The sequence below is a fragment of the Alkalibacillus almallahensis genome (genome assembly GCF_011761495.1).
GTDB lineage: Bacteria > Bacillota > Bacilli > Bacillales > Alkalibacillaceae > Alkalibacillus > Alkalibacillus almallahensis.
On the sequence record NZ_JAASRU010000008.1, the window covers coordinates 1 to 115,343 of the forward strand.

Genomic DNA, 115,343 nt, shown 5'->3' on the forward strand with positions numbered 1-115,343 from the left:
TTTGTTATTATACTTCTATTATATCAAATTAACGCGGTGAATTGTTAAAGTTTATGCAAAAAAATCAGGCTGCCGAGACTTTCTCGACAGCCTGAGGATGTCTAAACTTAGACATCCTGTTTTTTCATTCTTTTTTGACCTTCTCGACAAACGGATAACAGCGGACACTCTGGACAATGAGGTGTTTTAGCCTGGCAATGATAGCGCCCAAAAAAGATCATGCGATGATGGGTCGCACTCCATTCCTCTTCTGGTATTTTTCGCATCAATGTCTTCTCCACTTCTAATACAGAATCTTTCCACCTGCATAGACCTAAGCGTTTAGACACGCGCTCAACATGGGTGTCGACAGCAATGGCTGGCATACCAAATGCAACAGACATTACAACGTTGGCTGTTTTGCGTCCTACCCCTGCTAAGTTAATAAGCGCTTCATAACTATTTGGAACTTCACCATCATGTTTTTCAATTAAATCAGTACATAGTTTTCGGATATTTTTTGCTTTATTTCGATATAAGCCAATTCGTTTAATATCATGTTGTAATTGTTCAAGTGAGACATTAATATAGTCTTCTGGTGTCTTATACTTAGCGAATAAACCGGGCGTTACTTTATTAACTAAAGCATCAGTAGCTTGAGCTGATAGGACAACAGCAATTAGCAACTCTAACTCATTCTCATGATCTAATTCACAATCAGCATCTGGATACATGTCTTGCAATGTATCTAATACATATCGAATGTCTTTTTTGGTTAACACCAGTTCTCTCCTCCCCTACTCTTCTAACCAATTATAGTAAACAGAAGTATCTCTTTTTTCTTTCGGTGCCTGACGATTTTGTTGCGGTGATTCTTGTTTAGCATCTTGTGCTGACTTAATCCCTTTTTTCTTCCATTCATTTAAAATACGGTCAATATAACGAAAGTTTAATTTCCCCATTAAAACAGCTTCTCTCAAAGCGGCTTTAATCAAGGCGGGTTTAAACTGATCATCATCTAACCAATGACTTATCGTATCGATTTCAATTGGTGATAATGTACGGGAAAATTCTTGTTCAAATAATTGAAATAGTTTCCCCTCTTCCTCTCTCGATGAGGGTTCTCCTTGTTCATATAAGTTGGAAAATAAGGGGGATAATGAATACCATTCTTGTTCTTGGCCGTCTTCATCTTTAACATGTTCAATATTTAAAAGAGATTGATTGCGTAGTTTTTTTAGAACATTAGCTACTTCATTCGCATTAATCGTCATACGCTGGGCGATTTGATCAAATGTAGGCAATAGCGTACCAGTTTGTTGAATATGAATGATTTGCATAATGACAATCACGTCAGTTTCGTTTAATGATAATGATTTGTAATCAACTAGCAACTGAGATGGAATGCTAAGTTGATCAGCTAATAATTTCTGATAAGAAAACGGTACTTCCATTTTATCCACTCCCTCCATAATAAGAATAGAAAAGATGACCCACTGAATGAGTCATCTATTTCCTATGGGTATAAACGATTTAATAAACGTGGAAATGGTATTGTTTCACGAATATGTTCTATACCTGTAATCCAAGCTACCGTTCTTTCTAAGCCTAAGCCGAAACCGGAATGTGGAACAGAACCATATTGACGTAATTGTAAATACCACTGATAAGCTGGTCCTTCTAAATCATGCTCTTTATAACGTTGAGCCATTAATTCATAGTCATCAATACGCTCAGAACCACCAATAATCTCACCATATCCTTCTGGTGCAATTAAATCAGCACATAATGCATAATCAGGATCTTCAGGATCTGGTTTCATATAAAAGGCTTTGATGTCTAATGGAAAGTGAGTGATAAAGACAGGTTTATCAAATGATTCAGCAATAGCTGTTTCATGTGGTGCACCGAAATCATCCCCATCATCAATATCATCAAATCCTTGATCTTTTAATAGTTGAATTGCATCTGCATACTTGATGCGTGGAAATGGCGCTGTGATCTTTTCAAGTTGTGATTTGTCACGTTCTAATGTATCTAATTCAACTTGGCAATTCTTTAAGACGGATTGAACGACAAATGCGACGTACTCTTCTTGCATCTGTAAGCTTTCTTCGTGGTCCATAAATGCCATTTCCGGCTCAATCATCCAGAATTCAATTAGATGACGACGTGTTTTAGATTTTTCAGCTCGGAATGTCGGTCCAAATGAAAAGACGCGTCCTAAGGCCATAGCCGCTGCTTCCATATATAATTGACCACTTTGTGAGAGATAAGCGTCTTCATCAAAGTATTTGGTATGGAATAATTCAGTCGTTCCTTCAGCTGATGCCCCTGTTAAAATTGGCGGATCAATTTTAACAAACCCTTCATTATTAAAGAATTCATAAGTTGATCGAATGATTTCATTACGGACTTTCATGATTGCGTGTTGCTTCTTACTACGTAACCATAAATGACGATGATCCATTAAGAATTCTGTACCATGTTCTTTCGGTGTGATTGGGTAATCAACAGCTTCTTGAATAAGTTCAAGACCCGTCACCTGTAATTCATAACCAAGCGGACTGCGACTATCTTCTACAACTGTACCTGTTACATATAGAGATGATTCTTGTGATATTTCTTTTGAAAGCTCAAACTCTTCTTCAGATACTGCTGCCTTTGCAACAACACCCTGGATAAATCCTGAGCCATCACGTAGTTGTAAAAATGAGATCTTGCCACTTGAACGTTTATTATGTAGCCACGCTCCAATTGTGACTGTTTCATTTAAGTGCTTGTGTACATTTGCTATTGTTGTTTTCACGTTTGTTGCCTCCTAACTATACTTCTCAACAAAACGTTTTAATCGTTTCGTTGCTTCTTCTAAATCGTCTAAAGATGTTGCATATGATAACCGTACATTATCTTCAGCCCCGAAACCTGACCCTGGAACAATCGCCAGTTTCTCTTCTTCAAGTAATTGTTTAACCCATTCATCAACAGAATCGAAAGGTGAATCATCTACGATTTGTCGAACATTAGGGAATAGATAGAACGCTCCATCAGGTTTAACACATGTTAACTTAGGGATGTCCAATAACCAATTATACAATGTCTCAAGCCGTTCTTCAAAGGCTTGGTTCATTTGCTTAACCTCTTCTTCATGGTGTGTATAAGCCGCTATCGCTGCATATTGTGCAATTGAAGTCGGGTTCGAAGTAGCATGTGATGCTAAATTAGACATTGCCTGAATAATTTGTTTATTCCCAGCAGCATAGCCTATACGCCAACCAGTCATTGCGTGCGATTTACTTACTCCATTAATGACAACCGTTTGATCTTTCAATTGATCTGACAATTGAGCCATCGATACATGTTCTTTACCACCGTAAATCAGTTTTTCATAAATTTCATCAGATACAATTAAAAGATTGTGCTTTAAAGCAACTTCACCTAGTGCTTTTAATTCATCTTCAGAATAAAGCACACCAGTCGGATTACTAGGTGAGTTAATAATCACAGCTTTAGTATACTCTGTGACAGCCTCTTCTAATTGTTCAGGTGTCATTTTAAATTGATTAGATTCCTTCGTTGCTACAAATACAGGCTGACCCTCCGCCAACTTAATTTGTTCTGGATAACTCACCCAATAAGGACTTGGTACTACCACTTCGTCACCACGATTCAATAACACTTGAAATAATGCATATAAAGCGTGCTTAGCACCAGTAGTAACAATAACTTGGTCTAAGTCATATGATAAGTTTTGATCGCGTTTGAACTTATCACTGATTGCCTGTTTTAGTTCTGGTAAACCACCAGCTGGTGTATAATTCGTTTTTCCCTCATCCATTGCTTGCTTAGCAGCATCTAAAATATATGATGGTGTATTAAAATCAGGTTCACCTGCTCCTAATCCTACGACATCATGACCTTCTGCTTTTAGTGCTTTAGCTTTGGATGTAATGGCCAAAGTACTAGATGGTGTTAATGATTGAACTCGATCGGCTAATTCCATATGTATCGCTCCTATCTTAGTTTTGACTAAAAGATATTGAATCGTACACGTCTCCTTCTTCAAACGTATAAGTTCTGAAGACCATACTGTCATTTTCCTCATAAATAAATTCCCAAATATAACGGCCGTTCATCATGCCAGGCGTGATACTTAACAATTCACAATTAGAGCAAGATTGTTGCCATTTATTGCGGATTTCTTCTTTTGCCATCACATCATTAGCTGAAATCCAAGAAATATCTTCAGGGTCAAGTGAATCTCTTTGTGGTACAAAAACATACAAAGATTCTTCTTCAGATTGTCCTAACACTACCGTATAGGTTTCATCTCCGCGATAAACGTAATCCGTTTCTACTTGCTCGATTGGGGCAGTCTCTAACGCGATGTCTATATAAGTTTGTTGTTGCTCTCCTTGCCCACCTTGAATATCATAATATAAAAAAGATGAAACGACAATAAACACTATTAATACAGTCATTATGATGGATAAAGAGAGCAATACCCATTTCTGTTGGAACCATTCTTTTAATGACACATTCTCAGCTCCTACATACAATTCATCCCATACATGCTTTATATTATAACAAGTTTTCACCTGCATGAGGGAACCATATACAAAAAAATTATATATCATTTTTGTTGTAACTTTTCTAATTTCACCGAAAAATCTCGATCTTCATTTAATACATGGATTGCTAATTCATCTGATAAAAGATACGTATCAACCCAAAGCTCTTGAAGATGTTGATAAATAGATGAATTGGGTTGAATATCATTGTTTTCATTAATAATAGCAACCTCAGGTTCAATTTTATATAACGTCTTCAAATCAACATCTTCTTTTTCCAAATATGAAGGGAAATAAGCCACGTCTGCATGTGTAATGTCGTAATCGTCTGATGACTCATACCAATACATAGAAGTAGCACCATTTGAAATAAACACATTTCCTTGATCATGTTCCAACGTTCGATATTGTATATATAAACGTCGACTTAAAGTGAAAGTTGATTCTTGTTGCAATGTAATGTCGTCTACATTTTCAGTTTCATCTAAACAATTATCATCAAAAGTCGGAACCATATATACATATTGAACTTCATATTTGTTAATTAACTGAGTTAAATTATCACAACTGTTTGCTTCTGCAGAGGTCATCACAATACTCTTGATCGTATCATGATTTGTAAGCTCAATTGATTCATTTAACTCTTCAAATTCTTGAGGAACCCCTGTATTAATTAAAGCCAATGTTTCTTCTGTTTGTAACAACACAGTATCGCCAGCCCCAGTTGAAGTAAACACCCACTCACTTTTTTCACTGTCGGACACACCCGTTGGTAGCATAAGCAACAAAGCCATAATTATCGAAGTCATTTTCATTAATGATCAACACCTAACCGTTATGTAATCTAACGCTTAGGTTGTTACAAAGTGTTAGCGTTTATGTTAGCCATATTTTTGCATCATTAATCACTTGTTCAGGCGTTGCATGAATCGATTCGACATGTGGTAATCCATTTAAAAATGTTTGACCATAACGTTTTGTATAAATTCGTTGATCAAGCACGAGAAACACTCCTCGATCTTGTTCATTTCTAATCATACGTCCAAAAGCTTGACGAAAACGTTGTACCGCAATAGGCAATGCTAGTTGATAAAACGTGTTTGTATTTTGATCGGAAAGGGATTTTTGTTTAGCTTGCATAATCGGACTAGACGGTGTCTCAAACGGAAGTCTAACCATACAAACTGTCTTACAAGATTGATCATTAACATCGAAGCCTTCCCAAAACGAGTGAGTACCAAGTAATATGATATGATCTGTTGTTTCAAACATTTTCTTTAGCTTTTCTCTACTACCAGTGGTAACACCTTGACCAATTACTGTGACATGCTCTAATGTTTTAGATCGTTTGAGTTGCTTATAAACTAATCGCAACATATCAAATGACGTAAATAAAATCAGCATTTTTTGCTGAATAGTATCCATGTATTGAATGATAAAATCAGATACGCCAGATGTATAAGTTGTTAAATCTGTTTTAGTGACATCTGGTAAATGATTAGGAGTTAGCACTCTTACTTGTTCTTGATAGTCAAAGGGTGCACTAAATTCAACACATGCTGTTTGCTCAGATAAACCAGTTTGTACTAAAAACGGTTTAAAATCATGATTAATCTGTAATGTCGAACTTGTTAATACAACTGGCTGTTTATTGAACAACAACGATTGAAGTGTTTCACTCACTGAAACGGGTTCAATGTGAAGTGTTGCAGCATTCTTAGCTCCATATTGATTGGTTTCAACCCACTTTATATGACTTTCAGCACTTTCAAAAAATTGTTTAAGTGTTTGTTTAAACCGTGTGATTTGTTGAATTGCTTCATGTATTAACAGTTGATACCAATCCTTTTGAAGAGCATGTTGATTTGTAAAATCGATAATTTGGCCAAGAATGGCTGATAAATGATGAAACTGTTCTTTAATATCACCTTCAGTTAATAGCATCTCATTCGATTCATCTAAGATCAGCTGAGCTTTTCCAGTATCCGTCAACATGTCATCTTCATGTAAGAAATCAACAGCAAGATAGATTGCTCTAAAGAATGTATCTGCACTCTGTCTAGCTTGTTCGATTAGATCGAAAGGCAAGATTGGTTGTAAATCTTGTAATAAATGAACAATATGAACGTAATTTAATTGTCTTGCTAATTGATGACGTGTCGTATTCTCTAATTGATGAGCTTCATCAATAATAATTGAATCATGTTCAGGAATCTGTTGATTTTGGATCGCATCACGAATTAAAAAAGCATGGTTAACTATAATTAATTCAGCCTGTTCACAATTTCTCAAAGCATCATGGAAATAAGAACCTTCTTTTGATGTGTGAGGGTTTTCACAATTAATATAATGCCATATTTGCTGTCCGTTAGTTGGAAGATTTAATTCATCAACATCGCCTGTTTGAGTTTCGGTTAACCATACAATTAGCATCGACGCAGTTAAAACCGCATCATAATTAGAGTAATCTTCAAAATGATCTAGATAGGTTTGAAAACGTTTAATATGAATATAATGTCTCGGGCTTTTTAACAAAACCGTTTTTAATGGTGATCCGAGTTGTTGATTCATTAAATTGGCTTCATGGACAATTTGTTGTTGTAATTGGATCGTGCTTGTTGAAATCAAGGTTTTGTATCCACTTAGACCATTATAAATACTTGGTAGTAAATAGGAACGCGTTTTTCCTAATCCTGAACCCGCTTCAGCAACCAAATGAGACGCTTCATGAACATGTGAATAGATGGTCTTAGCCATCTCTCTCTGTTGGTCTCTTAACTCATAGGATAAGGTTCTTTCTTTAGCCTCTAACCAGTCATTAAAATTCGAGTTTATTATCTTTTTTTCCTGTTCTTGATTATAAATTGAATAGTCATTAAAAGATTTGGATTTGTAATTGTAGCGTCGTTCTTCCAATAAGTTATCAAACCAAGATTCTATCTGACTATGCAATGATGGAATAAAAGGCTTTAGTTGCTGTAAAGTTTGATAAGGTAATGTTTCTAATTTTTCTCGTATATTTAACCATAATTGTCCAGTCACATAAGCATCTGATAACGCTCGGTGAGGCGAATAATGTTCAATCCCTAAATAATCAACTATTTCCGATAATTTGTAACTTGGAGCTTTCGGAAAACATAACCTTGCCAATTCAACCGTATCAATAGTATGGCAAGTTAATGGCTCCATCCCAACTTGTTCAAATGATTCATTAAGAAAGGCGAAATCGAAAGGAACATGGTGCGCAACAAAATAGCCATTTTGTAACATTTTATGCAGTTTTGGAGCTAGATTTTCAAAAGTTGGTGCATCAACTAGATCCTCATTAGTAATACCAGTTAGATGTGAAATGAAGGATGGTACATTGTCTTTGGGTTTTACTTTAGACTTAAATTCATCAACAATCTCTTTTCCTTCAAAAATAACAATTCCAATTTCGATAATCTCTGCGCCTTTACTTACAGCATGGCCTGTTGTTTCTAAATCAACAATGATATAACGTTCTACCACATTCGCTCACCTTTCTTTGCCGCTTCAGATCGTTCAAGACCAAAAAGAACCCCCCTTTTGTTCAATAAGGGAGTTACAATAGTGTCATTGGCGATTCTTTCGTTACAGTTTCCTGAACGGCGTTATTTTCATCCATAAATGCTATTTTAGGATGATGATGGGATAATTCATTTTCTGATAGGGTCACATAAGACATAATAATCACGATATCACCTTGTTGAACGCGTCTAGCCGCCGCCCCATTTAAACAAATGACACCACTATTAGCTTCTCCTGCAATTACATATGTTTCAAAACGTTCACCATTATTATTGTTAACGATATGTACTTGTTCGTGTGGTAGAATATTGACTTCTTCTAAAATTTTCTTATCAATTGTAATACTTCCCACATAATTTAAATTTGCCTCTGTAACTGTTGCACAATGAATCTTACTATTTAGCATTCTCCGTTGCATTCATTTCGCCTCCATATTTAAACTTTCCATTAGGCTTCAAGATAACATTATCGATCAATCTTGCATTTTGATACTGAACCGCAACCGCTATAATTATATCATGTTCTGCTTGAATGTCACTTGATAATCCAGGATAAGTCAAACAGTCAATGTAATCAATTGTACCTTGAATCGCTTGAAGATCATCATTTACCAAACGCAGAACATCGTCTCGCTTCCAATCTTGATTATTCTTGATTAAAGATTGTCCAGCTTGTAATGCTTGATAAATAATTGGCGCCTCTAACCGTTCATTCTCAGTTAATCGAACATTTCGACTACTTAAAGCTAGTCCATCAGATTCTCTTGTCGTTGGAACTGGAACTAGTTCTGTAGAGAAGTTAAAATCTTCGATCAGTCCATCAACCACAGCAACTTGCTGAGCATCCTTTAGTCCAAAATAAACACGATGAGGTGAAATGATATTAAATAATTTCGTTAGGACGACCAATACCCCCTCAAAATGACCAGGTCTTGTCGCACCGCAGAGTACATCGCCACGTTTCGCTAAAGTGAGTTGAGTGGATAACTCTTTAGGATACATTTCCTCAACATTCGGATAAAATATATAATCAACTGCTTCAGCTTTTAGTAAACTTTCATCACGTTCAAAATCTCTAGGATAATGATTTAAATCCGCAGATTGGTTGAACTGTAATGGATTCACAAAGACACTAACGACAACAATATCATTTTGTTCTCTAGCTTCTTGAACCAATGCTAAATGGCCATCGTGTAAATATCCCATAGTTGGTACAAAACCAATCGTCTGACCGTGATCATAACAATCAGTTGCTACGTCTCGCATAGCTTGGATCGTCTTGATTGTTTTCATTTGCCCCCATACACCCCTTTTAATACCTCATCTTTTATTTGGAAGGTGTGTTGTTCAGTTGGAAAGAACTTATTTTTAACATCTTCAACATAATGACTAATAGCAGTCGTTCCATCTTTATTAAAATTAGCGTAGCTTTGAACGAATTTGGGTAATCGTGATACACCGTATTCTAGTAAGTCATGATAAACAAGCACTTGCCCGTCACACTCAACGCCTGCACCTATTCCTATTGTTGGTATAGACAATTCTTCTGTTAGTTTTGCAGCCAGTCTAGCGGGTACACATTCTAAGACTACAGCAATAGCCCCTGCTTCTTCTAATGCTTTAGCATCTTCAACAAGTTGTTTGGCTTCCGCCTCAGTACGTCCTTGCACTCGGTAACCACCCAAGACGTTGACATTTTGGGGTGTTAAACCAACATGGCCAACAATAGGAATTCCAGCCTTCGTGATTCGTTCAACTGTTGGTGCCACATCCGCTCCACCTTCAATTTTTAACGCATCAGGCTCAATTGATTGAAATAATTCTTTAGCGTTCATGATTGCATCCCGTTCTGACACATTAAACGACATAAAAGGCATGTCGACCACTGTATAGGTATCAGGAGCTCCTCTTTTTACAGCTTTCCCATGATGAATCATATCCTCAATGGTCACTTTAATTGTAGAAGAATAACCTAATACAACCATACCTAAGGAATCGCCGACTAAAATAATATCTGAATGAGCTGATTCACACATTTGAGCTGAAGGGTAATCATATGCTGTTACCATTGCAATTGGTTCCTGGTTATCGACTTTATCTACTAACATGCGTTTGATCGTCATCAAATCGCCTCCTAATAAGGTTTATGAGCGCCACAGAATTTCTGCTGAATACAATATATGATGTTCACCTAATACGTCTTCAACAATTAAAGCTCCATCATCATTCAAGCTAATTAGCTTCCCAGACCATTCAGTATTCGTTCGAATGATTAACCATTCACCAATTCTATACCCTAGTTGTTCCCAGTCTTCCTTAATCGATTGAAAACCATGAGCTAGGAAGTGATCATATTCTCTTTCAAAACTTGAGGCCAGTTCTCTGAAGAGAGTATTTAAATCAACAGTTTCATTTAAAAATTGCTTAAGTGAAGTCGCTGTAGGTTGAACTGATGGATGAAAGTCTTCGCTTGTATGATTAACATTAATCCCTGTTCCTAAGATAATATAATCAATTTCATCTTGTTCGGCTTGCATTTCTGTTAAGATTCCGGCTAACTTTTGGTTACCAATATATAAATCATTCGGCCATTTAATCTCAACAGGTATGGACCATTTCTTGAGCGCTTTAGCATAAGCTACAGCTGCAACTAATGTTAATTGAGTCGCGGCTTTAGGTGTCAATTCCGTAGGGCGCAAGACAACACTAAACCATAAACCTAGACCAGCAGGTGAATCCCAATATCGTTTCAAGCGACCTTTACCAGCTGTTTGTTCACCAGCAATCACTACTGTCCCATGCTCACATCCTTCTCGAGCAAGATCATGAGCATGATATTGTGTTGATGTTACGGATGGTAAGTAATTAATCTCATTGCCATACCAAGTCGTATCTAGGCCCCATCTTAACGATGCTTCAGACATTTCATTGGGAACACTGACAATTCTGTACCCTCGATTGGTAACAGCTTCAATTTGATAGCCAGCTTTCTTCAGCTCGTTCATATGCTTCCAAATAGCTGAGCGTGATATATCAAGCTGTCTAGACAGCTCTTGACCTGATATATAATCACCTGTTTGATTATAAAGTAGTTCAATTAGTCTTTTTCTTGTTCCTTCCATTGTTTCACCTGTCTCTCAATTGCCTCGTATTGATTTGATAGTTCTCCACTCAAAATCATTCCTTCAATTAATTGTAAATAATCACCAATCCACGGACCCTTTCGTTTATCTGGTCGTAAATTCAATAATTGATTGCCCTCTATAGCTATATCTTTTCTTGAATGAATGGGCAATTGACTGTACATAGATTCAAAATCCTCTAATGCCCCTTCATAAAAGTCGAATTGTTGAAGTAACTGTATGAATTGCGGAAATCGACTCCGTCCTAATTGATATAATAACTGATTCGTCAGGCCGTTTGTTTGGTAGCTCTTAAAGGCTTCAATAAGCTCATTTGCTTCGCGCTTCTGCTGATTGGAACAACGGTAAGCTTTCACCCAATCTGATAACGTCCAAGAATCTGATAGTAAAGATGACAAAGCTAATACAACTTCATGATGTTCAATTGAAGATTCGACATGATCACTTAAACGCTGAATAACGTTATGATCTTCTTTTAATAATGGTAACGATTCAACCATATTCGTCTCGAGCAAAATCTCTAAACCTTGTTTTACATTTTTGCCAGCAAATAATTTAAACCATTCTACTTGAATGCGTTCAGCTGCAATATTTTGAAGTAAATGGTGCTGCGATTTAATAGCTTGTTTGACTGCTTCAGTCACCGTAAAATTTAATTGACTACAAAATCGAACCGCCCGCATCATCCGAAGTGCATCTTCACTAAAACGCTCCTCTGCATGACCCACTGTGTTGATCAATTGATTATGTAAGTCAACTTGTCCATGGTAAGGATCAATGAGTTGTTCTGATGGATGCATAGCGATCGCATTAATTGTAAAATCTCGACGTGCTAAATCTTCAACTAAACTCCGAACAAATGTCACGGCTTCAGGTCTACGAAAATCCGAGTAGTCACTTTCAACTCGATAAGTTGTCACTTCATATCCATCATTTCCATGCAATACTAAAACTGTTCCATGTTCAACCCCTACAGGCACCGTTTTTTCGAATAAGGACATGGTTTCAGTTGGTGTCGCATTCGTGGCAATATCAATATCACCAATCGGTTCACCTAATAAATAGTCGCGTACAGCTCCACCGACAAAATAAGCCTCATAACCGTGCTTTTCAAATGTATCAATAATGGGCTTGGCATTAATAAACGCTTGAGTAATCATATCATGTCATTCCTTATTTAAAACGTGATCATAAAGTTCTTCATACTGTTTAACGATATGTTTTGTTTGAAAATGGTTTTCTACTGTTTGTTGGGCATGTATAGATTGCGCTTCCCATAAAGCGTCATTTTGTAGTAGTGCTATGGCATTGGTCGCCACGCATTCTAGGTCACCTAATTGACAGAGATAGCCATTCTTGCCGTCTTCTATGACTTCAGGAATACCACCAATATCCGTTCCAATACAAGGAACACCTTGACTCATAGCTTCAAGCAGCACTAAACCAAAACTTTCTTTTTCGGATAACAGTATTTTCAAATCACTAACTTTAATTAAATCTTGGATATTATCTTGTCGACCGAGAAAAATAACATCTTGATCTAAGTTATAATCAACGACCTTTTGACGAACTCGACTATATTCAGGACCATCACCAACTAATAATAGCTTAGATGGCACTTGTTCTCTTATATGATAATAGGCTTCAATGACTTGTTCTACTCGCTTGACTTTTCGAAAGTTAGAAATATGAATGATGACTTTTTCATGTTCTGGAATATTTAATTCTTCTTTAAGATTGTCATTTGTTTGAGACAAGCGATCTCCTAGGTCTATAAAATTATGAATAACTTGTATATTGGCTTTCGTTTGAAAAGCTTCTTCTGTCTGTTGCTTCAAACTATTAGAAACAGCTGTTACTGCATCAGACTGTTCAATTGCAAAACGAATCATATTCTGCAAGCTATCATCAATTCCTAATACCGTAATATCTGTTCCATGTAATGTGGTCACAATCTTCACGTCACGCGTCATCATCTGTTTAGCAAATAGTGCACAGATCGCATGAGGTACAGCATAATGAGCATGAATGATATCTAATTCTTCACGATCAGCTACTTCAGCTATTTTGTTGGCTAATGATAGATCATAAGGTGGATGCTTAAACACTGGATAATTAGCTACTTCTACTTCATGAAAATAGATATTTGGATATAACCGTTTCAAGCGAAATGGCATCGTCGTCGATATAAAATGAACTTCATAACCTTGTTCAGCCAAATAAATTCCCAATTCTGTAGCGACAACACCAGAACCACCAATCGTTGGGTAACAGACAATACCGATACGCCTAGTCATGGTATTCCCCTACCGAATCTTGAAGCGTACGCCAGTCTAACCATCCATTTGATAAGCCTCTAACAATAATTTCTGCTGTTGCTGCGTTTGTTGCAACTGGGATTTGATACACATCGCACAAACGTAATAAAGCTGTTACATCGGGTTCATGTGGTTGAGCTGTTAAAGGATCGCGGAAGAAGATAATTAAATCTAAATCGTTGGTTGCAATCTTTGCCCCAATTTGCTGATCGCCACCTAATGGACCTGATTGCAAACGATAAACATCTAGACCCACTTCATCAATGATTCGTTGCCCTGTTGTTCCTGTAGCAAACAAAGAATGCTCTTTAAAAATAGGTTCATATGCCGTAACAAAGTTTAATAAGTTTTGTTTTTTCTTATCATGCGCTATTAGAGCGATATTCAATCTTCCTCACCCTCTATTCCATTAAATTTTCTAAACCATAAACATACTCATCTTGCTCAATGACTTGTTCAACTGCAAAATGGACGCCACTCATAAATGAATAACGGTCAGTAGAAGAGTGTGTGACTTTAAGAGTCTGTCCAGCTTGACCAAATGTAACTTCTTGTTCAGCCACATATCCTGGTAAGCGAACACTGTGAATCTTAAATCCATCATAATCAGCACCACGTGCACCTGACATCGTTTCTTTTTCGTCTGGGTGACCTTGTGTTTGTGATTCTCGTGCTTCTTCAATCATTTGAGCCGTTTTAACGGCTGTACCAGATGGGGCGTCTAATTTTTGATCATGGTGTTTTTCAATGATTTCAACATTAGGAAAATATTTTGCAGCCATTTGTGAAAATCGCATCATTAATACAGCGCCCATTGCGAAATTAGGTGCAATCACAACACCTGTTTGGTAATCTTGGCTTAACTGTTTAATTTCATTTAATTGTTCGGTTGTAAAACCTGATGTACCTACCACAGGACGCACACGATGTAATAAAGCTAACCGTGTATGTTCATATCCTACTTCTGGATTGGTTAAGTCAATTAATACATCAGCATTCACCTCATCAAACGCTTGATTAGCATCTGTATAAATCGGAGCATCTAAATTAGGCAGTCCGTCAATATCGTTAATATTCATGCCGTCATGTTTTCGGTCAAGACAGGCAACTAATTGAAAATGATCTGTTCTTTCTACTAATTTCAATGCTTCACTTCCCATTTTTCCGCGTGGTCCAGCTAACATAAGATTGATTGTATTAGTCATGATTTATTCTCCTTTTTTTGTCCAACGATTTTGGTCACGTGTTTCGATTTTTGACATACTTTGTTCAAATGCGTCATTTATATCAATGTCTAGCGAATTAGCAAACGTCATGATGACAAATAGAAGGTCTCCCAACTCTTCCTCTAATGCTTTTTCAGCCTCAGAAGATTTTTTTGGTTTTTCTCCATAAACATGATTGACTTCTCGTGATAATTCACCGAGTTCCTCTGTCAGTCTTGCCATCATGGTAAGTGGCGAAAAATACCCTTCTTCAAATTGGCTAATAAACTTATGTACTCTAGCTTGCATCTCTTGTGTTGTATTTGAATGACTCATTTTTAGCACACACCTTCTTTATAATCTAACATAATGTTAGCTAACAATTCATGTTTTGACAAATGATTTATACCAATTTTCAGACTGAGTACCGTTTATAGAATTGTTTATTTGTAGAAAATTAACTATAATGAATGCGTGTCAAATTTTAAAGGCATAGAGGGGGTTATAATTGTGCAAGGAGTTAAATTGAAAAATATACTGTTTATCTTAGTTGGTTCGGCGATATTCTCCTTTGGGATCGTTAATTTTAATATGCAGAACAATTTAACTGAGGGTGGATTCACTGGGATCACATTATTATTATATTTTCTATTCTCATGGGACCCAGGAGTCATGAATATTGTATTAAATATCCCCGTATTTCTAATCGGTTTAAGATTGTTAGGACGTCAAACCTTTATTTATACAGTGATTGGAACTTTCGCTGTGTCTATATATTTATGGATCTTTCAAGCTTATCCTGCATTTGCATTACAAGAAGATATGACTTTGGCTGCGTTATTTGCGGGTACCTTTATCGGAGTCGGTTTAGGCATCATCTTTCGTTTCGGTGGAACTACTGGTGGAGTCGATATTATTGCTCGATTGGTTAATCGATACATAGGTTGGAGTATGGGACGAACGATGTTTTTATTTGATGCAATTGTTATTATCTCTTCTGTTATTTTTTATTTAGATGAAGTTGAGGGTATGTACACATTAGTAGCAGTATTTGTAGGAGCTAGAATTATCGACTTTATTCAAGAAGGAGCCTATGCTGCACGAGGTGCTACTATTATTACTAATCACAGTGACCAACTTGCACAAGAAATCACAACTAAAATGGACCGCGGTGTCACCTTACTACATGCAACAGGTTACTATTCTAATGAGCAGAGGCTCGTATTGTATTGTGTTGTAGGAAGAAATGAAATCGTTAAATTAAAATCCATTGCCCAAGAAGTTGACCCTCACGCCTTTGTTTCCATTTCCTCAGTTCATGATGTGCATGGCGAAGGGTTTACATTAGATGAAAATAAAAAACCAATTGATTAAAAAAATCCTCCGAACGTTTAAAACCATTAATCGTTCGGAGGATTTTTATATTCTGTCTTTTGCGTGTTGGTAGTTCCATATAGATTGAGTTGATTTTTATTTTGATTTGACTGGTATAACCTTGCACCAACATATAATAAAGTCAATAATACAATGCATGTAATAACCACAATCATCTGAATTAATTCTTGCGTCGATACCATCAATGAGCTAAATGTAGAATACCAGTTATACATCATCCATTCATAAATGACCATAATCTGACGTTCCCCTTTTAATCAGTTAATTTATATTTATGTCAGATTAGGGGTCTGTGTTCGTTTGATACAAAGTAAATATACAAGTGTAATCGATAATATACTTAACCAAAAGGTGAAGTATCCAATATGTTGCTCATATTCAGTCAGTGTAGAATACATCGGCATTTGACCATAAACATAATCAATGATGTCATTATGTAACGTCCATATAGCAGCAACCATTAAGTGACGCCACTCTATCTTGTAAAAAGGTGCAAATAATAGCGCTTGAATAGCCATAGCGCCGTGTGAAACGATGAGCATCAGAGACATGATCCCAACTTCTTGACCATTAAAATAGGTTAGAATATTCATGATCACGGCCCATACACCATACTTAAATAACGTGACCATCGCTAAAGCTTCTATATAGCTAAAGTGACGACCAATTAAAAATCCAGCTAAAACAATAACGAAAAATAATGAAGCTGTCGGACTATCAGGAACAAAAGGGATAAAGACCGTTGATGTAATCTCTAATTGTGGTTCATACCAAATATAACCATAAATTGTTCCGAAAAAGTTAACGATCAATAAAAATAATAGCAATCTTCGGTCTAAGAGCAAATATTTCATAAAGTGACTCCTATCTAAGTAAACTATGAAAAATAAAGAGCTGACTTTATGTTAAGTCAGCTCTTGTAACATTACGATTCTGAATCACTATTTTCGCCTTCACTACTTCCTTCGCCGCTACCTTCTCCATTGCCTTCACCTTCTCCACCTGATGATGGTCGGTTATCAACAATGAAATTCGCAAGCTTTTCAAGTTCTTCATCAGAACCTTCAAATTGATTAGCCGGCATATCTCCTATACCATTACGGGCTATATCTTTAACAGCATCGACGTTCATTTGTGATTCTAGTAAGGATGGTCCCATTCCTGCATTACCACCCATATTTTCACCGTGACAACTCATACAATTATTAGAGTATGCTTCATAACCAGGATGTTCTGTATCGACTTCATGCTCAGTAGCATTGGCAATTGAATATTGCTCACGCTGCTCCCAGTCAACAGCTGTTACTGATACGTATGTGAGCCAAACAGTTGCAATAACACCCATTAACATCATGCCATTAGCGATTGGTCGCTGAGACGGGCGTCGGCCAGGACCACGGTCTAAAAATGGCGCTAATAATAGGGCACCAAATGCTAGGCCTGGAATACCAACTGTACCAATTACAACATAATTAGCTGATGCAAATTCAAACTTTAATAATTCATATAAGAATAAGAAATACCAGTCAGGAAGTGGAATATAAGCTGAATTGTTTGGGTCAGCTTGTTGTTCCAAAGGTGATGGTGCAACAGCCACTAGACATAGAAAGCCGATTAAGAAAACCGCACCAACAAGCCATTCTTTTAACAAGAAGTTCGGCCAGAACGCTTCCGTACGACCAGGATATTCAGAATAATCTTTAGGGATCGTATTACGTTGACTTTTGTCTTGGACACGTGAGTCCCCGACAAACTTCATTCCTTTACCTTTATGCACAGTTTTCCCTCCTTTTCAGACGTTTTAGCTTATAATGGACCTGAAATACCTTGACGACGGATCATAATGAAGTGAGCTGCCATCAAGCCAAATAATGCTGCTGGTAAAAAGAATACGTGAATCGCAAAGAATCTTGTTAAGGTTTGAGCCCCAACAATTTCTGGATCACCAGCTAAAAGCGTTTTAATATCTGTACCAATTACTGGTACACTTTCAGCAATTTCAAGACCAACTTGCGTTGCGAAGAATGCTTTATTATCCCATGGTAATAAGTAACCAGTAAAACCTAGCCCAAACATAACAAAGAATAATAGAACACCTACAACCCAATTCAATTCACGTGGCTTTTTATAAGCACCTTGGAAGAAAACACGCAAGGTATGTAAGAAAATCATGACGATTACTACACTCGCGCCCCAGTGGTGCATACCTCTAACAATTTGTCCATGTGCAACTTGTGATTGAAGATACTCAACCGAAGCGAAAGCATTTTCAATATCTGGCACATAATACATCGTTAAGAACATTCCTGACAGCACCTGGATAACCGTAACGAAAAAGGTTAGTCCACCAAAACAATATACGAATGCTGAAAAGTGGTGAGCCGGGTTAACATGCTCAGGAACTTCATGGTCTGCGATATCGCGCCAAATCGGCGTAATATCGAGTCGTTCGTCAACCCAATCATATAATTTTTGAAGCATCTATTACGCCCCTCCTCTCGGTTAAGCCTTACCTAAGTAAAGCTTACCTTCTTCTACGCGATATTCATAAGCTGGTAGTGGTGCAGTCGGCGGAGTATCCGCAATATTAACACCCATTCGATCATAACGACCATTGTGACAAGGACAGAAGAATTCATTATCATAATCTCCGCCTTCCCAATCAACTGTACAACCCAAGTGTGTACAAACAGGTGATAACGCTAATATCTCATCGTTTTCAGTGCGATAAACCCATGCAGTTTGCTCACTCTCAGATTCATACCAACCATCTTCTTGTGGTACTGTAAAAGATTTACGTTGTGGTTGTTGTGTTATTTCACTAACATCCATAACATACTGAAAGTCACTTGAACCTTCTGCTTGCAAAAGTGGGTCTACAGCCATACCAACCATTGGTGAAACCATTGCAGCTCCCATAAAACCACCAACACCAGTTAGCGTGTAGTTTAAGAACTGTCTTCTGGAAACTTGGTTATTTTTCTTTTCGCTCATGTCTTTCCCCCCTATCCAATCTATTCAACGTTCAGGGTATTTTACATATTTATTAGGACAATATCATAATAGCGTATCCCACCATTTCGGTCAATAAAAACTCGTTCAAGAATCGAAAAATGTCACAATTTCTTTACAATATTGTCATAAAGATTTCTATTACCATTGATCTTTGATCAACGTTTTCAATTCATTTGCATGTGATTGAATCATTTGTTGTGTTTCTATTTGGTTCAAGTCATTTTCTGTTGGTGCTGGTAACCAAATGAGTTCACCATTCAATTCACTATAGTGCTTTCTCCATTTATTATCAAAGGTGAATAGCATGACGTGTTTGAATGGTTGTTGTTGGGTTAATTCACCAACATTGGCTTTTAATCGCTCAACTTCTAATTCTAGTGTGTTTTGTTTCATGTAATGATATACAGGTAATAATAACACTCGTCCTTTAAAATGTTTTTCAATCTGAGACATTAGAATATACATAGCCTCAGATTGGAATGTATACTTCTTCAATTCTTCATCGGTTTCATATGAAAAAGGTACAAGCGGTATTATAGCCGTATCAATATAATCTTTTGCCTGGATAAATTGTTGGATATCATTATATGTCCATTTCAAAATTGTCATCCCCTATTCACTCATTTGGTTACGCTGGTTTAATAACCAACTGTAAAAATAAAATGCCTCATCATCACCGTTGTCTAATGACTCATCTATTTTCAATTTCAATTGTGTCATATAGTGTTCATCAGTAACAAATTGTAGAAGTGAATCAACCATTTGATAATCACTTTCTTCTAAATAATAATCATCTGGAAGATATGGATTATTTGATAAGACATCACTATAAGCTGTTGACTGTCTAACATCTGGGAAATTCAACTCGATATAGAGATCTTCTTGATGATTCATCCGAATATCATGAAACGCTTTTTCCACTTCAGATGTAACCACATGCTCTTTATAATACCGAAAAGGCCTCTTGTCTTGTGATTCAACTGATACAACCATGCCCCTAGGACATAGATGTGCCTCATAGACAAAATGAATATGATTTAATAATTCATCACGTTTTAAAATATAATCAAACAACCAAACGATTTCACGTTTAGGTAACTCATACTGATTTAGAAACCAATTTAGAAAAACTTTTTTTTGAATTGGTGAGACATGCATTCAAACACCTCATTCATCTTGGATTCGTTCCACAAACTCTCTAATTTCTTCGTCATCAGGTATAATTGTTAAATATTTCGTCAGTTGTTTTAATGCAAGTTCAGTTTCGCCTTCTTCCATTAAGAATAGACCATATTCTTTAAGGAAATCAGGATCATCCGCATATGATATTGCCGCCTGCTTGTACATATTTTTCGCTTGATCAAATTCCTCTAGTTCATTATAAATTTGTGCTGAGCGCCAATTTAATACAACTGGGTAACCTTCGTAGCTCATTAGCTCGTCCACTAATTCTTTAGCCTTCATATACTCATCATTTTCGAAGTAAATATGAAGTAACATCTCTGCTCCATCTTCATAAGCTGGATCAATGGCTAATGACTCCTGAAGATATTGGACAGCATCATCGGTCTTTTGTAACTTCAGGGCAAACTGTGCTGCTAATAAATATAACTCATTATTATGTTCATCTTTTTGAATACCTTGAACAGTTGTATCAAATGCCTCTTGTACTGCTCCTTCTTCATATAAAGCTTGAGCTAACATAGGATATACACTTGTATATTCTGGATCTAAATCAATCAACTGATTCCAAACTCTTGTGCAAATATCATAGCGATCCAATTGATACGCTGTATAACCATACTTGAATAACTGGTCTGGTGTTTCAAGTTCAATTTGTTCATAATAGTGAAGAGCTTGTTCCCAATTACCTACTGACGATAATGATTCAGCTAATCGTTCTTTAATATTAACAACGCTAATTTCTCCATCATATTTTTCGACCTTTTCATAATATGGAATTGATTTCTGGTATTCACCATTAGAAAAGGCTAGTTCACCTAATGCTAAATCAATAATTGGTTCCTCTGGATCAACAGCCTTAGCTTCATTCAGCTTCTTTTCAGCAACTTCGTATAAACCTTGTGATTGATATAAATCCGCTAATTGTACTAATGCAGGAATATACGCTTCTGCTTCTTCATCGATATCCTCTAATAAGTCAATGACTCGATCATCTTCCCCTAAGTCTGTATAGATTTCGGCTAATAGTAATTTTACATAATGATCGTCTGGATATAGAACAAGCATATCTTCATATACTTCTTTAGCATCGTTCAATAATCCCCATTCCTGTAATAACTGGGCAATATCAAGTCGTTCAGCATCATCCGCTTCAGCGATATAATTTTTTAATAATTGAACAGCTTCGCTAATTTTACCTTCATTTTTTAATTCTAGAGCTTCACTAATTGTTTCCATAATATATACACCTTTCTATTCATCTCGTACATAATCCTGCAAAATATCATTCAAATTTTGGAAAAAAGTTGGATAAGATATGTTGATACAATCAATATTATCAATAATAACTGGGTTGTTGCTAATAAAAGACGCTATGACTGCTAACATTGCCATTCGATGATCATTGTAAGAAGTAACATGGCCTCCAATGAGGTTACTTTTTCCTTCAATTTTTATTGATTCTTCTTCCGCCTTTAAGTTAGCACCAAGAGAATTTAGCATTTCAACAGTTGCGTGAATTCGATCTGTCTCTTTGTATCTTAATTCATCTATATGTTCTAAAGTCATGGTTCCTTCTGTCTGTGTTGCAACAAGTGCTAATAAGGGTACTTCATCAATAAGGGAAGGAATTTCATCTTGCGACAATGAAGTAGGGGTTAATGTCGATGACTGAACATAAACATCTCCAACAGGTTCTAATCCCACGTAGTCTTTAACAGTCACATCAATAGATGCACCCATTCGCTGCAAGACACGAATAAATCCAATCCGTGTTTCATTCAAGCTTAAAGCTTCAAGTTTCAATTCACTATTTGGTGTTATAACTGTTGCTGCTATCCAAAAAGCTGCAGATGAAGGGTCACCAGGAATGGTAAGGTGAGCCCCTTTAAGAAACTGCTTACCTTCTACAGAACGAATCGTATGGTCTTCATCAATGGTTCCACCAAAAGCTTTTACCATCTTTTCCGTATGATCACGCGTTTTAATCGGCTCTGTAACCATTGTTTTTCCATTTGTGGACATCCCTGCTAAAAGAATAGCCGATTTTACTTGTGCACTAGGGATTGGTAGCTCATAAGATATCGAATTTAATGCTGATCCTTGTATAATAAATGGCAAACGATCAGGTTCCCCATCAAATGTAAATCGGGCACCCATAGTGGATAAAGGGTCAATAACGCGTTTCATCGGCCGCTGTTTTAGTGATTCATCACCCGTCAGTTTAACTGGATGTTGAAAGGCTGCTAAAACCCCCGATAACAATCTTGCCGTTGTTCCAGAGTTTCCTAAATTAATAGGTTGCTTGGGAGGATGCCACGAGCTAATACCAGAACTCTCAATAAATGTTTGTTCACCCACTGTTTGTATATCTACACCCAAAGCTTGGCATGCTTCAATCGTCCTTTTGCAATCCTCAGAATCTAACAACCCATTAATGACACTCTGTCCTTTTGCCATTGCAGCTAACAATACCCCTCGATGACTCATAGATTTGTCACCTGGCACTTTAAGTTGACCATTAATAACACTGTTAGGGAAATGATAAGCGTTATTCATACTGCTTCCCCCTTTATGTCAGAATTTTTACATGTTTGTTTTGATTAAGCTGTTCGACAAAATTTATTAATAATTTATTTAGTTCACTGATCGAGAAAGTCTTAGCATAAGGTTTACCTATGTTTTCTAATAAAATACATGTTATATTCCCCGTTTGATTCTTTTTATCGTGCTTCATAGCTTGAATCAAAGAATCATATTTCCATTCAGTTAAAGTTAATGAATAACCTAGAGTTGTTAACCAATGCAAAAGCTCTTCATGAAAGAAGAAATCACTACGTTTATGCACGTGGTCAGATAAATATAAGTCGAATAATATCCCAATCATGACAGCCTCACCATGAGTCACTTTATATTCACTATATACCGATTCTATGGCGTGACCTAATGTATGGCCAAGATTCAGAACTTGCCTCATATCCTGTTCATATTCATCTTGTTCAATGATCTGTTTTTTCACAAGAATAGACTGAGTTAATATATTTTCAACTTCATGACTAGTCAATTGCGTAAAATCATCTACTTCGGCGATCATCTTGTATAAAGGGTCAGGCTTTAGATAACTATGTTTCACAACTTCTGCAAATCCTGAGCGAAATTGAAGCGAACTCAACGTATCTAACATTTCATAATCATATAACACGAGGTCTGGTGAATAAAAATGACCAATAATATTCTTTATATGATGATGATTAATAGCGACCTTCCCGCCGACACTACTATCATGCGCAAGTAATGTCGTAGGCATTTGAACAAAGCCAATACCTCGCATATACGAAGATGCAACAAATCCTGCTAAATCACCTGTAACGCCACCACCTAAAGCAATAATAGCTGAATGACGATCAAAATAATTTTCACTTAAAAAAGTTATCATAGATTCGAATTGATTAATATTCTTGGACTGTTCACCTTCAGGAATTAAATAGGTGAAGACATCATAAGATTGACTCAACTGTGATTTAAGATCTAATAAATACAATGGGGCCACTTGTTCATCTGTCACAATAGCTATTTGATTAAATTGAAAAGGCTTAAGCCATTCTTCAATCGAATGACGTAAACCTTTATCGATGATTATTTGATAAGGTCGGGTTCCATGAACCGTTAATTTATTCATCCAAACGTTCGCACCCTTTCACGGTAATCTGTTAGAGCTGCTTTCAATTGTTCCATATAATCAGAAGGGAATTGCTCTACAATAGCTGCTGCAACTTCCCATGCCACGACATGTTCCATCACAACTGAAGCTGCTGGAACCGCACAGCTATCAGAGCGCTCAATACTTGCTTTAAACGGTTCTTTAGAATGAATATCAACACTTTCAAGTGGTTTATACAAGGTAGGAATCGGCTTCATAACCCCTTTTACAACGATCGGCATTCCTGTTGTCATGCCTCCTTCAAAACCACCTAAGCGATTCGTTTTTCGATGATAGCCTTGATCCTCATCATAAGCTATTTCATCGTGCGTTTCACTTCCGCGTGTATGAGCTGCTGAAAAACCGATGCCGAACTCCACACCTTTAAATGCATTAATACTCATCACGGCAGCTGCAATTTTACCATCTAGTTTTCGGTCATATTGAACATAGGAACCTAAACCTGGTGGTAAGCCATCTACAGTTACCTCAACAACACCACCAATAGAGTCTCCATCTTGTTTTGCTTGATCAATCACACGTTTCATTGCTTCTTCTTGGTTGAGATCAATTGTATTAACTTCAGACTGACGAACTCGCTCAATTTTTTCTTCAATGGTTAAATCTAAGTCAGCAGCCTGAACGTCATAAATTTGTCTTACATAACCTGCTACAGTAATGCCTAGCTCTGATAGTAATTTCTTGGCCATTGAACCTGCCGCCACACGTGCAGCAGTTTCTCTTGCCGATGAACGTTCTAACACATTACGTAGATCATCATGATTATACTTCATTCCCCCATTTAAATCGGCGTGACCTGGACGCGGCTTAGTAACTTGACGTCTAATATGGATATTAGGGTCAACTGGATCTTCTCCCATAATATCCTGCCAATTTTTAAAGTCATCATTAGTTAAAGCTAATGTTACGGGCGAGCCTATTGTGTAACCATGTCTAACACCACTCATGATGGAAACTAAGTCTTTCTCAATTTTCATACGTCTGCCACGACCATAACCTCCTTGTCTTCTAATTAAGGAGTCATTTAGTTCGTCAGCAGTGATAGGTAATTGCGCAGGTAAACCTTCAATAATCGTTGTTAGTTGTTTACCATGTGACTCGCCAGCTGTTAAATATCGCAAAGGATAACACCTCTTTATGCTTGTTTTTCGTAAAAGAATGTTCGAGCAACACTTAAATTGAATTGTTGGGGATCAAATATTTGTTCCGTACTACCCACAAATAATACACCACCAGGAACAAGAGATTGAGAGAATAATTGATAGACTTGGCGCTTAGCTTCTTCAGTAAAATAAATAAGGACATTTCGACATACAATCAAATCGTAAGTCGATTTATACTGATCAGCTAAAAGATTATGTTTACTGAATTTAACACATCTTTTCACATCATCTGATAATACATAGTGATCTCCTCTTTTAGTGAAGAATTTATCTTTTTTATCTTTGGGCACTTCTTTAAGTGATCGTTCTGGATAAACGGCTTCCTGAGCACGATTTAATGCTTGATCATCAATATCTGTAGCATGCACGGTTATGTCTTTAAGCGGGAAGTAGTCACTTAAAATCATTGCGATCGTATAAGGTTCTTCGCCTGTAGAACAAGCTGCACTCCAAACTTTTAATTTGTCTTTACCTTCTTTAATAGAAGGTAAGATTTGAGTTCTTAATGTTTCCCAACGATTAAAGTTTCGATAAAATTCAGAAACGTTTATGGTCATTCGATCAAGAAATTCATAATATAATTGCTCGTCTCTCATCATCGCCTCAAAATATTCAACGAAAGTTTTGAAACCGCGTTTATCTCGTAATGTTGTGAGACGTCTTTTCATTTGTTTTTCTTTGTACAAAGACAAGTCAATACCTGTCCGTTTTTTAATTCGTTCTATAAAGTCTATGTAATCGTCGCGCACGTTTCTCTCTCCTCAATTATGTCTCATTAAACCCTATTATATAATAGGTGACGATCGAAATGCTATTGTTTAAATCGTTGAAAAGCATGACGTAGTAAATAATTTATCAAACTAAAAAACCTTGTGCTAATGTGCACAAGGTTCATTCAACACTACAATTAGTAAACCCACTGGTCCATGTCTTTAGTGTAGTTAATTAGGCCGCCTTCAGGGAAGAATAGGCCAATTTCACGTTCAGCAGATTCTGGAGAGTCAGAACCATGAATCACGTTTTTACCTACTGTAACTCCGTAATCACCACGGATTGTTCCAATGTCAGATTCTGCAGGATTAGTCGCACCCATCATTTTACGTGCTGTAGCGATCACATTCTCGCCTTCCCAAACCATCGCAAATACAGGGCCAGATGTAATGAAGTTAACAAGCTCACCAAAGAATGGCTTGTCTTTATGCTCACCATAATGCTCCTCAGCTAGCTCTGTAGGTACTTGCATTAATTTAGCTGAAACTAATTTATAACCTTTGTTCTCAAAACGAGACACAATCTCTCCAACTAAATTGCGTTGTACGCCGTCTGGTTTAACCATAATAAAAGTTTGTTCCATGTTACGTCACCTCTTCGTCAAATTATCATTCAAACCGTTAAAAAGTTTAACAAAATTTATGACAAATTACAATTCAAAATTTACGTTTGCCTAAATAACCTGCAACTTTTTGTAAGGTTCTTTTTGCCTTTATATCCGGTAAAGCGTCTAATTGATGTAATGCTTTACGCAAATAAGCTTGACTATATTGGAAAGCGTCTTCGATCGCATCCGATTTCTTGATAGCTTCAATAGCTTGTTCTGCATATTCTGGAGTATTCGGGTGTTTAAAGAATTGTTGGACTTGCTCAGCGATAACTTCATTTTGACAAGCCAAAATAGTAGGCAATGTCAGATTACCTGATAACAAATCACTTCCAACTGGTTTGCCTAATTCTTTTTCAGTGGATGTAAAATCAAGAATATCATCAATAATTTGATATGACATGCCTATATAATAGCCGTAAAGCGTTAATCGTTCGATTGTCTCTTCACTACAATTGGCTGCGATTGCTCCTAATTTAGTACTTGTTGCGATCAACAAAGCGGTTTTACGTTTAATTCTACGAAAATAATTAAATAGACTTTGGTCATATGTATATTTGTCACGAATCTGTTCAATTTCGCCAACACAAACTTGATAAATCGTATCAGCTAGTACTTGATGGATTGCTATTTCATTTCTCCCTCGAACTAATTCGAGGGTTCGTGCAAATAAGAAATCACCTGTGTACATTGCGGTTAAATTGTCCCATTTAGCATTAATGGTTTCATGCCCGCGCCTTGTGCTTGCAACATCAATAACATCATCATGGACTAAAGAAGCCATATGAATCAGTTCTAAGGCAACCGAGACATTTCTTACTTGATCATGATCCGCCTCACCGAACTGTGAAGATAATAAAACGAAAATAGGTCTAATTCGTTTGCCACCAGCTTGAAGCAAATGACTAGAAGCAGTCGAAATTAGAGAATGCTCTTCACCCGTGATTTGTTTCATTCTGTTTTCTATTTCAGTAATATCATCATTCATATAATTAATTGCCGTTGCCAATTTCATCTCAATTCACCTTTTTATATCTTTACTTACGTCCCAAGTGCATAGCCGCAACACCTAAGGCGTAACTTTTTACTTTCACATTTGAAAATCCGGCTTCTAAGAACATGTTTTTCAGCTCTTTTTTTCCAGGAAAATGTTGTGTTGATTCATTTAACCAAGCATATTCATCGTAACTCTTGGCAAACATTTTACCAAGTAGTGGCATGATATGTTTAAAATAGACAAAATATATTTGTTTAAATACAGGCAATGTAGGTTGTGAAGTTTCTAAACATACGACTTGTCCTCCAGGTTTAACAACACGGTGCATTTCTTTAAGAACTTGCATATAATCTGGAACGTTGCGCAACCCAAAGCCAATCGTGACATAATCAAATTGGTGGTCATCGTATGGTAATTCCATCGCATTTCCATGAACAAACGTAACATTTTGTACCTCTTGTTCTTCTCTCTTTGATTCACCTACAGCTAACATATTCTGACTAAAATCAAGCCCGATGACAGATCCATTTGTTCCAACAGCCTCGCTTAAAGCTAATGTCCAATCTCCTGTGCCACAACAAACATCCAAACAATCAGCCCCTTGCTGGACATTCATTAGTTTCATGACATTCTTACGCCATGCTTTATGACGTTTGAAAGATATAATGGCATTCATTTTATCGTATTTGGTTGAAATTGATTCAAAAACATGATGTACTTTTTCAGATTTTGATTTTGGATCCATTATGTAGACTCCTATATATAAGTATTGTTCTCGCTGTCAATAGCATTCAAACGACTCTGAATAGCATTTCTCATATCTTCGGATGATGATTTCATCCAATATAGCGGTAATGCCTCAGCATGTTGTAAAACAAATTGTTCTATAAATATATTGCTATACTCATTTTCTAAGTGAAAATATTGTATAACACCATGTAACAAGCAAGAATAAACATTACTCACCTTATTTAAGCGTTGTTCTATTGAATGGTTGTGATGAAGTAATTCAATCTTATACTCATTAATCTCTTTTATGTAGGGTAAGAAAAAATGTAACATATTTGTTTCATGATGGGTGGAGAGTAATTTATAAAAAAAGGCACTATGATAATCGCCCATCAAAACATGTAGTTGATTCGATTTTAATTGTTCTACTTCAATATCCTCATCAAAATGATGATCTAGTTGATCATGAATATTTAGCGATAATTGCATGTTTACTAGAGCATCAGCCAAGACATTATGACGGCGAGTCGTTACATCATAAAGAAATAGTAATAACGGTGTTGCAAAAAATGAATCATACATGGTTGATTCAATGTAATCATGCTTATACCTCTCCAAAAATGAGTGTTGAAAAGATATCAAAGCTTGATTGTTATAATCAGTCATAATTTATCACCCGTATCAAATCAAATAGTTACTTTTCAAAAATATGATCACGTTTATTTTAGCATTTATCGCATGTTTTCGCTATCTTTAAACACACGACCATCATCATTGGCTTTGAATTTAATAAAAGTTCACCAACAAGAAAAAAAGAGAGGTGAAAAAACACCCCTCTTTCGCCCTATGTACACTATTATTTAACAGCATCCTTAAGGGCTTTACCAGGTTTGAATGCTGGCACTTTGCTTGCTGGAATATCGATTTCTTTTCCAGTTTGTGGATTACGTCCTTTACGTGCAGAACGCTCACGTACTTCAAAGTTACCAAACCCAATTAATTGTACTTTTTCAGATTTTTTAAGAGAAGCAGTAATAGCTTCAAATACTGAGTCTACAGCTTTTGATGCATCTTTCTTTGAAAGATCAGCTTGATCAGCAACTGCATTTACTAAGTCTGTTTTGTTCATCCGTCTCACCTCCTCTCAGAAGTGTTTTGACTTATAACCTTAACTTGTATTTCATTTCAAAATCAAATACAAGTTAAACATGATTTCAAAATGGTACTTAATTTTGTCATATTGCTACTTATACAATCTCAATTAATCCGAATCGAATTATTACGATTGTATCCAAAGTTAGACGAAATATACACTTAAATATTTCACAACCACTGATATGACTGTATGTAGCATATTTTTCTAACTGATGTAACTGCATATTATCACATGCTGTAAGCTCTTTCAACACGAATTTGCATCAAATCAGGGATTTTGTCGTGTTTTTGGGTAATTCAGCCTACAAAATGAGGTTATTATTACAAAAATCTTCTGTTATTTTTGTATTTATATCGCTCTTCAAGCACAAAAAAAGCCGTGACTGTTTGCCTTCAGTCACGGCTTTTAAACTATGCTTTATAAGATGATTGCAATCAGTCCACCGTTGCCTTCGTTAATAATACGTTCTAACGTATCCTTAAGTTTATATCTCGCATTTTCTGGCATCAGTGTTAATTTGGCATGAATGCCTTCTCTTACAATTGAGCTAAGTGATCTTCCGAAAATATCGGATTTCCAAATTGATAACGGATCTTCTTCAAAATCTTGCATCAGATAGCGCACTAATTCTTCACTTTGCTTCTCAGTACCAATAATAGGTGCGAACTCTGATTCTACATCTACCTTCACCATATGAATGGATGGAGCTACTGCTTTAAGACGAACACCAAAACGTGAACCTTGTTTAATAATCTCCGGTTCTTCCAAACGCATATCTTCTAATGTCGGGTTAGCAATGCCATACCCCGTTTGTTTGACCATATTTAAAGCTTCTGAAACTTGATCATATTCGCGTTTTGCTTCTGAATAATCTTGGAGTAGTTCTAGTAAATGATCCTTACCACGTATTTCTACTCCAACAATTTCATTTAAAACTTGATCATACAATTCATCTGAAGCAAACAAATCGATTTCAGCAATACCTTCTCCCATTTCAATACCGCCCATTTTAGCATCTGCAATAAATTCATAGGAATGAAAGTCATCTACTACGCGGTCAACATCGCGCACACGCTTAATATTTTGGACAGTACCTTGAATAGCCTCTTGGAATTCAGCACGCAACCAGTGATCTTGTTTTAATGACATCACCCAACTCGGTAAATTAACATTTACCTCTAGTACTGGGAATTCATATAGAGCTTCACGCATGATATTTTGAACGTCATCTTCACTTAATTCTTCCACAGATACTGGCAACACTGGGATGTCATATTCGTCTGCCAACGATTCTCTTAGTAGGCTTGTTTCATAAGCATGAGGTTGATTTGAATTTAATATCATAATAAATGGTTTGCCTACTTCTCGTAATTCTTGAACAACTTGCTGCTCTGCTTCACGATAATCTTCTCGAGGAATGTCACTGAATGAACCGTCTGTTGTCACAACAACGCCGATGGTCGAATGATCCTGTATGACTTTTCTTGTCCCTATTTCAGCAGCATCATGGAATGGTATTGCTTCTTCATACCATGGCGTTTGAATCATTCTTGGTCCATTTTCATCCTCAAACCCTTGAGCACTTGGTATTGTGTAACCAACACAATCAACTAACCTTACATTTGCCTCTAAGCCTTCATCTACTTTAATGGAGACTGCATTATTGGGTATGAACTTAGGTTCAGTTGTCATGATTGTTCGTCCTGCAGCACTTTGGGGCAATTCGTCTTGTGCTCTTGCACGATCTTGTTCATCGTTAATATTAGGTAAGACAATCGAATCCATAAAATGTTTGATAAAAGTTGACTTACCTGTCCTTACAGCCCCTACCACTCCCAAATAGATGTCACCGTTTGTCCGTTTTGATATGTCATGTAACACGTTGAAATTATCCATTTTGATCCCTCCGACTTCATCAATTGATCGACCAATATTTTATAAGCCACTACTAGATTATGTCGGGGTGGGACAGAATTATGATAAAAAATAAAAAAAGATTCTATCACGATGAATAGAATCTTAATTATTAGCCTGGTTATTTGTATTTTGATTATCTGGACTTTCTAAAATAATTTCTCCATCTTCAAGATACATTTCAGGAGAATACGCAGGCACAATAGGATAATGGTCTAATAACAAATAGCGTAAATCGCCTTCATAAGTTTCAATCCCCTCTTCTTCTAATAGACGATAAACATCTGGCCGATAATCGATCGCAGCTTCTGCCTGAGATGTCATAATGATATCAAGGGATTGACTTGAATAAGGACTTGATACACTTAAACTATCTTGAAGATCTATATGCTCTTCATTAATGGTAAAGACACCATCTCCAATTGACTCTCCATAAGGAGGATGCCCATTTTCATTTTGATATAAGTTAATATCGTAATTCACTGAACGAAGTGATTGCGTAACTCGTACATCAGACACTTTGACCTCTGCTGTGTCTTCTGGATCCAGAATAACATATGAGTAATAGCCACCTTCTTCAAATGAATTAGCAGGAATTTCACCTAAGTAATTTTGGTCAATTAATGGTGTGAAATTCACTGGATATTTTATAAATAATGGTGTGTTCTGATCACGTGTTTCTATTGGTAATATTCCATTTTCTTGCTCACGAAATTGATCAACGGCTTGTTGAACACGTGACAATTGCTGTTCATTAGATATTTGGTTTTCCGAACGCTGCTCATTTGGATATAAACAAGCTGATAGCATGGATAAACCGATTATTATAACTAATAGTTTACGTAACATCTTTCAAGCGCTCCTTTTATTCTGGTGTTGGCCCACTAAAAACAATATAGAAGATAATAAAACCGCCCACTACCATACAAAGATAAGCTATAACGGCAACAACACCACTTATAACGCCTTTTAATTTATGACGAGCTAATAAAATTAAGCCAGTAGCAACAAATAATAAAATCATACCTAAGAAAGATATGTACATCCTTAACAATGGTTCTGACATAGTGCATCTCCCTTCGCGATGTAAACTCCAACAACTTGTCCAAACACAGTTAAAAGAGGTGTTGGGGCAGACACCTCTTTTTATGACTAACTCCTCAAACGTAGCTCACTTAATCGAATACATTTCATAATATGAATTTTATCATAGTGTTTCAACGTTTGATTGCCTAATATTCAACTATTTTTTGAAAATTTGTTGTAATGTTGATGCATCAAGCGATCCGTTTTGATGAACGATGGTCTTTACAATTTTGTCTTCACGTTCTTGACTTAATGGTTTACGAGCCATTCTTGCCAAATGACGCACAAGTTGTCGTACGGTGCGCTCATCTGAAAAATCAGCATTTTGAACAGATTGTGCAACTTGCATAATATCATCAGAAGAAATATTGGCTGATTCTTTTAAATGATCAAATATCGACTGCTGGAATTCACGATTCATTATTAACCTCCTTTAGTACCGTTCATCATAATATATGCATGACTAAAGAAGGTGTTCAATCAAATGCCTAAGTTAAATGTTCTAATTCATCGGTTTTTCCACGGTTCATTAATTCATCGACAACATCTTTAGGTGGTTTTTCGTTAACGATTAAGTCGTATAATCCAGATGTGATTGGCATATCAACTTGATAGTTTTTGGCCATTTGATATACCGCTTCGGTTGTGCGAACACCTTCGACAACCATTCCCATCTGCTCTAATACATCATCAAGCACATAACCTTGACCTAACATGTTACCAGCACGGTAATTACGACTGTGTTGACTTGTACATGTCACAATCAAATCACCTACGCCAGTTAAACCAGCAAATGTAAGTGGATTTGCATTCAATCGTTTACCAAGTCTTGCCATTTCAGCTAGACCTCTAGTGATCAATGCTGCTTTTGCATTATCACCATAGCCTAATCCATCAGAAATACCAGCACCTAATGCAATAATATTTTTTAACGCTCCACCAATTTCAACTCCAACCAAGTCTTCATTCGTATAAACACGGAATCGATCATTCATGAATAAATCTTGAGCCGTAACAGATTGAGTTTGATTTAAAGAAGATACCGTCACAGTCGTAGGTAAACGTTTCCCTACCTCTTCAGCGTGACTTGGGCCTGATAAAACGGCAATATTTTGACCTATAGAGTCACCTAATTCTTCACTCATCATTTCAGAAATTCGTTTATTAGAGCCTGGTTCGATTCCTTTCGAAGCGTGGATGATTAATTGATCTTCATGGATATAAGGTTTAACTTGTTGACATACATCACGGATTGCTTTCGTTGGCACAACAAATAATATCATTTCCGTTTGATTAACTGCCTTAGCTAAATCTGATGTGGGAGCTATATTGTCAGGTAATTTAACATCTGGTAAATACTGCGTATTCTCACGATTGTTGTTAATTTGTTCAGATAAGGCTTCACGGTGTGACCATAAAGACACGTGGTGTCCATTATCTGCTAGTACTAAGGATAAAGCAGTTCCCCAGCTTCCAGAACCTAATACTGTCACTTTCTTACTCATATTGACACCTCATTCTTATGATCTTTTTCTTGCGTAGATTTTAATTGGCGATCCCTCAAAACCGAAAGCTTCACGAATTCTATTTTCTAAGAACCGTTCATAAGTAAAATGCATTAAACTTGGATCATTCACGAAAACAACAAAAGTAGGTGGTTTAGTCGCTACTTGTGTTGTGTATAAAATTTTCATTTTTTGACCCTTAATCGATGGAGTAGGATTTATGGCTAATGCATCTTCCACCACTTCATTAAGCAAGTTCGTTTTCACGCGTTTAGCATGGTTTTCACTAGCTTCGATGACTTTAGGCATTAAGGTATGAATACGCTTCTTCGTTGATGCTGATAAGAACACAACGGGTGCATAAGAAAGAAATTGAAATTGTTGTCTGATATCATCTTCAAATTTCTTCATACGATCTTGGTCCGAATCGACTGTGTCCCATTTATTGACGACAATAACAATCGCTTTACCTGCTTCATGAGCGTAACCAGCAATTTTTTTATCTTGTTCAATTATACCGGTTTCTGCATCTAATACAACTAAGACAACATCCGATCGTTCAATGGCTTTTAATGCCCGTAAAACACTATACTTTTCCGTGTTTTCGTATACTTTACCACGCTTTCGCATACCAGCTGTATCAATAATTTTAAATTCTCGGTTATCACGTTTAAATTCTGTGTCGATCGCATCCTTAGTTGTGCCTGCTGTGTCACTGACGATAACGCGTTCTTCTCCCAGCATGGCATTAACGAGTGAAGATTTACCTACATTCGGTCGACCAATAAGCGAAAAATGAATACGGTCATCATCTTCCTCTGAACCTAAATCAGTCGGAAAATGTTTCACCGTTTCATCTAATACATCACCTATTCCACGTCCGTGAGTACCTGAAATCGGAAATGGTTGTCCTAAGCCTAACGCATAGTATTCATATAAAAGGTCTTGCATCTCATAATTATCAATTTTATTCACTGCGAGAACAATTGGTTTATTTGATTTATACAGGATTTGGGCCACTTCCTCATCAGCTGCAGTGATCCCGTCTCGGCCATTTACTAAAAAGATGATCACATCTGCCTCATCAATGGCTACTTGTGCTTGCTCTCTAATCTGAACAATTAACGGTTCATTACTTAAATCAATTCCGCCAGTATCAATAACATTAAATTGATGGTTTAGCCATTCAGATTCAGCATAGATACGATCTCTTGTTACGCCAGGCACATCTTCTACTATGGATATTCTCTCGCCTACAAGACGATTAAAAATTGTTGATTTTCCTACGTTGGGTCTTCCTACGATTGCCACAACCGATTTTCTCATGATAACTCATCCTTTTCGCATAACTAACACTTGTTCAACATTTTATTTTAGAAGAAAGCTCTGATAAAGTCCGTTGTTGATATTGTGTTCCGCTTTCGGTGGACGCTTTCCGCGGGCACGGCTCGAGTCTCCTCGGCCCAAAGGCATGGCCTGCGGGGTCTCGAGACTCGTGCTATTCCCGCAGGAGTCGCCACCTTCGCTACTCACAATTCAACAACTAAGTGCTACACCATTTTTGAATATCAACACTAAACTATTAAGAGCCTAGAAGAAAAAGAGTGGCAATAAGCCACCCCTTCTTATTCCTTATTAAAGTCTTTTAGTTTATCACCAATAAGATCGCCTAATTGGAAACCTTCATCTTCTTCTTTTTGGTATTTCGCGACATCAGCATTTTCTTCAATTTCTTGAGCTTCTTTAATGCTTAGCGAAACACGTTGATTGGTTTCGTTAACATCAAGAACTTTAACGTTGACCTTCTGATCAATTTCAAGTGCTTCTTGAGGTGAACCAATATGCTCTTTAGAAATTTCCGAAATATGAACAAGACCCTCTACTTGTGGAAGTACTTCGATAAACGCGCCAAAATTAACTAGTCGTTTAACTGTTCCTTCAACAATTTGTCCAGGTTTTAACTTCAGTTCAATACCTTCCCAAGGACCTGGTTGTAACTCTTTTATAGATAAACCAATTCTCTCAGTATCACGATCAACTGTTAGAACTTTAACTGTCACTTTTTGACCAACTTCTACAGCATCTTCAACTTGGTTAACGTGATCATGTGATAATTGTGAAATATGAATAAGACCATCTATTCCACCTAGATCAACAAATGCGCCAAACGATGCTACACGTTGAACGACACCTTCAAGAACGTCTCCTACTTCGATACTTTGTAATAGTTGTTTTTTCTTTAACTGTTTTTCTGATTCTTCAACAGCTTTATGAGATAGTATAATGCGATTTCGTTCTTCATTTACTTCTATAATTTTAACTTCTAGTGTCTTACCTTGATAAACAGATAAATCATCAACATAAAAAGTTTCAACATGTGAAGCAGGTATAAAGCCACGTACGCCAACGTCAACTATTAGACCAGCATCGACAACATCTGAAACAACTGCTTGAATAACAACATCTTGTTCATGCTGTTGCATTAGTTGATCCCAAGCCATTTGTTGATCTTTCTCCTTCTTTGAAACAACGATGACTTCATCTTCTACTTTTGTAACAACACCTTCAAAGGTATCGCCTTCTGATAACACTTCATTTGTATGATCAACATGTAAATGTGACAGTTCTGAAATTGGTACAACACCATCAAATTTTGCACCTATATTAACAACCACTTGTTTTTCTTCTAGTTTAACAACTGTCGCTTTCACTTCATCTCCAACTTGGAGCGTTTGTTCTGATACATTTTCTTGATTTTCAGTCATTATGATTCCTCCTTCTTCCTCAAACAAAACAAAATACATTATGTAATAATAACACCTTTATTATAACATTATTTTGTATTTTCTTCTAATAATGATTGGATATTCGCCATAATTTCATCTGTCACATCTTGAGCTCTAGGGTTTTCATCTTTTAATGTTTCAAATTCAATCGCTTGGCCATATACGACGTGTAACGGTTCAGATCGGTCATAACTTCCGATAATAGCGCATGGTATCACCGTCGCGTTAGAACGCATCGCAAAAAAACCTGCACCTGCAAGTCCTTTTTGTAATTGTCCATCCTTACTGCGAGTTCCCTCAGGAAACAATCCTAATATTCCACCTTGTTCTAATAATTCTAACCCTTTACGAAGAGCATTACGATCACGCATTCCCCGTTTAACTGGGAAAGCATTTAAGTGAGGTAATAGAGAGCCTAACCCTTTCTTCTCAAACAACTCTTCTTTTGCCATGAAGTGTATGTCCCTCGGTGATGTAATACCGACTACTGGAGGGTCAAAATTAGAGATATGATTTGAACAGATAATAACAGGACCTTGATCAGGTATATTTTCCTGGCCATGAATCTTGATTCGATATAAAAATTTAAATATTACCCAAACCACAAATTTAGCGAACTTATAAATCATCTCATAAACCCCTTTATTTCTTACTGAGCTTGTTCAATCAATGAAAGAATTTGATTAGTTACATCATCAATTGATAATGACGTGGTGTCAATCTCGATTGCGTCTTCAGCCTGAACAAGCGGTGCCATTTCACGCTCTGAATCAATTTGGTCACGACGTTCAATATCACGCTTTAATTCTTCTAAATCCGACTCAATTCCTTTTTGTAAGTTTTCTGTGTGTCGTCTTTCAGCCCGCTCTTCCACAGAAGCAATTAAGAATACTTTTACATCTGCTTGAGGTAAGACATATGTTCCGATATCACGTCCGTCCATGACAACATTAGCAACTTCTGCTAATTCACGTTGCATGGCCACCATATGATCACGAACGGATTTATGTTTAGCCACATCTGAAACATGATTTGTCACATCTGTTTGTCTAACCTCCTGCGAGACATTTTCACTATTTAAATATACGTCTTGACCATGTTCTTGATACTTGAATGAAATGGTTACACGATTAGCTAAATGTGATAACTCTTGTTCATCATTAGGGTCAATCCCTTCTCTAAGAGCTTGTAATGTTAAGGCTCGGTACATTGCACCAGTATCAATGTATACGTAACTAAGTTGATTTGCTACCTTTTTGGCAACAGTACTTTTACCCGCTGCCGCTGGTCCGTCAATTGCTACTTTCATGATTGTTCCTCCTAGTATTTTTAAGTTGTCACATATTATGATTTTAGTTTTCGACGGCGTTGTAATTGTTGATCAAAACAAAACTTAATAATGGCTTCCCGTTTCTCATCATCAATGGAATTAAATTTGATCGATAATTTCCAACTAGAACCATCCATCTGACTATAGCGAATGACTTCACCTATAGCATTTAAATAAATATATTGATTAGCTTCAAGCGGTAACACGATCATCAAGTCAAGTTCTTCACCTTCATTAAACTTGATTTCATGAGCTTTAACAGCGATGCCCCCACCACTTATATCTAGTGTGTAAGATATTAAAGGCTCACGTTCTTCATCTAATGGATATAAAGCAATATCTAAATTCGTGTTGACACGGACATATTCACGACGCTGTATCTTCATTAATTCATCTTTTTGAGGATAATCTAATTCGAGTACAGCCATTCCTTGCCATTTACGACGCTTGACTTCCGAATAAAATTGAAAAACGACTTCATGATCGGATACGAATGATACCCTAACTTTTGTATTCTCAATAAAATAATGAGTTCTACCTGTTTGTTGATTCACAGGATAATCAATAAAAACGTGATCATTCGTCAGGTCAAATACTTTAGAGTGTAATTTTTCTTCTATTTGTTCCCCTTTGACTGTCTCAATGGAAAGTTTTTTACCTACTGACAGCATAGAACGTATCTCCTTTTTCCCCAGCTATTATAATTATGACAAAAAAAACTAAAAAGGAAAAGGTAAAGTTACCTTTTCCTCTAATTATTTATTAATTGCTCTGTTAAACTTTAATGTTTATTTTCAAATGATGTAGCACGGAGTTGTTGAATTGAGAGAAGCGAAGGTGGCGACTCCTGGTCGACTAAAAGCGGTCACGTCCTGTGACCAACGTCGACATTAGACCGTCCGGGTCGTCACGGGAATAGTACGTGTCTCGAGACCCCGCAGGCCGCGTTTTTTGGCCGAGGAGGCTCGAGCCGTGCCCGCGGAAAGCGTCCACCGAAAGCGGATCACAATATCAACAACGGACTTTAACAAAATTTTATTAATAAACTTCTTCACTTTGGGTTAAACGCTCAACCCGTTCTTCAAACCCGTCATTAGCATTAATATAAACACGATAAGTTGTACCATCAATTGTCCCTAACACTTCATATGCTAAGACTTCTCCGCTCTCTTCCGTTTCGATCACTGCTAACCGAGTTGTTTGTACATCTATTTGATCATGTATATAATCGATTGCCTCTTCCTCAGTCAGAGTTGGTTCAAATTCACGTTTTTCTCGTTTATTTTCATTTAATATAAAATCCCTTGCTGTCACTCCTGTTACTTGACCATCATCTAAAGCGACTTTTACTTGAATTTCATCAGGATAATAATAAATGTCATCATGAACATGAACAAACTTATAAACGCCTACTTTTTCATATTGCTTACTTTCAACCATTTCAACTTGTTCATAATCTAGGTCTTTTAATAATGTTTCAGCAACTAAACGTCCATCATGTAAGCTTTTTGTTGATTCACCAATATCTCGATTTAACAAGTATGATAAGACATTTCCACCTTGCTCCGTAACTTCCGCGTAGCCATGAAACGAATCAGTATCAAATGAAACATTATAAATAGGTACTTCAGAACCTTTACCAGTTTCTGTAACTGTTAATTCTGTTTGTTCATTTAGTTCAAAATAATCCGTAACAACTTGTTCAATATCATCTTGATTATAGGTTTCACCATCAAGTTCAACTTGTTTTTTATCATTTTCACTATCATTCAACTGACTTAATCCATCAAACTGACCAGCATCTTCTTCTACTACCTGTAGACCTTTTAATACTTCATCGTCACGTTGATCATTTGTTGCAACACTGACTTCAATATCCATCCACCTAACACCATCTGTTAAAACTTGATTTTGCACCTGTCTTAAGTCACTTTTCATTTGGTTTGATTGATCTTTAAGCTCTCTCAACGCTTGTAATTCTTGATCATTTAATGGCTGATCATTTAAATCTCTAATCGATACATCGTAAGCGAAATCACCAATTTGATTTAACAGTTGTTTTGTTTGATTAAAGGGTAATAATGACAACGGAAGCTGTGAAACATCTGCTTTCGCTTCAGAAGTGATCTTCCAAATATTAGCCATCTGAGGCGAAATATTACTTGGAGCATTCATTGCTAGTACAGTTGAGATTTTCTCATCTAATTCATCCATACGGTATGTTAAATCATGAAATGCTCGTTGATAATTATTCTCCGCTTTAATTAATATCGCATTTTTCTCCTGTTGTTCTTGGTAACCCCAAATAATTGCTCCAACTAATCCTATAAGCAGTACAATATATATAATCCAACGTATCCATCCTGGCATTAAATTCACCTTCCTACTTCATAAAGATATGCTTACCAATTCGTTTGATTTGAGGTCTTGACCAAATCCAATCTGATGTTGCCGTTTCAGGGTTGAAATAATAGATAGCACCACCTGAAGGATCCCAGCCGTTTGTAGCATCCATTACTGCTTCACGCGCTTCTGCATTCGGCTGCATATTAATCTGACCATCTGCAACTGCTTCAAACGCAAGAGGTTCATAAATGATTCCTGAAATTGAATCTGGAAAATCGGGGTGATCTAGTCGATTAATTATGACAGCCGCAATCGCAACTTGACCATTATATGGTTCTCCTCGTCCTTCTGCATAGACAGCTCTAGCCATTAAATTAATATCATTCTGAGAGAAACCACTAGGTACATTAACTGCTTGTGGTTCATTGGTAGCTGCGTCTTGATTGTTTTGCGATTCTTGTGATTCTTGTGTTGGTTCATTGGTTTGTTGATCAGGTTGTTTACCACCTTCATAGTTAACATCACGATTATTATTGATTTGTTGTTTAATATAACGCTCATCATATTCTGTCGCATTCACTAGCTTTTGTTTAGTTTTATCGCCTACTAAGCCATCTACACTCTCTAAACCAAAAGCTTCTTGAAAATTACGCACAGACCAATAAGTTCCCCAACCAAATACGCCATCAATTTGTCCTTCATAGTAACCGTTATATTGTAGACGCGCCTGCAATTCAATGACGTCATCACCTGTAGCACCTTTTTGAATCACTTGGTCGGAAAAGCCACTAACCGTCATGTTTGTTCCTAGTATTACTAAACAAATAATGATGATCCCTAATAATTGTTTCATCATCTCATGATCCTCCTGTTCCTTAGCTCACGTTAAGGCTTAGTTTCTACTTTTTGTAACAGATTATACAAAGGAACTCTGGTCAAAAGAAAACCCCCGACAACTAGTGTCGAGGGTCTAATAATCGTTATGAGAATGTTAGTGAGGCATTGTCATCTGCTAATTGTACAGCTAACCTTACACGAGCTTTTTTACTATCATAGTCACTTCCTAGAATGACCCCATAATTAAATAAATCATAAGCACTGCCTTCATAATCGTAAGTTGGATAAACAGCTCCTTCTTCTGAGGCTGTGGTAATGACAACTTTGATTCTCTTATCTAAACTACGCTTAATCGCAGGCATCATTTTAGGGGGGACCTGCCCACGGCCTACACCTTCTAGTATGATACCTTGAGTACCTGCTGCAACCAATGCATCGATCATAACACCATCTGAATCGGTATAACATTTTACAATATCCACACGTGGTAAAGGGTGAGATACTTGATGAATATCACGTTGGATTGGACGTTGGAATACCTTAACTAGATCATTATCAATAATGCCTAAATAACCAAATCCAAATGAATTGAATCCTTGTATATTACTAGCGTGTTCCTTTTTAACATGCTTGGCAGCAAAAATTCGTTCATTGAACACAACAACAGTTCCTGCATGGTGTAGATCAGGACTACAAGCTGCATAAATTGCATGTCGCAAATTAATATAAACATCGCTGCCTAAATCAGAAATTGAACGTTGAGATCCTGTTACAACTACAGGGCGCTCGTCGTTAATTGTTAAATCAAGAAAATAAGCCGTTTCTTCTATCGTATCAGTGCCATGAGTCACTACGACGCCTGATACATCAGGATCTTCAAAATAACGATCAATTGTTTGTTTTAATAAAAGCCAATCGTTTGAATCAAGATGTATACTAGGTTTTTGAAAGGCTGAATCAATAACAAGTTCAATTTCTTTTGGTAATTCACATAATGATGCTAATTCTTCACCAGTCATTTCCCCCGACGACAGCTTACCACTCGGTTGCTTAGGTTTACTCGCAATGGTTCCGCCTGTCGTGATTAATACAACTTTATTCATCGACTCACCTGTTCCTTCTCAACAATATGTTGTGCGATTTGTTCGCCGTGATGACGACCATTTTCAATAAATATTTCATTATTATTATAACCTGCCGCAATAACACCTGAAACATAAATATTACTTATATTCGTTTCCATTGTTGCATCATTAAATTCAGGTCTTCCTGTTTCAGATTCAATATTAATTCCAATCGACTTTAAGAATTCATGATCCGGATGATAACCGACCATGGCAAATACAAAGTCTGCCTCAGTTGAATAGTTAGCTTCACCTATTTTGTAATGTACTTTTTCTTCGGTGATTTCCTGTACTTCAGCATTAAAAACCATTTGAATTTTATTATGTCGAACTAATGCTTCAAAATTTGGCAATATCCACGGTTTGACACTTGAAGAATAATCAGCTCCACGATATAAAACGGTCACATGAGCTCCTGCCTTTTCCAGTTCTAAAGTGGCATCAACCGCTGAGTTTTTGCCACCGATAACCACGACGTTCTGGTTATAAAACGGATGTGCTTCTTTAAAATAATGGGAAACATGCGGTAATGATTCACCTGGAACACTTAAACGGTTAGGATGGTCATAATATCCTGTAGCGATTACTAAGTATGTTGTGAAATAATAATGCGTTACATCATTTTGGTCCACCGTGCTTATATGATAACCGTCAGGATTTGATTGCATATTTAAAACTTTTTCATAAGTGTTGATTCGTAACTCAGTTCGATCCGCCACCGTTCTGTAATAAGTTAATGCTTCGTTACGCACTGGTTTTTGTCTTTCAGAAATAAATGGAATTTGTCCGATTTCTAGCTTTTCGCTTGAACTAAAAAAGGTTTGATGAGTGGGATAATGATAAATTGAATTAGCCACATTCTTCTTTTCAATTATAAGTGGATCAAAACCTTGACGTTTAAGTTCAATGGCTGTTGAAAGACCACACGGGCCACCACCTATAATGATGATCTTTTCTTCTATCATTTATAAACACCTCTATGTATTGGCTTCATCATGTTGGTTCATGACAATAAAAAACTCCTACCAAATTAATGATAGGAGATTTTAATTCGCGATTCAACTGTTTTTAATTAAATCCAACCTCTAAAGCGAGCTGCTTCTGTCATCTTACGCACTCCAACCATATATGCCGCAAGACGCATATCAATATTACGGTTTTGAGACGTTGTATAAACGTTATTAAATGCTTTAACGAGTACTTCTCTTAATTTTTCTTGGACTTCTTCCTCTTTCCAGTAATAGCCTTGATTGTTCTGGACCCATTCAAAATAAGAAACCGTCACACCACCAGAAGAAGCTAACACATCTGGAACGAGTAAAATTCCACGCTCTGTTAAGATTTGGGTTGCTTCTAATGTCGTTGGCCCATTTGCTGCTTCAACAACAATTTTAGCATTAATATTATGTGCATTATCTTCACGAATCTGGTTTTGGATCGCTGCAGGAACTAAAATATCCGTTTCTAGTTCAAGCATCTCGTCATTTGTAATGGTATCTTCAAATAAGTTAGTGACTGTACCAAAACTATCGCGACGATCTAATAAGTATTCAATATCTAACCCATCTGGATCATGTAGCGCGCCTTCTGCATCTGAGATTGCAATAACCTTAGCACCCATTTCATGCATGAATTTAGCTAAGAAACTTCCGGCATTACCAAAGCCTTGCACAATCACACGTGCTCCTTGAAGTTCAATACCTTGTTTTTTACAAGCTTCTTCAATACAGATGGTAACCCCTTTAGCTGTTGCTGTTTCACGACCGTGCGAACCACCTAAAACAATTGGTTTACCTGTAATAAAACCAGGATTATTAAATTCGTCAATACGACTATATTCATCCATCATCCATGCCATAATTTGTGAATTGGTAAAGACGTCTGGCGCTGGAATATCTTTCGTTGGGCCAACAACTTGTGATAAAGCCCGAACATAACCACGACTTAAGGCTTCTAATTCTCGGAATGACATCTCACGAGGATCACAGATAATGCCACCTTTACCACCACCATATGGTAAATCTACAATACCTGATTTCAACGTCATCCATATAGATAAAGCTCTAACCTCTGTTTCTGTAACATTAGGATGAAAGCGGACCCCACCTTTTGTTGGACCAACTGCATCACTGTGTTGAGCTCGGTAACCAGTAAAAACTTTAACTTTTCCATCATCCATACGTACTGGTATTCTCACCGTAATCATACGTACAGGCTCTTTCATTAATTCATAAGCTTCATCAGGATAACCTAATCGTCCCAATGCGTCTTGAACGACTTCTTGTGTCGATTTTAGAATATCATTGTCTTTTTCTTTTTTAGAATCTTCTGAGTTCTGGGCCACCATTTGTTTACCTCCTATATTTATGCAAACAATGTTGAGTTAAAAGCTTTCAATGTTTAGTATACATCTTAAATAAGAATATGCAACAACATAACAGGACAAATTATCCAATCTTATATGAAATTTAGCTATATTTCTCCAAGCTCAAATCAATAAATAGTTGGACCATTTCCGTATAACTGATCCCTACTGCCCCAGCAGCATCTGGGTATAAACTCGTCGGTGTCATACCAGGCAAAGTGTTCACTTCTAATATAACAGGACCATGCACCTCACTTAAAATGAAGTCTACACGAGAATAAGTTTCACACCCCAGTGCTCGGTGCGCTTGGTTTGCGTAGTTTTGAATCGTTTCGGTTAACTTTTCACTGATCTCAGCTGGAACTATATGTTCGCTTCCACCTTCAGCATATTTGGATTCATAATCATAATATTTACTTTTAGGTACGATTTCTATTATAGGCAGTGCTTGTTCATCACCTTTATTACCTAAAACTGAAACAGTTAATTCTCTTCCACTAACATAGTCTTCTACAATAATGTCCGAATCATGTGTGAATGCCATTTGAACAGCGTCAGCAATTTGTTCATCCGATTCTACAATGGTTAACCCTAAAGTTGAACCTTCTTGATTAGGTTTTATCACAAAAGGTTTTGTGAAAGTTGTTTTTATGGTATCAACCATATTTTCTCTAGCTTCTTTATAATGGAAAGATTGACTTCTCGCAACAGGGATGTCGTGCATAGCAAATACTTGTTTAGCTTTTGATTTATCCATAGCCAGTGATGAAGCTAAAACGCCTGAACCAACATAAGGAACTCCCATCAATTCAAGCATCCCCTGAACTGTCCCGTCTTCACCTTGTTTACCATGTAAACCAATTAAAACAAGATCTACTTCCTGTAATTGTTTCCATAACTGTTCCATTTGATTCGGGTCAAAGTCAATAGCCACAACATCATGATCCAACTGATCTAATGCTTGAATCATCCCTTTTCCTGTTGATAGAGACACTTCTCTTTCTTTTGATGTTCCACCGTATAACACTGCGACTTTCATTTGTTCACCTCAAATTTAATTAAAATGTTGATTAATGGTCTTGATTGCATTTTCCAATACAACATGGTTTCCATATTCGATTAAAACATGCGATGTCATTGTACTAGGCGAACCAAATTCAGACAAAATAGAAATTAGATCTTCTCGTTGACTACTCGCTAGATCGTGATCATCGATTTTCATATAATACAACTGTTCAAAATGGTAAATTGATGAAGACATTTCATTCATTGACTTTAGAGTTTTGGCAACTTGAATAACAGATTCGAATGTATCGAAGGAAAAGATGAGTTCTTGACTTTCATCCATTGTTACTTTTAACTCAATATAGTCGTCTCCATCTTCGATTTCACTTTCATTTTGTGTCACAACAATGATCATACCTTGAGCTTGCAACATATGAACACGAACGATTAATCGTCCATCCAATTCCATTTGTAATTCCTCTGACGCTTCATGCAACATATCTTGAAAAAGACGGTTTGCTTGAGGAAGATTATTCCATAAGTCGTCTTTCGAATAGCCTCGATCATAAAGATCATCGTATGTTAAAAAGATTTTAAACTGATTTATGCTAATACGTTCTAATCTCATGTCACCACCTCCAAGATTATTACTGCTATTATATGTGATGGATACAGCGAAAATTGCCTGTTTAAGTATGTATAATTTAATACATACTAATATTCTAAAGGATAAATGCATATTTAAAAACGGTTTATCGTGAAATCATCGAAAAACTTAATTATTAGCTAACATAAAATAATAATAAATTGGAATAGTCATACTTAATAAAAGAAATAAGATTAGAACGATATGAAGAGTTAATCGATGATAAAAGAGTGACGGTTCCTGTTCGATTTCTTCTTTTTCATTTGTTTCTTCATGTTGATCATCTTCTGAGTCTGAGTTATGGGTATGTTTAAACTTTTTTCGCTTTGTTCGATGTACTTCGCGGCGTGGTGGCAATGACATGACATCAGCAGAGTCTGACGATTGCAATTCTTGTTGATTTGACGCTGACACTAAAATCACCTCATTTTTTTCCAATAATAAACACCTAACAATAAATCAATCGTGTAATGCGCAGTAATGGTAACCATTAAGTTGTTAGTTATATGATACATATACCCAATTCCAAATGATAATAACATAACAGACAATAACAATACCCATTTACGCAAATATCGAACATGAACTAACGCAAATAATAGACTTGCAACCCAAAAACCAAAGTGTGTTTGGATCACGCCACGAAATAACACCTCTTCAGATAGAGCTACTACTAGTGTCAGTAAAGCAGTATGTGGAAGCGAAATCGATGTGAATAAGCGACGATTGATCCCGCCATCATCATATAATCGACCCGGTAAAAATTGAATCATGATAATGTCAACAAGGACGATTATGACTCCTGGTACCAGACCAAACCAAAAAATTTCATGAGCATTAAAATGAAATAACGTCCAAAAATCGCCCCATTGATTAAATAGAAAAAGGCCGACAATATAAGCAATGACAAGGAATAAACCTTGTGATAAATAAACGTTCCACAACAATTCCTTATCAGATAGTTGTTTGACTAGATCAGCTTGTGTTGGTCTTCTAGACATATAATTTCCATCACCTTTTATTAAACAATTCCTTTAAACGTTTTTCCCAATTAACTTCTATATAAAATGAACCATCATCGGGTAATTCCCAGTTCTCAATGTTAAATCCACATTGATCACAACAATCAAATTCAGCGTTTTTAACCTCTTCCTGAAATTTTTTATAAAGCTCTTGACGCCTACATTGATCCGTATGAATCCATTTCAACAACCCCATAATACTGTCTTTTTTTACAGCTAACCTTTGATCACGCACTTGCCTAATGGTAAGAAATAAATCGTTAGATAAATATCTATTCTTTTCCGTTTGAAATACTAAAAATCGCTCTTGTGTTTCTGTCAACTTGTCACTCAAATCCACAGACTGTAAAAAAGCACTGATCATTTCATCATCTGGTAATTCTTGACCAATTAAATGAAATGGTAGGGTTTCGTCACCACGTTGATATAATAAAAAAGCTAAACTAGGTTGACCGTCTCGTCCTGCTCTCCCTATTTCCTGAATATAAGATTCTAAATCAGATGGCATGTGATAATGAATAACCAGTCTTATATTTGCTTTATCAACGCCCATCCCGAATGCACTGGTGCAACAAATAACATCCAATTGATCATACATGAACTGTTGTTGTATTAATAATCGGTCTTCTGATTCCATGCCACCGTGATAAAATGCGATTGCTCGGTCAGGGAATTGTTGTTGTAGCATATGGCAAACAGACTCACTTTTCATGCGACTGGAAAAGTAAATCATAGTAGGCATTCGCTTCTTTTCTAAGAGTTTCGTTAATTGCCGATGTTTTTCCTCAACGGTTTCAACATGACTTACAGACAGTGTAATATTAGGTCGATCAATTGGATAGATTATTTTCTCAAAAGGAAGATTAAAATGATTAACGATATCCTGCTGTACGTCATCTGTTGCCGTTGCACTGAGAGCTAATAATGTCGGTTGGCCCAATTCATTATGTACAGCATTTAATTTTAAATAATCTGTTCTAAACTCATGCCCCCATTGCGATAAACAATGCGCTTCATCGATGACAAAATAATTAACATGTTGTTGTTTTAAATAATCGATCACTTGACTTTGTTGCAACATTTCAGGCGAGCAATAGAGCAATTGAACATTTGATAATTGATTTAATATTCTTTGTTTTTGATGACTATTATGCAAACTAGTCAATGTAGCCACCCGTTTGATTCCTTTTGCTTTCAGTACTTTAACTTGGTCAATCATTAATGATAATAAAGGTGAGACAACAATCGTTATTCCAGTCGTTAGTAAAGCAGGCAGTTGATACGTAATCGATTTACCACTACCTGTAGGTAAAGTAGCTAACGTGTTATGGCCTGCTAACACCGATTCAATAATTGATTGCTGACCTGCTTTAAAAGTGTCAAAACCAAAATACGTTTTAAGATAATGTTCTAATTGATGCTCAACCATTCGAAATCGCCTCTTTTTCTTGTCCTAAACGTGCTATCACCAAACGAATTTGAAAATAAGACAATTGATCATCCAACTGTTCTTTAATCTTTCTTAATCGCTTTGTTGTGTCTTCTTCCAAGACATGACGAATTCTCTTTTCATCTTCTAAAGAAATAAATTCACGAATTGAAAATAGATATTCTTTCATCGCAAGCTCTACAATATGATCTTCTATCGTACTTGGTTTTAGGCCTCTCTTTTCAACGATTTGGTCAATCGACATTCCTCTGTTATACATATGTTTTGTCACTAAAGCTGATTCTGTTAGTCGATTTTCCTCTTGCTTTGGTATTAACTGTTTAATGAGATTAAATGAGTCAGGGTTAGAACTAATATACCTTAACCACTGATGTAAGGCTGATTGAACGGATAATTCAATCATAATCGGATTCGTTTGCCATTTTTCAGCTAATTGCTGATAACTTAAACCAATTTGATCAGACCCTGAGATAGTTAGCATCATTAAGTTTGCTTCATTTTCATTCAATAATCGAAACAATCGATTAAGTTCGTCATATAGCACGTCACCATTTTGAGCTAATGGATCATAGTCATTAAATAGTTTCTTAATACTTGCTTGCACCGATTCATTGTCTGTAATCGGAAAGAATTGTGTTTGTTTATGTATTAAATTTGATACGGATTGAATGAGTAATTGTAATCGTATATAAAAAGGTCTAGTAATAGCTCCATAGTCCATACCGTTCAGCTCAAATCGCCAATCATCCTGACAAAATTGTTCACCCATTTCTGTTATTACGACGAGTGAGTCTTGCTCTTCTATTAAGCCATCCTTTTTTAGTTGATTAATCGCTTGATCAAATGTCTCAACAGATAATTTGGGCAGTACGTGATAAAAAGCTGTTAAACGAAACAACCGACTATCTTGAAAGGTTTGAGCGGATTTTTTTCCTCTTAAAATATGAAGAACAGAACGCGGGGTACGTTCACCTTCGATTTGTTTTAAACGGGGTAATAACCACCTTGAAAATGACATATGGATGACTCCTTTTAGTCAGGAAACTATAATTTTTGCAACAGATAAATATAGTAGATAGAATATAATAAGATACTTTTATTATAGCATGTCATAATGCTGGAGGAACGAACAATATGCCTAAATTCACAAAAGTTGATCCTGATACCTGTATAGCTTGCGGTGCATGTGGTACAAGTGCGCCTGACATATTTGATTATGATCTTGAAGGGATAGCCTTCTCAAAATTGGATGAAAACAAAGGAAAGACACCAATACCCGAAAATTTAGTAGATGATTTTGAAGATGCTATAGAAGGATGTCCAACTGAATCAATTAAACAATCTAATGAACCATTTTAAACTATTTGTCGAATGACTAAAACTATTTTCCAAGTTTCTTTTCTTACTAGTGAAACATTGGTATAATAATCAGTGAATTTGAAATCAAGGAGGAAGTATTGTGGCAAACAACAAAATTATTGATGTATTTGTCGAAATCCCGACAGGTAGTCAAAACAAGTACGAGTATGATAAAGACAAAGGTGTTTTCAAATTAGATCGTGTGTTATTTTCATCACAGTTCTATCCAGCGGAATATGGTTACATTGATGAAACATTAGCCTTAGACGACGACCCATTAGATGCTCTAGTGATTGTAACTAACCCAACATTCCCAGGTTGCGTCATCGAATCTAAAGTTCTTGGTTTCTTAAACATGGTTGACGACGGTGAAGAAGATCAGAAACTTATTGCTGTTCCAGTAGAAGATCCTCGTTTCGAAAATGTAGAGACATTAGACGACTTACCTCAGCACAAACTTGAAGAAATCAAGCATTTCTTTGATACTTATAAAGACCTTCAAGGTAAAGAAACACAAATCGGGGAATATGAAGATGCTGATGCAGCAAGTAAATTAATTGATGAGTGCCTAGAGCGCTATCAAAATAATTAAATCATTAAAAATGAACCGCCAATAATTTGGCGGTTCATTTTTAATCTTTATTCATCCAATGTTAAAGGTAAAGTAAATGTAAATGCCGTGCCTTCTTCATATTTACTTCGTGCAACAATCGTTCCACCATGTGTTTCTACAATGTGCTTGGCAATGGATAACCCAAGACCTGTTCCTTTTTTCGATTGATGACGAGTTCTTGCTTTGTCACTTTTATAAAAACGTTCAAAGACAAACGGTAAATCTTCCTCAGCAATTCCTTTTCCATTATCTGCAACTTCAAAATATAACTCATTGTCACTTTTCCAAACAGAAACATGAATCATTCCTTGCTCTTCTGTATGTCTAAATGCATTATCAATTAAATTTGTTAAGACTTGTTCAATTCTGTCTGGATCGAGCATGACAGTTGTTTGATCTAAATCAAAATGAGAATTGAAGTCGATTTTTTGATTTTGAGCTAACGTCGTAAATTTGTTCATAACACGCTGAACAAAAGTTGCCACATCTACTTCTTCAGGATTCAATTGGATATGACCTGCTTCCATTCGTGCAAGATCAAGCAATTCATTAACTAAGCGATTCATCCGCAATGATTCATCATAAATAATCTGAGCTAACTCTTGTTTTTCCTCTTTCGATTCGGCTACATCATCAACAATTGCTTCTGAGTAACCTTGCATCATCGAAATTGGTGTACGTAGTTCATGAGAGACATTGGCTAAGAAGTCTTTACGTAACTTATCTAATTGCCGCTCATCTGTCATATCACGAATGATCGCAACAATTCCGACGATTACAGCATTATCATAAAGCGGCGTCATGACTAATACATACGACCGCCCTTGTACAGTTAGTTCGACAGATTGCTCTTGTTCATGCACTAAGACATCATTAAAATATGTGGTTAACATTTCTGGTAATGGTTCTTCTGCTAAATCATGTTCGTATTTAAGTTGTTCAAGAAATTGTTCTGCTGGTGGGTTAATAATTAAGACATCAAATTGTTTATTAACTGTAATCACACCATCAGCCATCGATTTCAAAATACTTGATAACTGAGATTTTTCTTGATTAAGAGCATTGATATGATAATTTAATTGTCTACGCATTAAGTTAAATGAATTAGCTAATTCACCGATTTCATCATAGGTTAGCACGGGAACCTTGGTATGAAACTCTCCTTTGGCTAATTCCGATGCCGCTTTACGCATACGAATCAAAGGTGCTGTAATCCGTGTTGATAAGAAGAAAGCAAAAATCGTTGTTAATACGATTGCAATTGTTGCTGCTAACAAAATAATATCTGTCGTTTGATCTGTTGTTTCTTCAACTACATTTAAAGATTGATAAACATATATTGCACCCTGTTCATCCTCTGTTGGGATGCCAACAACCATGATTTCTTCATCAGAATTGGGTAATGTTGTAATCTCTCTAATCTGTTCATCTTCTGATAATGATGGGTTAATATCAGAGTTAGCGATAAACCAACTTGGCTCGAGTTCAAAGTTTTGGCCCTGTGTAGGTTCATTTTGCCAATAATCATGCTCATCAAAGAAAATAGTAGCACGTGTTGAAGGGTCCATTAATTGGTTAACCGTTTCTATACTAACATCTTCTTGTTGATGACTCTCCACCAATGATTGAACACTTTCAGCTTGATTAACTAAATTTTGTTCAGCATCGTCGATATAAAAGTTCTCGAAAAACTCAAGCAATAATACAGTCAAAATCATTAAAACGAATGCAACAAGAAGAATAATGGTAGACCATAATTTGAAAACAACACTTTTCCAAAACATTATGCGTCTGTTACCTCAAACTTATAACCGACACCCCAAACAGTCACAATCATACTACCTGCAGCCTCAGAGACTTTGTTTAATTTCTCGCGCAATCGTTTAACGTGAGTATCCACAGTTCTTAAATCACCAAAGAATTCATACTCCCAAACTTCTTTCAACAATTCTTCACGGTCGAATACTTTATCTGGTGCTTTTGCTAAATAATATAATAGTTCATATTCTTTCGGTGTTAAACTGACTTCAATATCATCTGCGAGCACACGATGAGCGTCTTTATCGATCGTTAAGTGTGGGAATACTAAAACATTCTGCGTATCGGGTTTTGTTTCTAAATACTTTGTCGCAGAAGCACGTCGTAATAGAGCTTTGACCCGTAAAACGACTTCACGCGGACTGAATGGTTTAACAATATAATCATCTGCACCCACTTCAAACCCTTGGACTCGGTTAGATTCTTCACCTTTTGCTGTTAACATAATGACAGGTGTAGCTTTTTGTTCTCGCAATTGAGCACAAACATCCACCCCGTCTTTTCCAGGCAACATCAAATCAAGAAGAATTAAATCATAATCGGCAGCTAACGCTTTATCTAGTGCCTCATCACCATTCGCAGCTTCATCGATCTGATAACCTTCCCGATCTAGATATAATTTTAATAAGCGTCGAATCCGCTCTTCATCATCGACCACTAAAATATTTGCTTCTTCTGACATATACAACATCTCCTTTTATTGGACGATTAAGCATAAGAGTGTAATCCAGCAATGACTAAGTTGATCACAATTAAATTAAACATAATAATTGCAAATCCAACGACTGCAAGCCATGCGGATTTCTTTCCATGCCAACCACGTGTTAAACGCAAATGTAAAAATACAGCGTAGAATAACCAAGTCACGAGAGCCCATACTTCTTTCGGGTCCCAACCCCAGAAGCGGCCCCAAGCTTGTTGTGCCCATATAGAAGCAAAGATTAATCCACCAAGTGTAAATAATGGGAAACCAATAGCAATCGCTCGGTACATGATATCATCAACAACATCTGGGTTAATTTTATCGAATTTTTCATTTAATAAAGCAGAAATTCGACGTCCCTTTAAGATTAACCGTAATAATCCATACAGTACACCGCCAAAAGCTAATGATAAAAATAACGTATTTAATTTCAAACCAGCGTCTGCACCTTGCATCCAACCAGGTGTTTCGATACCAGAGTTAAAAACACCTTCTGTAACTAACTCTGAATCATGAGGCTGGAACAAAGCTGGCATGGAATAAGTCACATCAACCGTTTGCTCTTCTAATTCTTTAGTAAATGTTGCTTCATAATCCATAGCACCGAAACTACTAGATAAAACAATATATGCAATTGTAGAAACAACACCAAATAAAATCAGTTCTAAGAATGTCGTTTCTTTACTAGATTGAGATTGATCGACTCGTTTGATTAAGAATAACAAGCCAGCTATGAAGCTTATAGACAATATTGCTTGAGCTAAGGCAACCGTCGTCACGTGAACATAAAGCCAATTTGATTGTAGTGACGGCACTAATGGCGATATTTCCTGTGGAAACATACTTCCGTAACCAATAATTACTATAGCTATTGGTAATGCGATTAAGCCCAATGCAGGAATGCCATAGATGAAATAGATCACCACAAAGGCTAAGATAAGCATCATACTAAAGAAGTAAATATACTCAAATATATTACTGACTGGAATATGACCTGCTTGAAGCCAACGGAAAATGTACGATGTCATTTGGGATGCAAAGCCAATAATCGTAAACGTCATAGCAATTCTTGTAGCTTTTGATTTTTTATTGGATTCACGATTTTTCCCTAAAGTTAATCCAAAAAATGCTGTCGCAATTAAATATAAGAAGAATGTAATATTCAAGAACAAACTACTTAATTCATATAAATCCATGAAATGCCTCCTAAGCAAACAATGTCATCACTTCATTTCTTGTTGATCAACAAATGAATTGACATTCGTTCCTTTTGTGATTTTATCAAGTTCTTGGTTCATACCATACCAGTTTTTATTCGTATGAACACCAATATGATAAACCCCATCTTTTGGATGTATCCATATACGTCTATGATACCAATATAAACCTTGAGATACACCAATCATGAAAATACCTGCCCCTAGTCCAAAGAGAGGTAATGTATTATCTTTTTTCACCGTTAAACCAGAAGCTGAACGACGATCAACCTCTGAGACATTAACATTTGCTTGGTTATTATCTGCTAAAGGTATCACTTTTTCTTGTAAATAAAAGAAACGCTCGTCTTCTTCTAGCTCAGGACTACTGACTGTGAATATAATCCCTGGATTACGTGGGTACTTCGAAAATGACGATGGTCCTTCATCTGTAAACTCTAATTCAGGATACCAATTGTCAATTGTAATCGTTGTATCGCTTTCCTCTAACTTAAATTCAGATGGTGCTTCATCGGTATCAAATGTGAAGGCTCCCAGTGATTGATTATTCAGCTGTAACTCCATAGAAATAGAATTATACTCTGACTCTACTTGTGTACCTGATTGATAAAGAGAATAGCCATCAAAAATAACAGGTTGATTTAACCTAATTTCTCCTTCGGTTACCTTTTCTAATTCTGGTTTTTCCCCTAATATTGGGTCATTGGTTGCCCGATAAATCGTGGCATTCGTTTGGAAGTTCTTCGGCACTGGATTCTCTACATCTTCTAGTGCCCTCGTAAATCGTTCTTCAGTATCCGCATCATAAACTTCATAAATAAATTTATTGTTCTCGACATAATATTCTTGACCCGTTCCTGGAATTGCTTGAACCTCACCTTCACGCACCCATACGTAATCATCAATGTGCATGACTTCAAACATTCTAAAAATCGAAGCTATTAAAATAATAATCAAACCAATGTGATTAACGTATGGGCCCCATCTGGAAAAGCGATTTTTTTCAGCGAATATATGACCATCTTCTTCATGTACTTTATACCGTTGTTTCTTTAGGTTAGTTTTTACCGTGTTCAAATCGTTTTCAGAAAGTTCATTATCAAAACTGACGACTCGTTGACGTTTAACAAATATTTCATTCTTCTTAGTCTTTTGATTCTTTAAAGCTCTACGTAAAGGAACATAACGGTCAATACTTGAAATAATAATTGAAACGCCAATTAGCGCAACTAAAGTTATGTACCACCAAGAATCATACATATTATGAAAACCAAGTTGATAAAATATTTTACCAGTCAAACCGTATTCTTCTTCATAGAAAGCAGACGATGGTAAAGGTGAATTCTTAAACTGCTCTTGTGGGTATATGGTACCCAGTGCAGAAAAAACAAGTGTAATGACGATTAACCATACACCAACTTTAACTGAAGAGAAGAAGCCCCACACCTTATCGACAACGGTTCTTTTATAGGTTTGAGAACGGCGAGCACCGCCTTCGTAACGCATTTCTAGAACATTTTGTTGATCATTACCGTCGATATGCTGATTTTCTGAAATGGGTTTACCACACGCTTCACACAGCACAGTTCCTTCTTTATTTTCATGTCCACATTCACATCGTATTGTTTCGTTAGCCATTACGATCCCTCACACTTTACGACTTCTCGGGTAATATTTCTTGAAAATAACCTTCTAAACTTTCTAATGTCACAGGACCACGGACAATGCGTTCGATGGTTCCATCTGGATTAATAAAGAAAGAAGCGGGCAAATTCGTCACCTCGTAAACATCCATCACAGTTTCTTGTCGGTCAATTGTACTTGGAAAGGATAAATCTAGGCTATTATAAAAGTTATTAATGACTGATTCATTTCGGTCTACACTGACAGCGACAATTTCAATTCCTTGATCTTTATAATCTTGATAGAGTTGGTCCATATAAGGCATTTCTTTCTTGCATGGTTCGCAATAAGTCGCCCAAAAGTTTACCATAACACCTTGTCCACGTAACTCTTTAAGTTCGATTGTTTCTCCAGATTTATCTAAGCGATCTAATTTAAAATTGGGAGCTTCCACCCCTTCTTCTAAATCAGGTCTTTCAGAATTCGCATTAACGATTAAAACGAAGACTAATGTTCCAACCAAAAGTGTTAAGACAACACTTCTAAATATTAGACGTTTTTTCTTCTTATTCACCGATAACCCTCCCACATTAACATTGTATCACGAGTGATTTTATCAGCATTTTGTGATGTTTGAACATTATTTAACATTTTGCTTCGTCAAATCTGCCAATTGTTTGACTTCATGTGGTGTTAACTCTCGATAATCACCAGGTTGCAAATTACCTAATGTTAATGTTCCAAATTGTTCGCGTCTTAATTTCTCAACTGAATAACCTAAGCTTTCAAACATTCGTTTCACTTGACGGTTCTTGCCTTGGTGAAGAACAAGTTCAACTTTTGAAATGTTTTTACGTTTATCAATTTCGATAATTCGTGCTTTCACAGCTTTTAATCGTTCACCTTCATGTTCTACTCCCTTTTTTAGCTGTGTTAAATCTTTTTTATCAAAAATTCCTTTTACTTTAGTAACGTAAACTTTGTCGACTTCATACTTAGGGTGAATTAACTTATTCGTCAAATCACCATCATTAGTAAGCAGTAACACACCTGTCGTATCGTAATCTAAACGTCCAACGGGATAAACTCTTTGTTCAATGTACGGTGAAAGAAGATCAGTAACAACTTGGCGACCTTTATCGTCTTGAACAGAAGACAATGTTTGACGTGGTTTATTGATTATATAATATACTGGTTGTTCTTTCTCAATTACGATCTCATCGACTGCTACACTATCTTGCTTGGCGACTTTTGTACCTAGTTCTGTCACTACTTTATTATTTACTTTGACTCGTCCAGACACAATCATGTCCTCTGCTTTTCTTCTAGATGTGACACCACTATTGGCAATAACTTTTTGCAATCGTTCTTTATTTTCACTCATATTGACACCTCTTTATTTCTTCATTAATTATATTATGGCATAAGAAAAGCGCTAACACTACGGTTAACGCTTAGCTACTCTCATTATGATCCAAACAATAGATAACATACGATTAACGATGCTATTATACCAATTAAATCCGCTAACAGTCCAACTTTAAGTGCATCACCCATTTTCTTAATACCTATGGCACCAAAATAGACTGTTAACACATAAAGCGTTGTATCAGTACTCCCTTGCATGGTTGAAGCTAGCCTGCCTATAAATGAATCTGGCCCTTCTGAACGAATTAAATCTGTCGCAATACTTAATGAAGCTGTGCCAGAAATCGGTCTTGTTAGTGCTTGCGGAACGATTTCAGGTGGTACATTGAATATAGCTAATAACGGTTCTATAACATTGACAAATGCATCTAATGCACCTGAGGCCCGGAATATACTTATAGAAACGATCATCCCTAATAAAAAAGGAAGCAAAGAGATCGCCATCTTTACACCCTCCTTGCCTCCTTCAACAAACGTTTCATAAGTTGGCACCCGTTTATAAGTTCCATGAAGAAATACCGTAAGTAAAAGAAGCGGAATAATCCAGTTACTTATCTGTACAATCATACAGCTTGTCTCCTCTTTCTTCGATAGTAAAAAAAGCGATCTATCAAAATAGCACCAATAGAAGAAACGAGTGTCGCTAATATCGTAGAAATCACAATATCAGTCGGACTAATTGAATCATATCGCATTCGAATAGCAATCATTGTAGTTGGGACTAGTGTTACACTCGAGGTGTTTATGGCGAGAAAAGTTATCATAGACCTTGAAGCTACTTCACTATCACCATTTAATCCTTTCATTTCGTGCATCGCTTTAATCCCAAGTGGCGTCGCTGCATTACCTAAACCAAAAAGGTTTGCAGATACATTAGATAATATATAACCCATTGCTGGATGATCAGCAGGGATGTCAGGAAACAATCGTGTGAATAACGGTTTGAATAACTGGGCTAATGAATTTAATAGTCCCGAATTTTCAGCAATTCTCATAATCCCCAACCAAAACACTAAGACACTGATTAAGCTAATAGTTAACGCTACTGCCTCTTCTGCACTTTTGAAAATAACTTCATTGACTTCTTCAATGGTCCCATTAAAAAAAGCATAGATAATACCGATTACAGCTAAACCAACCCAGATAATATTTACCATGTTGGCCCACCTTGTAAATGTTGAAAAGCATCCGAAATCATTGTACGAAATGATGATAATGGTTTTTGTTCTTGCTCAGTAAAGGTAATCGGTATTTCTGGTTGATCTTCTAATTGTTCAAACCCATATTCATAAAGTTCTTTATGGTCTTGCCAGTCACGCTTAGCATCAATCGTTACAACAACAAGTTCGTGATGATCTTGTTTAGCAGTTGTTACCAACGTCCGTCCAGCTGTGCTTGTATAGCCTGTTTTACCCCCCGTACAAACATCATCATACGTCATCAATAATTTATTTTTATTATGCCAAGGATAATCTTCTTCTTCAGATTGATATGTTTTAGAACCGAAGATCTCTCTAAATACTGGCTCTGAATTCATAGCGTACCGTGTTAACTTAGCCATGTCTAAAGCGCTTGAATAATGTCCTTCTTCATCTAAGCCATGCGGGTTTTGAAATTGACTTTGCGTCATACCTAGCCAATCAGCTTTTTCATTCATTAAGTAGGCAAATCCACCCTCACTACCAGCAATATGTTCTGCAATCGCTACTGCAGCATCATTTCCTGAACGAAGCATTAATCCATAAATTAAATCTCGTAATGGATAGTGATCTCCTGGTTTTGTATAAATCGAAGAACCAACTGTATTTGCCGCTTGTTGTGATATTTCAACAGACTGATTTAGATCTCCATGCTCAATAGCTACAATAGCCGTCATGATTTTGGTAATACTCGCTATGGATTCTTCAGAGTTGGCATCTTTATTAAACAAAACTTCTCCTGTTTCCATATCAATAACGACTGCATGATGAGCCGATAAACTGGGTTCTGCTTGTACAGAATGTGGTGAAACATAAAATAAGATCATCATCACTATGAATATACGTATCAGTTTCATCATTCATCCCCTATCCCTAAACCTTGTCCTTTCCTAAAGCATTCTATGTTTGGGTCATTTGAGATATGAAAATCATGAGAGAAATAATGTTAAATATATATGCTCTGTTAAAATTTAGTGTTGATTTTCAACTGGTGTACCACTGAGTTGTTGAATTGTGAGGAGCGAAGGCGGCGACTCCAGTGGGAACAGCGCGTGCCTCGAGACCCCCGCAGTCCATGCTTTTAGGCCGAGGGATGCACCTGCGTCTTCTAGCAAAGCTTCGAAGTAGGCTTCCTCGGTGCAAGTAACAAAGCAGCTTATTCGATGAAGTTGCCTGGCTCGAGCCGTGCCCCTGCATAGAAAACACTGTGAAAATCGAACGTAGTGAGATTGAACAGATGTTGCACTTGTGCCCTATGGGTAAAAGCGTCCGCCGAAAGCGGATCACAATATCAACAACGGACTTTAACAGAGCCAATATATAAAAAAACCTTCTGCCAATCCTTTGATGGATTGGCAGAAGGAAATCGAATCGTTAAACAGCTTCTAAGTAATCTAATTGTTCCCGTAAATCTTGAAAAGTAGGTTCAATTTGTTGCGTCAAATCAAGCAAATCATCACCTGGGTCAGCTTGAAATTCTATTGATCGTTTGTCACAATAAGAAGCTCGACTGTCTTCATACCATAAATCATCTTTTGGTGAGAAAAACTGATTAACACACTTGTGATAAATACCTTTAAGGATCTTTTCAAGCATATTAGTATCTAAGGGTTCGGAGCGGATCAAACGTTTTAAAGCGTTTTTTCCCTCCATGCAATAAACTTCTAAGAAACGAAACTGTTTAATCACTGCTCCAATATATTCGTCATTCAATGATTTATCTTGTTCAACGATTGAAGTAACACTCTTCTCATTTAAAAAGCAAGTTAATTTCTGTTCAATCTCTTGTAATTGTTTATAAATTTGCTCAGCCTGTGAGAATAATTGTGTGCTCATTGGCACTGGTTGACCTCCCTAATTGACCAAGTTTTAAATTAATGGTTCTCAATTTCAGTAAAGAATAAATCAGCTTCTTCTAAAGCGTGATCCACATCTTCATTAGGTAATGGTGGTAATTCTTCCAGTGAAGTCAAACCAAAGAATGTAAGAAATTCTTTAGTGGTCTGAAACAAAATTGGACGCCCACTTGTATCTTTACGACCACATTCTTCAATTAAAAATCGAGATACGAGCGTTTGGATGGGACCATCACTTTTAACACCGCGAATATCTTCTATTTCTACCCTGGTTATTGGTTGTTGATAAGCGATAATAGAAAGTGTTTCTAATGCCGCTTGTGATAATTTTGATTGAGAAGTCGACTCTTGCATCTTCTCAAAATATAACGCATGCTCTGACTTAGTTGTTAAATAATAAACACCTTTTCTCTCTAAAAGCGACAATCCCCTTTGACTATGTTCATAGTCGTATTTCAATTCTTCTAATAAAAGTTGCGCTGTTTCATCATTTACTGAAAGGACTTGTTTGATTTGATTCATCTCGAGTCCCTCATCACCTGAAGCAAATAACAAGCCTTCCAAAACGCCTTTAAATTCAGTCAATTCCATGTTCTTCCTCCATTAGTGCAACTGTGATGTCTGAAAAGTTATCCGATTGATAACACATAATCGTATACGTTTTCATGAGCTCTAATAATGCTAAAAATGTGGTGACGACTTCAAATTTTTCTTGATAGGAAAACAAATCATAAAAAGATGATCGCCCTTTTAATCGTTGAAGCGTATGTATGACATCTTCCATACGATCTTCGATTGATACTTCCTGTCTTTGAATAGTTGTTTCCATAGGTGCTAATAGTTTCTTACGTCGTAACACTTTTTGGAATGCTTCAGTTAAATCAGTAACTGATAATACATCACTCCGTTTAACAACATATTCCGACTGATAAGGTGTCATATCCATCGGTGGACGAGTGAATATTTGGTTTGACTCTTGTTCTTTCTCTTGTAAGATATTAGCGGCTTCTTTATATTTCTTATACTCCACTAATCGTTGGATTAATTCTTCTTGAGGGTCTTCTTCATACTCATCTTCAACATCAATTTCTTGTTTAGGGAGTAACATTTGACTTTTGATTTCAAGTAAAGTTGCTGCCATAACAAGATATTCGCTAGCAATGTCGAGATGTAAATCCTGCATAGTATGGATATAATTTAAATATTGATCTGCTATCTCTTTTAAAGGGACATCGTAAATATCAATTTCATACTGATTTATTAAGTGTAATAATAAGTCTAATGGACCTTCGAATGAATCAATCTTAACTTTATATACTGATTCTGACATCTACTCACTCTCTTCACTACGCTTTCCTCTTACTTATCATCGTATCAAAACTGATGTCTAAAAGGAACAGACTTCTGTCATTATTTAAATAATAAGCTTTATTAAAGTCCGTTGTTGATATTGTGATCCGCTTTCGGTGGACGCTTTTACCCATAGGGCACAAGTGCAACATCTGTTCAATCTCACTACGTTCGTTTTTCACAGTGTTTTCTATGCAGGGGCACGGCTCGGGCCAGGCAACTTCATCGAATACGCTTCCTTGAAACTTGCACCGAGGAAGCCTACTTCGAAGCCTTACTAGAAGACGCAGGTGCATCCCTCGGCCGAAAGGCGTGGCCTGCGGGGTCTCAAGACACGTGCTGTTCCCGTGACGGCCTGGACGGCCTAATGTCGACGTTGGTCACAGGACGTGACCGAACTTAGTCGACCAGGAGTCGCCACCTTCGCTCCTCACAATTCAACAACTCAGTGCTACATCATTTGAAAATCAACACTATACTTTTGACAGAGCTAAATAATAAAAAAAGTTTCAACTTAATGAACATTAAGTTGAAACTTTTTTAGTTTATTCAAGCGTGGCATTGTTCATAAAATTCTTTAGTCTGTTCGTTTCCACAAATATTGTATTTCTCGCCATATTGCTCTTCTAATGCTTGAATCATTTGCTTTCCGATTCCTTGATTACGATGTGAAGGGGTCACACTGATGTGTTGAATAACAATGGTTTCATCATCAAACCGCACACCAAGAGCACCTAAGATATCTTCTTCTTTCCAAAGAAATAACTGCCAATCATCATTGGATTCATATTCTTTGATGGTTGTTTGAAGTTTTTTTACTTCTTTTTCGTCTGGCATAAAAGACAATAAGCCCATCGCAATCTTCTCGAAGCTTTTTTTATATTTAATTAACATAAAAACCCCTCTTTAACTAAGAACATCACGTTATAATGGTATGATTTTGCATTTAACATGTGCGTCTCACTTAACATATCATAAACAATAATTTGGCATAACATGTAAGCTCACTATAATAGAATACGCCTTTTTTAGCTTTTGTCAATTCATACCGTGATATAGTCTAACGTGATATAAGTTAGGATTCAATTGTCACGGATTGCATAACGTCACCAGGACGTACACGGTCTACAACATCCAAACCATCTGTTACTTTACCAAATACAGTATGGCGTCCGTCAAGGTGTGGCTGTTGGTCAAGACAAATAAAAAATTGACTCCCACCTGTATCTTTTCCAGCATGTGCCATAGATAAACTTCCATGTTCATGTTGATAAGGGTTTCCTTCTGTTTCACATTTAATTGTGTAACCAGGACCACCTGTGCCTGTCCCATTTGGGCATCCTCCCTGGATCACAAAGCCTGGGATGACACGGTGAAAGCTTAACCCATCATAAAAACCGTCATTTGCCAATTTCACAAAATTATCGACTGTATTGGGTGCACCATCCGGATATAATTCAAATTGAATTTGTTCACCATTTTCGAACTGGATTTTACCTTGTCTCATGTTAATTCCTACCTTCTATTTTATTCATAACTTAAGTCGAAACGTGTCAAATCTTGCACACTTTCTCTTTGAATCACTAATTGATCCTTTCCATTTTCCTCAAACACTACAGCGGCCTTAGGAAAGCGGTTATAATGGCTAGCCATGGCATAACCATATGCTCCAGTAGAATAGACAGCTAATAAATCACCACTTTCCACTTTAGGCAACGTTAAATCCCAAATAAGCATATCGCCAGTTTCACAACTTTGTCCAGCAATAGCCACAGTTTCTTCCAAGGCTTGGTCACGTTTATTTAAAATCGTAGCCTCATATTCAGCCCCATATAACGCTGGTCGTATATTGTCCGTCATACCACCGTTAACCGAAACATACTTTCTTACATTCGGTATATCTTTAATAGCTCCAATTTCATAAATTGTCACGGCCGCTTCACCCACAATTGATCGGCCAGGTTCAATCCAAATTTCTGGAACAGCTAATTGGTACTCTTCAGCTGCCTTTTTAACAGATTTTACTAAGGTGTGCACATATTCTGAAAGAGGTAACGGCTCGTCATCTTTTGTATATTGGATGCCGAAACCTCCTCCTAGATTAACAACTTCTGCTTCAAATTGATAACGTTCATACCAATCATTGAGTGCGTGAAACACTTTCTCTGTCGTCATTTCGAAACCTGTTGTTTCAAATATCTGAGAACCAATATGACTGTGGACACCTTGTAAATGAATGGAGTGATGGTCCATTAGATGAGTTAAAGCTTGTTCTGCTTGTCCACTAATTAGATCAAACCCAAACTTGGAGTCCTCTTGTCCTGTTAGTATATATTCATGAGTATGAGCCTCGATACCAGGCGTTATTCGAATAAGCGCATTAATGGTTTGTTGTTTTTCTTCTAATATTTCCTCAAGTAAAGCAATTTCATAAAAATTATCAATCACAATACATCCAACTTGGTAATCAACAGCCATTTCTAAAACCGTGCGACTTTTGTTATTACCGTGGACATGCACCTTTTGCATTGGATAGTTTGCTTGAATAGCTGTATGGAGCTCTCCTTCAGAAACGACGTCTAAACTCATTTGTTCTTGTTTAGCAACTTGAAGCATCGCAATGGAAGAGAAAGCTTTACTCGCATAAGCAACTTGATAATTTATATCATATTGTTTGAATGTATCAACAAATGCACGAGCATTACGTCTTATGTGTTCCACATCGTAGACAAACAATGGTGTCCCGTGTTTTTCTGCAAGTTCAGTCAGTTTTTGATCTGTAATATTAAACGTTGATTGACTCATAATTTCACCTGTCCGTTTCTGATTGCAATACAGTTAACTTATCATATAGGAAATGTGCAAGCAATTTTTTTACCTCTAAAAAATATAAAACTTGAACCTATGAAAAGTCAATCATAGGTTCAAGCTTAGTTCGGTTTAGTTCTTTTTTGATTTTGTGGATGAACGATACTTGGCCGTTGTTCTGCAAACGGTACAGACACTCGAAATAGTATATGATACATGGCACTTGGGTTAAATGGAATAAGCGGCCATAAATAAGGTGTATTCAACGAATAAGTCCGAGCTAATAGTAAGACATATAGTGTTGATCCTAGAACAAAGCCTATGACACCCATTGACGCAGTTAAGATTACCAAAGCAATCCTAGCTATTTTATTAGCGACTGACAATTCATAACTTGGTGTCGCATAACTCCCTACCGCTGCAATGGCTACATACAAAATAATTTCAGGTGTAAATAGTCCTACATCTATTGCAATTTCACCAATTAATACAGCTGCAATCAAACCTAATGCAGTTGAGACAGCTGTCGGTGTATGAATGGCGGCTATCCTCAAAAATTCTAACCCTAAATCAGCCATCAATGCTTGGACAACAATGGGAACATTTCCTTCTTCTGATGGTCCGATATAACCAAGATTTTCAGGTAAACGTTCAGGTTCCATAACGAATAATAACCAAAGAGGTAATAAAAACAATGAAGCAAAAATCCCTAAAAACCTTATCCACCGTACAAAGGTTCCCACCAAAGGTACTTGACGATATTCTTCAGCGTGTTGTACATGGTGGAAAAACGTCGTAGGTGTAATCATAACAGTCGGTGTTGTATCTACCAAAATTAGTACATGTCCTTCAAATAAATGTGCTGAAGCGACATCTGGTCTTTCAGTGTAACGTACCAGTGGAAATGGTGTTCTTCCTTGTTTTAATATATATTCTTCAAGAGTTTTATCAGACATTGACAAACCATCAACGTCAATTTTATCAATTTCACTTCTAACGGTTTCAATTAAGTTCGGATCAGCGATATCATCAATATACATAAGAGCTACGTCCATTTGAGAACGTTTACCGACTTGTTGAATTTCTAATCTAAAATGTTCATCCCTAACACGACGGCGTGTTAAACCAGCATTTTGAATGATGTTCTCTGTATAACCATCTCGTGATCCTCTTACCACTCTTTCTGTGTCTGGTTCATCAGGGGACCTTCCTGGATAGTTACGGACATCGACTACAAATGCTTGATCAAATCCATCAACAAATACCACGAGTAAACCAGACATAACTTCAGTCATTGCGTTTTCATATGAATCCAATGACTCAAATTGATGATTGACGAGACGGTTCTTAACAATATCTTCAACTTTATCACGTTCAGATTCAACATCATTTATCTCAACAATGTTTTCCAAAATTCTCATCACGAATCGCGTATCCACTAACCCGTTAACATAGTAAAAATCTACATCTCGGCCTAAAACATTAATTGTCCTGTAACCTATATCAAAGGAAACGCCAATCCCTAATCTATCTTCCATGACTCGACGATTTTTTTTAATCGATCGCTTTATCTGATCCTCTTTCGACACGGTTACTCACACCTTTATCCTTTTGGTTTGAAAATGACGGCTACTATAAAACCGAATAAAATAGCAGATGCAATACCTGCAGACGTTAATTGAAATATACCAATCGCAATCCCTAAAAAGCCATGTTCTTCTGCTTGTGCCATTGCACCGTGCAGTAAAGAGTGGCCAAAACTCGTGATTGGTACTGTTGCGCCTGCACCAGCAAACTCAATTAATCGATCATATAATGAAAAACCGTCTAACACAGCTCCCGAAACGACAAATAACGACATCACATGAGCTGGCGTTAATTTAAAAATATCTAATAGTAATTGACCAATAACACATATGGAACCCCCAACAATAAACGCCCAAACAAAATCCATGATCATATCGCATCACTCCGTTTTAATACAACACCATGCGCAATACAAGGAATTGATTCTTTCTGTTGTATCATAGTAGGATTGAGAAGTGCTCCAGTTGCGACAACCAAAACTCGATTCAGATTTCCACTGCGCAATTGTTGAATAACATGGCCATATGTTACAAGTGCTGATGAGGCACAACCACTCCCACCGGCGAAAATTTTTTGATCTTGATGATAGATCATTAACCCGCAATCATCATGAACCGTTTCTATATCAACACCCGACTGATACAAAATCTTTTTTAAAATGGGGGTCCCCACACTCGATAAATCACCTGTTAAGATTAAGTCATAATCATGTACTTGACGGTTAAAGTCCGTTAAATGTTGTATAATGGTATTGGTCGCAGCAGGTGCCATAGCAGACCCCATATCAAGCGGATCATTTGCTCCATAATCAATCACTTGACCAATTGTTGCCCCCTCTACTTGAATGTGGCTCGTTTGTGATGACACTAATGCAGCGCCTGCCCCAGTTACTGTAGAAGTTGTTGTTCCCGGCTTTTGACCACCATATTCAGTTGGATATCGAAATTGTCTTTCAGCAGTGGCATAATGACTGGATGTCGCTGCTAATGCAAATTGATTATCTTGACTATTAATCAGTGAACTAGCAATTGCAAGGCTTTCCATCGAAGTTGAGCAAGCCCCAAAGACACAAAGCATTGAACTGGAATAGTTTCTGGCAACATAATTACTCGTAACATTTTGATTAAGCAAATCACCACTCACAATTAAATCTAACGCATCTTCGCGAACTCCTGACTTTTCCATACATAAATTCGTTGCTTTGCTTAATAAATTCTGTTCAGCTTGCTCCCATGTTTTCCCATCACAATGAAGCTTTTCATAGGAATAATCAAATGTTGATCCTAATGGGCCTTGCTTTTCTTTAGGCCCTGAAACAGTTGCTGTGTCATTTATATAAACGCCATTTTGAAACAACCACGATTGCTTCCCTTGTTTCATATTACTCACCTTAACTTCCTAGTAATGTTTGAGCAGTAAACCGAATCAAGCCGACTATATAGGCTGCTACAGTACCAAATACAATCACAGAACCAGCTAACTTAAACATATTTGTAGCTACGCCTAAGACTAAGCCTTCACTTTTGTGTTCCAGTGCTGCACTGGCTATTGAGTTCGCAAAACCGGTCACAGGGACAGCTGAACCAGCACCTGCAAATTGACCCAATTTGTCATATACACCAAAGCCTGTTAGAATCGCTGCGATCAGTATTAAAGTAGTAATGGTTGGATTCCCAGCTTCTTTAGCAGTGAACCCAAACAATTCCATGTACAATATCGTTAACCCTTGACCAACCACACAAATAAGACCACCAACGACAAATGCTTTGATACAATTTTGAACTAATTTTGGTTTGGGTTGATACGGTTTAATTGATTGTTGGTAGTTATCCTTTGTAATCATCAGTAAGTTGACCTCCTACCGCGTAAAAATAATCCATTGAAACAATGATCCTATAATTTTTCCAAGCACTAATGCCATTAATAAATATGGAATATAATCATGAACATGCATCCTTCTTGCCAAGATAGGAAATACATTTAATACTTCTGTCAGCCCTGCCGCTAACATTCCAATAAATATGCCATGTAACAGTCCCCAATAAGCTTCAAATATCGGGTGCGTCACAAACTTCAACTCTCCAAATGACAAATAGATCCCTACCATTGCACCTAAAACAACCGCCCATTCAAAATGCCTTATGAACTCACGCGCTTTTGATAACTGAACGAGCCTTGGAATAACTCCTAAGACTGTTAAGAATGCTACAAACCCTGAGCCAACCGCTAATCCAGCTGATAAGCCAACAATAATTTCAACGAGATAACTAATGATCATCATGATCCAGCTCATTTTCATTGAAGGTGACATATTCATATAAATTCTGATCGTAATTAAACATTTCAACTTCAAGCGGGCTTGGCTCTTCATTAAATTTCTTTTTAAGAAAATGATTAAAGAAAAGAATCATTCCTATTCCTAATCCGAAAGAGTAAGGGACTTGCAACCATAAAACACTACGATCAAGATTGTAAGCAATCATCTCATGTAATTGATCCTGAACATCCGGCATGCTTACATCAAAGTGAAAGTTCATTACAGCCATAGCAGCACCAATAAACAATAACGTCCATACAAAAAAGACATATAACGGATAAAGTTTAGGCTGAGGTTTTTCTATAGCCAAAATGGTTTGTGAAGGACCAACTGTTTCAATATCCACCTCTGGATAAAGCTGTTTTAGTTTTTGGATGACATGGTATACATCAATGACTTTATACGTTAAATCAGATGCTTTAACTTCGTATATAAATAGGGTTAGAACTTTTTCACGTAATTCTTCTTTACAACATACCCACGCAAGATCGCCCAAACGAATGTGGTGATCTTTTTGAACGGAAATTTTTTGTTTTAGACGTACATACACCACATCTGACATATTAAATCCTTCCTTAATTGATTTTCAGTTATATTATGTCCGATTCCATTTAAAGCATGTATTAACAATCCTTATAAATAACAAAAAGCGATTTCGCATTATACGAAATCGCTTTTGTCATCCCTATGAATTTAGCCAATCTTCGAGTTTGGCTAAAATACTTTTTTCTAACCTTGAAACTTGTACTTGTGATATCTGCAGCCTTTGGGCAACATCTGCTTGTGTTTGATCTTTATAATAACGCATGTAAATAATTAATTGCTCTCGCCGATCGAGTTGTTCAATTGCTTCTCTGAGTGCAATGTGATCAAACCAATTAGAATCCTGATCGGCAATTTGATCCATTAAAGTTATCGGATCCCCCTCATTCTCATAAACGGTTTCATGAATCGAATGAGTCCCTTGATTAGCTTCAATCGCCAAAACAAGATCTTCTTCGGGAATCTCTAAAGCCTCACTTAATTCCTTCATGGAAGGAGAACGATTAAGTTGCTTTGTTAATTCCTCGGTTTTGGCTCGAATTTTATGGTTTAATTCTTTTAATGATCGACTGACTTTTATAGTACCATCATCTCGAATAAACCTTTGAATTTCACCGATAATCATCGGAACGGCATACGTGGAAAAACGAACTTCATAACTTATATCAAATTTATCTATCGATTTAATTAAACCGACACACCCTATTTGAAATAAATCATCTGTTTCATAACCCCTGTTAATAAAGCGTTGAACAACGGACCAAACCAGTCGAGTATTGCGTTCAATAATCTTATCACGAGCTTCAGTATCTCCTTGCTGACTTTTTTGGATTAACGATATCAGTTCTTCATGAGACAGTGCTTGTGATGCTTGTACTTGAGTATTTTCTCTCATACGCATCACTTCGCAATTGGCCGATGATCATGATTAAACCGTTTAACCAATGTAACTGTTGTCCCTGTTTCAGAAGAATGGACATCAAGTTGATCCATAAAATTCTCCATTATAGTAAAGCCCATACCCGACCGTTCTAATTCTGGTTTTGATGTATACATGGGTTCCATCGCTTCGTGAACATCGTCAATACCACGACCGAAATCTTGAACCCAAATAGTCACTTCATCATCTTCAATTGAACACGCTAAAATAACGACTCCCTCTTCATTTGCTTCATAGCCATGGATTATAGCGTTCGTTACAGCTTCAGATATAACTGTTTTAACTTCCGTTAATTCATCTAAAGTCGGATCAAGTTGTGAAATAAAAGAAGCAATAACAACACGGGCAAATGATTCGTTTTCACTTTTGGCTGCCATTTCGACTTTCATATGATTAGTCATGATGCCACCCCCAATCGAGATAAGGCATCAGCTTCATTAGCTTCGGTTTGCACAACCTTAAAAAGACCAGAGAGTTCAAACAATCGTTTAACAGAACGATTAATTGAACACACCACCATTTCACCCTCTAAAGCTTTCACTTGTTTATATCGACCTAAAAACACACCTAATCCTGAAGAATCCATAAAGCTTAACTGTTCCATATTCACAATGACATGCTTTATGTCTCCAGTACTAAGATAACTTTCCCAGTCCGTTTTCAACGTTTCAGCTTCATGGTGATCGAGCTCTCCAACTAAACGAATTAACAAAACATTTTCTTTTTGTTCAAAATAAGAAACAAGACCCAATAGCTTTTCCTCCTTTTTCAACATGCTATTGAACCTTGTTCTTCTTTGATCATTCTTATTCCTTCTAAAAAACAAAACTAGTGTCAATTCGACGCAATAAGCTAATTATTTAATTGTTTCAACATACGACCCCATAAAGTCCATGCGGAAGAAGGATGAATCTCATCTCTTACAATAAGTGGTGTTTCATTAATGACTTCACCGTCTCTCTTCACTGTTATCTGCCCTAACTCATCCCCTTTAGACACTGGCCACCTAGATTTTCTAAGTGCGATATCTGTTTCTATATCATCAGATGTTTCACCTTTTTTTAGTAATAAAGTGACATCACGCTTAGGTGTGAGGTGGATTGGGTTTTGACTTGATTTCACATGATCATATTCATAAACTGATTCTTCGCTAGAATAAAGTGGGTCAACATGGTACTGGCTAAATGCATAATCCAATAATGCCGTTGTATCAGCATTACGTTTCTGTGGGGTTTCTGCCCCCATAACGACTGATATCAATCGCATATTTCCACGTTTGGCTGTCGCCGTCAAGCAATACTCCGCTTCATCTGTGTATCCCGTTTTCAGACCATCTAACCCTTGATAAAATTTAACAAGGCGATTCGTATTAACTAACCAAAATTCGTCCTCTGTTCCTTCACGTAAATAATCTTCATATATCTTGGTATATTCCGTAATCATGTCGTATTCTAATAGTGCTCTTGCTATTACAGCCATATCATTAGCGGAACTATAATGATCTTCATCTGGTAAACCTGTCGTATTTTGAAATTGTGTATTTTCTAAACCTAAGTCATTTGCTTTTTGATTCATTTGATCAATAAAAGCTTGTTCTGTAACAGCCACGGCTTCAGCTAAAGCGACTGTAGCATCATTTGCCGAAGCCACAGCAACTGCTTTTAACAATTCTTCTACTTTCATTTCTTCAAAAGCTTCTAAATAAATTTGCGATCCACCCATTGATTCGGCATTCTCACTAATCTGAATGGTATCATTTAATTCTAATTCTCCTTCATCGATTGCTTCTACAATTAGTAACATCGACATAAGTTTAGTCATACTTGCGGGAGGCAACCGTTTATCACCTTCTTCATTAAATAAAACTTCACCTGTATCTGCCTCCAGTAAAACAGCAGATTTTGCCGATTTAACTAATGATTCCTTCTCATTAGCAAATATAGTCGTTGGCCATAGTACACTGAATAATAATGTTATGATACATAGTTGACGCATTATTCAATCCCTCCATTTCTGATAGATATTTTTTCCAAAGAAACAGAAATTATGACAAATAAATCATAATTAAAGAAAAGAGGAATTGAACGAAACAACTTTGCTAAAAATCGTTGTTGATATTGTGATACGCTTTCGGTGGACGCTTTCCGCAGGCACGGCTCAAGCCAGGCAACTACATCGAATAAGCTTCTTTGGAACTTGCACCGAGGAAGCCTACTTCGAAGCTTTACTAGTAGACGCAGGTGCATCCCTCGGCCGAAAAGCGTGGCCTGCGGGGTCTCGAGACGCGTGCTATTCCTGTGACGACCTGGATGGTCTAATGTCGACGTTGGTCACAGGACGTGACCGCATTTAGTCGACCAGGAGTCGCCACCTTCGCTTCTCACAATTCAACAACTATGAGCTAATAAACATTCTTTATATCAACACATAACTATAACAGAATGAAACATTAAAAAAACCCAAGATGTCTCAAAACATCTTGGGTTTAACTTTCTAATCATTATTCAGAAACAATCGTTTTAATTAACGATGGTGCTTCAATTTGTTCATTCGTAATGGTCATATTGTAGTAAAGTTTTTCTTTAATCGAATCAACATCCTCTTGATTACTATGAATCGTAACAAGGGATTCGCCTTCTTCTACGTAATCGCCGACTTTCTTGTTAAGAACTAATCCTACAGCTAAATCAATTTCCGAATCTTTCGTTTGACGACCTGCGCCTAATAGGCTAGCTGCCTGACCGATTTCGTCTGCAATAATTTCACTTACGTAACCAGATGTCTTAGCTGGTAGTTCAATTTGATATTTAGCATGTGGTAAACCATCAACATTATCCACGACGGAAGCATCGCCACCCTGAGATGAAAGGAAAGTCTTAAAGGTCTCGAGTGCTTGACCATTCTCGATCACGGCTTCTAATTTTTCACGAGCTTCAGCTAATGTTTCGGCTTGTCCACCTACTACTACCATCTGACTACCAATAGTTAATGATAATTCAGTCAAATCTTCTGGTCCTTCACCGCGTAATGTCTTAATGGCTTCTTCTACTTCTAAAGCATTACCAATTGCTCGACCTAGTGGTTGACCCATATCACTAATGACTGCCATCGTTTGTCGACCTACATTATTACCAATCGACACCATTGCTTTAGCGAGTTCAATTGATTCCTCTTCGCTCTTCATGAAGGCGCCTGCACCTGTTTTAACGTCTAAAACAATCGCATCAGCACCTGCAGCAATCTTCTTACTCATAATTGAGCTTGCAATGAGTGGAATCGAATTAACGGTTGCTGTTACATCACGTAGACCATATAGTTTTTTATCAGCAGGTGTTAAGTTACCCGATTGGCCAATTACCGAAATCTTGTTTTCATTGACTAGACGGATAAACTCATCATTTTCAATTTCAACGTGAAAACCAGGAACCGCTTCAAGCTTATCGATTGTGCCTCCTGTATGACCTAGTCCACGACCACTCATTTTAGCAACTGGAACACCAACTGCTGCCACTAAAGGCGCTAATACTAAAGTAGTCGTATCACCTACACCACCAGTAGAGTGCTTATCAACCTTGATTCCTTCAATTGGTGATAAATCAATGGTATCGCCTGATTCAACCATACGCATAGTAAGAGTTGCACGTTCTTGTTCAGTCATTCCGTTAAAGTAGATTGCCATAGATAAGGCACTTGCTTGATAATCAGGAATGGTACCGTCAGTATAACCATCAATAAAGAAGTTAATCTCTTCGTCTGATAAAGCTATACCGTCACGTTTCTTTTCAATAATATCGTTCATGCGCATTAGAAGCGCCTCCTTTACATCGTTTGTAAGATTTGTTTAACGAGTTGAATGAATTGTTGTCTTACTTTTTCAGTTGTTTCAATGACTTCATCATGAGACAACGGTTGATCTAAAATACCAGCTGCCATGTTAGAAATGCATGAAATACCCAACACATCGATTCCAGCATGGTTAGCTACAATAACTTCTGGTACTGTAGACATACCTACAGCATCGCCACCTAAAGTTCTTAACATTTTAACTTCACTTGCTGTTTCATATGTTGGTCCAGTATTCCCTACATAAACCCCTTTACGAACAGATAAGTTCAAATCTGCAGCTGCAGCTTCCGCTAATTTACGCAAATCACGGTCATACGCTTCAGACATATCAGGGAAACGCGGTCCAAGTTCATCAATATTTTTTCCGATTAGAGGGTTGTCCCCCATGTTGTTAATATGATCTTGAATAATCATTAAATCACCAGGATCAAAGGATTCATTAATGCCACCTGCAGCATTTGTTACTAATAGCTTTTCTACACCTAATTGCTTCATGACACGTACTGGGAATGTCACATGTTGCATATCATAGCCTTCATAGTAGTGAAAACGCCCTTGCATAGCAACAACTTGTTTTCCTTGTAGTTCACCAATTACTAATTGCCCCTTATGACCAGAAACGGTCGATTGAGGAAAATGCGGAATTTCAGAATATGGGATTGTAACTGGGTTTTCAATCTCTTCAGCTAATATGCCTAACCCAGAACCTAGGATTAGACCGATTGTTGGTTTAGACGCGTTTAATTGTTGAGAAATATACTGCTCAGATTCTTGGATTTGTTCTAAGACTGACATGACTCCAACTCCTTTTCGTTATCTAATCAAAATGCAGGGAAACAGTTTCTGCTAACTGTTTCCCAAACTATTAAATTATTTAGTTAAATCGTTTAAAAAACTTTGTCCATGTTCCGGCTGCTTAGTCTTAAAGTTTTCAGCAACTGTTGCACCAATATCAGCAAATGTTTGACGTTCTGATAATGCTTGTCCAGCAGAAATGCCTTTATGATAAGCGACTAACGGTACATATTCACGAGTGTGATCTGTTCCGTGATGAATCGGATCATTACCATGGTCAGCTGTAATGAGTAATAAGTCGTCTTCCTTTAATTTATCCAAGACTTCAGGTAAACGACGATCGAATTCTTCTAAAGCTTCACCATAACCTTGTGGATCACGACGGTGGCCGTATTTAGCATCGAAATCAACTAAGTTTAAGAAATTTAAACCATTAAAATCTTTATCCATTGAAGCAACTAGTTTATCCATACCGTCAGAATTATCATCTGTACGAATGGCTTCAGTCACACCTTCTTCATCGTAGATGTCTGAAATCTTACCTAAAGCAACGACATCATAGCCATCATCTTCTAAGAAGTTCATCACAGTACGACCAAACGGTTTAAGTGCATAATCATGACGATTGGATGTACGTTCAAATGATCCAGGCTCACCTACAAACGGACGTGCAATGATACGACCGATCATATATGGTTCGTCTTTCGTAATTTCACGTGCAAATTCACAAATTTCATGTAGCTCTTCGACAGGAATCACTTCTTCATGTGCCGCAATTTGTAATACAGAGTCAGCTGATGTATAAACAATTAAAGCTCCTGTTTCAACGTGTTCAGGGCCTAATTCTTTAATAATTTCAGTACCCGAAGCAGGTTTATTACCGATTACTTTTCGACCTGTCTTTTCTTCTAAACGCTTAACTAGCTCGTCTGGGAATCCGTCTGGAAATACACGGAAAGGTTGATCAATACGTAGCCCCATGATTTCCCAATGACCTGTCATTGTATCTTTTCCAGCTGATGCTTCTACCATACGAGTATGATGAGCTGCTGGTTGATCAGCCGCTTGAACACCTTCTACTTCGCGAATATTACCTAATCCTAAACGTTCCATATTAGGCATGTCCAAGCCACCCATATGTTGTGCTGTATGACCAAGAGTGTCTGCACCTACATCATTAAAATGTTTAGCATCTGGTGCTTCTCCAATTCCTACAGAATCCATAACAATTAAAAATACTCGGTTAAATGACATGTTATAAACCTCCACTTTCTATCCTTTATCTTGATCTTTCTGTAACCGCTTCAATTATGAAAGCGAATTAATCTAAGGAAACGATTATCACTATATCATAATCTTATTCCATTATGCACGTGGATGAAAATCTTTATAAATTTCTGTCAATCTTGCTTTTGATACGTGCGTGTAAATTTGAGTTGTCGATATATCAGCATGACCTAACATCTCTTGTACTGCTCGTAAATCAGCCCCATTCTCTAATAAATGCGTCGCAAATGAATGCCGCAGCATATGAGGCGTGATCTCTTTAAAAATATGTTGATCACGTGCGTGTTTTTTTAGTACTTTCCAAAAACCTTGCCTAGTCATGGTATTCCCTCGATGGTTTAAGAATAACGCTTGATTTGTTTGATTTTTTAACAACTTGTGACGTCCATGATCCACATAATTTTGAATCGCTTCTTGTGCATGCTTACCAAGTGGAACAATCCGCTCTTTCCCACCTTTACCAACAATTCGAACGAATCCCATCAAAAGATGAAGATCATCAATTGTTAACGACAGCAATTCAGAAATACGTAACCCTGTCGCATAAAGGGTCTCAAACATGGCGTGATTACGTAAATCTATCGGTTTATCACCTGAAACACTCAATAATCGTTCGACCTCATTATTGGTTAAAACTTTTGGAAGTTGGCGTTCTGGTTTTGGTCGTTCAATATGTAAAGTGGGATCATGTGAAATTTGATATTCACGCACAATAAACTGATGAAATGATCTTAAGGTTGAAATCATTCTAGTGATACTAGCTGATGATTTACCATTTACTTTCATTTCATTTAGTAAGCCTCTAATATGGTGTCGTTCTATTGCCTCAAGCGACGATATACCTTCAGTTTCGGTTATATAGGATATGTATTGTTTTAAGTCACGGCGATACGACTGAATCGAATTATCTGCCAACCCTTTTTCTATTTTTAAAAAATGTAAAAAATCCTGAGTGGCATCATTTATCATAAATTTAAACCCCTTTTAGATCAAGCTAACGTACATCAAATTCAGTATAACATGGCTTACTTTAAATGTACGCCAATTCGCTTATTCCTGACTAATCATAAAAGGCCTTTTTCAACTTTGAAAAAGGCCTCCTCACATATTAATTTAATTATGACAATTCTTGCATACCCCATGAAAGGTTAAACGATGGTCACGAACATCAAACTCAAATTTTGATTCGACAATGTCTTCTACATCACCGAGCAAATCTTCTTCAATTTCAGTAACTGAACCGCATTCAACACAGACTAAGTGGTGATGAAAATGTTCAGCTCCTTCTTTTCTTAAATCATAACGTGAAACCCCGTCACCGAAATTGATTTTATCAACAACTTTAAGTTCGGTTAATAATTCTAGTGTCCGATAAACAGTCGCCAAACCAATTTCTGGCGCTTTATCTTTCACGAGGAGATAGACATCTTCTGCACTTAAATGATCTTGTTCACGCTCTAGCAACACACGGACAGTCACTTCGCGTTGTGGTGTTAATTTATAACTTTGTGAGTGCAATTGCTTTTTTATGTTTTCAATACGGTCTTCCACTCGTATCTCTCCCCTCATGTCATACACTCATATTATAAAAAACGGGAGATAGAGTGTCAAATTATAATAATTTTAAATTGGTCATAAAAATCATTTTTTTTTTATAATAATTATAATTTATCAGCCATCCAACTTAAGGCATGAAAGGAAACCGAAACTTCCACCAACGAACCGAAACAAACTAGCACAATCCCAATCACATAGGATTTTAAATAATGTCGGGTTGCCTCACCTATAGTGCGTGAACTTTGATGCTTAATAAATAGAATTCTCAAGACGTGTAACGTAAATACGATACTACTTGTTGTCATAATGAGATAAGCTGCAACGATCAAAACGTTCTGTGGTGCAATAGCTAGTAATGATAAGAAAAATCCCTGCCATGATAATTGATGGACTAAAAACCCTACGGTAAACCCAACGACAACGCCTTTAAAAAATAATAAAAACCAAGCAACTGGTAATCCCACAAACGACAAACCAAATAGAAATATAAATGTTAGAAATTTACCATGTGTCCATAGTGAGTCTGTTAGATCAGACAGCCATACTCTTGATTCGTTTTGAACGGATTGAAAATATTGTTCAACAAAGAAAAATAAATCTTGTTGTTGTAAAAAATCAAGACTACTCACCATCATTGAACCAAACACAACCCCGATTGACCACAAAATAAATAGAAAAACATAAAGACTCAAATAAGGTTGGACAGGTATTGTTAGTGCATTAGGCCAATACTTCATGCGATATCCTCCATTCATTTCAACTCTATTAAAACCCTATGTTAATAGAAATAAATGTAGAACATCTAACTTTAAATTAATTCATTTTACCATATTGGCCACCACCGCCAGGCGTAATAACTAAACTACCTTCCCTTAGTGCCATGATTCTAGAAGCAACTTGCTCATTTGTTACAGTTTGGATCTCTTCAAAGCTTGCATCATGAATCACATACATATCATGATGTAGTTGTCTTCTTAATTTTGATAATGATTTAGGTCCCAGTCCGGGAATATATTTTAAAGGGACTTGTGAGACGTAAGGAGGTCTCTTGGGTTTGACGATATTGCCTTGGCTCGTAGCTATTTCATTTATACGATTGGGTACACCCTTTAATACTTTGGTTGAATGGCAATATTCACATTGTAATGGATTATGAATTTGTTGATGACAAGATTGACATACTGAAGAGTAATACTTGCCTAATTTGGGATTCAAACCATAGTTATAGCTTACTTTCGACTCACCATTCTCTGATAAAGCCTGTCTAAGCGAATCAAAACTTGGCTGTTCCAATAATAACGCTTGATACTCACGACCTATCATCTCTAAGGAGTGTGCATCTGAATTCGTAAGGAAAGTATAATCTCTTAATTCGCTAATTGTGTTAGCCATTGATGAATCACAACTTAAACCAAGTTCAACTGCATCAATATAATTGGAATCAAAAACTTCAGATAAGTGCGTTTTAACGCCTTTTCCATATAAGCTTTTAAACGGTGTGAAAATATGCGCTGGTATGAATAACCCATTACGCGCTTTTACTTCATGCTGTAACGTTTGAGCATCACAATAGATTCGTTGTGAACTTAAGTGAGGATTACTTACATAAGACTGATACCAATTCGAGAACGATTTCATTTGTTTTAATGTTGGAAAATAACACAAAACATGAATAGGTCCAGAGCAATTGTAATCATAGAGTTCAATTTCGCTACCAAGTAAAATCGTTAACTCTCCATCTGATAAACCTCCGCCTTCTAATTCACGGAACCCATGATCCTGTACTAGCTCAAAGCACTCTTCTAAAACATGAGGAGAATGCGCATCGATTATGCCAATCATATCAAGCCCTTTTGCTTCTTTCACGAATGAGATAATTTCATGAAGGGTTAACTGGTCTGATGCTGTAATTTTCACAGCCTGATTTTCTTTCGTACGGCCGATATGAATATGACCATCAAAATAATAGGTCTGCATGTAACTATTCACCCTTTATACGTTCAACCATGACGTGGTAAATCGCTTGAATCGTTTTCGCATCATGAATACGTTCTTGTTTTATTAAATCTAATGCTTCTTCTACTGTTACCTCAATTAGGTCAACAAATTCATCTTCGTCCATATCAGGGCGTTCCTCCAAAGGTTGTAGCCCTGTGGCTTGATATAAGTAAATAATTTCATCCGCAAAACCTGGCGAAGTGTAATAAGAAACTAAATAGTTTAATTGGTTAGCTCGATAACCTGTTTCCTCTTCTAATTCTCGGCTTGCTGTTATTTCAGGCTTTTCTCCTTCTTCCAATTTTCCGGCTGGAATCTCAATAATACTTTTCCCTAATGCTTTACGGTATTGTTCGACCATCACGATCCGACTTTCATCTGTAAGGGCCAAAATACCAACAGCTCCAGGATGCCTCACTAATTCACGCTTTGATACCTGACCATCAGGAAGTTCAACATCTTCTACATCAACATTAATAACTTTTCCTTTATAAATAGATTCTGTATGGATTGTTTTCTCTAAAAATTTACTCAAGTTAGTTCACCTCGTATTTATTTTATCATAATTAAGTCAGATTATATGGTGTATCGAACACACTTTACTAGTCAGATGAGAGAAGATCATATCAAATATAATACGATGCGTTTTAATATGTAACGATCTCAAAATGATTTTTCCATTTTTGTTCATGCTCTTTTTTAAAGGCTCTGTTAAAGCTTGTTGTTGAAATTTGATTTCTTAGTACAGACATTCTGTAATAAGGTCAAATAAATTGAGGTGATAGCAGTGAAGTAACAAAGCAGCGTTATAGTTGTAAAGCTTGTCGAAAGACGTTTACCGACCTTACAAACACCACTCTATACCGCACTCGCCATTCAGATAAAAAGTCAGAACGAAAGGGTAGTACTACATTCAAAACGTTAATAACTACCACCGACGCCTTAAAGGTTTGATACAACGTTTTAATGGCGTAGCAACGAAGCATTTGGACAATTACTTAACGTAGTTCCAAACCTTAGAAGGCTTAAGCACCTACGAAATGAAGTTACAATTAATGACTTTATTATTTCTGGGAATTTAATACCAAATTTAGAAACCTATGATACAATTAGATTATCTAACTTTACTGTATAAAGGCTGTTTCTTTATTCAACTAACAGAGAGAAAAGTTCAAGAAGTGATGTGGTCTTTATTATTAATTATACGGGGGATTTTTAATGATTGAGAAAACTAAAACAAATAGTAATTCTGTAATTTCTTTGACTATAGGTATTTTATCAATACTTATACCATTTATCGGTTTGTTTCTTGGTGTTTTCGGAGTTGTTACGTCAAGAAAAGCTATAAAAGAAATAGAAAAAAACAGAGAAGATGGTAGAGGTCTAGCAAATTCGGGTTTAATTTGTAGCTCAGTTGGAATTGTCATACAATTGTTCGTAGTGTTAGGGTATATCGCTTTTATCTCTATAACGACTGAAAACATAGGCTAAATAAATTTTATTCAACGGGAACGTTAGTTGTAGAAGACAATAAAATTAAACGGAACTTCCAGTTTTATGGGAGTTCCGTTTTTTCTATAAATATCAACATTGAACTTTAACAGAGCCTTTTTAAAAGAAATTAAACGTTATGATAATTACTTTAATATTAGAGAGAATAAAGTAGTATCTAGATCATTTTGAGGAGGCTTTTAAATGGATAATGATATGAATTATGGTGATGATTATAAATATATCCCGGCAACTTCTATAGGAAGCGGTGTCGGAATTAATGTTTTGCCAGATTTGTACAGCCATACTGTCCAGATCGTTAATATAATTTTAGTTGGCAATAATAAGGATGACTTTGTATTAGTCGATGCAGGAATGCCTGAATCAGCAGATGAGATCATTTCTGTTGTAGAAGAACGTTTTGGTTCAAACAGTCGCCCTAAGGCAATTATTTTAACACATGGTCATTTCGATCATGTTGGTGCGCTAATTGAACTGGTGGAATATTGGGATGTTTCTGTTTATGCTCATGAATTAGAGTTACCTTTTTTAACAGGAGAAAAGAGCTATCCAGAACCAGACCCTTCTGTTGAAGGTGGTATGGTGGCAAAACTATCATCAATGTTCCCTAATGAGCCTGTCAACTTAGGAAATCACGTAGAAAAACTCCCTCCTGACGGAAGTGTTCCTTATATGCCTGGCTTCAATTGGGTTCATACACCTGGGCACACACCAGGACATATTTCGTTATACAGAGAAGATGACAGAACGCTGATTGTAGGAGACACATTTATTACAGTTAAACAAGAATCTCTTTTGAAAGTGTTAAAACAGCAACAGGAAATAAGCGGACCTCCAAGATACCTCACACCTGATTGGAAAGCTGCAAAGGAATCCGTGATAAAATTACAACGTTTGAACCCGTCTGTTGCCATTACAGGACACGGATACCCAATGTCTGGTGATTTATTAGCGGAGAGTTTAGAGAAATTAGTCCACGACTTTGATCGTATTGCTGTGCCCGATTACGGTGAGTATGTTAATAGAGATGAACATTAACAAAGACTATATTGTAAATAACGTTTTTTCTATCGAATTTATTAACGGTTCAGAACATAGTGACGTTTGTTTTTAACTTTAATGAGCAGTAAAATATGATTTAAGGAGGGATCAAACGATGCAAACAAATAGATTAGGACAAACAGACTTACATGTTTCCGAAATTGGCTTAGGATGTATGAATTTAGGGACAGATGAACAAAATGCTCAAGCTATTATTAAGGAAGCTACTCAAAATGGAATCAATTACTTAGATACAGCTGATCTATATGGTTTTGGAGAAAATGAAAAATTAGTCGGTAAAGCTATAAAAGGAAATCGTGACAACCTCATAATTGCGACCAAAGGTGGTAATCATTTTGAACCTGGTCAAGACAATTGGTATTGGGACCCTTCTAAAGCTTATCTAAAAGAAGCAGTTAAAAATAGTCTACTTCGTTTAGGCTTAAATGATGTCGATCTATACCAACTTCATGGCGGAACAATCGAAGATCCAATAGATGAAGTCGTTGAAGCATTTGAGGAGTTACAACAAGAAGGGTTAATTCGTCATATCGGATTATCTTCAATTCGCCCTAATGTGATTAAAGCATTCGTTAATCGTACGAATATAACTAGTGTGATGATGCAATATAGTATGATCGATAGACGACCTGAAGAGACTATGCTCGACTATTTAAATGATCATCAAGTTAGTGTGGTGGTTCGCGGTGCATTAGGCAAAGGAATGCTAACGGACCAAGGGCTAAAACAATGGGAAGCAAAGGGTCAGAATGGTTTTCTGGATTACAGTGAGGAAGAACTGAAACATTTGATTGAACAGGTACAACTCACCGCAAATAAACACGAGGTTTCTCCTCAAGCTCTAGCTATGAGTTATGCATTAGAACATCCTGCTGTTTCAAGTTTGATTTTAGGAGCAAGTCGTCCAGAACAAGTCAGAAAGAATCTTGAAGCTTATCATAACCGTCCGACAGAATCATACATTTTCAACAATCTACTGCCTTCATTAAAAACACAAATATATGAGCAGCACCGTGCTTAAAAACATTAATAGCTGAGCAAATCATCCAGATTATGCTCAGCTATTATAATTGATATAAGTACCTCACTTACGAATATAACGGCGTGGCTTTATACATTAACACACCATTTCTTGTGATTGAGCCCACATATCCCGCTTCTTCCAAATAATCGAGTTGCCCAATCGTTTCAGACATTGTTAACCCAAATTGTTTATTGTAATGTTTCGGGAATAAAAACTGACAAACTTCAAAGGGCGTTACCTCATGTTCTCGAACATAATTCAAAACTTTTTGAGCACGTTCTTCCTGCCTCTGCAATCGATGATCAATTAATTTAGATTGAAAATTAAATATATCACCATGACCAGGCAATACTGTTTCAATACTGAATGACTGTAACTTCTTTAAGGTTCTTCGATAATGTAACAACGGTTTCGGTCGTTCATTTCCTGGAAGTGGTGCTTCTAAAATCGGATTTGATGAAATGTGTTTTAATAAATGGTCGCCAGCCACCATTGTGTGGTCTTTTTCATTTAGAAAGGACAAATGACTTTGTGCATGACCTTTCGTTTCTATAATATGCCAGTTCTTAAGACCAGGTATCTCTTGACCTTCATCAATAATGTTCGTTAATTGACGCTTTCCTTGGAAACGAAAGGCATTTTGAATCGTTTTTGGAACATTACGGTATTGTTCGGGAACTGCGAACTGGTCATATAATGTTGAAAAATAGGATTCATAGTGAGCAAAATAGGATTCATCTTGTTTTAACCACAAATCTGTCATACGATGCCCATACACCGCATTCACATTTTCAAATCTATGAATAAGTCCTGTATGATCAGGATGGTGATGAGTCAGAACAATTTGTTGAATGTCATTCGGTTTCAATCCAATTTCATCTAATTGGTGCACCATAGCGTCCCAAGATTCGTCTGTATCAACACCCGCATCGAACATCGTGATTGGATCGTCCTTTAATACATAGCAATGCACGTCCCCTACTGCATAAGGTGTAGGTAAAGTTATTTGATATATCGTATTATCCATAAAATAAGCCACCTTCACAACGTTTCTTATTATTATACTACAATATTACTAATAAAATCTAATTCGATTTCGATTCATGAAAAACCTTTTCGATAGCACTGGACAAAATATCAGGTAATACGTTGAATGAATATCCTAATTCTAATCGCTCTGTCCACTGATGAGGATCTTTTCCGTACGGACCAATATTAACGGTTGGAATAGCGATATTTGATTTTGTAATATAATGTCCGTGAACACGCTGCAAGGGCATGTTTTGAGCTAATAAACTGATATCATATTCCTCGTTCAATTGTTCTCCTATAAAACTCAAATCAGATATACCGTTAAAATAAAATTTTCGCTTACTATCATAACCTTCTGCTGAAATAGCGGATTGAACCTCATCTACAATGTTCGTTACTTTTTGACTATTACTAGTAACAGCAGGATAAAACGGTGGACTATAAAACAGCACCATCATTGGTGCCAAGTGTTGGCAAAACTTTGCAAGTTCTTGTACAAATTGGATCGTTAATTCACGTTCGGTTAACTGAGAATCCTTTTTAAGTTGTTCTAATTTATGATCAACAATTTGTTTTCCATGACGTTTTATAGCTTCATCATACAATTGAGAAAATGTGAATGCATTAACTGAAACATGATAAGAAGAGCCTTCTAAATTGGCGACTTTTTGGTATTGGTTATATTGTTTTAGTATATGATTTTCGATGTCTTCTTTGGCTTCTTCCATTATCGAAAATAACTTAGCATTTATATTAGAAACGGTTTGTTTCATAAATAATATATTATACATGGCTACAGCACTCACCGTCGTTTTAACCGAATAATCTTCTTTTAAATCTCGCATCATTAAGCTGACAGGTGGTGGTGTCACTTCCTCCCCTACTTTTTCAATAAAGTCTGTATTTAATTCAAGCTTATGATTGAGAGCACTGAGCATGAAATTCGCATTTACTCCTTGAAATGGTTCGCCAACATGCGTTTCTTTTCCAAAACACAAGAAACCCGGTAATGCTTTACCTAAAGAACCCGTGTAAACATAGTTTTGCTCATCTTCTCGATGCTGCCGGAAAGTCGATTCACTATTGATGCATAGTTGAAACGTTAAATTATGTCGTTTTTGAAAATCATCTAAAAACTTAACTGATTCGATCATGCCTTGTGAATTCACTTCTTCATCTGGTACGACTAATATTAAGACATTACCAGAATATGTTCCATTTAAGGCTCGTTCGATCATGGATAGATGCAAAACCGTCCCAGCTTTCATATCCATAGTCCCTCGACCGAATAGCCAGTCACCATTCCGTAAATCTTCCCTAGCTTCTTGCGGTAATACATCTTGATTTTGTTTAAGTGAAGCGGTTAATTGATTGGGCGAAAAGGCTAAATTCTGAAACATGCCAAATCCTTCAGTATCAACTACATCTATATGGCTAAGTAAAATCACCGTATCTTCAGTTTCTGGCTCTGCTTTAACTAAGCCCATCAGAGCTTCACGTCCATCACTTAGCGGAATTTTGTTAAGATCATCAGGGTGTTCTTGAAAATATGAAGCTTCATGAAGCCAATCATAAATTCTAGTCACGATATCTTTTTCAGACTTAGAATATGTTACACTTGGATATTCAACAAGCTCTATTAATAACTGTTTTAATTCTTCTTTTGACTGCCATTTCATAATCGTCACCCTTTATATTGACTTTTCTGACATCATACACCACAATCATAACAGAGAATTGAAAGAGGTGTTGGCAATTCATACGAAAATTTTTGCTCACCGAGGCGCAAGCCGATATGCACCAGAAAATACGATGTCTGCTTTTCAGTTAGCTCATAAACAAGGAGCAGATGGAATTGAACTTGATATACACTTATCACGTGATAATGAGATCGTCGTTATTCATGACGAAACGCTAAAACGAACGACAAACCATTCTGGATTAGTCAATCATTTCACCCTTCAAGAACTCCAAGCCCTTGATGCAGGCAGCTGGTTCCATCACGATTTTAGCCAAGCCGTCATACCGAGTCTTGAACAAGTGTTAAAATGGATTAAAACAACGGATTTGCACCTTAATATTGAATTAAAAACAGATACCATTCCATATCATCAGATTGAAGATCAAGTAGTTGAGCTCATACAACATTTTAAATTAGAAGATAGAACAATCTTATCCTGTTTTAATCCATCAACTATCCATCATTTGCATTCAATTCAAAATCAGATAGAGCTGGCTTGGTTAAGACAAAAGCGAACCAAAAACTTAGCTTATCAGTTAGGTGCTATTGGAGCAGATAGTATCCATATCCATCAGCGTCTATTAGGTGGACCTATGACTCAAGAAATTCAGACGAAACAGATTCCTTTTCGAGTTTTCACTGTTAATAAAGCCAAGCAATGGCAACAATGCTTGAATCTAAATGCTAACGGTTTAATAACAGATATCCCAGATTTAATGAAGGAGTGACAAACGTTGGATACTAAACTTTTTTCACCTATTACATTTGATAATATTGAACTTAAAAATCGTATTGTGATGTCGCCTATGTGCATGTACTCATGCCATAATCAAGATGGTCGTGTGACACCATTTCATATGACGCATTACGAAAGTCGAGCGGTAGGTCAAGCTGGTCTTGTTATGCTTGAAGCATCAGCTGTCCAACCTAATGGTAGAATTTCTTATGAAGACCTTGGGATTTGGTCTGATGATCAGATTGAAGGCCTACAACAAGTGACTTCAAGAATACATGCTCACGGGGCTAAAGCAGCCATTCAACTTGCTCACGCAGGTCGTAAAGCTAATTTAAACGAGACGATTCATGCGCCATCTCCATTACCATTTAATGAACAATTACCTGAGCCTGAAGAGATGACACAGGACGACATACAGAATACAATTAACGCCTTTCGTGATGCTGCTAGACGTGCAAATAAAGCAAACTTTGATATTATCGAAATTCACGCTGCACATGGCTATTTAATCAACCAGTTTCTATCACCTTTAACGAATACACGTGATGATCAGTATGGTGGTGATTTACATAATCGAATGCGCTTCTTACTAGAGATTATTGAAGCAGTCCAGCAAACTTGGAATGGACCTATTTTTGTTCGCCTTTCAACAGCTGAATATCATGAAGAAGGCAATCAATTATCTGATATTATTGATATATCCGAAGTACTCAAACAAAAAGGTATTTCTCTAATCGACTGCAGTTCAGGGGGCGTTGTACCAGCTCGAATTAAACCTTATCCAGGCTATCAAATTCCTATGACGGATCAAATTCGAAACCAAGCTAAAATATCAACTGGTGCCGTAGGTCTTATTACAACAGGCATTCAATCTGAAGAAATCCTGCAAAATAACCGAGCTGATTTAATCTTCATCGGCAGACAAATGTTACTTAATCCATATTGGGCTAAACAAGCTGCTCTTGAATTAAATGAATCAATAGATAGTCCAAAACAATATGAACGTGGTTGGCGATAAAAGCATTAATAGGAGGCATTCATCGTGGAATTAACTTTTTTAGGAACTGGTTCAGGTGTTCCTTCTAAACAACGGAATGTATCTTCATTGGCATTACAAATGCATCAAGAACGTGATGAAATTTGGCTTTTTGATTGCGGTGAAGCTACTCAACACCAGATTTTACAGACGACTATTAAACCGCGTAAAATAACAAAGATTTTTATCACTCATATTCACGGTGATCATATTTTTGGCTTACCAGGATTACTAAGCAGTCGTTCATTTCAAGATGGCAATTCTGCTTTAGAGATCTATGGCCCTAAGGGTGTTCAGGAATTCGTTGAATCTGCTTTAACTCTTTCTGAAACCCATTTAAAGTATCCCATTCATTATCAAGAACTTCATGAAGGAATAATTTTTGAAGATGAACAAATTCGTGTTAAATCGATGCAACTTGTACATGGGGTTCCATCATATGGTTTCGTCATTGAGGAATCCGACCAAATTGGTCCCCTTCTACCAGACCGTTTGAAAAGCTTTGGTATCAAACCTGGTCCTATTTACGAACAAATTAAAGCGAATGAGTTTGTGACTTTAAATGATGGAACGACGATTAATCGCGATGATGTGACGGGGCCAATGATTCCAGGCAGAAAAATAGCTATTTTAGGTGATACATTGCCATATGATCGGATTGTTGATTTCATCCGAGATTCTAATGTGTTAGTCCATGAGGCAACATTTATCAACGAGGACGCACATTTAGCGAGCGACTATAACCATTCTACTAGCACACAAGCTGTTAAAATTGCAGATGAAGCGCAAGTCAAACATGTCATGTTAAATCATATTTCTAGCCGTTATTTACGACATGATTTAGAAAATGAGCTAAATACACTTAAACAAATACACCCTTCAGTCAATTACGTCTATGACTTCGACTCTTTTCAAATCCAAAAGGAGGGATAAAACGTGAATTCAATCGAATCTACCATACAAAAACAAAAAACCTTATTTAAAGCCGGCAAGACGATGACTCATACTTTTCGTGCCCATCAATTGCAGCGATTGAAGCAAATGTTAAAACGCCATGAATCAGATATATACGAAGCCCTTAAACAAGATTTAAATAAATCAAGCTATGAGGTCTTATTAACTGAACTCGGTTATTTATACAATGAAATTGATGAAACGCTACAACATTTACAGAGCTGGATGGCACCCGAAAAGGTTAAATCCCCTACGTCTCATAAAGGGGCCAAAAGTATGGTCTACAAACAACCTTATGGCGTCAGTCTAATCATCAGCCCATGGAATTACCCCCTTCAATTAGCCTTAGCTCCTCTAATTGGAGCAATTGCTGGTGGAAACACGGCCGTGATCAAGCCATCAGAATTCACAAGTCATACTAGTCAATTATTAGAAACAATGATTGAAGAAACATTTGAAGACCAATACATTACGGTTATTCAAGGTGAAAAAGATGTAAGTGAAGCACTACTTGATCAACCGTTTGATTACATTTTCTTCACTGGAAGTACACAAGTCGGAAAAATCGTTATGGAAAAAGCGAGTAAACAACTCATTCCAGTAACTCTAGAGTTAGGCGGGAAAAGTCCTGTTATCGTTGATGAGGATGCGAAGATTCAACTGGCAGCTCGCAGAATTGCTTGGGGTAAATTCATGAACGCTGGTCAAACTTGCGTGGCTCCAGATTATGCACTCGTCCACCGTAATGTGAAAGACCAACTAATCGAAGCACTTAAAACAGAAATCGAAACGATGTACTCAGAAAATCCGATTCAAAACGAGGACTACACTAAAATTGTAAATGAAAGTCATTTTGAACGACTCTCAGACTATTTAAAAGAAGGTCGTATTTTGTATGGCGGTCAGAAGGAGCAAGCTAGTCACAAGTTTAACCCAACCATTGTCGACGATATTGATTGGCAGTCAAAGGTTATGCAAGACGAAATATTCGGTCCTATCCTACCTGTTCTTTCATTTGATTATCTAGAAGAGGTTGTTGATCATGTAGAACAGGCACGTAATCCTCTAGCGCTCTATTATTTCTCTGAGAATAGTAAAAAGCAGGATTGGGTGATCAAGAACTTGTCATTTGGTGGCGGATGTATTAATGACACGATTATGCACTTAGCTAATCCGCATTTGCCATTTGGTGGCCTTGGGACTAGTGGAATTGGAAGCTACCATGGTGTTCATAGTTTTGAAACATTCACACACCGCAAAAGTGTTGTAAAACAAACAACTAAATTTGACCTATCATTCCGGTACCCTCATTCAAAAATTGCCGAAAAAGTGTTTAATAAATTGTTTAATAAATAACTCGTTGAAGTCCGTTGTTGATATTGTGATCCGCTATCGGTGGACGCTTTCCGTGGGCACGGCTCGAGCCTCCTCGGAAAAAAAGCGCTTCCTTCGGGGTCTCGAGACTCGTGCTGTTCCCACTGGAGTCGCCACCTTCGCTCCTCACAATTCAACAACTCAGTACTAAATCAACCTAATACAATACTAAACTTTAACAAACCATAAGAAAAATAACCACCTCGCTCATCACAATCTGCTGATGAATGAGGTGGTTATTTTTTCTTTCTTTCACTTAAAAAATCCTTTTGAAAACTGGTAGAAATCGGTGTTTCTTCTTGGTGATTTAATTTAACGAAAGTTTCCTTCCCGTATTTATCTTCTATTTGTTCAATCGCTTTATACAAGGGCTCTTTCTCAGCTTCTTGTTCATAGGTGAATAGATCAAGTTGTTTGCCTATTTCCTCTTTATGCGTTAAGTGTTGCACGGTTACCCCTAATAATCGTAATGGTTCTTCTGTCCAGTGTGCATGAAATAAGTCTAAAGCAAGTCGCTCAATATCTGCTTCAGATTCAACATAGTCTCTTAAAGCACGACTACGTGTAATCGTTTTATGATCATGATAGCGAATCATAATTTGAATATTTTCAGCTACAACTTGTTTAACTTTCATTCGTTCAGCCACTCGACTGCTTAACTGTTTGATCAAGGGATGAATATCTGTTAATTCCGTTGTATCATATGGCAAGGTTTGAGAATTACCGATACTTTTAAAATCATGGACAGCTTCTGGATCTACTTCTCGCTCATCAATCCCATTAGCCCTCATATGCAATCTTTCACCATTCATACCCAATAAGTTCTTAATCGTTAAAACATTCTTATGGGCTAAATCTCCAATCGTTGCAATATCCAGTTGTTTTAGCTTCTCAGCTGTTTTATTACCTACACCATACATTTCTTCAATTGGCATGGGCCAAAGCTTATCTTGTATTTCTCGTTTTCGTAAAACCGTGATGCCCAGTGGTTTCTTCATATCTGAAGCCATCTTAGCTAGAAATTTATTCGGTCCAATCCCAATAGAACAGGGTAAATCCAATTCTGACGTTAATTTCTCTTGAATCCATTCTGCTAACTGAGGTGCCGTTAATTCACCATCATAATCCGACACATCCATATACCCTTCATCAATAGAAATCGGTTGAACATAAGGTGTAACCGATTCTAAGACAGAAAAAATCTGTTTCGATGCTTCACGATATCTTGGAAAATTCGGTTTTAAGGCAATAAGCTGAGGGCATTTGTCATAAGCTTGCCATAAAGGCATCGTCGTTTTAACACCATATGCCCTTGCCTCGTAATTACTCGTTACAACGATTCCTTTACGTTTTTCTGGATCACCCGCAATTGCCACAGGTTTACCTTTGAGATCGGGTTGATAAGCCATTTCAACAGAAGCGTAAAAACTGTTCATATCAACGTGAAATATTATTCGTCTTTTCATGATTATTCACCAACATTATAAATCCTTATATTAAAGTAATGATAAAGGGCAGATCTGTTATGAGCAATCTTTAAACTTATTAAAGTGACTAAAACATCATTTATTGGTCACTATTTTGGTCATTGGATTTCCTTAAATTTGAAGTCTATATTGTAACATTATGATTAATTTTTGTTATATTAGTATTAGGTTTAAAGGGTGATTAGATTTGAGGTGTGAAATATTAGTTACGAAACAATTGATAATATTATAGAAAACATAAGTATTATACTTTTGCTAATTTCAAATCTTGTTGAATCAAATGCATTGTTTTACTTCGGTGCTGTACCGCTAGTGATCACTAGCATAATAAGTTTAATTATCAATCCATCTAAAAAAAATATATTCTTTTTCACCTTTTTCTCCACTATTGTAGGTATTATATGGTTTTTAGTTGTCGGAATGTCGTTTGATATTTATTCATAATATTCATATTGTCACTTTTATTAACGGTTATTATTTGTAGTCGTTTCATCTCCAAGTGTATCCACTATTAATACTAACTTGAGTTCTAACCATCACAATTTACATCATGACAACGAATAACTCAAAGTCCCCTTCATAATCACGTGGAAGTTAACGCATCCCTTCCCCACAACCAACACCTTCTTTAAAACAAAATAATCGAGCGCAAGATTAAATCCTACACTCGATTATAACACGTTTTTATTTAGCTGCCTCTACTGAAATTGCCGTAAGCAATTCAGCAATTTTCACTAATTCCTGTACAGGTATTCGTTCTTCGGTTGTATGGATATTTTCGTATCCGACACATAGATTGACCGTTGGAATGCCATAACCTGCGATTATATTAGCATCACTTCCACCACCACTTGATAAAAGTACGCTATTACGTCCAATTTGTTGCGCTGCTTGCTTAACAACTTCCACAACACGTTCGCCATCTTCATGTTTATAACCAGGGTACATATGACGAACTTCAACTTTTATAGAGCCACCAACTTCATCTTCCGCTTGACGACAAGCTTCTTGCATTTGCTGAATCTGTTGGTCAAGTTTGCTCGCCTCTAGTGACCTCGCTTCAGCTAAAATATAGGCTTCGTCACAGACAACATTAGTCGCTTGACCACCTTCAAATCGACCAATATTAGCCGTTGTTTCGTCATCAATTCGACCTAAAGGCATTTTTGAAATAGCTTTTGCAGCTAATGTAATCGCTGAAACACCTTCTTCTGGAGCAACACCAGCGTGTGCCTTTTTGCCTTGTGATGTTATTTCTAACTTAGCTTGTGATGGTGCTGCGACAATCATGTTTCCGACTTTCCCGTTGGAATCAACAGCATAACCATACTTAGCTGTTAATAGTGATGAATCAAGAGCACGTGCCCCAACTAAACCTGATTCCTCTCCGACCGTAATCACCAGTTGAATGTCCCCATGTTCTATTTCTTGTTCTTGTAAAGTACGAATCATTTCAATAATAGCGGCTAAACCAGCCTTATCATCTGCACCCAACACTGTCGTCCCATCCGAAACGATATAATCTTCTTCAATCGATGGAGTAATCCCAACGCCTGGTGCTACTGTGTCCATATGTGATGTGAAATATATGGGTTCTACACCTGCTTTTTGTCCCTTTAATGTACAAACTAAATTATTAGCCTCATGACCTGTCTGTTCCTTAGCCTGATCTTCTTCAACTATTAAACCAAGATTAGAGAACTTGGTTTTTAGGGCTGATGCAATTTTCGCTTCATGTTGTGTTTCTGAATCAATTTGAACGAGTTCTATAAACTCATCAATTAATCGTTGTTCATTGATCTGCATGTTCGTTTACCTCCGACATCTATAATGGAATATTTCCGTGTTTTTTCTCTGGTCTTTCTTCTTTTTTATGCTGTAGCATTTTAAGACCTTGTTTTAATTTAATTCGTGTTTCTCTAGGGTCAATCACGTCATCAACCATACCCAAGCCTGCTGCTACATATGGATTGGCAAATTTCTCACGATATTCATCGATTTTCTCTTGTCTGACTGCTTCAGGATCACCCGCTTCTTGAATGTCTTTTGCAAAAATAATATTGGCTGCGCCTTCAGGACCCATGACCGCAATCTCAGCATTTGGCCAAGCAAAAACAAGGTCAGCTCCTATTGATTTACTATTCAAGGCAACATAAGCGCCACCATACGCTTTTCGTGTAATAACCGTCATCTTAGGAACTGTTGCTTCAGAATAAGCATATAAGATCTTCGCACCATGACGAATAATCCCACCATGCTCTTGTTTAACACCAGGGAAAAATCCGGTCACATCTTCAAAGGTTATAATCGGAATATTATAAGCATCGCATGTTCTAATAAATCTTGATGCCTTATCACTTGAATCAATGTCCAGGCCACCAGCTAAAAACTTCGGTTGATTACAGACTAAACCGATTGATTCACCATTGATGGTCGCAAAACCGACGACGATATTTTTAGCAAAATTAGGATGAATCTCAAAGAATGATTCGTGGTCGACCACTTCTTCTATGACAGAACGGACATCATACGGTCTAATCGCATCAAAAGGGACTAAGTCAGCTAATTCTGGCCTTAAATCCTCTTTTTCGTCATAGGGTTGTAATGGTGTTTTTTCTTGGCTATTTTGAGGTAAATAATGAATCAATTGCTTGACTTGATCCAGTGCTTCTTCTTCACTCTCAGCTTTTAAGTGGGCATTGCCGCTTTGACGGTTATGTACATCAGCTCCACCTAGTTCCTCTGATGTAATCTGTTCACCTGTGACTGTTTCGATTACTTTTGGTCCCGTGATAAACATTTGTGACGTTTTTTCAACCATGATGACAAAATCGGTGATCGCTGGTGAATAAACAGCTCCTCCTGCTGAAGGTCCCATAATGACAGAAATTTGTGGGATTACACCAGAATAAATGGAGTTACGATAAAAGACATGACCATAGCCATCGAGCGATGCGACACCTTCTTGAATTCTCGCCCCACCTGAGTCATTCAAACCGATAAATGGTGTGCCATTTTTAGCGGCTAAATCCATAACAGCTGCAATTTTCTTACCGTGCATTTCACCCAAAGCACCACCATAAACCGTAAAATCCTGCGCAAATAAATAAATGGGACGATCATTTACAGTTGCAAAACCTGTCACAACTCCCTCACCTGGGACTTCTTTTCCGTCCATCCCAAAGTCTGTGACACGATGTTCCATGAATGGATTAAGCTCAACAAATGACCCTTCATCCACTAGATATTCAATCCGTTCACGCGCTGTCATTTTACCTTTATCACGCTGTTTCTGAATTTTTTCATCGCCGCCACCAAGTTCAACTTTGCGACGTTTATCATACAGTTCATTGATTTTATCAAACATATCCATATGCGACCCTCCTATTTTTGCTGACATAATTCAAATAAGACACCATTCGCTGCTTTTGGATGAAGAAAAGCAACTTGACTATCGTGAGCACCTGTTTTCGGCTCTTCATGAATAAGGGGTACCCCTTCTGATTTTAAATGATTTAAGCGTTCTTGAACATCATCAACATCAAATGCTATGTGATGAATACCTTCACCTTTCTTCTCAATATATTTCGCAATGGGTGACTCGTCACTAAGCGGCTCCAGTAATTCAATCGCGCTTTCGCCTATTTTAAAGAAAGCAACATGTACTTGTTCACTGTTCACTTGTTCTTTTCCTTCAAATGTCAAACCTAATTGATCACGATAAAACGGAATCATCTCATCAAGTGACTTAACAGCAATGCCAATATGTGCTATTTTATTCATCATCTTCACCTCTTACAGTTGATTTAATGAAATCGACTGTTTCTGTCGTAGGTGTTCCTGGTGTAAATACTTTTTGAACGCCTTGTTCTTCTAGATAAGCAATATCCTCATCTGGAATAACGCCTCCTCCAATAACTGGAATATCCTCAGCGTTTCTTTCCTTTAAAGCTTCAACAACCCTTGGAAACAATGTTTTATGACCACCTGATAATGATGACAATCCAACAACATCAACATCTTCTTGTATAGCTGCTTGTGCAATTTGTGCAGGTGATTGTCTTAACCCTGTATAAATGACTTCGATACCATGATCGCGTAGTGCTTGTGCGATGACAAGCGCCCCACGATCATGACCGTCTAGTCCTGGTTTTGCAATGAGCACTCTGATTTTTCGATCCATTTCAACCTCTCCCCCTATTATACACCTGTATATTCACCGAATTCATCTCGTAATGTATGGCAGATTTCTCCGACTGTTGCATATGATTGAACACATTCTAAGATATAAGGCATGACATTAATCGTTTCATCTTGAGCGGCTTGTTTTAAGTTATTCAATTTAGAATCAACAGTCGATTGATCTCGTTCTTTTCGAACCTGTTGCGTTTTTTCAACTTGTTGTTTTTCTAAAGCATCATCAACACGTAACAAATCTTCGTGCACTTCTTCTTCTAATTGGAATTCATTAAGGCCTACAATAATATCCTCTTTTGATTCAATTTTCTTCTGTGTTTCATAGGCTGTTTGATGGATTTCACGTTGCATGTACCCCTCTTCGACCGCTTGAACTGCGCCACCCATCTCTTCAATTCGGTCTATATAATCCATAACTTCTTTTTCGATTTGGTCTGTCATCTCTTCAACATAATAGGAGCCTGCAAGCGGGTCGACTGTATCAGCAACACCACTTTCATGAGCGATAATTTGTTGTGTTCGAAGGGCAATACGTGCTGATTCCTCTGTTGGCAAAGCTAACGCTTCATCTCTTGAATTCGTGTGTAAGCTTTGGGTTCCACCAAGCACAGCTGATAGTGCTTGTAGTGCCACCCGTACCACATTATTATCAGGTTGTTGAGCCGTTAGTGTTGAACCACCCGTTTGTGTATGGAAACGCAATCTTAAACTCTTCTCATTTTGTGCTTGGTATTTATCTTTCATTAATCTTGCCCAAATACGTCTTGCTGCCCGGAATTTAGCAGTTTCTTCAAAGAAATTATTATGTGCATTGAAGAAAAAGGCTAATCTTGGAGCAAATTGATCGATTTCTAAACCGCTTTCAAGTGCCGCGTCAACATAAGCCTTACCATTCGCTAATGTAAACGCAACTTCTTGTACGGCTGTCGATCCCGCTTCACGAATATGATATCCTGAGATACTAATCGTATTGAATTTCGGGATCTCTTGAGCACAGTATTCAAAAATATTCGTAATTAGTCGCATTGACGGTTTCGGCGGATAAATATAAGTGCCGCGCGCAATGTATTCTTTTAATATATCATTTTGAATGGTTCCCGTAATCTTTTCTTTCGGGACGCCTTGTTTCTCTGCAACGGCGATATACATACATAATAAAACTGAAGCGGGCGCATTGATCGTCATTGAGGTACTTACACGATCTAATGGAATACTATCTAGCAGTATTTCCATATCCTTTAACGAATCGATGGCGACGCCTACTTTACCCACTTCTCCTTCTGACATAAAATCGTCTGAATCATAGCCAATTTGAGTCGGTAAATCAAAAGCAACGGATAAACCTGTTTGGCCTTGATCAAGTAAATAACGAAAGCGTTCATTCGTTTCTTCTGCTGAACCGAAACCTGCGTATTGTCGCATTGTCCAAAAACGGTTACGATACATGGAAGGCTGAATTCCACGTGTGAATGGAAACTGCCCTGGAAAACCAATATTTTCAGTATAATCATTTGTTTGCCCTTGTTCATCTGGCAAATACAGACGGTCAATTTCTATTCCAGAATGATTCGTAAACTGTTCTTTCCGCTCTGGAAATCGTTCATTCGTTTGATCCGCTGCATCTTGCCAGCGCTCATACTGTTTTCGAAACTTTTCATCCATTCTCCCAACCCCTTTAATGATCTACTTTATAATTTTGAGAAAAATTCGTCATCTAACCTTATTGTAAAGGAAAGTTTAGGCTTGTCCAATCTTCTTTTTTCTTTTACAATATGTTTATTAGAGATTTTAAAGGAGGTATAAGTGTGTCTAAAAAGCAAAATCAACCTCGCGCTCCTTATGCATCGAATCGACGCAAGAAAAACACATGGACAACAATTGTAATCTATCTTATGATTATCGCCATGCTTCTTAGCTCTCTTATGATGGGCGTCAGCATGTTCGTATAAATCAAATTCTCAAGTCATAGCTATTGCTATGGCTTTTTTATTAGCTAATAGAAAATAAATACGAGCTTTTTGAGATCATCATCACAAATTGGACACATATTTTTTAATGAAGTGGTTATTTTGTCTTAGATTCGGGAATGACGATATTATATTAAAATATTTTCACATCAAGGAGTTGGAAACATGGCATTTTGGCTAAAACGGTATAAAATGATTTTCTTATTTTTCGTCCTATTATTAATTGTTGGTATTTATACATTCTTTAATTTACCTCAGCGTGATTTTCCAGAAACACCTGTCAATCAAGTAACAATTTCAACCCCCTCTCCTGGAGCATCTCCAGTAGAAGTTGAACAAAATATAACAACCTTGATCGAGAGTGAAGTCAGTCAATTGGATGGGGTTGATTCTTATCAATCGACATCTACTCGTGGATTTTCAAATATAATACTGTCGTTAGAGGATAGCACGAATGAAGCTGAGCTCGTCGCTGACCTGAATCAACAGATTAGCTCTCTAGACCTACCTGATTATGCATTAGAGACAAATGTTGAAGCTGTTAATTTAGAAACACCAAGTCAATCTTATTATTTCACAGCTTCTGAACGCGATCAGTTATATAATTTACAAGATACACAGCAAGAATGGCAAGATCGTTTAAAATCCATTTCTGGTGTGGCTTCTGTTGAGTTTAATGGCTTAGAAGAAGAACAAGTGGTTATAAATTTAGAGCCTGAAGCCTTGCAAGAGAATCAAATTCAATTCCAAAATGTCTTAACTGCACTAGAAGAAGAATGGCGACCAACACCAATGGGCCAAATTCAAACGGAAGATGGATATGAAACTTTGACGATTGATCACTATGAATCAATCAGTGAAATTAATAATACGACTATTCCTTCGCAAAACGGGTCAGTTCCACTCAGTGAATTAGCTACCATTGATCAAGAACCTGTTGAACAACCAGACTTTGTCAGTTATCAAGGAGAAACAGCAATCAATTTGACCGTTTATTTAGAAAGTGGTGAAGATATACCATCAGTTAGCAAGCAAGTCGATGATGAAGTTCAAAAACTTGCTTCTGACTTACCTGAAAATATTAGCTTTCATCATTATTTCGATCAATCTTCATTTATTTCTAATATTTTTGATGATTTATTTTTATCATTAGCAATTGCTGTGATTGCCGTCATTTTAACAACGACATTAGGCTTAACCTGGATTGGTTCGTTAGTTGTTGCAATAGCTATTCCAAGCTCACTAATACTAGCACTGATTCCGCTTCCGTTCTTGGATGTAACGTTAAATCAAATCTCCGTCATCGGAGCGATCATTGCACTCGGGATTTTAGTCGATGACTCCATTGTACTGAACGATAATATCGAGAGACGTTTTCGACTTGGAGATGATCCATTAAAAGGAACTTTAACGGGGATTAAAGAAGTTCGCAATTCAATCTTAACGTCAACATTAGCCATTGTGTTTACCTTTTCACCATTAATCTTCTTGTCAGGTGCAAATGGCGCTTTTATCCGGGCATTACCTAGTGTATTAATCGCGACCATAATTGCCTCAACGATCGTTGCGTTAACATTAGTGCCAGCGATTCGCTACGTACAATATAAACACAAACGTAAAACAATCAAAGCTAACCCAGGTTTACTCGGCACTTGGTTAAATCATGGCGCAAGATGGTATGCTCATAACTTAGTTAAAAAATTAATTCGCATACCTAAACGGACAGTTGCATTAGGGCTAGTCCTCACAACTGGTCTATTTGCTTTAGTGGTATGGACACCTTTTGAATTCTTTCCTGCCGCAGATCGTGAGGAAGTGACAATTGACGTATCATTAAACAATGGTCTAACGAAAGAAGACACATATGAGACCTTGCAACAAATTGAATCAGACTTAACTCAAAGTAATGAACCCATTAAAGATATTAGCCTGTTCACAAGTGGTAGTGCCCCACAACTATTCACGCAAGGACAAGGAAATACAGGTGAAGAAACTGGCCGATTATATGTCCGAATCGACACTTCAGAAACGAATGCTGAAGCTTTTAAAGAAAAATGGGAACCTGCGTTACGCAGTAACTATGAGGATGCCACGATCTTTATAGAGACAATTGAACAAGGACCGCCTTCAGGTGCACCTTTAACCGTTACGATTGAAGGAAATAATCTAGAAGAAATGATTAACCTAAGAGATCAGTATAACGAGCGATTAAGAGAAGAAGGTGCTAATCTTGTCGTTGATAATGTTGGAAACTTAACAGATCAAACGGTTTATCAACCGAACCGCGAATTATTGAATGACTATCAAATTTCAATTGAAAGTATCAATCAACAGTTAGCATTAAGAACAACAGGCACCCCTTTTATGACTATTAATGATGGTCTAGAACAGTATGATGTTCAACTTTACCTTAATCGTTTACAAGACGATGAAACGCTTGACTTAGATGAAATTGTTATTCCAGTTAATTCGAATGATGGCCCACCTGTTGTACCTGCTTCAGAACTGATCGAAGCAGAGTCAGAAGAAGTCATTCCAACCATCTATCACGAAGATGGTGATCGTACGATAACAATTAGAGCTTATGCAGATGACACAGCTCCTATTAAAGAAGCGATCCAACCAGATATAGATGAATTCAATCAATCACATGAAGAGCTTTCGTTATCAACTGGAGCTGAAACAGATAGTCAGGACAGCTTCTTCACAGAAATTATCGTTATCTTCTCGATTGTAATTTTATTAGTCTATTTACTGATTGCCTTCCAATTCAACTCATTATCTATGCCGTTTTTAATTTTGATTTCGGTATATCTAGCTATAGCTGGGGCAATTTTAGGATTATTCGTTACACAAACTCCGATCAGCTTCTTAGCAGTAACGGGTATGGTTTCGTTAACTGGTATTGTTGTCAGAAATTCATTAGTTCTTGTTGATTTCATTGAACAATCCATCGCTTCCAATGAAACAATGAGTGAAGCAGTGATTAATGCTGCAGAAGCAAGATTTAAACCAATTATTCTAACAACGATCACCTCCATTGTAGCCTTAACACCAGTCGCATTAGGTGGGGATGCATTATTTAAACCACTTGCCATAACCATTATAGCTGGGATTATGTTCTCAACTGTATTAACCTTAATCTTAGTCCCTGTGTTATATATCATCTTTAATAAAAGACGCTACAAGACGTCATAATTAAAGAAGGGTTGCTGGAGTTTCCAGCAACCCTTTTTATATGTCATATAGTTTGGTTAACCTTATTGAAGTAAATATACAAAAAGTGGAATTCATGATAAACTTCACTCATCTTATTTCTAGCCATATTTTTTATTAATATGATTATCATAAGGAGGTTGATTTCAATTGAAAACCATTTACATTCATATTCTAAATATCTTGGCCTTTATAGCACTAATTGTCTTTAACTTGTTCGCTTATTTGGGTATGAACTTCACTCCACAAAATGAACCTTACATAGCGGAATATACTTTTTTAGCGAGTTTTTATTTCATCTTAGCGCTATTTTACTATCTACAACTAAAGCAAACCTCTCTCAAATCACTTCTAGTCATCATTATTGTTGAGTTACTCCTTCTAATTACGTGGAGTTATTTCGGAAACACTCTTCTAGAAAGCTTGATTGAATAAAGACCATGAATTCTTATTAATTGATTCACTAAAAGAAATGAGGATGGTACAAAAAGATATTCAGCACCACAAAAGACGAGTGTTTAAAATAATTATGGGTAAGCAGTAATTAAGCGGAATCAAAACGCGTAGACTCCTGCGGGAACAGCACGAGTCTCAAGACCCCGCAAGCCCCGTTTTTGGGGCTGAGGAGGCTTGAGCCGTGCCCGCGGAAAGCGAAGCGTTTTGATGGAGCGTCATTCAAACAGAAAACCCGAAAGATTTATTTTTTAATTAAATCTTTCGGGTTTCTACAATGCATTATTAACTTTTGTCTCAGCTTAATTTTATTAGCTTAACTATATATTTGAAGTCTTTCTTGTTATATATCACTCTTTTTAAATGATCGTTTTAAAATGAGATATTGCTCAATCTCATTAAGTAATAAATATAAGTTAGCACGGTCTTCAAATGTTTGCCTGTCATGTGGCAAAGGTTCTTCATTAAACTGCTGTCGGATCTCTTTTAATGAATCTAAATACTTAACCGCTGTATTCCCTGGATGAACATGAGTTGCAAGATCCTCAAATAATTGACCAATATAATGATATTCATCTTGTGACGCGTCAATCCGACTAATTAACGGTAACATACGCTCTAAAATATCAAACTGTTTTTCTCGCATATGAAAATAATGATAAAACGGGTGGTGCCTCCGTAACAAATGGTTCTCAACATCTCTCGAAGCTAATTGGTTAGCCTTTTCTAACAACTGAGCTGTTTCAGTAATTTCTTGGCCTGACCAATGATAATCGCCTGTCTTTAAATAATTAGCAATTTCTTGTAGGATAATCGCAAAATTATCCTCTAACTGATTGCGAATTTTCACCAACTCAGAATCAAGACTTGGCATATACATATTTAATAATAGAGCTACACCCAAACCAATTGAAATCAAAATAATCTCATTAGCGACTAGAGAAAAAGTCAGTTGCCCAGCCCCATAAATATGCAACATAATAACCGAACTAGTCACAACCCCTTCTGTGATTTGCAATCGAACTGTGATTGGAATAAATATGATTAAGACTAAACCAAATACAACTGGATTATAACCAATTAATTCAAATAACAATCCTGATACTAAAATTGCTATAACACAGGCATAGAAACGGTACCAAGCACTTTGTATCGATCGTTGACGTGTGACTTGGATACATAGAATCGTTAAAATCGCTGCACTAATAGCATTTTCCAACTGTAGAGCATTTGCTAGCACGATTGAAATCGGTGCACCAATCGCTGTTTTGATTGTTCTAGACCCGATTTTAAACATTCTCATGCCTCTTTCTAAAGTGAATTTCTTCTTCTATCATATATGTCTTATTCAAGATTATAAAGCAAAAATAAAAAGGTGGCTATTAACCACCTTTTTATTGTTATTAGTATTCTTCACAATGTTGATCAAAGATTGTTTGTAACTGTTGAACAACTTCCATTGGTGTTGAGCTTTCAATTTCATGACGTTCAACCATTGTTACAAGTTGACCATCTTTCATTAATGCAAATGATGGTGAAGATGGTGGATACCCTTCAAAGTAACCTCTTGCCTTCTCTGTTGCATCACGATCTTGTCCAGCAAAAACTGTTACAAGATGATCTGGTCTATAATCATAATGAATAGCACTTGATGCAGCTGGACGAGCAACGCCACCAGCACAACCACAAATTGAGTTAACTGCAACTAATGTTGTTCCTTCACGTGATAATGCCTGATCAACGTCCTCGGGTGTTTTCAATTCTTCATAGCCTGCATCAGCAATTTCTGAACGTGCTTGTTCGACGAAATCCTGCATATATAAATTAAAATCCATATTATACGCCTCCCCTATCTTTAAAACTCTACCTATATACTATCAACAAATGGAAGTCGTTTCAAATTGTTTAACTTCAAAATTTTTAATCTACAAAAAAGAAACACATCTTCAGTTGAGATGTGTTTCTTTAGTAATAATTAATAAATAGAAGTATTATCCTCTGTCATATTTTCAAGAATCTCTTTCACACGTTGTAAGAACTGGCCACAGATTAGACCGTCCAATACTCGGTGATCAAGTGATAAACATAAGTTAACCATGTCACGGGCACCGAACATGCCGTCCATATAAACAGGTCGCTTCACAATTGATTCGACTTGTAAAATAGCTGCTTGTGGGTGATTAATGACACCCATGGACTGGACTGAACCAAATGAGCCTGTATTATTGACTGTAAATGTACCACCTGACATATCTTCATTCGTCAGTTTACCGTCACGTGCTTTCGCAGCCAATTCTACAATATCTTTGGCTATGCCTTTAACACTTTTATCATCAGCATTCTTAATAACAGGGACGAATAATTGATTATCACTAGCTACTGCAATCGATAAGTTAATATCTTTCTTCTGAATGATTTTATCGTCTGCCCACATACTGTTAAGCTCAGGGAATTCTTTTAATGCTTGAGCAACAGCTTTAACAAAGAAAGCGAAATACGTTAGTGAATAACCTTCTTTTTGTTTAAACTCTGTTTTCTTCTGCTCACGTAATTGAACTAGATTGGTCACGTCAACTTCAACCATCATCCAAGCATGTGGAATCTCAGTTGTTGATTTAACCATGTTTTGCGCGATCGCTTTACGAACACCAGAGACAGGAACTTCAACATCACCAGTTTGAGCACTTGGTGCAGGTGCTTGACTAGGCTTAGTAGCTTGAGACGTTGATTTTTCTGTTGTGCTTGTTGTTTGTGCTGGTTCTTGTGAAGCCTGAGGAACTTCACCAGATTCGACGATCGCTTCGATATCTTTACGTGTAATACGTCCCCCTTTGCCTGAACCAGTCACTTGATTTAAATCAATATCATGTTCCTGAGCCATCTTAAGGACTGCTGGTGAATAACGCTTTTTCATCGATTGGTCTGTTTGTGACGTTTCTGCTGGCTGTTCACCTTGTTCAGAACTTGTTTCGTCACCTGAACCTGATGAAGCCTCAGATGCCCCACCTTCTACTTCTATATAAGCTATAAGGCCACCAACTTCAATTGTATCGCCTTCACTTGCTACGAGTTCGGTAATTTTACCTGAAAAAGATGATGGCACTTCAGCGTTTACTTTATCGGTCATGACTTCAGCGATGGGATCATACTTGTTTACTTGATCGCCAGCACTGACTAGCCACGAGCTAATCGTACCTTCTGTTACACTCTCACCTAACTGAGGCATCTCTACCTTTTCGACCGACATGAATGACTACCTCCTTTGTTTTGCCTAAACCGCTTAAAATTCCGCTAGTTCACGCATTGCATTTTCCAATTTATCTGGATTAATCATAAAATACTTCTCCATTGTAGGAGCATAAGGCATTGATGGAACGTCTGGTCCTGCTAACCGTTGAACAGGCGAATCCAGATCAAATAGACAGTTTTCAGAGATAATAGCTGAGACCTCACTCATGATACTGCCTTCTTTGTTGTCTTCTGTCACAAGTAAGACTTTACCTGTCTTTTTCGCTGCTTCAATGACTGCTTCTTGGTCTATTGGATAAACGGTACGTAAGTCTAAAATGTGAGAAGAAATCCCTTCTTCTTCTAATTTTTCAGCTGCTTCTAATGCGAAATGAACGCCTAATCCATATGTGATGACCGTAATATCATCACCTTGTTTTTTAACGTCAGCTTTACCGATTGGTAATTCATAATCTTCTTCAGGTACTTCTCCTTTAATCAAACGATAAGCGCGTTTATGTTCAAAGAATAAAACAGGATCATCATCTCGAATAGCTGCTTTAAGTAACCCTTTGACATCATGTGGTGTGGAAGGCATGACGATCTTAAGGCCTGGCTGATTAGCAAAGACGGCTTCTACGGATTGTGAGTGGTACAACGCACCATGTACACCCCCACCATACGGAGCGCGAATCACCATTGGACAACTCCAATCATTATTTGAACGATAGCGAATACGTGATGCTTCTGAAATGATTTGGTTAACGGCTGGCATAATGAAATCGGCGAATTGCATTTCTGCAACAGGTCGTTTACCATACATTGCTGCACCAATGCCTACACCAGCAATAGCAGATTCCGTTAAAGGTGTGTCCATGACACGTGATTCACCAAATTGATCATATAATCCTTCAGTTGCTTTGAAAACGCCACCTTTTTTACCGACGTCTTCACCAAGTACAAATACGGAGTCATCACGTTCCATTTCATCTTTTAAAGCACTCGTAACGGCTTGAATATAAGACATAACTGCCATGATTATTCCCCTCCTTTTTCTGCATAAACATACTTCAATGCATCTTCAGGTTCAGCATAAGGAGCATTCTCAGCTGCTTCTGTTGCTTCATTAATTTCATCATCAATTTCTTTATTTAAAGCTTGTTCCTTCTCTTCCGTTAATACGCCAACGTCACGTAAATATTGAGCAAACGAAATCAAGCTATCCTTTTGTTTCATTTCTTCTATTTCTTCTTCAGTACGATACGCTTTATCATTATCATCACTTGAATGGGCTGTTAAGCGTTCAGTCATTGCTTCGATTAACGTTGGTCCTTCTCCATTCATAGCACGATCATGAGCATCTTTTACAACGCGATAAACTTCTAATGGGTCATTTCCATCAACTTGATAACCTGGCATACCGTAAGCAACGCCGCGGTCAGCTACTGATTCGCTTGAAATCTGACGTTCGAGCGGAACCGAAATGGCATATTTATTATTCTCAACCATCGTAATAACCGGCAGTTTATGAACACCAGCAAAGTTTAAACCTTCATGGAAATCGCCTTGATTGGAAGAGCCTTCACCTAACGTAACGAGTGAAGCAATATTTTCGCCATCCATTTTGGCTGCTAAAGCTATACCTACTGCATGAGGCAATTGTGTTGTAACAGGTGAAGAACCTGTTAAGATGCGATTTTTCTTTTGGCCGAAGTGACCAGGCATCTGCCGACCACCTGAGTTAGGATCTTCTGCTTTAGCAAAGGCTGCTAAAAATAGCTCGTGTGTTGTCATCCCAAATGCTAAAACAACTCCTAAATCTCGATAGTAAGGAGCTACATAATCCTTATCCAAATTAAGTGCATAGCTTGCACCAATTTGTGCGGCTTCTTGTCCTTGACACGAAATGACAAATGGAATTTTACCTGCTCGGTTCAATAGCCACATGCGTTCATCAATTTTACGCGCTAACAACATTGTGCGATACATATCGAGCACTTGCTCATCTGATAAGCCTAAATTTTGGTGGCGATTATCAACTTGACTCATAGAATAACCTCCTTATTCTTAACCATGAATTTGTTTCCCATCAACAGCTAAAGCCGCTTCACCTATTACTTCAGATAAAGTAGGATGCGGATGAATCGTTTCGCCGATCTCCCAAGCTGTCGCATCTAACACCATTGCAAGGCCAGCTTCCGAAATCATATCTGTTACGTGTGGACCAATCATATGCACACCGAGGAGATCATTATTTTCTGCATTCGTGATAATCTTCGTAAATCCTTCTTTTTCACCGTGAACTAATGATTTACCAACAGCTTGAAATGGAAATTTACCTACTTTAATCTCATAACCTTGATCTTTCGCAGCTTGTTCTGTTAATCCAACACTAGCCATTTCGGGATGCGAATAAATACAAGAAGCTACATGATTATAATTGATTGGTTCTGGATTTTCATTGGCCATATGTTCAACGGCCAGAATGCCTTCATGTGAGGCCACATGTGCTAATTGCATACCGCCAATAACATCGCCGATCGCATAGATATGGGATTCTTTCGTTTGTCCAAATTTATTAACTTTGATCGCGCCACTATCAACCTGAATATCCGTATTTTCTAATCCGATATTATCGACAATAGGTGAACGTCCAACTGATACAAGCAAGCGATCTGCCTCAAAAGTTTGCTCTTCTCCATTAATATCAGCTTGTATAGAAACACCATCTTGTTTTTCTAACGTTTCTGGCTTCACTTTAGCCCCAGTAATGATTTCAATACCCTTTTGTTTCAACGCTTTTTCTGCTTCTTTAACGACATCTTGATCTTCAGTTGGTAAAATCTGATCCAGATATTCAATGACTTTCACATTCACTCCGAAATCTGCCAACATCGAAGCCCATTCGATACCAATTACGCCACCACCGACAATCATAATAGACTCCGGCAATGATTCCATTTGTAAGGCTTCATCAGATGTCATAATCAATTCACCGTCAACTTCTAATCCCGGTAATGTTTTAGGTTTGGAGCCTGTTGCCACAATCACATTTTTCGGAATGATCATGTCATTCTCTTCCCCATTATTCATTTCAACCGAGATTGTACCAGCTGTTGGTGAAAAAATACTTGGGCCTAAAATACGCCCGTGACCTTCAATCACATCAATTTTTCCTTTTTTCATTAGACCTTGGACACCTTGATGTAATTGATCAACAATTTGTTGTTTACGCTCTTGAACTTTAATGAAATTCAAAGATGTATTTTCAGTTTCTACACCGAAAGTATCAGCCTGTTTCGTTTGTTGATAGACTTCTGCACTTCTGAGCAATGCTTTAGACGGAATACAGCCTCTATGTAAACAGGTTCCGCCTAATTCGCCTTTTTCAACCATTGCAACACTTAAACCGAGCTGACTTGCCCGAATTGCTGCAACATAACCGCCTGTCCCGCCACCTAAAATGGCGAGATCATATTCTTTAGCCATAGCCTTACCTCTCCCTTCAAAGAAAGTTTACTACTTAATAAATTTTGGCTTCTTCATCGCCATCTAAAACGCGTTGTGCCCCTTCAGCAAGAGCTATAAGTTCATTCTCACCTGGGTGCACTCGAACATCTGCAATCCAACTAATTTGGTCTGTGATCCACTTTACGAGCAGGTCGCTATAAGCTAGCCCGCCTGTTAGGACAATAGCGTTTATATCACCTTTAAGAACAGGACTAACCCGACCTATTTCCTTAGCGATTTGATAGGCCATAGCTTTATATACTTGCTTAGCCTTCTCATCACCATTGTCTATTAATTCTTCTACTTGTCTTGCATCATTCGTTCCTAAATGAGCAACTAAACCTCCATGACCTACCAGCAATTTATGCAAAGATTGCTGCGTATAGTCTTCAGAAAAGCACAAATCAACAAGCTGACCTGCTGGTAAAGTCCCGGCACGTTCTGGTGAGAAAGGACCTTCTCCATTCAAACCGTTATTAACATCTACGACTTTTCCTTTTTGATGAGCACCTACTGTAATTCCTCCGCCCATATGACATACGATCAGGTTAACGTCATGATAGGATTGGTTTATTTCCTGGGCCGCTTTTCGTGCGACAGCTTTTTGGTTAAGAGCATGAAAAATACTTTTACGAGGAATATCGGGCACACCAGAATATCTAGCAATATCAGATAATTCATCCACTACAACAGGATCAACAATATAGGCCGGTACATTAACATTATTAGCAATCTCAAATGCTAGCATAGCTCCTAAGTTAGACGCATGCTCACCATTTTCAGCCTTTTTTAAGTCATCGATCATGTTCTGGTCTACCAAATACGTCCCGCCTTCAATTGGCTTTAATAAACCGCCACGACCACATACAGCATCTAATTTGGAGATATTAAATCCTTCATAATCTAATACATTCAATATCACGTTTTTTCGAAATAAGTATTGATCTGATACTGAATCGAATGCATTAAGTTCATCGGTTTGATGCCGAATCGATTTTTCAAATAATTGATAGCCTTGTTCGAAAACTGCAATTTTAGTTGAAGTCGAACCTGGATTAATGACTAAAATTCTATTATGCATCGTTCAACTTCCTCCTAATTTATTTACGACGTGATAAGACGCTATGTTCATTTTGCAGGAATGTACTACGAGATTTTCTAACACTTTCAATACGTTCCTCTGCCATACGGTCTGCCGCTGCATGCGTTGAAATGTTATCGCGTTTTGAAATCTCGAAAATTTTCGTCAAACTATCATAAATGGTGTCAATTTGCTTATAAGCACGTTCCTGATTATACCCGTTTAACTCATCTGCTACATTAATAACACCACCAGAGTTAATCACATAGTCTGGCGCATAAACAATGCCTAATTCGTGAAGCTTTTCACCATGGCGCTCTTCTGCTAATTGGTTATTAGCTGAACCAGCAATGGCTTTCGCCTTCAATTGAGGAATTGTATCATCATTAATGGTTGCACCTAAAGCACACGGCGCATAAATATCACAGTCAACTGAGTAAATATCATCTGGAGCGACTGCTTGAGCACCAAAATCATTTACGGCACGATCAATAGATTCTTGGTTAATATCCGTGACAATTAATTTTGCGCCTTCTTCATGCAAATGCTTGCACATATGATAAGCAACATTTCCAACACCTTGAACAGCTATTGTCTTACCTTCTAATGAATCTGTTCCAAATGCTTCATTCGCTGCTGCTTTCATACCACGATACATACCGTACGCTGTTGCTGGTGATGGATTACCTGAAGAACCGAACTCAGGGGAAATGCCTGTTACATAATCGGTTTCCATGTAAATATGATCCATATCATGTTCTGTTGTCCCTACATCTTCTGCAGTAATATAACGACCGTTTAATCCTTGGATATAACGTCCAAATGCACGGAACATCTCAGAATTTTTGTCTACTTTTGGATCACCAATAATAACAGTTTTACCACCGCCAAGGTTAAGACCAGCCGCAGCATTTTTATAAGTCATACCTTTAGCTAAACGAAGTGCGTCTACTAATGCTTCTTCTTCTGAATCATAAGTCCACATTCTTGTTCCACCTAACGCAGGTCCTAATGTTGTGTCATGTAAGGCAATAATTGCTTTAAGTCCTGAATTTTTATCTTGGCAAAAAATCACCTGTTCATAATCGTATTCTTCCATGTAAGTAAATAATTCCATGATAAAACCTCCTAAAAATTAAGATGAAGTTAACGCAAAGGCTAACGAGTAAATTTTACTATCTGCTGTATCTGCGCGTGACGTCAAAACAATGGGTGCTTTAGCGCCACTTATAATACCTGCAACCTTAGCATTTGCAAAATAAGTAAATGATTTATATAACGTATTGCCCACTTCAATATATGGACATACGAGAATATCTGCTTGACCAGCGACCTCTGACTCGATTCGCTTCTCTTTTTTAGCTTCTGGGGAGATCGCATTATCAAAACCTAATGGGCCATCAACTGTACAACCTGTAATCTGGCCTCGTTTTTGCATTTGAGATAAGACAGCTGCATCTACTGAAGCTTGCATTTGTGGATTAATAATTTCTACAGCTGCAATTGGTGCCACTTTGGGATTAGTAAATCCAATTCGATTCGCTACATCAGCAGCATTTTGTATAATTTGCGCTTTTTCTTCTAAATCAGGTGCAATATTCATACCTGCATCTGTTAAAAATAACATTCGTTGGCGTTCAGGCATCTCAAATAACGCAACATGAGAAAGGACCCGCCCATTACGTAAGCCTGAGTTTTTATTTAACACTGCTTTTAGTACTATTTTAGTTGCAACATCCCCTTTCATCAGCACATCTGAACGTTCCTCAGAGACTGACATCACTGCTTTTTCAACTGCATTTTCAACAGAAGTTGCGTGGTGTAAGGTGATTCTTTCCTGTTGGAGATTTAAATCAATCATTTCTGCAGCTTCTTGGATTTTTCCCATATCACCAAATAATTTAAACCTTGCTAAATCTTGTTCAACACCTTCCTTAATGGCTTTTAGTGTTTCGATATTAGTTGCCTCAGCAACAGCGACTGTTTTCTTTTCTTGCATTTGACATAAGTCATCAACAAGTTGATCTAAGTTCATATTTTAATCACCTTCATGTTGTCCTATTTCGTTTATCAGCCTTGAACATGTTTGCCTAAATTATGTTTTTCCATCTTGTAATAAAGGTTACGAATCGAAATATTTAATTGTTTGGCTGTTTTCGATTTAATATAATTATTTCTTTCTAATGTTTCTAAAATTAGTTGTTTTTCAAATTCATCTAATGCATCTTGTAAAGGAATGCTTTCCTGATGATCAGGTTCCTGAAATAAATCTAATTCATGATAAGTCTGTTTTCGCAACTGCGGTAAATGGCGCTCAGCAATATTTGCCTCATTTTGGCCCATACTAATAATCGCTCTACCAATAATGTTTTCTAACTCACGCACATTACCAGGGAAATCATACGAACTCAATTTATCCAATGCTTCAGGTTCAATCGAATGAACATAACGACCATATTCTGCATTCAGTTTTATTATAAAATGATCAATAAGAGGTTTTAGATCCTCTTTCCTTTCCCTTAGTGGGGCAATCATAATTGGTAATCGACTCAAACGATAAAATAAATCTTCTCGGAACTCTTTTTCCATCATCGCCCGTTCCAAATTGACATTTGTCGCTGCAATCATTCGAACATTGACAGGTAATGGATCTTGACTGCCAACTCGAATTACCTGTTGATTTTCTAAAACATATAAAATGCGTGCCTGTAAATGAAGCGACAAATCCCCTATTTCATCTAAGAACAACGAGCCATTATGCGCCTCTTCGACTAGTCCTCTTTGCTGTTCAGGAGGGCCATAAGCATTACCGAACAAGGATTTTTCAAGCGAGTCCTCATCCATGGCTGCACAATTGACCCGGATAAATTTATAATGTTTGCGATTACTTTCATTATGAATCGCATGCGCCATTAATTCCTTGCCTGTACCAGACTCACCACGTAACAAAATCGTTACTGGGTTTTTAGCACCTACTTTTGCTTGTTCCAAGGTCAATGTCATCTCAGATGAGTGAGCTATTATATCATCAAAAGTATATTTTGCCTCTAGATTACGAATAATTTGTCTTGCTTTTTTCAATTCTGAAGTAAGCGACTCAATCTCAGATAAATCATGGATGATCGCCACACTGCCTTTCAAAACACCATCCACTAAAATCGGCGCAGCATTAACCAAAACATCTCGTTTAGATGGGCCCACTTTCATTCTCGCTCCACGAACAGGTCGACGTGTTCTAAGAACTTGCATATGCATACTTTCGCCTTCTGAGATATCCGTTGTCGCAGGTTTACCAATTACCTCATTTTCTTTTAACCCTGTTATGTTAGTATAAGCAGGATTAATCAGTATACCAACACCATTTTCATCCACTACAGAGATCGCTTCTTCACTGGATTGAATAATCGCTTCTAACATGTTTTGAATGTTTTTGAGATCTGTTATTTCTTCAGCTAATTCGACGACTTCAGTAATATCCTTAAATACGGCAAAAGCACCGAGAAGTTCGCCACTATTCGTAATTAATGGAATTCGCGTGGTAATAATTTGTTTACCATTATGTAAGCGAAGAGATTGATTTAATTCTTTTTGTTTCGTTTTCATCACTTTCGGTAAATGAGAATCCGGAATAATGGATTGAATCGGTTGTTCCAGCATATCATCTTTATTTAAATTCAAAACATTCTCAGCCGCTTCATTTACAAAAGTTACGGTTTGATCCAACCCAATCACAATCATTCCATCATGAATTGAATCAAGTAACAAGTTGCGGGAGTCTGTTTCATTCTTTAATTCATTAAATAAATCCTCGCGTTCATTTAATAAATTATAAATAATATGGGCAACCGTTCCTGGAATAAGCACTGATTGTTTCGGTTTATGTTGTTTGAGATCATCAAATACATCCTCTATTCCCGTTGTTTCCACAATGATATCAATCGGCTCGGATAATGCATCCCAATAAGAATGAAAAGTTTTGATATTCTTTTGTTCTGCTAATAATATCCCAGAAGCCTTTTCATCAATGTCTGCAACTGCTTGCACGTTGATCATATCTATTTGTTCAAATAAACGAATAAGTGCCGTTCCGCCTTGACCAGCACCGACTATTAACACTTTTTGCATTCTACGACACCTACATTTGCAATTTTTTGCACACTTCTATCATATTGAAAGCGCTTTAATTATGCAAGTATTTTTCATTTTTTTTATGGATAAATTTTGATATACTACTAGAAGTGATTAAAGGGGAGACTACAATGCGTTCAATTGCTTTATTTATAATGATTATTCCTGGAGTTATTGCAGCTTATGGTATAATTTTAATGCGCGATGCTTTTTTCGGGCAAGTTGCTGCAATATTTTTCAATAATGTTTTTCTACAATTTATCGGCGGTTTGATATTGTTTGTTGGAGGACTCGGCTTTATCGGTGGTTTTATTGTATACAGAGATAAAAAACGAGGTAAACGATCATAAAAAAGGAGCTCGAAAATTCCGTAACTGGTTCCGTTCCCTATCTCAAAACTCGAAATTACATTATAAAATGTACCGTGTTCTGTAGTTATATTTGTAACTAAAAAAATCTCAGTTCTGTGAACTGAGATTTTTTTCTATCTTCAATTGCTTCTTGAAATATCATACTCAATTGTAGAACTATTAAATCCTCCTGTTTATTTCCTTAGTTAAGAAAATTCCTTTTTATATCGAACAGCTAGGTATATTCCTGAAGCGATGAATACAAAAGCATATTTAAACAAGAAGAAAATTTGCCACATATATTCTTGCGGGAAAATTATGTCGAACAAAACTACCCCACATAACATAATGTAAGCACTTTTCAAATATATTTGATTTGTTCTTTCATCAGGTTTGCCAATTCTCTTTCGATACACATATAACAGAACCAATCCAATTAAAAGCAATACAAAACCACTTCCAAGAAGCATATTCCAATTACCAGATGATTCTTCCACCCAAGTCTTTAAAGGATAAAAGATTGAATTTGATATTTCTGTTGGAGACTTCCACATCTCAATCACTCCCTTTCACATAAGTAAAAATATCGTTAACATCTACGTTAAAGAAATCAGCTATTCGAAAAGCCAAAACAAGAGAAGGAGAGTAATTATTTTTCTCCATAACAAATATAGTTTGCTTAGACACACCGACAGCGTCAGCTAAATCTTTTTGCGTCATTCTTCTTAAAACCCTGTGCTCATACACTTTGTTTTCAATGTAATCCTCAACTTCTTTTTCCAAGATTAACACCTTCCTTTTAACTACAATATATATTAAACCATTCTTTTATAAAAGTAAAGAAAACTTATACAAAATAAAGAAAAAATTAGGTTAGATCCTAAAATTAGGATCTAACCTTTATTTAATTATGAAACAATCTGCTCAAGTTAGCATTTAAGTATATTTCTACACGATTTAATAAAATTATTCATAATACCTTGTAAAATAGAGCGAAATTAAAATAACATCCTTTTTGATGGTAAATTTTATATGCTAATTTGCATACGAATTTGTGGTTAAAAACGTAGACATACACTGGATATCGTCACCTACCAAATAGGGGTGCAAATTACACTACAATTTTACCGTATATTATAAAGAAAAAACTGTTACATCAATAAAAAACGACCAACAAATTAGCATACAAATTGTTGGTCATTTTAGATTACATTTTTAATGTTTGCGATAGGTAACGGAACCCGTTAGAAAATTCGAGCTTCTTTTTTATTTGACCTAAGCTTCTAAGAAAAATTCACGATATAGTGATCGAACAGCTTGATCCACTTTGTTTTCATCAATACCGAACATCATCGAGACTTCTGAAGATCCTTGGTTAATCATATTAATTCTCACATCTGCATCAGCAAACGCTTTGGTTGCTTTCGATGCCACATGCAGTCGTTCACTCATTCCTTCGCCGACTAACATGACCATAGCTAAACCATGGATGACA

The 115,343-nt window shown here is 37.0% G+C and carries 120 protein-coding genes and 1 pseudogene (1 of these 121 running past the window's edge); 14 read left to right on the forward strand and 107 right to left on the reverse strand.

Annotated elements, in window-relative coordinates; genetic code table 11:
* Positions 1 to 107: 107 nt before the first annotated feature.
* From nth to FHR85_RS08200, 16 genes are all read right to left on the reverse strand, one after another.
* Positions 108 to 761 (reverse strand): endonuclease III, encoded by a 654-nt coding sequence (gene nth, locus FHR85_RS08125; RefSeq protein WP_167262382.1) that lies wholly within the window; start codon positions 759 to 761, stop codon positions 108 to 110.
* Positions 762 to 776: 15 nt separating this feature from the next.
* A complete protein-coding gene (locus tag FHR85_RS08130) occupies positions 777 to 1,433 on the reverse strand; it encodes a DnaD domain-containing protein (RefSeq protein ID WP_167262383.1) in 657 nt (218 codons plus the stop codon).
* Positions 1,434 to 1,495: 62 nt separating this feature from the next.
* On the reverse strand, positions 1,496 to 2,788 hold the full coding sequence (gene asnS, locus FHR85_RS08135) for an asparagine--tRNA ligase (RefSeq protein ID WP_167262384.1): 1,293 nt from the start codon (positions 2,786 to 2,788) through the stop codon (positions 1,496 to 1,498).
* Between the two features lie 12 nt (positions 2,789 to 2,800).
* Complete coding sequence (locus tag FHR85_RS08140) at positions 2,801 to 3,982, reverse strand: pyridoxal phosphate-dependent aminotransferase (RefSeq protein ID WP_167262385.1); 1,182 nt, start codon at positions 3,980 to 3,982, stop codon at positions 2,801 to 2,803.
* 16 nt (positions 3,983 to 3,998) lie between these two features.
* Positions 3,999 to 4,517: a cell wall elongation regulator TseB-like domain-containing protein gene (locus tag FHR85_RS08145; protein WP_167262386.1), complete on the reverse strand. Its 519-nt coding sequence runs from the start codon at positions 4,515 to 4,517 to the stop codon at positions 3,999 to 4,001.
* Between the two features lie 95 nt (positions 4,518 to 4,612).
* Positions 4,613 to 5,365, reverse strand: coding sequence for a hypothetical protein (locus FHR85_RS08150; RefSeq protein WP_167262387.1), 753 nt, complete (start codon positions 5,363 to 5,365; stop codon positions 4,613 to 4,615).
* Between the two features lie 61 nt (positions 5,366 to 5,426).
* Positions 5,427 to 8,060, reverse strand: a complete 2,634-nt coding sequence (locus tag FHR85_RS08155; RefSeq protein ID WP_167262388.1) for a helicase C-terminal domain-containing protein — start codon at positions 8,058 to 8,060, stop codon at positions 5,427 to 5,429.
* A 73-nt stretch (positions 8,061 to 8,133) separates the two neighbouring features.
* Positions 8,134 to 8,517 (reverse strand): aspartate 1-decarboxylase, encoded by a 384-nt coding sequence (gene panD / locus FHR85_RS08160; RefSeq protein WP_167262389.1) that lies wholly within the window; start codon positions 8,515 to 8,517, stop codon positions 8,134 to 8,136.
* Positions 8,495 to 9,391 (reverse strand): pantoate--beta-alanine ligase, encoded by an 897-nt coding sequence (gene panC / locus FHR85_RS08165; protein WP_167262390.1) that lies wholly within the window; start codon positions 9,389 to 9,391, stop codon positions 8,495 to 8,497. Before panC ends, panD begins: the two co-directional genes overlap by 23 nt.
* Positions 9,388 to 10,221 carry a 3-methyl-2-oxobutanoate hydroxymethyltransferase gene (gene panB, locus FHR85_RS08170; protein WP_167262391.1) on the reverse strand — a complete coding sequence of 278 codons (834 nt, stop codon included), beginning with the start codon at positions 10,219 to 10,221 and terminating at the stop codon, positions 9,388 to 9,390. Before panB ends, panC begins: the two co-directional genes overlap by 4 nt.
* A gap of 21 nt (positions 10,222 to 10,242) precedes the next feature.
* Positions 10,243 to 11,220, reverse strand: coding sequence for a biotin--[acetyl-CoA-carboxylase] ligase (locus FHR85_RS08175; protein ID WP_167262392.1), 978 nt, complete (start codon positions 11,218 to 11,220; stop codon positions 10,243 to 10,245).
* Complete coding sequence (locus FHR85_RS08180) at positions 11,196 to 12,401, reverse strand: CCA tRNA nucleotidyltransferase (protein WP_167262393.1); 1,206 nt, start codon at positions 12,399 to 12,401, stop codon at positions 11,196 to 11,198. Before FHR85_RS08180 ends, FHR85_RS08175 begins: the two co-directional genes overlap by 25 nt.
* A 6-nt stretch (positions 12,402 to 12,407) precedes the next feature.
* On the reverse strand, positions 12,408 to 13,538 hold the full coding sequence (gene bshA, locus FHR85_RS08185) for an N-acetyl-alpha-D-glucosaminyl L-malate synthase BshA (protein ID WP_167262394.1): 1,131 nt from the start codon (positions 13,536 to 13,538) through the stop codon (positions 12,408 to 12,410).
* Positions 13,531 to 13,947 (reverse strand): methylglyoxal synthase, encoded by a 417-nt coding sequence (mgsA, locus tag FHR85_RS08190; protein ID WP_167262395.1) that lies wholly within the window; start codon positions 13,945 to 13,947, stop codon positions 13,531 to 13,533. The genes bshA and mgsA overlap by 8 nt, the downstream gene beginning before the upstream one ends.
* 13 nt (positions 13,948 to 13,960) lie before the next feature.
* Entirely contained in the window at positions 13,961 to 14,764 is an 804-nt protein-coding gene (gene dapB / locus FHR85_RS08195; RefSeq protein ID WP_167262396.1) for a 4-hydroxy-tetrahydrodipicolinate reductase, read from the reverse strand.
* 3 nt (positions 14,765 to 14,767) lie between these two features.
* Positions 14,768 to 15,100, reverse strand: coding sequence for a nucleotide pyrophosphohydrolase (locus FHR85_RS08200; RefSeq protein ID WP_167262397.1), 333 nt, complete (start codon positions 15,098 to 15,100; stop codon positions 14,768 to 14,770).
* Between the two features lie 171 nt (positions 15,101 to 15,271).
* On the opposite strand from FHR85_RS08200, the gene FHR85_RS08205 reads away from it, so the two are divergent.
* Positions 15,272 to 16,138, forward strand: coding sequence for a YitT family protein (locus FHR85_RS08205; protein WP_341770951.1), 867 nt, complete (start codon positions 15,272 to 15,274; stop codon positions 16,136 to 16,138).
* A 293-nt stretch (positions 16,139 to 16,431) separates the two neighbouring features.
* On the opposite strand, the gene lhaT is transcribed toward FHR85_RS08205, so the two are convergent.
* The 37 genes from lhaT to FHR85_RS08390 all read right to left on the reverse strand — a co-directional run bounded on the left by lhaT (position 16,432) and on the right by FHR85_RS08390 (position 49,934).
* Positions 16,432 to 17,013 carry a lipoprotein heptaprenylglyceryl N-acetyltransferase LhaT gene (gene lhaT, locus FHR85_RS08210; protein ID WP_167262399.1) on the reverse strand — a complete coding sequence of 194 codons (582 nt, stop codon included), beginning with the start codon at positions 17,011 to 17,013 and terminating at the stop codon, positions 16,432 to 16,434.
* 71 nt (positions 17,014 to 17,084) lie between these two features.
* Positions 17,085 to 17,936, reverse strand: a complete 852-nt coding sequence (locus FHR85_RS08215; protein ID WP_167262400.1) for a c-type cytochrome — start codon at positions 17,934 to 17,936, stop codon at positions 17,085 to 17,087.
* Positions 17,937 to 17,965: 29 nt separating this feature from the next.
* On the reverse strand, positions 17,966 to 18,640 hold the full coding sequence (gene qcrB / locus FHR85_RS08220; protein ID WP_167262401.1) for a menaquinol-cytochrome c reductase cytochrome b subunit: 675 nt from the start codon (positions 18,638 to 18,640) through the stop codon (positions 17,966 to 17,968).
* 21 nt (positions 18,641 to 18,661) lie between these two features.
* Positions 18,662 to 19,153 carry a Rieske (2Fe-2S) protein gene (locus tag FHR85_RS08225; protein ID WP_167262402.1) on the reverse strand — a complete coding sequence of 164 codons (492 nt, stop codon included), beginning with the start codon at positions 19,151 to 19,153 and terminating at the stop codon, positions 18,662 to 18,664.
* Positions 19,154 to 19,312: 159 nt separating this feature from the next.
* A complete protein-coding gene (locus FHR85_RS08230; RefSeq protein ID WP_167262403.1) occupies positions 19,313 to 19,774 on the reverse strand; it encodes a DUF2487 family protein in 462 nt (153 codons plus the stop codon).
* 12 nt (positions 19,775 to 19,786) lie between these two features.
* On the reverse strand, positions 19,787 to 20,332 hold the full coding sequence (locus FHR85_RS08235) for a ReoY family proteolytic degradation factor (protein ID WP_167262404.1): 546 nt from the start codon (positions 20,330 to 20,332) through the stop codon (positions 19,787 to 19,789).
* 9 nt (positions 20,333 to 20,341) lie between these two features.
* Positions 20,342 to 21,595 carry a tetratricopeptide repeat protein gene (locus FHR85_RS08240; RefSeq protein ID WP_167262405.1) on the reverse strand — a complete coding sequence of 418 codons (1,254 nt, stop codon included), beginning with the start codon at positions 21,593 to 21,595 and terminating at the stop codon, positions 20,342 to 20,344.
* 15 nt (positions 21,596 to 21,610) lie between these two features.
* The gene (gene aroA / locus FHR85_RS08245) at positions 21,611 to 22,915 is read right to left on the reverse strand and encodes a 3-phosphoshikimate 1-carboxyvinyltransferase (protein ID WP_167262406.1); all 1,305 of its coding nucleotides are present in this window, start codon (positions 22,913 to 22,915) and stop codon (positions 21,611 to 21,613) included.
* A 13-nt stretch (positions 22,916 to 22,928) separates the two neighbouring features.
* Positions 22,929 to 24,035, reverse strand: coding sequence for a 3-dehydroquinate synthase (aroB, locus tag FHR85_RS08250; protein ID WP_167262407.1), 1,107 nt, complete (start codon positions 24,033 to 24,035; stop codon positions 22,929 to 22,931).
* Positions 24,032 to 25,198: a chorismate synthase gene (gene aroC, locus FHR85_RS08255; protein ID WP_167262408.1), complete on the reverse strand. Its 1,167-nt coding sequence runs from the start codon at positions 25,196 to 25,198 to the stop codon at positions 24,032 to 24,034. The genes aroB and aroC overlap by 4 nt, the downstream gene beginning before the upstream one ends.
* A gap of 14 nt (positions 25,199 to 25,212) precedes the next feature.
* Positions 25,213 to 25,989 (reverse strand): CheR family methyltransferase, encoded by a 777-nt coding sequence (locus FHR85_RS08260; RefSeq protein WP_167262409.1) that lies wholly within the window; start codon positions 25,987 to 25,989, stop codon positions 25,213 to 25,215.
* Between the two features lie 158 nt (positions 25,990 to 26,147).
* Positions 26,148 to 26,594 (reverse strand): nucleoside-diphosphate kinase, encoded by a 447-nt coding sequence (ndk, locus tag FHR85_RS08265; RefSeq protein ID WP_167262410.1) that lies wholly within the window; start codon positions 26,592 to 26,594, stop codon positions 26,148 to 26,150.
* Between the two features lie 73 nt (positions 26,595 to 26,667).
* Entirely contained in the window at positions 26,668 to 27,633 is a 966-nt protein-coding gene (locus FHR85_RS08270; RefSeq protein ID WP_167262411.1) for a polyprenyl synthetase family protein, read from the reverse strand.
* A 22-nt stretch (positions 27,634 to 27,655) separates the two neighbouring features.
* Entirely contained in the window at positions 27,656 to 28,360 is a 705-nt protein-coding gene (locus FHR85_RS08275) for a demethylmenaquinone methyltransferase (RefSeq protein ID WP_167262412.1), read from the reverse strand.
* Between the two features lie 11 nt (positions 28,361 to 28,371).
* The gene (locus FHR85_RS08280; protein WP_167262413.1) at positions 28,372 to 29,010 is read right to left on the reverse strand and encodes a heptaprenyl diphosphate synthase component 1; all 639 of its coding nucleotides are present in this window, start codon (positions 29,008 to 29,010) and stop codon (positions 28,372 to 28,374) included.
* A 190-nt stretch (positions 29,011 to 29,200) separates the two neighbouring features.
* The gene (locus FHR85_RS08285) at positions 29,201 to 29,473 is read right to left on the reverse strand and encodes an HU family DNA-binding protein (protein ID WP_167262414.1); all 273 of its coding nucleotides are present in this window, start codon (positions 29,471 to 29,473) and stop codon (positions 29,201 to 29,203) included.
* 444 nt (positions 29,474 to 29,917) lie between these two features.
* Positions 29,918 to 31,396, reverse strand: a complete 1,479-nt coding sequence (gene spoIVA, locus FHR85_RS08290) for a stage IV sporulation protein A (protein WP_167262415.1) — start codon at positions 31,394 to 31,396, stop codon at positions 29,918 to 29,920.
* 123 nt (positions 31,397 to 31,519) lie between these two features.
* Entirely contained in the window at positions 31,520 to 32,263 is a 744-nt protein-coding gene (locus FHR85_RS08295; RefSeq protein WP_167262416.1) for a hypothetical protein, read from the reverse strand.
* Between the two features lie 16 nt (positions 32,264 to 32,279).
* Positions 32,280 to 32,480, reverse strand: a complete 201-nt coding sequence (locus FHR85_RS08300; protein ID WP_167262417.1) for a DUF2768 domain-containing protein — start codon at positions 32,478 to 32,480, stop codon at positions 32,280 to 32,282.
* 177 nt (positions 32,481 to 32,657) lie between these two features.
* On the reverse strand, positions 32,658 to 32,921 hold the full coding sequence (locus tag FHR85_RS08305) for a stage VI sporulation protein F (RefSeq protein ID WP_167262418.1): 264 nt from the start codon (positions 32,919 to 32,921) through the stop codon (positions 32,658 to 32,660).
* A gap of 67 nt (positions 32,922 to 32,988) precedes the next feature.
* A complete protein-coding gene (locus tag FHR85_RS08310; RefSeq protein ID WP_167262419.1) occupies positions 32,989 to 34,005 on the reverse strand; it encodes an NAD(P)H-dependent glycerol-3-phosphate dehydrogenase in 1,017 nt (338 codons plus the stop codon).
* A gap of 15 nt (positions 34,006 to 34,020) precedes the next feature.
* A complete protein-coding gene (gene der / locus FHR85_RS08315) occupies positions 34,021 to 35,331 on the reverse strand; it encodes a ribosome biogenesis GTPase Der (protein ID WP_167262420.1) in 1,311 nt (436 codons plus the stop codon).
* Between the two features lie 299 nt (positions 35,332 to 35,630).
* Positions 35,631 to 36,770, reverse strand: a complete 1,140-nt coding sequence (gene rpsA, locus FHR85_RS08320) for a 30S ribosomal protein S1 (RefSeq protein WP_167262421.1) — start codon at positions 36,768 to 36,770, stop codon at positions 35,631 to 35,633.
* 68 nt (positions 36,771 to 36,838) lie between these two features.
* A complete protein-coding gene (locus FHR85_RS08325; RefSeq protein ID WP_167262422.1) occupies positions 36,839 to 37,420 on the reverse strand; it encodes a lysophospholipid acyltransferase family protein in 582 nt (193 codons plus the stop codon).
* A 20-nt stretch (positions 37,421 to 37,440) separates the two neighbouring features.
* On the reverse strand, positions 37,441 to 38,100 hold the full coding sequence (gene cmk / locus FHR85_RS08330; RefSeq protein ID WP_167262423.1) for a (d)CMP kinase: 660 nt from the start codon (positions 38,098 to 38,100) through the stop codon (positions 37,441 to 37,443).
* A gap of 35 nt (positions 38,101 to 38,135) precedes the next feature.
* Positions 38,136 to 38,792 carry a flagellar brake protein gene (locus FHR85_RS08335; RefSeq protein WP_167262424.1) on the reverse strand — a complete coding sequence of 219 codons (657 nt, stop codon included), beginning with the start codon at positions 38,790 to 38,792 and terminating at the stop codon, positions 38,136 to 38,138.
* 367 nt (positions 38,793 to 39,159) lie between these two features.
* A complete protein-coding gene (gene ypeB, locus FHR85_RS08340) occupies positions 39,160 to 40,491 on the reverse strand; it encodes a germination protein YpeB (protein WP_167262425.1) in 1,332 nt (443 codons plus the stop codon).
* Positions 40,492 to 40,504: 13 nt separating this feature from the next.
* Positions 40,505 to 41,323 carry a spore cortex-lytic enzyme gene (gene sleB, locus FHR85_RS08345; protein WP_424923982.1) on the reverse strand — a complete coding sequence of 273 codons (819 nt, stop codon included), beginning with the start codon at positions 41,321 to 41,323 and terminating at the stop codon, positions 40,505 to 40,507.
* 124 nt (positions 41,324 to 41,447) lie between these two features.
* On the reverse strand, positions 41,448 to 42,407 hold the full coding sequence (locus FHR85_RS08350; protein WP_167262426.1) for an asparaginase: 960 nt from the start codon (positions 42,405 to 42,407) through the stop codon (positions 41,448 to 41,450).
* Entirely contained in the window at positions 42,404 to 43,393 is a 990-nt protein-coding gene (locus FHR85_RS08355) for a YpdA family putative bacillithiol disulfide reductase (protein WP_167262427.1), read from the reverse strand. Before FHR85_RS08355 ends, FHR85_RS08350 begins: the two co-directional genes overlap by 4 nt.
* A 107-nt stretch (positions 43,394 to 43,500) precedes the next feature.
* The gene (locus tag FHR85_RS08360) at positions 43,501 to 44,775 is read right to left on the reverse strand and encodes a Glu/Leu/Phe/Val family dehydrogenase (protein WP_167262428.1); all 1,275 of its coding nucleotides are present in this window, start codon (positions 44,773 to 44,775) and stop codon (positions 43,501 to 43,503) included.
* Positions 44,776 to 44,896: 121 nt separating this feature from the next.
* Positions 44,897 to 45,832 (reverse strand): D-alanine--D-alanine ligase family protein, encoded by a 936-nt coding sequence (locus FHR85_RS08365; protein WP_167262429.1) that lies wholly within the window; start codon positions 45,830 to 45,832, stop codon positions 44,897 to 44,899.
* 15 nt (positions 45,833 to 45,847) lie between these two features.
* Positions 45,848 to 46,426: a genetic competence negative regulator gene (locus tag FHR85_RS08370; protein WP_167262430.1), complete on the reverse strand. Its 579-nt coding sequence runs from the start codon at positions 46,424 to 46,426 to the stop codon at positions 45,848 to 45,850.
* Positions 46,427 to 46,573: 147 nt separating this feature from the next.
* Positions 46,574 to 46,858, reverse strand: a complete 285-nt coding sequence (locus FHR85_RS08375; RefSeq protein WP_167262431.1) for a hypothetical protein — start codon at positions 46,856 to 46,858, stop codon at positions 46,574 to 46,576.
* Positions 46,859 to 46,863: 5 nt separating this feature from the next.
* Positions 46,864 to 47,445, reverse strand: a complete 582-nt coding sequence (locus FHR85_RS08380) for a CPBP family intramembrane glutamic endopeptidase (protein WP_167262432.1) — start codon at positions 47,443 to 47,445, stop codon at positions 46,864 to 46,866.
* A 10-nt stretch (positions 47,446 to 47,455) separates the two neighbouring features.
* Positions 47,456 to 48,895: a RecQ family ATP-dependent DNA helicase gene (locus tag FHR85_RS08385; RefSeq protein WP_167262433.1), complete on the reverse strand. Its 1,440-nt coding sequence runs from the start codon at positions 48,893 to 48,895 to the stop codon at positions 47,456 to 47,458.
* Positions 48,888 to 49,934: a YpbB family protein gene (locus tag FHR85_RS08390; protein WP_167262434.1), complete on the reverse strand. Its 1,047-nt coding sequence runs from the start codon at positions 49,932 to 49,934 to the stop codon at positions 48,888 to 48,890. The genes FHR85_RS08385 and FHR85_RS08390 overlap by 8 nt, the downstream gene beginning before the upstream one ends.
* Before the next feature lie 116 nt (positions 49,935 to 50,050).
* On the opposite strand from FHR85_RS08390, the gene FHR85_RS08395 reads away from it, so the two are divergent.
* The gene (locus tag FHR85_RS08395) at positions 50,051 to 50,275 is read left to right on the forward strand and encodes a ferredoxin (RefSeq protein ID WP_167262435.1); all 225 of its coding nucleotides are present in this window, start codon (positions 50,051 to 50,053) and stop codon (positions 50,273 to 50,275) included.
* 97 nt (positions 50,276 to 50,372) lie between these two features.
* Positions 50,373 to 50,867, forward strand: coding sequence for an inorganic diphosphatase (locus FHR85_RS08400; RefSeq protein ID WP_167262531.1), 495 nt, complete (start codon positions 50,373 to 50,375; stop codon positions 50,865 to 50,867).
* A gap of 47 nt (positions 50,868 to 50,914) precedes the next feature.
* Here the strand turns inward: FHR85_RS08400 and FHR85_RS08405 are convergent, their stop codons facing one another.
* The 33 genes from FHR85_RS08405 to FHR85_RS08565 form a co-directional block, all read right to left on the reverse strand.
* A complete protein-coding gene (locus tag FHR85_RS08405) occupies positions 50,915 to 52,672 on the reverse strand; it encodes an ATP-binding protein (RefSeq protein ID WP_208379639.1) in 1,758 nt (585 codons plus the stop codon).
* Complete coding sequence (locus FHR85_RS08410) at positions 52,672 to 53,388, reverse strand: response regulator transcription factor (protein ID WP_167262436.1); 717 nt, start codon at positions 53,386 to 53,388, stop codon at positions 52,672 to 52,674. Before FHR85_RS08410 ends, FHR85_RS08405 begins: the two co-directional genes overlap by 1 nt.
* Before the next feature lie 26 nt (positions 53,389 to 53,414).
* Positions 53,415 to 54,605 (reverse strand): c-type cytochrome biogenesis protein CcsB, encoded by a 1,191-nt coding sequence (gene ccsB, locus FHR85_RS08415; RefSeq protein ID WP_167262437.1) that lies wholly within the window; start codon positions 54,603 to 54,605, stop codon positions 53,415 to 53,417.
* A gap of 27 nt (positions 54,606 to 54,632) precedes the next feature.
* The gene (gene resB, locus FHR85_RS08420) at positions 54,633 to 56,264 is read right to left on the reverse strand and encodes a cytochrome c biogenesis protein ResB (protein WP_167262438.1); all 1,632 of its coding nucleotides are present in this window, start codon (positions 56,262 to 56,264) and stop codon (positions 54,633 to 54,635) included.
* A 16-nt stretch (positions 56,265 to 56,280) separates the two neighbouring features.
* Positions 56,281 to 56,823 carry a thiol-disulfide oxidoreductase ResA gene (resA, locus tag FHR85_RS08425; protein ID WP_167262439.1) on the reverse strand — a complete coding sequence of 181 codons (543 nt, stop codon included), beginning with the start codon at positions 56,821 to 56,823 and terminating at the stop codon, positions 56,281 to 56,283.
* A 66-nt stretch (positions 56,824 to 56,889) separates the two neighbouring features.
* Positions 56,890 to 57,633, reverse strand: a complete 744-nt coding sequence (locus tag FHR85_RS08430) for a pseudouridine synthase (protein WP_167262440.1) — start codon at positions 57,631 to 57,633, stop codon at positions 56,890 to 56,892.
* Positions 57,634 to 57,716: 83 nt separating this feature from the next.
* On the reverse strand, positions 57,717 to 58,244 hold the full coding sequence (locus FHR85_RS08435; RefSeq protein WP_167262441.1) for a spore maturation protein: 528 nt from the start codon (positions 58,242 to 58,244) through the stop codon (positions 57,717 to 57,719).
* Positions 58,241 to 58,834, reverse strand: coding sequence for a nucleoside recognition domain-containing protein (locus tag FHR85_RS08440; protein WP_167262442.1), 594 nt, complete (start codon positions 58,832 to 58,834; stop codon positions 58,241 to 58,243). Before FHR85_RS08440 ends, FHR85_RS08435 begins: the two co-directional genes overlap by 4 nt.
* Positions 58,828 to 59,733: a D-alanyl-D-alanine carboxypeptidase family protein gene (locus FHR85_RS08445; RefSeq protein ID WP_167262443.1), complete on the reverse strand. Its 906-nt coding sequence runs from the start codon at positions 59,731 to 59,733 to the stop codon at positions 58,828 to 58,830. The genes FHR85_RS08440 and FHR85_RS08445 overlap by 7 nt, the downstream gene beginning before the upstream one ends.
* A 517-nt stretch (positions 59,734 to 60,250) precedes the next feature.
* Positions 60,251 to 60,712 carry a DUF3907 family protein gene (locus FHR85_RS08450; RefSeq protein WP_243864204.1) on the reverse strand — a complete coding sequence of 154 codons (462 nt, stop codon included), beginning with the start codon at positions 60,710 to 60,712 and terminating at the stop codon, positions 60,251 to 60,253.
* A gap of 38 nt (positions 60,713 to 60,750) precedes the next feature.
* Positions 60,751 to 61,323: an SMC-Scp complex subunit ScpB gene (gene scpB / locus FHR85_RS08455; protein ID WP_167262445.1), complete on the reverse strand. Its 573-nt coding sequence runs from the start codon at positions 61,321 to 61,323 to the stop codon at positions 60,751 to 60,753.
* On the reverse strand, positions 61,310 to 62,062 hold the full coding sequence (locus FHR85_RS08460; RefSeq protein ID WP_167262446.1) for a segregation/condensation protein A: 753 nt from the start codon (positions 62,060 to 62,062) through the stop codon (positions 61,310 to 61,312). The genes scpB and FHR85_RS08460 overlap by 14 nt, the downstream gene beginning before the upstream one ends.
* A 569-nt stretch (positions 62,063 to 62,631) precedes the next feature.
* Entirely contained in the window at positions 62,632 to 62,976 is a 345-nt protein-coding gene (locus tag FHR85_RS08465) for a GNAT family N-acetyltransferase (RefSeq protein WP_167262447.1), read from the reverse strand.
* A gap of 181 nt (positions 62,977 to 63,157) precedes the next feature.
* Complete coding sequence (locus FHR85_RS08470) at positions 63,158 to 63,589, reverse strand: peptidylprolyl isomerase (protein ID WP_167262448.1); 432 nt, start codon at positions 63,587 to 63,589, stop codon at positions 63,158 to 63,160.
* A gap of 20 nt (positions 63,590 to 63,609) precedes the next feature.
* Positions 63,610 to 64,887, reverse strand: a complete 1,278-nt coding sequence (lysA, locus tag FHR85_RS08475) for a diaminopimelate decarboxylase (protein WP_167262449.1) — start codon at positions 64,885 to 64,887, stop codon at positions 63,610 to 63,612.
* A gap of 125 nt (positions 64,888 to 65,012) precedes the next feature.
* Positions 65,013 to 66,428: a spore germination protein gene (locus tag FHR85_RS08480; RefSeq protein WP_167262533.1), complete on the reverse strand. Its 1,416-nt coding sequence runs from the start codon at positions 66,426 to 66,428 to the stop codon at positions 65,013 to 65,015.
* Positions 66,429 to 66,493: 65 nt separating this feature from the next.
* Positions 66,494 to 66,844, reverse strand: coding sequence for a stage V sporulation protein AE (spoVAE, locus tag FHR85_RS08485; RefSeq protein WP_167262534.1), 351 nt, complete (start codon positions 66,842 to 66,844; stop codon positions 66,494 to 66,496).
* Between the two features lie 2 nt (positions 66,845 to 66,846).
* Positions 66,847 to 67,857, reverse strand: coding sequence for a stage V sporulation protein AD (gene spoVAD / locus FHR85_RS08490; protein WP_167262450.1), 1,011 nt, complete (start codon positions 67,855 to 67,857; stop codon positions 66,847 to 66,849).
* Between the two features lie 10 nt (positions 67,858 to 67,867).
* Positions 67,868 to 68,320 (reverse strand): stage V sporulation protein AC, encoded by a 453-nt coding sequence (spoVAC, locus tag FHR85_RS08495; RefSeq protein WP_424923983.1) that lies wholly within the window; start codon positions 68,318 to 68,320, stop codon positions 67,868 to 67,870.
* A 15-nt stretch (positions 68,321 to 68,335) separates the two neighbouring features.
* Positions 68,336 to 68,758: a stage V sporulation protein AB gene (locus tag FHR85_RS08500; RefSeq protein ID WP_279588355.1), complete on the reverse strand. Its 423-nt coding sequence runs from the start codon at positions 68,756 to 68,758 to the stop codon at positions 68,336 to 68,338.
* Positions 68,745 to 69,356: a stage V sporulation protein AA gene (locus tag FHR85_RS08505; RefSeq protein ID WP_167262451.1), complete on the reverse strand. Its 612-nt coding sequence runs from the start codon at positions 69,354 to 69,356 to the stop codon at positions 68,745 to 68,747. The genes FHR85_RS08500 and FHR85_RS08505 overlap by 14 nt, the downstream gene beginning before the upstream one ends.
* A 123-nt stretch (positions 69,357 to 69,479) precedes the next feature.
* A complete protein-coding gene (sigF, locus tag FHR85_RS08510; protein WP_167262452.1) occupies positions 69,480 to 70,232 on the reverse strand; it encodes an RNA polymerase sporulation sigma factor SigF in 753 nt (250 codons plus the stop codon).
* Between the two features lie 5 nt (positions 70,233 to 70,237).
* Positions 70,238 to 70,678, reverse strand: a complete 441-nt coding sequence (gene spoIIAB, locus FHR85_RS08515) for an anti-sigma F factor (RefSeq protein ID WP_167262453.1) — start codon at positions 70,676 to 70,678, stop codon at positions 70,238 to 70,240.
* Complete coding sequence (gene spoIIAA / locus FHR85_RS08520; RefSeq protein ID WP_243864201.1) at positions 70,675 to 71,028, reverse strand: anti-sigma F factor antagonist; 354 nt, start codon at positions 71,026 to 71,028, stop codon at positions 70,675 to 70,677. The genes spoIIAB and spoIIAA overlap by 4 nt, the downstream gene beginning before the upstream one ends.
* Positions 71,029 to 71,129: 101 nt before the next feature.
* On the reverse strand, positions 71,130 to 72,272 hold the full coding sequence (locus tag FHR85_RS08525; protein WP_167262455.1) for a D-alanyl-D-alanine carboxypeptidase family protein: 1,143 nt from the start codon (positions 72,270 to 72,272) through the stop codon (positions 71,130 to 71,132).
* A gap of 505 nt (positions 72,273 to 72,777) precedes the next feature.
* Positions 72,778 to 74,082 (reverse strand): pyrimidine-nucleoside phosphorylase, encoded by a 1,305-nt coding sequence (locus tag FHR85_RS08530; RefSeq protein ID WP_167262456.1) that lies wholly within the window; start codon positions 74,080 to 74,082, stop codon positions 72,778 to 72,780.
* 14 nt (positions 74,083 to 74,096) lie between these two features.
* Positions 74,097 to 74,918, reverse strand: a complete 822-nt coding sequence (locus tag FHR85_RS08535; protein WP_167262457.1) for a purine-nucleoside phosphorylase — start codon at positions 74,916 to 74,918, stop codon at positions 74,097 to 74,099.
* A gap of 75 nt (positions 74,919 to 74,993) precedes the next feature.
* The gene (gene deoB / locus FHR85_RS08540) at positions 74,994 to 76,172 is read right to left on the reverse strand and encodes a phosphopentomutase (protein WP_167262458.1); all 1,179 of its coding nucleotides are present in this window, start codon (positions 76,170 to 76,172) and stop codon (positions 74,994 to 74,996) included.
* 111 nt (positions 76,173 to 76,283) lie between these two features.
* On the reverse strand, positions 76,284 to 77,171 hold the full coding sequence (xerD, locus tag FHR85_RS08545; protein ID WP_167262537.1) for a site-specific tyrosine recombinase XerD: 888 nt from the start codon (positions 77,169 to 77,171) through the stop codon (positions 76,284 to 76,286).
* A gap of 147 nt (positions 77,172 to 77,318) precedes the next feature.
* Positions 77,319 to 77,756 (reverse strand): ferric iron uptake transcriptional regulator, encoded by a 438-nt coding sequence (gene fur, locus FHR85_RS08550; RefSeq protein WP_167262459.1) that lies wholly within the window; start codon positions 77,754 to 77,756, stop codon positions 77,319 to 77,321.
* 110 nt (positions 77,757 to 77,866) lie between these two features.
* Positions 77,867 to 78,499 carry a stage II sporulation protein M gene (spoIIM, locus tag FHR85_RS08555; protein ID WP_167262460.1) on the reverse strand — a complete coding sequence of 211 codons (633 nt, stop codon included), beginning with the start codon at positions 78,497 to 78,499 and terminating at the stop codon, positions 77,867 to 77,869.
* A gap of 76 nt (positions 78,500 to 78,575) precedes the next feature.
* Positions 78,576 to 79,739, reverse strand: a complete 1,164-nt coding sequence (locus FHR85_RS08560) for an endonuclease Q family protein (protein WP_167262461.1) — start codon at positions 79,737 to 79,739, stop codon at positions 78,576 to 78,578.
* A 4-nt stretch (positions 79,740 to 79,743) separates the two neighbouring features.
* Positions 79,744 to 80,295, reverse strand: coding sequence for an NUDIX hydrolase (locus FHR85_RS08565; RefSeq protein WP_167262462.1), 552 nt, complete (start codon positions 80,293 to 80,295; stop codon positions 79,744 to 79,746).
* Positions 80,296 to 80,647: 352 nt separating this feature from the next.
* Here FHR85_RS08565 and FHR85_RS08570 point away from each other — a divergent pair.
* From FHR85_RS08570 to FHR85_RS08585, 4 genes and pseudogenes are all read left to right on the forward strand, one after another.
* Positions 80,648 to 80,895, forward strand: a pseudogene (locus FHR85_RS08570) (IS1595 family transposase); the annotation flags it as partial.
* Between the two features lie 83 nt (positions 80,896 to 80,978).
* The gene (locus tag FHR85_RS08575) at positions 80,979 to 81,251 is read left to right on the forward strand and encodes a DUF4190 domain-containing protein (protein ID WP_167262463.1); all 273 of its coding nucleotides are present in this window, start codon (positions 80,979 to 80,981) and stop codon (positions 81,249 to 81,251) included.
* Between the two features lie 204 nt (positions 81,252 to 81,455).
* A complete protein-coding gene (locus FHR85_RS08580) occupies positions 81,456 to 82,310 on the forward strand; it encodes an MBL fold metallo-hydrolase (RefSeq protein ID WP_167262464.1) in 855 nt (284 codons plus the stop codon).
* 118 nt (positions 82,311 to 82,428) lie between these two features.
* Positions 82,429 to 83,355, forward strand: a complete 927-nt coding sequence (locus tag FHR85_RS08585; RefSeq protein ID WP_167262465.1) for an aldo/keto reductase — start codon at positions 82,429 to 82,431, stop codon at positions 83,353 to 83,355.
* A gap of 67 nt (positions 83,356 to 83,422) precedes the next feature.
* Here FHR85_RS08585 and FHR85_RS08590 read toward each other — a convergent pair whose 3' ends face one another.
* Both FHR85_RS08590 and FHR85_RS08595 read right to left on the reverse strand, forming a co-directional pair.
* The gene (locus FHR85_RS08590) at positions 83,423 to 84,385 is read right to left on the reverse strand and encodes an MBL fold metallo-hydrolase (protein ID WP_167262466.1); all 963 of its coding nucleotides are present in this window, start codon (positions 84,383 to 84,385) and stop codon (positions 83,423 to 83,425) included.
* A 58-nt stretch (positions 84,386 to 84,443) separates the two neighbouring features.
* Positions 84,444 to 86,069, reverse strand: coding sequence for a M20/M25/M40 family metallo-hydrolase (locus FHR85_RS08595; RefSeq protein ID WP_167262467.1), 1,626 nt, complete (start codon positions 86,067 to 86,069; stop codon positions 84,444 to 84,446).
* A 70-nt stretch (positions 86,070 to 86,139) separates the two neighbouring features.
* On the opposite strand from FHR85_RS08595, the gene FHR85_RS08600 reads away from it, so the two are divergent.
* Genes FHR85_RS08600 through FHR85_RS08615 form a run of 4 tightly spaced genes read left to right on the forward strand, consistent with a single transcriptional unit; the run spans position 86,140 to position 90,213 of the window.
* Positions 86,140 to 86,859 (forward strand): glycerophosphodiester phosphodiesterase, encoded by a 720-nt coding sequence (locus FHR85_RS08600; RefSeq protein WP_167262468.1) that lies wholly within the window; start codon positions 86,140 to 86,142, stop codon positions 86,857 to 86,859.
* 6 nt (positions 86,860 to 86,865) lie between these two features.
* Entirely contained in the window at positions 86,866 to 87,885 is a 1,020-nt protein-coding gene (gene namA, locus FHR85_RS08605) for an NADPH dehydrogenase NamA (RefSeq protein WP_167262469.1), read from the forward strand.
* A gap of 24 nt (positions 87,886 to 87,909) precedes the next feature.
* Positions 87,910 to 88,836, forward strand: a complete 927-nt coding sequence (rnz, locus tag FHR85_RS08610; RefSeq protein WP_167262470.1) for a ribonuclease Z — start codon at positions 87,910 to 87,912, stop codon at positions 88,834 to 88,836.
* A gap of 3 nt (positions 88,837 to 88,839) precedes the next feature.
* On the forward strand, positions 88,840 to 90,213 hold the full coding sequence (locus FHR85_RS08615; RefSeq protein WP_167262471.1) for an aldehyde dehydrogenase family protein: 1,374 nt from the start codon (positions 88,840 to 88,842) through the stop codon (positions 90,211 to 90,213).
* Between the two features lie 254 nt (positions 90,214 to 90,467).
* On the opposite strand, the gene FHR85_RS08620 is transcribed toward FHR85_RS08615, so the two are convergent.
* The 6 genes from FHR85_RS08620 to FHR85_RS08645 form a co-directional block, all read right to left on the reverse strand.
* Positions 90,468 to 91,697 carry a DNA polymerase IV gene (locus tag FHR85_RS08620; RefSeq protein ID WP_167262472.1) on the reverse strand — a complete coding sequence of 410 codons (1,230 nt, stop codon included), beginning with the start codon at positions 91,695 to 91,697 and terminating at the stop codon, positions 90,468 to 90,470.
* A 705-nt stretch (positions 91,698 to 92,402) separates the two neighbouring features.
* A complete protein-coding gene (locus FHR85_RS08625) occupies positions 92,403 to 93,524 on the reverse strand; it encodes a M20/M25/M40 family metallo-hydrolase (RefSeq protein ID WP_167262473.1) in 1,122 nt (373 codons plus the stop codon).
* Positions 93,525 to 93,543: 19 nt separating this feature from the next.
* Positions 93,544 to 95,091: an acyl-CoA carboxylase subunit beta gene (locus FHR85_RS08630; RefSeq protein WP_167262474.1), complete on the reverse strand. Its 1,548-nt coding sequence runs from the start codon at positions 95,089 to 95,091 to the stop codon at positions 93,544 to 93,546.
* An 11-nt stretch (positions 95,092 to 95,102) separates the two neighbouring features.
* A complete protein-coding gene (gene mce / locus FHR85_RS14555; RefSeq protein ID WP_341770949.1) occupies positions 95,103 to 95,501 on the reverse strand; it encodes a methylmalonyl-CoA epimerase in 399 nt (132 codons plus the stop codon).
* The gene (locus FHR85_RS14560) at positions 95,494 to 95,901 is read right to left on the reverse strand and encodes a cobalamin-dependent protein (RefSeq protein ID WP_167262476.1); all 408 of its coding nucleotides are present in this window, start codon (positions 95,899 to 95,901) and stop codon (positions 95,494 to 95,496) included. Before FHR85_RS14560 ends, mce begins: the two co-directional genes overlap by 8 nt.
* A 17-nt stretch (positions 95,902 to 95,918) precedes the next feature.
* A complete protein-coding gene (locus FHR85_RS08645; RefSeq protein WP_167262477.1) occupies positions 95,919 to 97,577 on the reverse strand; it encodes an acyl-CoA mutase large subunit family protein in 1,659 nt (552 codons plus the stop codon).
* A 143-nt stretch (positions 97,578 to 97,720) separates the two neighbouring features.
* Here FHR85_RS08645 and prli42 point away from each other — a divergent pair, with 143 nt between their 5' ends.
* Together prli42 and FHR85_RS08655 are read left to right on the forward strand one after the other, a co-directional pair.
* The gene (gene prli42, locus FHR85_RS14500) at positions 97,721 to 97,864 is read left to right on the forward strand and encodes a stressosome-associated protein Prli42 (RefSeq protein WP_306974363.1); all 144 of its coding nucleotides are present in this window, start codon (positions 97,721 to 97,723) and stop codon (positions 97,862 to 97,864) included.
* A 183-nt stretch (positions 97,865 to 98,047) separates the two neighbouring features.
* Entirely contained in the window at positions 98,048 to 101,080 is a 3,033-nt protein-coding gene (locus FHR85_RS08655) for an efflux RND transporter permease subunit (protein ID WP_167262479.1), read from the forward strand.
* Between the two features lie 814 nt (positions 101,081 to 101,894).
* Here the strand turns inward: FHR85_RS08655 and FHR85_RS08660 are convergent.
* The 10 genes from FHR85_RS08660 to FHR85_RS08705 all read right to left on the reverse strand — a co-directional run bounded on the left by FHR85_RS08660 (position 101,895) and on the right by FHR85_RS08705 (position 113,495).
* The gene (locus FHR85_RS08660) at positions 101,895 to 102,848 is read right to left on the reverse strand and encodes an aromatic acid exporter family protein (RefSeq protein WP_167262480.1); all 954 of its coding nucleotides are present in this window, start codon (positions 102,846 to 102,848) and stop codon (positions 101,895 to 101,897) included.
* 106 nt (positions 102,849 to 102,954) lie between these two features.
* The gene (locus tag FHR85_RS08665) at positions 102,955 to 103,386 is read right to left on the reverse strand and encodes a BrxA/BrxB family bacilliredoxin (protein WP_167262481.1); all 432 of its coding nucleotides are present in this window, start codon (positions 103,384 to 103,386) and stop codon (positions 102,955 to 102,957) included.
* Positions 103,387 to 103,526: 140 nt separating this feature from the next.
* Positions 103,527 to 104,798 (reverse strand): dihydrolipoamide acetyltransferase family protein, encoded by a 1,272-nt coding sequence (locus tag FHR85_RS08670; RefSeq protein ID WP_167262482.1) that lies wholly within the window; start codon positions 104,796 to 104,798, stop codon positions 103,527 to 103,529.
* A gap of 33 nt (positions 104,799 to 104,831) precedes the next feature.
* Positions 104,832 to 105,815: an alpha-ketoacid dehydrogenase subunit beta gene (locus tag FHR85_RS08675; RefSeq protein WP_167262483.1), complete on the reverse strand. Its 984-nt coding sequence runs from the start codon at positions 105,813 to 105,815 to the stop codon at positions 104,832 to 104,834.
* 2 nt (positions 105,816 to 105,817) lie between these two features.
* A complete protein-coding gene (locus FHR85_RS08680) occupies positions 105,818 to 106,828 on the reverse strand; it encodes a thiamine pyrophosphate-dependent dehydrogenase E1 component subunit alpha (protein WP_167262484.1) in 1,011 nt (336 codons plus the stop codon).
* 18 nt (positions 106,829 to 106,846) lie between these two features.
* The gene (gene lpdA, locus FHR85_RS08685; protein WP_167262485.1) at positions 106,847 to 108,268 is read right to left on the reverse strand and encodes a dihydrolipoyl dehydrogenase; all 1,422 of its coding nucleotides are present in this window, start codon (positions 108,266 to 108,268) and stop codon (positions 106,847 to 106,849) included.
* Positions 108,269 to 108,302: 34 nt separating this feature from the next.
* Positions 108,303 to 109,370 carry a butyrate kinase gene (gene buk, locus FHR85_RS08690; RefSeq protein ID WP_167262486.1) on the reverse strand — a complete coding sequence of 356 codons (1,068 nt, stop codon included), beginning with the start codon at positions 109,368 to 109,370 and terminating at the stop codon, positions 108,303 to 108,305.
* Between the two features lie 19 nt (positions 109,371 to 109,389).
* The gene (locus FHR85_RS08695; protein ID WP_167262487.1) at positions 109,390 to 110,487 is read right to left on the reverse strand and encodes a Leu/Phe/Val dehydrogenase; all 1,098 of its coding nucleotides are present in this window, start codon (positions 110,485 to 110,487) and stop codon (positions 109,390 to 109,392) included.
* A gap of 18 nt (positions 110,488 to 110,505) precedes the next feature.
* A complete protein-coding gene (gene yqiS / locus FHR85_RS08700; RefSeq protein ID WP_167262488.1) occupies positions 110,506 to 111,405 on the reverse strand; it encodes a phosphate butyryltransferase in 900 nt (299 codons plus the stop codon).
* 35 nt (positions 111,406 to 111,440) lie between these two features.
* Positions 111,441 to 113,495, reverse strand: a complete 2,055-nt coding sequence (locus tag FHR85_RS08705) for a sigma 54-interacting transcriptional regulator (protein WP_167262489.1) — start codon at positions 113,493 to 113,495, stop codon at positions 111,441 to 111,443.
* A 134-nt stretch (positions 113,496 to 113,629) separates the two neighbouring features.
* Here FHR85_RS08705 and FHR85_RS08710 point away from each other — a divergent pair, with 134 nt between their 5' ends.
* Positions 113,630 to 113,848, forward strand: coding sequence for a DUF2627 family protein (locus FHR85_RS08710; RefSeq protein WP_167262490.1), 219 nt, complete (start codon positions 113,630 to 113,632; stop codon positions 113,846 to 113,848).
* Positions 113,849 to 114,054: 206 nt separating this feature from the next.
* Here FHR85_RS08710 and FHR85_RS08715 read toward each other — a convergent pair whose 3' ends face one another.
* The 3 genes from FHR85_RS08715 to FHR85_RS08725 form a co-directional block, all read right to left on the reverse strand.
* On the reverse strand, positions 114,055 to 114,402 hold the full coding sequence (locus tag FHR85_RS08715) for a DUF2178 domain-containing protein (RefSeq protein ID WP_167262491.1): 348 nt from the start codon (positions 114,400 to 114,402) through the stop codon (positions 114,055 to 114,057).
* Position 114,403: 1 nt separating this feature from the next.
* On the reverse strand, positions 114,404 to 114,631 hold the full coding sequence (locus tag FHR85_RS08720) for a helix-turn-helix transcriptional regulator (RefSeq protein WP_167262492.1): 228 nt from the start codon (positions 114,629 to 114,631) through the stop codon (positions 114,404 to 114,406).
* A gap of 492 nt (positions 114,632 to 115,123) precedes the next feature.
* Positions 115,124 to 115,343, reverse strand: partial view of an aspartate kinase gene (locus FHR85_RS08725; protein WP_167262493.1) — the 3' end only. Its footprint extends 1,133 nt past the window's final position; only the last 220 of its 1,353 coding nucleotides appear in the window; its start codon lies beyond the right edge, outside the window — the gene reads right to left on this strand; the stop codon is at positions 115,124 to 115,126.

Bases quoted from the DNA above. Each gene is read 5' to 3' on its own strand.
- der (WP_167262420.1), bottom strand. From the start codon at position 35,331: ATGAGAAAATCGGTTGTGGCAATCGTAGGAAGACCCAACGTAGGAAAA.
- FHR85_RS08235 (WP_167262404.1), bottom strand. From the start codon at position 20,332: ATGCATGTCTCACCAATTCAAAAAAAAGTTTTTCTAAATTGGTTTCTA.
- FHR85_RS08200 (WP_167262397.1), bottom strand. From the start codon at position 15,100: ATGAGTCATTCAAATACAACACAAGAGATGCAAGCTAGAGTACATAAG.
- buk (WP_167262486.1), bottom strand. From the start codon at position 109,370: ATGCATAATAGAATTTTAGTCATTAATCCAGGTTCGACTTCAACTAAA.
- FHR85_RS08370 (WP_167262430.1), bottom strand. From the start codon at position 46,426: ATGAGATTAGAACGTATTAGCATAAATCAGTTTAAAATCTTTTTAACA.
- FHR85_RS08300 (WP_167262417.1), bottom strand. From the start codon at position 32,480: ATGTCAGAACCATTGTTAAGGATGTACATATCTTTCTTAGGTATGATT.
- FHR85_RS08665 (WP_167262481.1), bottom strand. From the start codon at position 103,386: ATGGATTTTAATTTATATATGCAGGATTTCGTCGAACAAGCACGTTCA.
- FHR85_RS08350 (WP_167262426.1), bottom strand. From the start codon at position 42,407: ATGAATAAAGTTGTATTAATCACGACAGGCGGAACCATTGCGAGTAAA.
- FHR85_RS08390 (WP_167262434.1), bottom strand. From the start codon at position 49,934: ATGTCATTTTCAAGGTGGTTATTACCCCGTTTAAAACAAATCGAAGGT.
- FHR85_RS08355 (WP_167262427.1), bottom strand. From the start codon at position 43,393: ATGATAGAAGAAAAGATCATCATTATAGGTGGTGGCCCGTGTGGTCTT.
- FHR85_RS08695 (WP_167262487.1), bottom strand. From the start codon at position 110,487: ATGGAATTATTTACTTACATGGAAGAATACGATTATGAACAGGTGATT.
- spoIIM (WP_167262460.1), bottom strand. From the start codon at position 78,499: ATGAAGTATTGGCCTAATGCACTAACAATACCTGTCCAACCTTATTTG.
- FHR85_RS08505 (WP_167262451.1), bottom strand. From the start codon at position 69,356: ATGTCAGATGTGGTGTATGTACGTCTAAAACAAAAAATTTCCGTTCAA.
- FHR85_RS08335 (WP_167262424.1), bottom strand. From the start codon at position 38,792: ATGCTGTCAGTAGGTAAAAAACTTTCCATTGAGACAGTCAAAGGGGAA.
- ndk (WP_167262410.1), bottom strand. From the start codon at position 26,594: ATGGAACAAACTTTTATTATGGTTAAACCAGACGGCGTACAACGCAAT.
- FHR85_RS08660 (WP_167262480.1), bottom strand. From the start codon at position 102,848: ATGTTTAAAATCGGGTCTAGAACAATCAAAACAGCGATTGGTGCACCG.
- FHR85_RS14560 (WP_167262476.1), bottom strand. From the start codon at position 95,901: ATGGATCGAAAAATCAGAGTGCTCATTGCAAAACCAGGACTAGACGGT.
- qcrB (WP_167262401.1), bottom strand. From the start codon at position 18,640: ATGCTTCAAAAATTATATGATTGGGTTGACGAACGACTCGATATTACG.
- FHR85_RS08560 (WP_167262461.1), bottom strand. From the start codon at position 79,739: ATGCAGACCTATTATTTTGATGGTCATATTCATATCGGCCGTACGAAA.
- FHR85_RS08395 (WP_167262435.1), top strand. From the start codon at position 50,051: ATGCCTAAATTCACAAAAGTTGATCCTGATACCTGTATAGCTTGCGGT.
- FHR85_RS08675 (WP_167262483.1), bottom strand. From the start codon at position 105,815: ATGGCAGTTATGTCTTATATTCAAGCCGTTACGAGTGCTTTAAAAGAT.
- lpdA (WP_167262485.1), bottom strand. From the start codon at position 108,268: ATGGCTAAAGAATATGATCTCGCCATTTTAGGTGGCGGGACAGGCGGT.
- FHR85_RS08585 (WP_167262465.1), top strand. From the start codon at position 82,429: ATGCAAACAAATAGATTAGGACAAACAGACTTACATGTTTCCGAAATT.
- ccsB (WP_167262437.1), bottom strand. From the start codon at position 54,605: ATGGATTTATATGAATTAAGTAGTTTGTTCTTGAATATTACATTCTTC.
- ypeB (WP_167262425.1), bottom strand. From the start codon at position 40,491: ATGCCAGGATGGATACGTTGGATTATATATATTGTACTGCTTATAGGA.
- FHR85_RS08305 (WP_167262418.1), bottom strand. From the start codon at position 32,921: ATGAATCGTGAATTCCAGCAGTCGATATTTGATCATTTAAAAGAATCA.
- cmk (WP_167262423.1), bottom strand. From the start codon at position 38,100: ATGAAAGTAGCAATTGACGGACCAGCGGCAGCGGGTAAAAGTACTGTT.
- FHR85_RS08240 (WP_167262405.1), bottom strand. From the start codon at position 21,595: ATGGAAACAATTAGTGAAGCTCTAGAATTAAAAAATGAAGGTAAAATT.
- bshA (WP_167262394.1), bottom strand. From the start codon at position 13,538: ATGACTAGGCGTATCGGTATTGTCTGTTACCCAACGATTGGTGGTTCT.
- FHR85_RS08385 (WP_167262433.1), bottom strand. From the start codon at position 48,895: ATGGTTGAGCATCAATTAGAACATTATCTTAAAACGTATTTTGGTTTT.
- aroA (WP_167262406.1), bottom strand. From the start codon at position 22,915: ATGAATAACGCTTATCATTTCCCTAACAGTGTTATTAATGGTCAACTT.
- sigF (WP_167262452.1), bottom strand. From the start codon at position 70,232: ATGAGAGAAAATACTCAAGTACAAGCATCACAAGCACTGTCTCATGAA.
- FHR85_RS08175 (WP_167262392.1), bottom strand. From the start codon at position 11,220: ATGGAAGGAACAAGAAAAAGACTAATTGAACTACTTTATAATCAAACA.
- resB (WP_167262438.1), bottom strand. From the start codon at position 56,264: ATGGCTAACGAAACAATACGATGTGAATGTGGACATGAAAATAAAGAA.
- mce (WP_341770949.1), bottom strand. From the start codon at position 95,501: ATGAATAAAATAGCACATATTGGCATTGCTGTTAAGTCACTTGATGAG.
- lhaT (WP_167262399.1), bottom strand. From the start codon at position 17,013: ATGAAATATTTGCTCTTAGACCGAAGATTGCTATTATTTTTATTGATC.
- FHR85_RS08670 (WP_167262482.1), bottom strand. From the start codon at position 104,798: ATGTCGGTCGAAAAGGTAGAGATGCCTCAGTTAGGTGAGAGTGTAACA.
- aroB (WP_167262407.1), bottom strand. From the start codon at position 24,035: ATGAATAAATTAACGGTTCATGGAACCCGACCTTATCAAATAATCATC.
- FHR85_RS08180 (WP_167262393.1), bottom strand. From the start codon at position 12,401: ATGATTACTCAAGCGTTTATTAATGCCAAGCCCATTATTGATACATTT.
- FHR85_RS08365 (WP_167262429.1), bottom strand. From the start codon at position 45,832: ATGAAAGTCGCAGTGTTATACGGTGGAACATCAAAAGAAAGAGAAGTG.
- FHR85_RS08500 (WP_279588355.1), bottom strand. From the start codon at position 68,758: ATGATGATCATTAGTTATCTCGTTGAAATTATTGTTGGCTTATCAGCT.
- spoIVA (WP_167262415.1), bottom strand. From the start codon at position 31,396: ATGGATAATTTCAACGTGTTACATGACATATCAAAACGGACAAACGGT.
- spoIIAB (WP_167262453.1), bottom strand. From the start codon at position 70,678: ATGACTAATCATATGAAAGTCGAAATGGCAGCCAAAAGTGAAAACGAA.
- spoVAC (WP_424923983.1), bottom strand. From the start codon at position 68,320: ATGATTACAAAGGATAACTACCAACAATCAATTAAACCGTATCAACCC.
- rpsA (WP_167262421.1), bottom strand. From the start codon at position 36,770: ATGACTGAAAATCAAGAAAATGTATCAGAACAAACGCTCCAAGTTGGA.
- FHR85_RS08275 (WP_167262412.1), bottom strand. From the start codon at position 28,360: ATGGATCCAAAATCAAAATCTGAAAAAGTACATCATGTTTTTGAATCA.
- FHR85_RS08525 (WP_167262455.1), bottom strand. From the start codon at position 72,272: ATGCGTCAACTATGTATCATAACATTATTATTCAGTGTACTATGGCCA.
- FHR85_RS08480 (WP_167262533.1), bottom strand. From the start codon at position 66,428: ATGGAAGATAGATTAGGGATTGGCGTTTCCTTTGATATAGGTTACAGG.
- panD (WP_167262389.1), bottom strand. From the start codon at position 8,517: ATGCAACGGAGAATGCTAAATAGTAAGATTCATTGTGCAACAGTTACA.
- FHR85_RS08470 (WP_167262448.1), bottom strand. From the start codon at position 63,589: ATGAGACAAGGTAAAATCCAGTTCGAAAATGGTGAACAAATTCAATTT.
- FHR85_RS08130 (WP_167262383.1), bottom strand. From the start codon at position 1,433: ATGGAAGTACCGTTTTCTTATCAGAAATTATTAGCTGATCAACTTAGC.
- FHR85_RS08225 (WP_167262402.1), bottom strand. From the start codon at position 19,153: ATGAGCGAAAAGAAAAATAACCAAGTTTCCAGAAGACAGTTCTTAAAC.
- FHR85_RS08295 (WP_167262416.1), bottom strand. From the start codon at position 32,263: ATGTTACGTAAACTATTAGTTATAATAATCGGTTTATCCATGCTATCA.
- panC (WP_167262390.1), bottom strand. From the start codon at position 9,391: ATGAAAACAATCAAGACGATCCAAGCTATGCGAGACGTAGCAACTGAT.
- FHR85_RS08625 (WP_167262473.1), bottom strand. From the start codon at position 93,524: ATGCAGATCAATGAACAACGATTAATTGATGAGTTTATAGAACTCGTT.
- scpB (WP_167262445.1), bottom strand. From the start codon at position 61,323: ATGGAATTGACTGAATTTAAAGGCGTTTTGGAAGGCTTGTTATTTGCT.
- FHR85_RS08460 (WP_167262446.1), bottom strand. From the start codon at position 62,062: ATGTCAGAATCAGTATATAAAGTTAAGATTGATTCATTCGAAGGTCCA.
- FHR85_RS08595 (WP_167262467.1), bottom strand. From the start codon at position 86,069: ATGAAATGGCAGTCAAAAGAAGAATTAAAACAGTTATTAATAGAGCTT.
- FHR85_RS08360 (WP_167262428.1), bottom strand. From the start codon at position 44,775: ATGGTGGCCCAGAACTCAGAAGATTCTAAAAAAGAAAAAGACAATGAT.
- FHR85_RS08645 (WP_167262477.1), bottom strand. From the start codon at position 97,577: ATGGATGAAAAGTTTCGAAAACAGTATGAGCGCTGGCAAGATGCAGCG.
- FHR85_RS08530 (WP_167262456.1), bottom strand. From the start codon at position 74,082: ATGCGCATGAACGATATTATTGAAAAGAAACGTGACGGTATAGCTTTA.
- FHR85_RS08435 (WP_167262441.1), bottom strand. From the start codon at position 58,244: ATGATTGTACAGATAAGTAACTGGATTATTCCGCTTCTTTTACTTACG.
- FHR85_RS08575 (WP_167262463.1), top strand. From the start codon at position 80,979: ATGATTGAGAAAACTAAAACAAATAGTAATTCTGTAATTTCTTTGACT.
- spoVAD (WP_167262450.1), bottom strand. From the start codon at position 67,857: ATGAAACAAGGGAAGCAATCGTGGTTGTTTCAAAATGGCGTTTATATA.
- FHR85_RS08270 (WP_167262411.1), bottom strand. From the start codon at position 27,633: ATGAAATTGGCAACGGCAATTAATTATATGAATGATGATATTACTGAA.
- deoB (WP_167262458.1), bottom strand. From the start codon at position 76,172: ATGTCATTTAACCGAGTATTTTTAATTGTTATGGATTCTGTAGGAATT.
- FHR85_RS08280 (WP_167262413.1), bottom strand. From the start codon at position 29,010: ATGACTGATTATAACAATCAAGCTTTGATATCTTTTCAACACTCATTT.
- FHR85_RS08710 (WP_167262490.1), top strand. From the start codon at position 113,630: ATGCGTTCAATTGCTTTATTTATAATGATTATTCCTGGAGTTATTGCA.
- FHR85_RS08440 (WP_167262442.1), bottom strand. From the start codon at position 58,834: ATGGTAAATATTATCTGGGTTGGTTTAGCTGTAATCGGTATTATCTAT.
- FHR85_RS08705 (WP_167262489.1), bottom strand. From the start codon at position 113,495: ATGCAAAAAGTGTTAATAGTCGGTGCTGGTCAAGGCGGAACGGCACTT.
- FHR85_RS08630 (WP_167262474.1), bottom strand. From the start codon at position 95,091: ATGGATATGTTTGATAAAATCAATGAACTGTATGATAAACGTCGCAAA.
- FHR85_RS08285 (WP_167262414.1), bottom strand. From the start codon at position 29,473: ATGAACAAAACAGACTTAGTAAATGCAGTTGCTGATCAAGCTGATCTT.
- FHR85_RS08655 (WP_167262479.1), top strand. From the start codon at position 98,048: ATGGCATTTTGGCTAAAACGGTATAAAATGATTTTCTTATTTTTCGTC.
- panB (WP_167262391.1), bottom strand. From the start codon at position 10,221: ATGACGATCAAACGCATGTTAGTAGATAAAGTCGATAACCAGGAACCA.
- FHR85_RS08405 (WP_208379639.1), bottom strand. From the start codon at position 52,672: ATGTTTTGGAAAAGTGTTGTTTTCAAATTATGGTCTACCATTATTCTT.
- FHR85_RS08465 (WP_167262447.1), bottom strand. From the start codon at position 62,976: ATGTTAATTAAATATAAAAAAAGCTTCGAGAAGATTGCGATGGGCTTA.
- FHR85_RS08310 (WP_167262419.1), bottom strand. From the start codon at position 34,005: ATGAGTAAGAAAGTGACAGTATTAGGTTCTGGAAGCTGGGGAACTGCT.
- FHR85_RS08140 (WP_167262385.1), bottom strand. From the start codon at position 3,982: ATGGAATTAGCCGATCGAGTTCAATCATTAACACCATCTAGTACTTTG.
- spoVAE (WP_167262534.1), bottom strand. From the start codon at position 66,844: ATGGATTTTGTTTGGGCGTTTATTGTTGGGGGTTCCATATGTGTTATT.
- FHR85_RS08445 (WP_167262443.1), bottom strand. From the start codon at position 59,733: ATGAAACTGATACGTATATTCATAGTGATGATGATCTTATTTTATGTT.
- FHR85_RS08450 (WP_243864204.1), bottom strand. From the start codon at position 60,712: ATGAGCACACAATTATTCTCACAGGCTGAGCAAATTTATAAACAATTA.
- FHR85_RS08325 (WP_167262422.1), bottom strand. From the start codon at position 37,420: ATGATTTATAAGTTCGCTAAATTTGTGGTTTGGGTAATATTTAAATTT.
- lysA (WP_167262449.1), bottom strand. From the start codon at position 64,887: ATGAGTCAATCAACGTTTAATATTACAGATCAAAAACTGACTGAACTT.
- FHR85_RS08380 (WP_167262432.1), bottom strand. From the start codon at position 47,445: ATGTCTAGAAGACCAACACAAGCTGATCTAGTCAAACAACTATCTGAT.
- FHR85_RS08620 (WP_167262472.1), bottom strand. From the start codon at position 91,697: ATGAAAAGACGAATAATATTTCACGTTGATATGAACAGTTTTTACGCT.
- dapB (WP_167262396.1), bottom strand. From the start codon at position 14,764: ATGACTAATACAATCAATCTTATGTTAGCTGGACCACGCGGAAAAATG.
- FHR85_RS08580 (WP_167262464.1), top strand. From the start codon at position 81,456: ATGGATAATGATATGAATTATGGTGATGATTATAAATATATCCCGGCA.
- FHR85_RS08590 (WP_167262466.1), bottom strand. From the start codon at position 84,385: ATGGATAATACGATATATCAAATAACTTTACCTACACCTTATGCAGTA.
- yqiS (WP_167262488.1), bottom strand. From the start codon at position 111,405: ATGAACTTAGATCAACTTGTTGATGACTTATGTCAAATGCAAGAAAAG.
- FHR85_RS08150 (WP_167262387.1), bottom strand. From the start codon at position 5,365: ATGAAAATGACTTCGATAATTATGGCTTTGTTGCTTATGCTACCAACG.
- FHR85_RS08410 (WP_167262436.1), bottom strand. From the start codon at position 53,388: ATGTCAGAAGAAGCAAATATTTTAGTGGTCGATGATGAAGAGCGGATT.
- sleB (WP_424923982.1), bottom strand. From the start codon at position 41,323: ATGATGAAACAATTATTAGGGATCATCATTATTTGTTTAGTAATACTA.
- FHR85_RS08430 (WP_167262440.1), bottom strand. From the start codon at position 57,633: ATGAGTGAAAATAAAGAACGATTGCAAAAAGTTATTGCCAATAGTGGT.
- FHR85_RS08715 (WP_167262491.1), bottom strand. From the start codon at position 114,402: ATGTGGAAGTCTCCAACAGAAATATCAAATTCAATCTTTTATCCTTTA.
- FHR85_RS08535 (WP_167262457.1), bottom strand. From the start codon at position 74,918: ATGTCAGTCTTAGAACAAATCCAAGAATCTGAGCAGTATATTTCTCAA.
- FHR85_RS08680 (WP_167262484.1), bottom strand. From the start codon at position 106,828: ATGAGTCAAGTTGATAATCGCCACCAAAATTTAGGCTTATCAGATGAG.